The organism is Salegentibacter maritimus, from assembly GCF_016236975.1.
GTDB classification, from domain to species: domain Bacteria; phylum Bacteroidota; class Bacteroidia; order Flavobacteriales; family Flavobacteriaceae; genus Salegentibacter; species Salegentibacter maritimus.
Window position 1 is genome coordinate 115,344 of record NZ_JAEHNY010000003.1, and the last position, 115,343, is coordinate 230,686.

110 protein-coding genes (2 of these 110 cut by a window edge) are annotated in these 115,343 nt (G+C 37.1%); 34 read left to right on the forward strand and 76 right to left on the reverse strand.

Translation table 11 applies throughout. From position 1 onward, the window contains the following. The 6 genes from I6U50_RS04140 to I6U50_RS04165 all read right to left on the reverse strand — a co-directional run. On the reverse strand, positions 1-250 hold the beginning of the coding sequence (locus I6U50_RS04140) for an arginine decarboxylase (RefSeq protein ID WP_193711330.1). It extends 1,154 nt beyond the left edge of the window; only the first 250 of its 1,404 coding nucleotides appear in the window; it begins with the start codon at positions 248-250; the stop codon falls past the left edge of the window. Positions 251-575: 325 nt separating this feature from the next. Then, entirely contained in the window at positions 576-1,418 is an 843-nt protein-coding gene (locus I6U50_RS04145) for a pseudouridine synthase (protein ID WP_198637961.1), read from the reverse strand. A gap of 91 nt (positions 1,419-1,509) precedes the next feature. Then, a complete protein-coding gene (locus I6U50_RS04150; RefSeq protein ID WP_198637962.1) occupies positions 1,510-1,986 on the reverse strand; it encodes a nucleoside deaminase in 477 nt (158 codons plus the stop codon). Positions 1,987-2,011: 25 nt separating this feature from the next. After that, the gene (locus tag I6U50_RS04155; protein ID WP_198637963.1) at positions 2,012-2,917 is read right to left on the reverse strand and encodes a geranylgeranylglycerol-phosphate geranylgeranyltransferase; all 906 of its coding nucleotides are present in this window, start codon (positions 2,915-2,917) and stop codon (positions 2,012-2,014) included. An 11-nt stretch (positions 2,918-2,928) separates the two neighbouring features. Then, positions 2,929-3,867, reverse strand: coding sequence for a mevalonate kinase family protein (locus tag I6U50_RS04160; RefSeq protein WP_198637964.1), 939 nt, complete (start codon positions 3,865-3,867; stop codon positions 2,929-2,931). A gap of 130 nt (positions 3,868-3,997) precedes the next feature. Then, on the reverse strand, positions 3,998-5,101 hold the full coding sequence (locus I6U50_RS04165; protein ID WP_198637965.1) for a diphosphomevalonate/mevalonate 3,5-bisphosphate decarboxylase family protein: 1,104 nt from the start codon (positions 5,099-5,101) through the stop codon (positions 3,998-4,000). Positions 5,102-5,269: 168 nt separating this feature from the next. On the opposite strand from I6U50_RS04165, the gene I6U50_RS04170 reads away from it, so the two are divergent. Beyond that, positions 5,270-5,746: a TspO/MBR family protein gene (locus tag I6U50_RS04170; RefSeq protein ID WP_198637966.1), complete on the forward strand. Its 477-nt coding sequence runs from the start codon at positions 5,270-5,272 to the stop codon at positions 5,744-5,746. Here the strand turns inward: I6U50_RS04170 and I6U50_RS04175 are convergent. Together I6U50_RS04175 and I6U50_RS04180 are read right to left on the reverse strand one after the other, a co-directional pair. Then, positions 5,743-6,963 (reverse strand): BaiN/RdsA family NAD(P)/FAD-dependent oxidoreductase, encoded by a 1,221-nt coding sequence (locus I6U50_RS04175; protein WP_198637967.1) that lies wholly within the window; start codon positions 6,961-6,963, stop codon positions 5,743-5,745. The two genes, I6U50_RS04170 and I6U50_RS04175, sit on opposite strands and share 4 nt — an antisense overlap. 43 nt (positions 6,964-7,006) lie before the next feature. Beyond that, positions 7,007-7,696, reverse strand: coding sequence for a glycerophosphodiester phosphodiesterase (locus tag I6U50_RS04180; protein ID WP_198637968.1), 690 nt, complete (start codon positions 7,694-7,696; stop codon positions 7,007-7,009). Positions 7,697-7,873: 177 nt separating this feature from the next. On the opposite strand from I6U50_RS04180, the gene I6U50_RS04185 reads away from it, so the two are divergent. From I6U50_RS04185 to I6U50_RS04200, 4 genes are all read left to right on the forward strand, one after another. Then, positions 7,874-8,395, forward strand: coding sequence for a DUF421 domain-containing protein (locus tag I6U50_RS04185; RefSeq protein WP_198627367.1), 522 nt, complete (start codon positions 7,874-7,876; stop codon positions 8,393-8,395). Between the two features lie 232 nt (positions 8,396-8,627). After that, entirely contained in the window at positions 8,628-9,323 is a 696-nt protein-coding gene (gntA, locus tag I6U50_RS04190) for a guanitoxin biosynthesis heme-dependent pre-guanitoxin N-hydroxylase GntA (RefSeq protein WP_193711340.1), read from the forward strand. A 4-nt stretch (positions 9,324-9,327) separates the two neighbouring features. Then, positions 9,328-9,945, forward strand: a complete 618-nt coding sequence (locus tag I6U50_RS04195; protein WP_198637969.1) for an FMN-binding negative transcriptional regulator — start codon at positions 9,328-9,330, stop codon at positions 9,943-9,945. After that, positions 9,936-10,514, forward strand: a complete 579-nt coding sequence (locus tag I6U50_RS04200; protein WP_198627365.1) for a DUF1989 domain-containing protein — start codon at positions 9,936-9,938, stop codon at positions 10,512-10,514. The genes I6U50_RS04195 and I6U50_RS04200 overlap by 10 nt, the downstream gene beginning before the upstream one ends. Before the next feature lie 89 nt (positions 10,515-10,603). On the opposite strand, the gene clpX is transcribed toward I6U50_RS04200, so the two are convergent. The 8 genes from clpX to I6U50_RS04240 all read right to left on the reverse strand — a co-directional run bounded on the left by clpX (position 10,604) and on the right by I6U50_RS04240 (position 18,992). Further along, entirely contained in the window at positions 10,604-11,836 is a 1,233-nt protein-coding gene (clpX, locus tag I6U50_RS04205; protein ID WP_198627364.1) for an ATP-dependent Clp protease ATP-binding subunit ClpX, read from the reverse strand. A gap of 52 nt (positions 11,837-11,888) precedes the next feature. Then, a complete protein-coding gene (gene clpP / locus I6U50_RS04210; protein ID WP_193711344.1) occupies positions 11,889-12,566 on the reverse strand; it encodes an ATP-dependent Clp endopeptidase proteolytic subunit ClpP in 678 nt (225 codons plus the stop codon). Positions 12,567-12,670: 104 nt separating this feature from the next. Further along, entirely contained in the window at positions 12,671-13,993 is a 1,323-nt protein-coding gene (gene tig / locus I6U50_RS04215; RefSeq protein ID WP_198637970.1) for a trigger factor, read from the reverse strand. Between the two features lie 87 nt (positions 13,994-14,080). Next, positions 14,081-14,422, reverse strand: coding sequence for a phage holin family protein (locus tag I6U50_RS04220; RefSeq protein ID WP_198637971.1), 342 nt, complete (start codon positions 14,420-14,422; stop codon positions 14,081-14,083). Between the two features lie 87 nt (positions 14,423-14,509). Further along, on the reverse strand, positions 14,510-16,102 hold the full coding sequence (locus tag I6U50_RS04225) for an SGNH/GDSL hydrolase family protein (protein WP_198637972.1): 1,593 nt from the start codon (positions 16,100-16,102) through the stop codon (positions 14,510-14,512). A gap of 9 nt (positions 16,103-16,111) precedes the next feature. Beyond that, positions 16,112-17,371, reverse strand: coding sequence for an OmpP1/FadL family transporter (locus I6U50_RS04230; protein WP_198627360.1), 1,260 nt, complete (start codon positions 17,369-17,371; stop codon positions 16,112-16,114). Between the two features lie 118 nt (positions 17,372-17,489). Beyond that, the gene (locus I6U50_RS04235) at positions 17,490-18,254 is read right to left on the reverse strand and encodes an alpha/beta fold hydrolase (RefSeq protein WP_198637973.1); all 765 of its coding nucleotides are present in this window, start codon (positions 18,252-18,254) and stop codon (positions 17,490-17,492) included. Positions 18,255-18,278: 24 nt separating this feature from the next. Continuing rightward, positions 18,279-18,992 (reverse strand): pyridoxine 5'-phosphate synthase, encoded by a 714-nt coding sequence (locus I6U50_RS04240; RefSeq protein ID WP_198637974.1) that lies wholly within the window; start codon positions 18,990-18,992, stop codon positions 18,279-18,281. Positions 18,993-19,083: 91 nt separating this feature from the next. Here I6U50_RS04240 and I6U50_RS04245 point away from each other — a divergent pair, with 91 nt between their 5' ends. From I6U50_RS04245 to murI, 8 genes are all read left to right on the forward strand, one after another. Beyond that, positions 19,084-19,740 carry a CBS domain-containing protein gene (locus I6U50_RS04245; RefSeq protein ID WP_193711506.1) on the forward strand — a complete coding sequence of 219 codons (657 nt, stop codon included), beginning with the start codon at positions 19,084-19,086 and terminating at the stop codon, positions 19,738-19,740. Continuing rightward, positions 19,737-20,621, forward strand: a complete 885-nt coding sequence (locus tag I6U50_RS04250; RefSeq protein WP_198637975.1) for an NAD kinase — start codon at positions 19,737-19,739, stop codon at positions 20,619-20,621. Before I6U50_RS04245 ends, I6U50_RS04250 begins: the two co-directional genes overlap by 4 nt. 100 nt (positions 20,622-20,721) lie before the next feature. Then, positions 20,722-21,426, forward strand: coding sequence for a type IX secretion system protein PorG (gene porG, locus I6U50_RS04255; RefSeq protein ID WP_193711352.1), 705 nt, complete (start codon positions 20,722-20,724; stop codon positions 21,424-21,426). 1 nt (position 21,427) lies between these two features. Further along, complete coding sequence (locus I6U50_RS04260; RefSeq protein WP_198637976.1) at positions 21,428-22,168, forward strand: isoprenyl transferase; 741 nt, start codon at positions 21,428-21,430, stop codon at positions 22,166-22,168. Positions 22,169-22,175: 7 nt separating this feature from the next. Then, a complete protein-coding gene (bamA, locus tag I6U50_RS04265; RefSeq protein WP_193711354.1) occupies positions 22,176-24,794 on the forward strand; it encodes an outer membrane protein assembly factor BamA in 2,619 nt (872 codons plus the stop codon). 33 nt (positions 24,795-24,827) lie between these two features. After that, positions 24,828-25,631 (forward strand): OmpH family outer membrane protein, encoded by an 804-nt coding sequence (locus I6U50_RS04270; protein ID WP_193711355.1) that lies wholly within the window; start codon positions 24,828-24,830, stop codon positions 25,629-25,631. A 43-nt stretch (positions 25,632-25,674) separates the two neighbouring features. After that, positions 25,675-26,184, forward strand: coding sequence for an OmpH family outer membrane protein (locus tag I6U50_RS04275; protein ID WP_193711356.1), 510 nt, complete (start codon positions 25,675-25,677; stop codon positions 26,182-26,184). A gap of 70 nt (positions 26,185-26,254) precedes the next feature. Further along, complete coding sequence (gene murI, locus I6U50_RS04280) at positions 26,255-27,052, forward strand: glutamate racemase (protein ID WP_193711357.1); 798 nt, start codon at positions 26,255-26,257, stop codon at positions 27,050-27,052. Here murI and I6U50_RS04285 read toward each other — a convergent pair. After that, the gene (locus I6U50_RS04285) at positions 27,049-27,930 is read right to left on the reverse strand and encodes a PorP/SprF family type IX secretion system membrane protein (protein ID WP_317192015.1); all 882 of its coding nucleotides are present in this window, start codon (positions 27,928-27,930) and stop codon (positions 27,049-27,051) included. The two genes, murI and I6U50_RS04285, sit on opposite strands and share 4 nt — an antisense overlap. 225 nt (positions 27,931-28,155) lie before the next feature. Here I6U50_RS04285 and I6U50_RS04290 point away from each other — a divergent pair, with 225 nt between their 5' ends. Continuing rightward, complete coding sequence (locus I6U50_RS04290; protein WP_198637977.1) at positions 28,156-29,079, forward strand: NifU family protein; 924 nt, start codon at positions 28,156-28,158, stop codon at positions 29,077-29,079. A gap of 3 nt (positions 29,080-29,082) precedes the next feature. Here the strand turns inward: I6U50_RS04290 and I6U50_RS04295 are convergent, their stop codons facing one another. Beyond that, positions 29,083-31,335 (reverse strand): inorganic phosphate transporter, encoded by a 2,253-nt coding sequence (locus I6U50_RS04295; protein WP_198638069.1) that lies wholly within the window; start codon positions 31,333-31,335, stop codon positions 29,083-29,085. 337 nt (positions 31,336-31,672) lie between these two features. Between I6U50_RS04295 and I6U50_RS04300 the strand changes: the two genes are divergently transcribed. The 3 genes from I6U50_RS04300 (at position 31,673) to I6U50_RS04310 (ending at position 34,930) form a co-directional block, all read left to right on the forward strand. Next, positions 31,673-31,873 carry a dodecin family protein gene (locus I6U50_RS04300; protein ID WP_193711360.1) on the forward strand — a complete coding sequence of 67 codons (201 nt, stop codon included), beginning with the start codon at positions 31,673-31,675 and terminating at the stop codon, positions 31,871-31,873. A gap of 69 nt (positions 31,874-31,942) precedes the next feature. Next, complete coding sequence (locus I6U50_RS04305) at positions 31,943-33,979, forward strand: thioredoxin domain-containing protein (protein ID WP_198637978.1); 2,037 nt, start codon at positions 31,943-31,945, stop codon at positions 33,977-33,979. 78 nt (positions 33,980-34,057) lie between these two features. After that, positions 34,058-34,930, forward strand: a complete 873-nt coding sequence (locus I6U50_RS04310) for a mechanosensitive ion channel family protein (protein ID WP_193711362.1) — start codon at positions 34,058-34,060, stop codon at positions 34,928-34,930. On the opposite strand, the gene tsaB is transcribed toward I6U50_RS04310, so the two are convergent. The 33 genes from tsaB to I6U50_RS04475 form a co-directional block, all read right to left on the reverse strand. Then, entirely contained in the window at positions 34,927-35,586 is a 660-nt protein-coding gene (tsaB, locus tag I6U50_RS04315) for a tRNA (adenosine(37)-N6)-threonylcarbamoyltransferase complex dimerization subunit type 1 TsaB (RefSeq protein WP_198637979.1), read from the reverse strand. The genes I6U50_RS04310 and tsaB overlap by 4 nt on opposite strands. Before the next feature lie 13 nt (positions 35,587-35,599). Then, positions 35,600-36,832 carry an efflux RND transporter periplasmic adaptor subunit gene (locus tag I6U50_RS04320; RefSeq protein ID WP_198637980.1) on the reverse strand — a complete coding sequence of 411 codons (1,233 nt, stop codon included), beginning with the start codon at positions 36,830-36,832 and terminating at the stop codon, positions 35,600-35,602. Between the two features lie 3 nt (positions 36,833-36,835). Further along, positions 36,836-38,275 (reverse strand): TolC family protein, encoded by a 1,440-nt coding sequence (locus tag I6U50_RS04325; protein WP_198637981.1) that lies wholly within the window; start codon positions 38,273-38,275, stop codon positions 36,836-36,838. A gap of 62 nt (positions 38,276-38,337) precedes the next feature. Continuing rightward, entirely contained in the window at positions 38,338-39,456 is a 1,119-nt protein-coding gene (locus I6U50_RS04330) for an efflux RND transporter periplasmic adaptor subunit (RefSeq protein WP_198637982.1), read from the reverse strand. Between the two features lie 27 nt (positions 39,457-39,483). Continuing rightward, positions 39,484-40,749: an ABC transporter permease gene (locus I6U50_RS04335; RefSeq protein WP_198637983.1), complete on the reverse strand. Its 1,266-nt coding sequence runs from the start codon at positions 40,747-40,749 to the stop codon at positions 39,484-39,486. 1 nt (position 40,750) lies between these two features. Beyond that, complete coding sequence (locus I6U50_RS04340; protein WP_198637984.1) at positions 40,751-41,998, reverse strand: ABC transporter permease; 1,248 nt, start codon at positions 41,996-41,998, stop codon at positions 40,751-40,753. Next, complete coding sequence (locus I6U50_RS04345; protein ID WP_193711369.1) at positions 41,991-42,692, reverse strand: ABC transporter ATP-binding protein; 702 nt, start codon at positions 42,690-42,692, stop codon at positions 41,991-41,993. Before I6U50_RS04345 ends, I6U50_RS04340 begins: the two co-directional genes overlap by 8 nt. 104 nt (positions 42,693-42,796) lie before the next feature. Further along, the gene (locus tag I6U50_RS04350) at positions 42,797-43,030 is read right to left on the reverse strand and encodes a hypothetical protein (protein WP_198637985.1); all 234 of its coding nucleotides are present in this window, start codon (positions 43,028-43,030) and stop codon (positions 42,797-42,799) included. A gap of 94 nt (positions 43,031-43,124) precedes the next feature. Next, a complete protein-coding gene (locus I6U50_RS04355; protein ID WP_198637986.1) occupies positions 43,125-43,664 on the reverse strand; it encodes a DUF420 domain-containing protein in 540 nt (179 codons plus the stop codon). Next, positions 43,661-44,398, reverse strand: coding sequence for an SCO family protein (locus I6U50_RS04360; RefSeq protein WP_198637987.1), 738 nt, complete (start codon positions 44,396-44,398; stop codon positions 43,661-43,663). Before I6U50_RS04360 ends, I6U50_RS04355 begins: the two co-directional genes overlap by 4 nt. Before the next feature lie 2 nt (positions 44,399-44,400). Next, a complete protein-coding gene (locus I6U50_RS04365; RefSeq protein WP_193711373.1) occupies positions 44,401-45,045 on the reverse strand; it encodes a hypothetical protein in 645 nt (214 codons plus the stop codon). Between the two features lie 87 nt (positions 45,046-45,132). After that, complete coding sequence (locus tag I6U50_RS04370; RefSeq protein ID WP_193711374.1) at positions 45,133-45,495, reverse strand: cytochrome C oxidase subunit IV family protein; 363 nt, start codon at positions 45,493-45,495, stop codon at positions 45,133-45,135. A gap of 18 nt (positions 45,496-45,513) precedes the next feature. Then, the gene (locus I6U50_RS04375; RefSeq protein ID WP_193711375.1) at positions 45,514-46,494 is read right to left on the reverse strand and encodes a cytochrome c oxidase subunit 3; all 981 of its coding nucleotides are present in this window, start codon (positions 46,492-46,494) and stop codon (positions 45,514-45,516) included. A 47-nt stretch (positions 46,495-46,541) separates the two neighbouring features. Further along, positions 46,542-47,123, reverse strand: coding sequence for a cytochrome c oxidase subunit 3 (locus tag I6U50_RS04380; protein WP_193711376.1), 582 nt, complete (start codon positions 47,121-47,123; stop codon positions 46,542-46,544). Next, positions 47,114-48,016, reverse strand: a complete 903-nt coding sequence (gene cyoE / locus I6U50_RS04385) for a heme o synthase (RefSeq protein ID WP_198627342.1) — start codon at positions 48,014-48,016, stop codon at positions 47,114-47,116. The genes I6U50_RS04380 and cyoE overlap by 10 nt, the downstream gene beginning before the upstream one ends. Positions 48,017-48,177: 161 nt before the next feature. Continuing rightward, positions 48,178-50,280 carry a gliding motility protein RemB gene (locus I6U50_RS04390; protein ID WP_198637988.1) on the reverse strand — a complete coding sequence of 701 codons (2,103 nt, stop codon included), beginning with the start codon at positions 50,278-50,280 and terminating at the stop codon, positions 48,178-48,180. Between the two features lie 122 nt (positions 50,281-50,402). Beyond that, positions 50,403-51,125 carry an energy transducer TonB gene (locus tag I6U50_RS04395; protein WP_193711379.1) on the reverse strand — a complete coding sequence of 241 codons (723 nt, stop codon included), beginning with the start codon at positions 51,123-51,125 and terminating at the stop codon, positions 50,403-50,405. 44 nt (positions 51,126-51,169) lie between these two features. Next, the gene (locus I6U50_RS04400; protein WP_193711380.1) at positions 51,170-51,592 is read right to left on the reverse strand and encodes a VanZ family protein; all 423 of its coding nucleotides are present in this window, start codon (positions 51,590-51,592) and stop codon (positions 51,170-51,172) included. Beyond that, positions 51,564-51,944 (reverse strand): glycine cleavage system protein GcvH, encoded by a 381-nt coding sequence (gcvH, locus tag I6U50_RS04405; RefSeq protein WP_193711381.1) that lies wholly within the window; start codon positions 51,942-51,944, stop codon positions 51,564-51,566. Before gcvH ends, I6U50_RS04400 begins: the two co-directional genes overlap by 29 nt. A gap of 62 nt (positions 51,945-52,006) precedes the next feature. Continuing rightward, positions 52,007-59,152 (reverse strand): T9SS outer membrane translocon Sov/SprA, encoded by a 7,146-nt coding sequence (gene sov / locus I6U50_RS04410; protein WP_449619073.1) that lies wholly within the window; start codon positions 59,150-59,152, stop codon positions 52,007-52,009. Between the two features lie 25 nt (positions 59,153-59,177). Then, entirely contained in the window at positions 59,178-59,759 is a 582-nt protein-coding gene (ruvA, locus tag I6U50_RS04415) for a Holliday junction branch migration protein RuvA (RefSeq protein WP_193711383.1), read from the reverse strand. A 203-nt stretch (positions 59,760-59,962) separates the two neighbouring features. Next, positions 59,963-62,248, reverse strand: a complete 2,286-nt coding sequence (locus tag I6U50_RS04420; protein ID WP_198637990.1) for an NADP-dependent malic enzyme — start codon at positions 62,246-62,248, stop codon at positions 59,963-59,965. A 202-nt stretch (positions 62,249-62,450) separates the two neighbouring features. Continuing rightward, complete coding sequence (gene queG, locus I6U50_RS04425) at positions 62,451-63,377, reverse strand: tRNA epoxyqueuosine(34) reductase QueG (RefSeq protein ID WP_232805877.1); 927 nt, start codon at positions 63,375-63,377, stop codon at positions 62,451-62,453. 2 nt (positions 63,378-63,379) lie between these two features. Next, positions 63,380-64,711, reverse strand: a complete 1,332-nt coding sequence (locus tag I6U50_RS04430) for a cytochrome P450 (RefSeq protein ID WP_198637991.1) — start codon at positions 64,709-64,711, stop codon at positions 63,380-63,382. A gap of 9 nt (positions 64,712-64,720) precedes the next feature. Beyond that, a complete protein-coding gene (ruvB, locus tag I6U50_RS04435; RefSeq protein WP_198637992.1) occupies positions 64,721-65,743 on the reverse strand; it encodes a Holliday junction branch migration DNA helicase RuvB in 1,023 nt (340 codons plus the stop codon). Positions 65,744-65,902: 159 nt separating this feature from the next. Continuing rightward, positions 65,903-67,729, reverse strand: a complete 1,827-nt coding sequence (locus tag I6U50_RS04440; protein ID WP_193711387.1) for a cytochrome c oxidase subunit I — start codon at positions 67,727-67,729, stop codon at positions 65,903-65,905. A gap of 27 nt (positions 67,730-67,756) precedes the next feature. After that, positions 67,757-68,824, reverse strand: coding sequence for a cytochrome c oxidase subunit II (locus tag I6U50_RS04445; RefSeq protein ID WP_193711388.1), 1,068 nt, complete (start codon positions 68,822-68,824; stop codon positions 67,757-67,759). A gap of 30 nt (positions 68,825-68,854) precedes the next feature. Then, on the reverse strand, positions 68,855-70,195 hold the full coding sequence (locus I6U50_RS04450) for a quinol:cytochrome C oxidoreductase (protein ID WP_198637993.1): 1,341 nt from the start codon (positions 70,193-70,195) through the stop codon (positions 68,855-68,857). Between the two features lie 25 nt (positions 70,196-70,220). Continuing rightward, complete coding sequence (locus I6U50_RS04455) at positions 70,221-70,922, reverse strand: c-type cytochrome (protein WP_193711390.1); 702 nt, start codon at positions 70,920-70,922, stop codon at positions 70,221-70,223. A 5-nt stretch (positions 70,923-70,927) separates the two neighbouring features. Beyond that, complete coding sequence (locus I6U50_RS04460; RefSeq protein ID WP_193711391.1) at positions 70,928-71,455, reverse strand: DUF3341 domain-containing protein; 528 nt, start codon at positions 71,453-71,455, stop codon at positions 70,928-70,930. A 5-nt stretch (positions 71,456-71,460) separates the two neighbouring features. Then, entirely contained in the window at positions 71,461-73,269 is a 1,809-nt protein-coding gene (gene nrfD, locus I6U50_RS04465) for an NrfD/PsrC family molybdoenzyme membrane anchor subunit (RefSeq protein ID WP_198628610.1), read from the reverse strand. A gap of 31 nt (positions 73,270-73,300) precedes the next feature. Continuing rightward, positions 73,301-76,366 carry a TAT-variant-translocated molybdopterin oxidoreductase gene (locus I6U50_RS04470; protein ID WP_198637994.1) on the reverse strand — a complete coding sequence of 1,022 codons (3,066 nt, stop codon included), beginning with the start codon at positions 76,364-76,366 and terminating at the stop codon, positions 73,301-73,303. A gap of 53 nt (positions 76,367-76,419) precedes the next feature. Continuing rightward, positions 76,420-77,778 carry a cytochrome c3 family protein gene (locus I6U50_RS04475; protein ID WP_198637995.1) on the reverse strand — a complete coding sequence of 453 codons (1,359 nt, stop codon included), beginning with the start codon at positions 77,776-77,778 and terminating at the stop codon, positions 76,420-76,422. Between the two features lie 222 nt (positions 77,779-78,000). Here I6U50_RS04475 and I6U50_RS04480 point away from each other — a divergent pair, with 222 nt between their 5' ends. Then, a complete protein-coding gene (locus I6U50_RS04480) occupies positions 78,001-78,390 on the forward strand; it encodes an SPOR domain-containing protein (RefSeq protein WP_198628613.1) in 390 nt (129 codons plus the stop codon). An 82-nt stretch (positions 78,391-78,472) separates the two neighbouring features. Here the strand turns inward: I6U50_RS04480 and infB are convergent, their stop codons facing one another. The 3 genes from infB to rimP are packed head-to-tail and all read right to left on the reverse strand — an operon-like array spanning position 78,473 to position 83,013. Next, entirely contained in the window at positions 78,473-81,250 is a 2,778-nt protein-coding gene (gene infB / locus I6U50_RS04485; protein ID WP_193711396.1) for a translation initiation factor IF-2, read from the reverse strand. A gap of 55 nt (positions 81,251-81,305) precedes the next feature. Continuing rightward, the gene (gene nusA, locus I6U50_RS04490) at positions 81,306-82,538 is read right to left on the reverse strand and encodes a transcription termination factor NusA (RefSeq protein WP_198628615.1); all 1,233 of its coding nucleotides are present in this window, start codon (positions 82,536-82,538) and stop codon (positions 81,306-81,308) included. 13 nt (positions 82,539-82,551) lie between these two features. Next, positions 82,552-83,013: a ribosome assembly cofactor RimP gene (rimP, locus tag I6U50_RS04495; protein WP_193711398.1), complete on the reverse strand. Its 462-nt coding sequence runs from the start codon at positions 83,011-83,013 to the stop codon at positions 82,552-82,554. 159 nt (positions 83,014-83,172) lie between these two features. Here rimP and I6U50_RS04500 point away from each other — a divergent pair, with 159 nt between their 5' ends. Beyond that, positions 83,173-84,003, forward strand: a complete 831-nt coding sequence (locus I6U50_RS04500; protein ID WP_193711399.1) for a universal stress protein — start codon at positions 83,173-83,175, stop codon at positions 84,001-84,003. Here I6U50_RS04500 and I6U50_RS04505 read toward each other — a convergent pair. Next, positions 84,000-85,523, reverse strand: a complete 1,524-nt coding sequence (locus I6U50_RS04505; protein WP_198637996.1) for an AsmA family protein — start codon at positions 85,521-85,523, stop codon at positions 84,000-84,002. The genes I6U50_RS04500 and I6U50_RS04505 overlap by 4 nt on opposite strands. A gap of 182 nt (positions 85,524-85,705) precedes the next feature. Here I6U50_RS04505 and I6U50_RS04510 point away from each other — a divergent pair, with 182 nt between their 5' ends. The 8 genes from I6U50_RS04510 to I6U50_RS04545 all read left to right on the forward strand — a co-directional run bounded on the left by I6U50_RS04510 (position 85,706) and on the right by I6U50_RS04545 (position 90,679). Further along, the gene (locus tag I6U50_RS04510; RefSeq protein WP_193711401.1) at positions 85,706-85,915 is read left to right on the forward strand and encodes a hypothetical protein; all 210 of its coding nucleotides are present in this window, start codon (positions 85,706-85,708) and stop codon (positions 85,913-85,915) included. Positions 85,916-86,085: 170 nt separating this feature from the next. Beyond that, positions 86,086-86,712, forward strand: coding sequence for a metallophosphatase domain-containing protein (locus I6U50_RS04515; protein ID WP_198637997.1), 627 nt, complete (start codon positions 86,086-86,088; stop codon positions 86,710-86,712). A 302-nt stretch (positions 86,713-87,014) separates the two neighbouring features. After that, a complete protein-coding gene (locus I6U50_RS04520) occupies positions 87,015-87,350 on the forward strand; it encodes a hypothetical protein (protein ID WP_193711403.1) in 336 nt (111 codons plus the stop codon). Positions 87,351-87,567: 217 nt separating this feature from the next. Then, entirely contained in the window at positions 87,568-87,819 is a 252-nt protein-coding gene (locus I6U50_RS04525) for a DUF3098 domain-containing protein (RefSeq protein WP_198637998.1), read from the forward strand. A 4-nt stretch (positions 87,820-87,823) separates the two neighbouring features. Next, positions 87,824-88,618, forward strand: a complete 795-nt coding sequence (locus I6U50_RS04530) for an undecaprenyl-diphosphate phosphatase (protein ID WP_193711405.1) — start codon at positions 87,824-87,826, stop codon at positions 88,616-88,618. 18 nt (positions 88,619-88,636) lie between these two features. Further along, positions 88,637-89,350: a tRNA pseudouridine(55) synthase TruB gene (truB, locus tag I6U50_RS04535; RefSeq protein WP_198637999.1), complete on the forward strand. Its 714-nt coding sequence runs from the start codon at positions 88,637-88,639 to the stop codon at positions 89,348-89,350. Between the two features lie 31 nt (positions 89,351-89,381). Beyond that, on the forward strand, positions 89,382-90,095 hold the full coding sequence (locus I6U50_RS04540; RefSeq protein ID WP_198638071.1) for an energy transducer TonB family protein: 714 nt from the start codon (positions 89,382-89,384) through the stop codon (positions 90,093-90,095). Between the two features lie 2 nt (positions 90,096-90,097). Further along, on the forward strand, positions 90,098-90,679 hold the full coding sequence (locus I6U50_RS04545) for a DNA-3-methyladenine glycosylase I (protein WP_193711408.1): 582 nt from the start codon (positions 90,098-90,100) through the stop codon (positions 90,677-90,679). Positions 90,680-90,698: 19 nt separating this feature from the next. Here the strand turns inward: I6U50_RS04545 and I6U50_RS04550 are convergent, their stop codons facing one another. The 4 genes from I6U50_RS04550 to I6U50_RS04565 form a co-directional block, all read right to left on the reverse strand. After that, positions 90,699-91,133 (reverse strand): hypothetical protein, encoded by a 435-nt coding sequence (locus I6U50_RS04550; RefSeq protein WP_198628621.1) that lies wholly within the window; start codon positions 91,131-91,133, stop codon positions 90,699-90,701. A 24-nt stretch (positions 91,134-91,157) separates the two neighbouring features. Next, complete coding sequence (aat, locus tag I6U50_RS04555; RefSeq protein ID WP_198638000.1) at positions 91,158-91,805, reverse strand: leucyl/phenylalanyl-tRNA--protein transferase; 648 nt, start codon at positions 91,803-91,805, stop codon at positions 91,158-91,160. Positions 91,806-91,970: 165 nt separating this feature from the next. Then, positions 91,971-92,345 carry a DUF3127 domain-containing protein gene (locus I6U50_RS04560; RefSeq protein ID WP_198638001.1) on the reverse strand — a complete coding sequence of 125 codons (375 nt, stop codon included), beginning with the start codon at positions 92,343-92,345 and terminating at the stop codon, positions 91,971-91,973. Between the two features lies 1 nt (position 92,346). After that, positions 92,347-93,225, reverse strand: coding sequence for a flavin reductase family protein (locus I6U50_RS04565; protein WP_198638002.1), 879 nt, complete (start codon positions 93,223-93,225; stop codon positions 92,347-92,349). A 112-nt stretch (positions 93,226-93,337) separates the two neighbouring features. Here I6U50_RS04565 and I6U50_RS04570 point away from each other — a divergent pair, with 112 nt between their 5' ends. Then, positions 93,338-94,492 (forward strand): sensor histidine kinase, encoded by a 1,155-nt coding sequence (locus I6U50_RS04570; protein ID WP_198638003.1) that lies wholly within the window; start codon positions 93,338-93,340, stop codon positions 94,490-94,492. Here the strand turns inward: I6U50_RS04570 and I6U50_RS04575 are convergent. From I6U50_RS04575 to greA, 3 genes are all read right to left on the reverse strand, one after another. Beyond that, complete coding sequence (locus I6U50_RS04575) at positions 94,489-94,899, reverse strand: acyl-CoA thioesterase (RefSeq protein WP_198638004.1); 411 nt, start codon at positions 94,897-94,899, stop codon at positions 94,489-94,491. The genes I6U50_RS04570 and I6U50_RS04575 overlap by 4 nt on opposite strands. After that, complete coding sequence (locus I6U50_RS04580) at positions 94,899-95,288, reverse strand: HIT family protein (RefSeq protein ID WP_193711415.1); 390 nt, start codon at positions 95,286-95,288, stop codon at positions 94,899-94,901. The genes I6U50_RS04575 and I6U50_RS04580 overlap by 1 nt, the downstream gene beginning before the upstream one ends. A gap of 107 nt (positions 95,289-95,395) precedes the next feature. Further along, positions 95,396-95,872, reverse strand: coding sequence for a transcription elongation factor GreA (greA, locus tag I6U50_RS04585; protein WP_193711416.1), 477 nt, complete (start codon positions 95,870-95,872; stop codon positions 95,396-95,398). 119 nt (positions 95,873-95,991) lie between these two features. Here greA and I6U50_RS04590 point away from each other — a divergent pair, with 119 nt between their 5' ends. Continuing rightward, positions 95,992-96,423: a Rieske (2Fe-2S) protein gene (locus tag I6U50_RS04590; protein WP_198638005.1), complete on the forward strand. Its 432-nt coding sequence runs from the start codon at positions 95,992-95,994 to the stop codon at positions 96,421-96,423. A gap of 47 nt (positions 96,424-96,470) precedes the next feature. Here the strand turns inward: I6U50_RS04590 and I6U50_RS04595 are convergent, their stop codons facing one another. After that, positions 96,471-98,852, reverse strand: coding sequence for a TonB-dependent receptor (locus I6U50_RS04595; protein WP_198638006.1), 2,382 nt, complete (start codon positions 98,850-98,852; stop codon positions 96,471-96,473). Positions 98,853-99,233: 381 nt separating this feature from the next. Here I6U50_RS04595 and I6U50_RS04600 point away from each other — a divergent pair, with 381 nt between their 5' ends. Next, positions 99,234-101,651, forward strand: a complete 2,418-nt coding sequence (locus I6U50_RS04600) for a hybrid sensor histidine kinase/response regulator (RefSeq protein WP_198638007.1) — start codon at positions 99,234-99,236, stop codon at positions 101,649-101,651. Here I6U50_RS04600 and I6U50_RS04605 read toward each other — a convergent pair. From I6U50_RS04605 to I6U50_RS04645, 9 genes are all read right to left on the reverse strand, one after another. Then, positions 101,641-102,999, reverse strand: coding sequence for a sigma-54-dependent transcriptional regulator (locus I6U50_RS04605; protein WP_198638008.1), 1,359 nt, complete (start codon positions 102,997-102,999; stop codon positions 101,641-101,643). The genes I6U50_RS04600 and I6U50_RS04605 overlap by 11 nt on opposite strands. A 399-nt stretch (positions 103,000-103,398) precedes the next feature. Then, positions 103,399-103,740: a hypothetical protein gene (locus I6U50_RS04610; protein ID WP_198638009.1), complete on the reverse strand. Its 342-nt coding sequence runs from the start codon at positions 103,738-103,740 to the stop codon at positions 103,399-103,401. Between the two features lie 439 nt (positions 103,741-104,179). Beyond that, a complete protein-coding gene (gene arfB, locus I6U50_RS04615; protein WP_193711422.1) occupies positions 104,180-104,581 on the reverse strand; it encodes an alternative ribosome rescue aminoacyl-tRNA hydrolase ArfB in 402 nt (133 codons plus the stop codon). Positions 104,582-104,587: 6 nt separating this feature from the next. After that, complete coding sequence (locus I6U50_RS04620; protein ID WP_198638010.1) at positions 104,588-106,141, reverse strand: DUF4301 family protein; 1,554 nt, start codon at positions 106,139-106,141, stop codon at positions 104,588-104,590. Positions 106,142-106,143: 2 nt separating this feature from the next. Then, a complete protein-coding gene (locus I6U50_RS04625) occupies positions 106,144-106,710 on the reverse strand; it encodes an AAA family ATPase (protein WP_198638011.1) in 567 nt (188 codons plus the stop codon). Continuing rightward, the gene (gene pnuC / locus I6U50_RS04630) at positions 106,671-107,303 is read right to left on the reverse strand and encodes a nicotinamide riboside transporter PnuC (RefSeq protein ID WP_198638012.1); all 633 of its coding nucleotides are present in this window, start codon (positions 107,301-107,303) and stop codon (positions 106,671-106,673) included. Before pnuC ends, I6U50_RS04625 begins: the two co-directional genes overlap by 40 nt. Continuing rightward, on the reverse strand, positions 107,287-107,547 hold the full coding sequence (locus I6U50_RS04635) for a YkoF family thiamine/hydroxymethylpyrimidine-binding protein (RefSeq protein WP_198638013.1): 261 nt from the start codon (positions 107,545-107,547) through the stop codon (positions 107,287-107,289). The genes pnuC and I6U50_RS04635 overlap by 17 nt, the downstream gene beginning before the upstream one ends. Before the next feature lie 393 nt (positions 107,548-107,940). Next, positions 107,941-108,633 carry a geranylgeranylglyceryl/heptaprenylglyceryl phosphate synthase gene (locus tag I6U50_RS04640; RefSeq protein ID WP_198638014.1) on the reverse strand — a complete coding sequence of 231 codons (693 nt, stop codon included), beginning with the start codon at positions 108,631-108,633 and terminating at the stop codon, positions 107,941-107,943. Then, on the reverse strand, positions 108,633-109,280 hold the full coding sequence (locus I6U50_RS04645) for a 4'-phosphopantetheinyl transferase family protein (RefSeq protein ID WP_198638015.1): 648 nt from the start codon (positions 109,278-109,280) through the stop codon (positions 108,633-108,635). The genes I6U50_RS04640 and I6U50_RS04645 overlap by 1 nt, the downstream gene beginning before the upstream one ends. Positions 109,281-109,344: 64 nt before the next feature. Between I6U50_RS04645 and ahcY the strand changes: the two genes are divergently transcribed. From ahcY to I6U50_RS04660, 3 genes are all read left to right on the forward strand, one after another. After that, positions 109,345-110,661 (forward strand): adenosylhomocysteinase, encoded by a 1,317-nt coding sequence (gene ahcY, locus I6U50_RS04650; RefSeq protein ID WP_193711429.1) that lies wholly within the window; start codon positions 109,345-109,347, stop codon positions 110,659-110,661. 796 nt (positions 110,662-111,457) lie between these two features. Further along, a complete protein-coding gene (locus tag I6U50_RS04655; RefSeq protein WP_198638016.1) occupies positions 111,458-112,033 on the forward strand; it encodes a DUF3267 domain-containing protein in 576 nt (191 codons plus the stop codon). A 16-nt stretch (positions 112,034-112,049) separates the two neighbouring features. Then, positions 112,050-112,466, forward strand: coding sequence for a hypothetical protein (locus I6U50_RS04660; RefSeq protein WP_198638017.1), 417 nt, complete (start codon positions 112,050-112,052; stop codon positions 112,464-112,466). A 206-nt stretch (positions 112,467-112,672) separates the two neighbouring features. Here the strand turns inward: I6U50_RS04660 and I6U50_RS04665 are convergent, their stop codons facing one another. The 4 genes from I6U50_RS04665 to I6U50_RS04680 all read right to left on the reverse strand — a co-directional run bounded on the left by I6U50_RS04665 (position 112,673) and on the right by I6U50_RS04680 (position 114,495). Next, positions 112,673-113,038 (reverse strand): putative signal transducing protein, encoded by a 366-nt coding sequence (locus I6U50_RS04665; RefSeq protein WP_198638018.1) that lies wholly within the window; start codon positions 113,036-113,038, stop codon positions 112,673-112,675. Between the two features lie 112 nt (positions 113,039-113,150). Then, the gene (rpmA, locus tag I6U50_RS04670) at positions 113,151-113,411 is read right to left on the reverse strand and encodes a 50S ribosomal protein L27 (RefSeq protein WP_193711431.1); all 261 of its coding nucleotides are present in this window, start codon (positions 113,409-113,411) and stop codon (positions 113,151-113,153) included. A 28-nt stretch (positions 113,412-113,439) separates the two neighbouring features. Next, positions 113,440-113,931, reverse strand: coding sequence for a 50S ribosomal protein L21 (gene rplU / locus I6U50_RS04675; RefSeq protein ID WP_193711432.1), 492 nt, complete (start codon positions 113,929-113,931; stop codon positions 113,440-113,442). A gap of 99 nt (positions 113,932-114,030) precedes the next feature. Further along, positions 114,031-114,495, reverse strand: coding sequence for a DUF4199 domain-containing protein (locus I6U50_RS04680; protein ID WP_198638019.1), 465 nt, complete (start codon positions 114,493-114,495; stop codon positions 114,031-114,033). Between the two features lie 183 nt (positions 114,496-114,678). Here I6U50_RS04680 and I6U50_RS04685 point away from each other — a divergent pair, with 183 nt between their 5' ends. Then, positions 114,679-115,343, forward strand: partial view of a M16 family metallopeptidase gene (locus I6U50_RS04685; protein ID WP_232805878.1) — the 5' portion only. Its footprint extends 661 nt past the window's final position; the window shows 665 of its 1,326 coding nt (coding positions 1-665); the start codon lies at positions 114,679-114,681; its stop codon lies beyond the right edge, outside the window.

Sequence of the window (115,343 nt, forward strand, 5' to 3'; positions counted from 1 at the left end):
TTGTACAATAGCAATAATTATACTTTCCTTTATAATCATGTTTTTCCATTGCATCTGCAAACCACTTCTTAGCCCTACGTATATTTTGGGAAATTTTAGGTAAGTAAGTGAATTTTAATGGTGTTCCATAGGTTTTAATGAGTTCCATTAAATCTATGTCGTGAAACTTTAACTCGGTTCCTTCCAAGCTAAATTCTTCCTGCGGAAAATAATAGGTTTGCTCTATTAAATCTCTGTATTTTGTATTCAATTGATAAGTTTATATATTTTAAAGTTAAAAATTAGGCATTAATTTTTCTCATCAAAAAAAATAGCTGGTAAATTAATGTTAAGAAAAATGATATACGCCTGAATTATAGCGCGAACAAAGAGGCTAAACATAAGATTTTGGACTACCAAAAGCCTCGTTTGATGTTAAGATACTAAATGCCCCATAATTGCAAATATGCATGATAAGTTGTAAGTAAACTACCTCGGGGTATTATACCCTTTGGCGGTGCCAATAAAAAAACCGGAAAAGGAATGTCCTAATCCGGTTCAAAAATATTAAAAAACTTAATACGGAATCACTTTTTTTAATGCATCCCTAAATTTATAACTTCCTGATCTGTAAGCCTTCTAAAGCGACCTCTTGGTAAATCCTTTTTTGTAAGTCCGCCAAAGACAACCCTATCCAGCTTTTCAACTTCAAAACCCATGCTTTTAAACATACGTTGAATTACGTGGTTTTTAGTGCTTTTGGTTTCAATTCCAATTTCATTCTTCGGCCTGTCGGCAATAAAACTTATATCCTGTATGTTCACTTTCCCATCTTCAAGAAAAATACCCTTTCTCACCTTATCTAAATGCTCGAATGAAAGCGGTTTAGTTAAGCTTACATGGTATATTTGTCTTATTCCGTTTTTGGGTTTTCCCAGTTTTTTAGCTAAAGTCCCATCGTTGGTAAATACTAAAAGTCCCATCGCCTGGGTATCTAATTTTCCTATAGGATCCAGTTTTGCCCTGGTAGCTTTTGCCATAATATCCATAACCGTTTTACCACCTTTTTCGGTACTTCCGGTCACATAGATTCCCTTTGGTTTGTTTAAAACAAAATATTCAGCTTTCTCCGGGTTTACGCTTCTTCCGTCAAACTTCACATCATCGGTAGGTGCTACTTTATAGCCCATTTCGGTTACTACATTTCCATTAACGGTCACATTTCCGGCAGAAATAAAGATATCGGCATCACGGCGAGAGCATATTCCTGCATTCGCTATATATTTATTTAAACGAATCCCATCAGACTTAGAAGCGGGGCTGGGAGCAGATTGGCTCTTTTTTATAGGTGCATTGCCGCGGGCCATAGACTTTTTGCTCTTGCCACCACCCTGTCTTCCGCTAAACTTCCCGGCTCTAGATTTGTTATCTCTACTCATATCGCTAATTTTTTGCAAAGGTACTCTATTGATATAGAGTGGCATTCTATTTAATTAAAAGTTTTATAATGATTTAGGCTTAAAAAAAGCCTTAATAATCAATTTTATCGCCTTTTGCTTCCCATTTTTGAAAAACCGGCAGGCCTTCTTCCCGCATCATATTTATAAAAGGAATCTTGCGCTGATCCATTTTAAGTGCAATTTCATCGTATACAAACTGATCGTCAAATCCAATCTTAGCGGCATCTTCGCGGCTTAAGGCGTAGTAAACTTTATTAGGTCGAGCCCAATAAATAGCACCCAAGCACATGGGACAGGGCTCACAAGAAGTATAAAGTATGCAATCTTCTAATTGAAAATTTTCCAGTTTTTCACAAGCTTGTCTAATGGCAGCCACCTCGGCATGTGCTGTAGGATCGTTGGTAGAGGTTACTCTATTGCTTGATTCGGCAATTATTTCTCCGTGTTTAACGATTACCGCACCAAACGGGCCTCCCGAACCTTTATCCATTCCTTCTTCAGCTAATTGAATAGCTCTTTTTAAAAAATAGCTATGATCTTTTTCCATAAATAATTTCTGAATTTAATTTCCTTTAAAAAACACGATTAAGCACCTCATCAATATCAATAAGTAAAATACTAAAAACCCCCGCTACAATAATAAATTTTAAAATATTATGAAGCAGTAAAAATTGCCACTTCACCTTACTGAAATATAAAAAAAGTACGAAGAAAATCAGTAAAATAAGGGAGGTATAAAAGTAATACTCCATATAACCGGTATCAAAACGGGTAATTAACAGCATTGTTGGAATCACCGCTAAAATACTTAAGATGGTAAGAAAAAATTTACTTAGCTTTTCCCCATAAACTATGGGTATAGTATGATAATTTTGAACCAGGTCTCCCTGCATATTCTCCAAATCTTTCACCAGCTCCCGCATTACAATCATTAAATAAAGAAAGGTTGCATGAATAAAAATTACCGTTTGAAAATTTTTATAGTAAATAAAAATCACAAAAAATGGGGTAATGGTTAAAATTGAAGCTACCAAATTCCCCAAGAATAAAATACGTTTTAAACGATGCGAGTACAGCCAGATAGCGAAAATATAGACCGAAAAGAAGACCACCGCCTTAAAGGAAACATAGCTGGCAAAAAAGATTGCCAGTAAATTAAGGATAAAATAAACCGAAAGTTTAGTGCGCTGGCTCACAAACCTATCAAGCATTGTTTTTTTTGGCCTATTGATCAAATCTTTTTCACTATCGTAAAAATTATTGATAATATATCCAGAAGCTATTACGGTAGCAGAAGAAAGAATAAGAAAGAATAAATTATCGTCAAAAAAAACTTCTCTTAAGGCAAGTTCGGGTGCTAAAATAAAAGCCGACGTAAGGTATTGGGCTAAGATAAGCACCAAGATATTATAACCGCGAACCACCGAAAACAAACTAAGCATTTTCAGCAATAAGCGCTTGTTAGAGGTAGACGCCATGAAGGTTTTATTTAGAAGTTGTACACCACTTCTAATTTGTAATCTTTAAGGGATTTCCTGGCCTTTTCAATATCTTCTGTAAAACCTAAAATATAACCACCCCCGCCAGAACCGCAGAGTTTAAGATAGTAATCGTTCGTGTCTATACCGTGTTTCCAAAGCTTATGGAATTGAGCCGGAATCATGGGTTTAAAATTATCTAATACCACATGAGAAAGATGCTTTACATTATGAAAAAGCGATTTTACATCGCCTTTTAGGAAATCGTCTACGCAGGCATCTGTATGCTTTACAAATTGTTCCTTAAGCATTTGCCTAAAGCCCTCCTGTTTCATGTTTTCCATAAAGATATTAACCATTGGGCCCGTTTCCCCGGTGCTACCACTATCTAATAAAAATACTGCGCCCAATCCGTTTTCGGTTTGGGAAGGTATACCTGCAGGCTCAATATTATCTTTAGAATTGATTAAAATTGGAATGCTTAAATAACTATTTAAAGGGTCTAAGCCAGAAGACTTTCCGTGAAAGAAAGATTCCATTTCCCCGAAAATCTTTTTGAGTTTTAATAGTTTATCTCGGGTAAGATTTTCTAAAACCGTGATTTTTCCGGTGGCATATTTATCATAAATAGCTGCTACCAGGGCACCACTACTCCCAACTCCATATCCCTGCGGAATGGTAGAATCGAAATACATACCCTTTTCAATATCACTTTTAAGCTTCTCAAAATCAAATTGCACCAATTCAGGATTATTTGCCTGAAGTTCTCCTAAGTAATCGGCAAACCGCTTTAAACTTTGGTTGGAGGCTATTGCAGCTTCAGAAGGATCTTCATCTACTTTTAAAGCGCCATTATAAAAATTATAAGGAATGGATAAACCTTTGGAATCTTTAATAATTCCATATTCTCCAAATAGTAAGATTTTTGAATAAAATAGAGGTCCTTTCATAAGCAATAAGATATTCTTTTTTTAGGTCAAAAAAGAGTAAAAACCAGCAATAATCAAACGAGGCATTTGCCTTTTTAATTAAATCTTGGGGTAAATCCCTCAACATTTAAATCACGTTAATCGAGTAAATTTACAACTTTTCTGCTCCCTTTCCAACCTGGTCACAAATATACTGCCCTTTTTCACAATAGACAACAAGCTCATTCTTAATGAATTCTAAAACTTTTTCCTTACTGTTTTCAGGATAAAGTAGATGTACATTGGCACCGGCATCCAGAGTAAAACATACCGGGATTTTAGTAGCTTTCCTAAATTCCCACACCTTATTAATAATCTCCAGAGTGTTGGGTTTCATCAATATAAAGTATGGATGACTACTCATCATCATAGCATGTAATGTGAGGGCTTCGCTTTCTACAATGGCAATAAATTCTTCTAAGTTTCCAGATGCAAAAACGGTTTTTAGCTTATCTAAGTTTTCATGTGCCTGGGCAAAACGGCTGTCGGCAAATGGATGGCCGTGCATTAAATTATGGCCCACACTGCTACTAACCTGTTTCTGGCCTTTATCTACCAATAAAATTGTATCCTGAAAACTTTTAAAAACCTCAGCAATTTCAAATGGGTATTTAATTCCGAAGAGGTCACTGCTTGCGGGAATATTCTTATGCTCGCCCCATTCAATTAATTCTCCTTCCAGACTTCGGCAGGCACTTCCCGAACCTAAGCGCGCCAAGAATGAAGCTTTTTTATAGAAAAATGCTTCATTGGTAATCCCGGTCACGGTTGAAATCTCAGGGTTCAATTCTTTTTCCAGGCTCATCACACATAAAGCCAGGGCACTCATTCCGCTTGCCGATGAGGCTATTCCACTGCTGTGCGGAAATGAGTTTTCAGTATAAATAGTAAACCTGTAATCTTTTAAAAACGGTGCATACTGCGCTATACGCTCAAAAAACTGTTGAATTTTGGGTTTAAAATCTTCCTTCTTTTCCCCTTCAAAATAAAGTTCAAAATCAAAAGTTGCAGACGGTGCTGCTTTCTTCTGAAACTTCATTCGGGTAGTAGTTTTACAATTCTGTAAGGTAAAACTCACCGAAGGATTAGCCGGAATCTGGTTCTCCTTTTTCCCCCAATATTTAACCAGGGCAATATTACTGGGGGAACTCCAGGTTACCTCCCCATTTTCCAATGTATTTGAAAATTGCTTTGGAATAAAATCCTGTTCGCGCATAGCAACATTTTAATAAAAATACTTCTTGCCTAAGCTTCAAAGCATCGATTAAAAATTTAAGTCTTCATTAAACCGCAAAGATATGTTTTATGTTTTGGGAAATTTCTTTCCCTGTCCAAATAAATTTTTATTTTAGTAGAGGCGGCACCCGATATTAGATTTTTAAAAATGACCCAAAAACTCTTTTTACGAAGTTCTATGGCTATTGGCATTTGTTTGCTTTTTGGCTTTATGGGAGCAATTGCCACACAAGTGGGTCATGAAATCTGGTACCCAAGTTTAAACAAACCCTGGTTTAAACCTCCAGATGTGTTTTTTGGCGTAATTTGGTTAATTATGTATGTATTAATGGGGATTGCCGCCGGTATTGTATGGAGCAAAGGATTTTATCACAAATGGGTAAAAACCGCTTTATATCATTTTGGGTTTCAATTATTAATAAATGGCTCCTGGTCTCTTCTTTTCTTTGGACTACAAAAACCTTTTTTAGCACTAGTAAGTATTATTTTGCTTTTTATACTTATAATTCTCACTATAAAATGGTTTAAAGTGGTAAGCAACACCGCAGCATATCTAATGATTCCTTATGCCATTTGGGTACTATTTGCCATGGCCTTAAATTTTGAGATTTGGCGACTTAACTAGTCTTTGCTCATTGCTTTTGCCGCAAGAAAACCTCCTGTCCAGGCATTCTGAAAGTTAAAGCCACCGGTTATGGCATCTATGTTTAAAACTTCTCCGGCTAAAAACAGGTTTTTATGAAGTTTACTCTCAAAAGTTTTAAAATCGACTTCTTTTAGATTAACACCGCCGGCAGTAACAAATTCTTCCTTAAAGGTGCTTTTTCCATTTACTTTAAAAACTGCATGGGCAAGCTGATTGCTTAAATTTTGAAGTTGATGTTTATTCAAATCGGCCCAGGTGGTTCCTTCTTCTATTTTAGAAGCTAGTACCAAATTTTTCCAAAGGCGCTTAGGTAAATCGAATTTTGCATTTTTCACCACCTGTTGTTTGGCCAGGCTTGATTTAAAATCTTTTAACGCTGTCAAAACTTCTTCTAAATTGAACCCCGGCAACCAATTTACCAGAATCTCAAATTGATAGTTTAGTTTCTCCAAATCCCTGGCGCCCCAGGCTGAAAGTTTTAAAATACCCGGGCCGCTCATTCCCCAATGAGTAATTAAAAGTGGCCCTTTGCTCTCTAAATTTATTTTTTTAGATTTTATTTTAACCTCCGCTTCAGTTGCTATTCCGGGTAAATCCTTAATGCGTTCATCTTGAATATTAAAAGTAAAAAGAGAAGGAACAGGTTCTATAATTTCATGACCCAGTTTCTTTAAAAGATTCCACATTTTAGGATTGCTTCCGGTAGCAAGCATAATTTTTTCTGCCGAAAAATCGCCTTTACTCGTTTTGATATCCCAGAGGCTTTCTTTCTTTTGAAAATTTTGAACCACATGACTTTTAAACACCTGAATTTTCAGGCTTTCGGTTTCCCGTAAAAAACAATTGATAATACTTTGCGAATCGTCGGAAACCGGAAAAATACGACCATCTTCTTCAATCTTTAGTTCAATTCCCCTTTTCTGAAACCACTCCATAGTATCCCCGGTCATAAATCCGTGAAATGGCCCCAATAATTCTTTTTCACCTCGCGGATAGTTAAGGCTAAGTTCTTTAGGAACAAACTCGGCGTGGGTTACATTACACCTGCCCCCTCCCGAAATTTTCACTTTGGTAAGCACTTCTTTACCACGTTCAAGAATGGCAATTTTAAGTCCGGGATTATTTTCGGCTGCGTTTATAGCTGTAAAAAAGCCTGCTGCCCCACCACCTATAATTATAATGTCAAAATGCTGCATTTTTTCTGATTCAAGGCTTTAAATTAAATATTTCACTTGCTTTTTACTCAAAAAGCCTATCGGGAAAGTCAGAAATAATTCCGTCTACGCCAAATTCTCGCATTCGCTGAATATCTTCTGGTTCGTTAACCGTCCATACATTCACACTGAAGCCGGCTTTATGTGAGGCTTTTACATTATCTCTTGTTATAATGCCCAAAGAAGGATGGATTGCAAAGGCATTAAGCAGTTTTCCAAGTTCTATTGCCTCGGTAACACTTGCCTTACTCAAAACTCCCAGTGCAACATTTTCATCTAGTTTTCGCATTTGAAACAATTCGTTTTTCTGAAAACTGGAAACGATAAAATCTTTATAACTCCAATCTCCTGAAGCTATCTTGTTTTTAATAATTTCTGCAGTCGCTGTAGCAGTATTGAGACCTTTTAACTCAATATTTATACTACACTTCCCTTTAATAAAGTCCAGGACTTCGGTGAGCAAGGGTATCTCGAATTGCTCTTCTACCTTTAAAGTTTTGAGTTCGGTTAAAGCCTTTTTAGCGACTTCTCCACTTCCGTTTGTGGTACGATCCAGGGTAAAATCATGAATTACCACCAATTCACCGGTTTTACACCTGTGCACATCTACTTCTATGGCATCAACTCCAAAAGACAATGCTTTTTGTATGCTTGCCAGGGTATTTTCTGCCAAATGCCCCTTGGCACCACGATGACCAATTTTTAATAAGTTCATTTTGCAAAGGTATTCAATTAAGACCAATGAAAGCTCCTAAATAGTAACTGACCATTTACCGAGGCTTTATAAATTCTTATGAGTTCTTAACATTTTATTTAGCCAGAAGTCCTTTACTTTTAAGATAATCTCCAAAAAAACTGAAACATCTAATTATAGGCCTGTAAAAATACAATTATGGAAAAGTGGTTTGAAGCATCCCGGACATCTTTAATAGCAATTACTCTAACGGCAATAGGTATTTACCTCGCAATTATTTTATTTACAAGAATAGCCGGCAAGCGTAGTTTTTCTAAAATGTCAAGTTTTGATTTTGCAATGACAGTTGCGGTAGGTTCTATTATAGCTTCAACCATTTTATCTAAATCTGTCAGTTTATTGCAAGGTATTATTGGTCTTGCGGCAGTATATATTCTACAAATTTCTGCGGCATTTTTAAGACGTTGGCACTTCGTTCAAAAAATCATAGACAATTCACCCTTACTACTTATGGACAAGCAAACTATTTTATATGAGAACCTAAAAAAGGCCAGAGTAACCGAAGGGGATTTACGTTCTAAATTAAGAGAAGCAAATGTTTTAGACCTTTCACAGGTTCGTGCGGTAATTTTTGAGACCACGGGAGATATTTCGGTACTACATACTTCTAAAGAAGACCAGGAGTTGGAAGATTGGTTAACAAAAGATGTAAGGAGATAAAGGGTTTTAAAACAGTAAAATGCTTCAAAGGAAGCTCACAAGTCATTCGTTGGAAACGACTTTTTAATTTCGAGGCAAGCTTAAGAAGCCAAATAGCTATAGGGTTAAATTTCTATTATCAAGTAAAATCTGCAAAGCCTGTTAATCTTATCAAATATTGAATTAATATATTCTTAAACCTTATGGAGCAACAGCTTAGAGGTGGTAGTTTTATATAAAACCATTCGATATTATGATTTCACCCGGAGTAAAACCTATAGTAAAAAAGTGGAAAGCCACTACCAATGAGGCAGTAGAATTAGCTTTTGAGGATTTTGTAGTAACTAAAGACCATCCCTGCGTGATGGCTCAAAGCGTTGTAAAACAAGAACATTTAGTTCTTCACACCTACGAGGAATTTCCCAGCAGGAAAACCGCAAAAAAAATATACAAAGATTTACAGCAGTATATAGAAAGTTATGATTTTGAATCGAATGAATTCTATACATTTATGGCAGTTTTTAAAGAAAAGGATTCATTATCTGAAACCCAATTTGAAACTGCACTCTGGAAACAACTGGAATTTATACATGAAGTAGACAACCAGGAATGGGATCCCGGGGTAAGCGATAATCCCAAAGACAAAGACTTTAGTTTTAGTATTGCAGGCAAAGCCTTCTATATAGTAGGCATGCATCCTAATAGCAGTCGTAAGGCAAGACAAAGCCCTTTTCCGGCCATAGCTTTTAATCTACACTGGCAATTCGAAAAATTAAGGGAAATGGGGGCATTTAATACTGTTCGTGATAAAATTAGGGAACGAGATTCCGCTCTACAAGGTAATATAAACCCTATGTTGAAGGATTTTGGTGAAAGTAGCGAGGCCAGACAGTATAGCGGTCGTAAAGTTGGAGAAGCATGGAAATGCCCTTTTCATAGTAAAAGATAATTTTATGTATCAGCCAAAAAAATACAAAAAAGACAACCCCGATTTCCTCTTTAAATTTATACAACAGCATCCGTTTGCAACTTTTATTCTTAATGGCGAAAAACTTTTAGCTACCCATATCCCGGTGCTAACAAAAGGAAATGCCACTAACTTTGTACTCTACTCACATATAGCAAAGCATAACGAACAAAGTAAGTATTTAAAAGATGATAAGGAAGCCTTATTAATATTCCAGGGGCCGCACGCTTATGTATCGTCTTCCTGGTATAAAGAAAAAGATATTAGCACCTGGGATTATTCGGCTGTACACGTAAATGTTAAGCTAAAGATTCAATCGCGGGAGGAGCTGGAAGAATCTTTAGAAGCCCTGGTTACAAGGTTTGAAGAGCCACAGGAAAATCCGTTGTATTATCAAGATATTCCAAGAAAAATGATTGATGATCATTTAGGTTTAATTACCGGTTTTTGGTGTGAGGTAAAAGATATAAAGGGAATTGCAAAACTACACCAGGGCTATGATAAAGAAGATATTGATTCGATAACTACACATTTGGAAAAACAACATACTATTTTAAATTCCGCACTAAGCGAAAACATTAAAAAAGAGCATACATGCAAATAATTAAAAAACAATCTGGAGCCGCATTTAAATTAAAAAAAGGACAGAAATTAAAGGTAATAGATGCCCATGGCGAACAGGTTAGCGATATGGTTTTATTTAATGCCAAAGACCAAAGAGAAAAACTATCATCGGGAAAGACACTGGATTTCGAAGAATCTATTTTAATAAGCTCCGGAAACTTTCTTTGGAGCAATCGTAGTAATAAAATGGCAGAAATCCTGGAAGACACCAACGGAAGAAACGATTTTTTACTGGCCCCCTGCAGTCCTGAAACTTTTAAAGTTATGTATAATTATGATGCTTACCATCCAAGCTGTTTTGAAAATCTCTATACCAGCCTGGAAAAATTTGAAATTGAGCCAGATGATATTCCCACAGCCTTTAATATTTTTATGAACGTACAATTTGATAAAAATGGCAAAATTAGCGTTGAACCCCCATTAAGTAAAGCCGGCGACTATGTACTATTTGAAGCTAAAATAGATCTCATTGTAGGCTTAACCGCTTGCTCGGCAGAAGATAGCAATAATGGTAGTTTTAAACCTATTCACTACGAAATTTTAGATTAATTATTTCCCCCAAAAAAAAGCTGTCTGAAAAAAGAGTTCTTATAATCTTTTTTCAGACAGCTTTTAATCAAGTTACACTTAAAGGTTTTTTATGAAACGGCTTTAAGCTTATTTATAGTAGATTTATTTAATTTTTCTTCAGCATAATCCCGAGACACCTTAAGCTTACTCTTTCCACTTTCGGGCATTTCAAACATGGCATCGGTAAGAATTGCCTCACACAAAGACCTTAGTCCTCTTGCCCCCAGCTTATATTCAACCGCTTTTTCAACGATATAATCTAAAGCATCGTCAGTTATTTCAAACTCGATATCGTCCATTTCAAACAACTTCTTATACTGCTTGATAATAGCGTTTTTAGGCTCGGTTAAAATAGAACGAAGCGTAGTTTCATCTAACGGGTTCATATAAGTAAGTGCCGGCAACCTTCCAATTATTTCAGGGATAAGTCCGAAATCTTTTAGGTCTTTTGGAATGATATACTTAAGCAGATTGGTTCTTTCTATACTGTCTTCACTTTTTGAAGCACTAAAACCAACCGCCTGCATATTTAAACGCTTACTAATATTACGCTCAATACCATCGAAAGCCCCTCCTGCGATAAACAGGATATTTTCGGTATTTACCTCAACAAACTTCTGATCTGGGTGCTTACGTCCTCCTTTCGGCGGTACGTTAACAGTGGTTCCTTCCAGTAATTTCAGCAAGGCTTGCTGCACCCCTTCACCCGAGACATCCCTTGTAATAGACGGGTTGTCACTTTTACGCGCAATTTTATCTATTTCATCTATAAAAACGATTCCACGTTGCGCTTTTTCAACATTATAATCGGCTGCCTGAAGCAATCTTGTTAAAATTCCTTCTACATCTTCCCCAACATAACCTGCTTCGGTTAGCACCGTAGCATCTACAATAGCCAGGGGAACATTAAGCATTTTCGCTATGGTTTTAGCAATTAGGGTTTTTCCTGTTCCGGTTTCCCCAACCATTACGATATTGGATTTTTGAATTTCAACATCATCACCTGTGGCGGGTTGCAAAAGCCTTTTGTAATGGTTATAAACCGCTACAGACATTACTTTCTTGGTTGTTTCCTGCCCAATTACGTATTGGTCTAAAAACTCTTTGATCACCTTTGGTTTGCTCAACATTAAATCTGAGGACAACTCTTTAGCTTCCCCTTGCTTGAGTTCTTCCAAAACAATACCATGTGCCTGCTCTATACATTTATCACATATATGGGCATCAAGGCCTGCTATAAGCAAATTGGTTTCAGGTTTTTTTCTACCGCAAAACGAGCATTCTAATTCTTCTTTCGCCATTTCTTCAAATTTCAATTTTCAATCTATAAAATAATTAGATGAAAATTAATTCTTATCCTTCTCTCGTTAAAATTTCATCTATCATACCGTACTCTTTGGCTTTATCGGCCTTCATCCAGTAATCACGATCACTATCTTCCTCTATCTTTTCATAAGTTTGCCCGGAATGTTTAGCAATAATTTCGTACAGTTCTTTTTTAAGTGTTAAGATTTCCCTTGCGGTGATTTCTATATCACTGGCCTGTCCCTGGGCACCACCCAAAGGCTGGTGAATCATTACCCTTGAATGTGGCAAACCACTTCTTTTGCCCTTCTCCCCGGCACAAAGAAGCACTGCACCCATAGAGGCTGCCATTCCTGTACAAATTGTTGCTACATCTGGCTTTATAAACTGCATAGTATCATAAATTCCAAGACCGGCATAAACGCTACCCCCGGGGGAGTTGATGTATATTTGGATATCTTTAGAAGCATCTGTACTTTCCAAAAACAACATTTGCGCCTGAATAATATTCGCAACCTGGTCGTTAATTGCGGTACCCATAAAGATAATCCTATCCATCATTAACCTGGAGAAAACATCCATTGCCACCGCATTCATTTGGCGCTCTTCAATAATATTAGGAGTCATCCCTGTAGGAGTCATACTGCTCACTATTTTTTGGTAATAATTGCTATTTATACCGTGATGTTGAGTGGCGTATTTTTCAAATTCTTTTCCGTAATCCATCAATCTTCTTTTTTAAGCTTTTTTCTTAGCTGTCTTTTAAGTGAAAAGGCGTTAACCCAACTGGTTTAACGCCTTAAATATAAGTATAAATTTATAGAAAAAGCTTACTCGTAAATCTCTTTCACAAATTCATCATAAGTAACTTCTTTTTCTTCAAAAGACATTTTCTCTTTATAAAAACCAAGCAACTTCTCATTCATTAACTGCTCTGACATTCTCTTAACCTCATCCTGGTTAGAAAGAATTCTTGCTGCAATATCGTCAAGTTCTTTATCTTCAGGATTCATTTGGCCAAATTGCGCCATTTGTTCTTTAATCTTTTCTTTTGCAAAAGTTTTAAGGTCTTCAAACTCTACTGTAAGCTTGTTTTCGTTTACAATTTTACCTTCAATTAATTGGTAGCGTAAACCTTCTTCGCTCTTTTCGTATTCTTCTTTGGCCTCCTCTTCTGTCATTGGTTTTTCACCAACTGTTTGAATCCACTTTTGAAGAAACTCTTTAGGAAGTTCAAATTTAGTTTGCTCAATAAGCTGCTTGGTCACATCGTTCATTAACTGTTGGTCACTTTGCTGCTTAAATTGCTTTGCTGCATCTTCCTTTATCTTTTCTTTAAGCTCGTCTTCGCTAGTAACCTTACCTTCTCCAAAAAGTTTATCGAATAACTCCTGGTTAAGTTCAGCCAATTCCCTGTGATTGATTTCACTTACCGTAAATTCTACTTCTATATCCAGCTCCTGGGCTTTATCGTGATCAACTCCTAAATGCTGAATTAACTCGTGATCGTCTTCAAAAAGGTTTTTGGTTTTTACACTAAAGGTATCGCCAACTTTAGCACCAACAAACTTATTAAGGTTTCTTTTTCCTTTAAGTTTCTCTAACTCTACTGAAGTTTCCTTCTCTATTCCTTCTTCCTCATTTTTAAAAGTACCGGCAACAATATCACCTTCTTCAGCTTCGTCTTTAGAAATCAGTTTCCCATATTGTTTTCTAATAGACTCGATTTGGTTATTCACCATTTTCTCATCTGCCACAATATTATAATGGGTTACCGGCTTTTCAAGTTCAAGGTTTACGTCAAATTCTGGAGCTAAACCAAGTTCGAACTCAAAAGTATATGCATCTTCATTCCAATCGAAGTTTTCCTGTTCTTTAGGAAGTGGATTTCCAAGAACATCCAGTTTTTCTTCGGTAAGATATTTATTTAGTGAATCTTGTAAAAGTTTATTTACCTCATCTACCAAAACAGCCTGACCGTATTGTTTCTTTACCATTCCCATAGGCACGTGCCCTTTTCTAAAGCCGGGAATATTGGCATTTTTACGGTAATCTTTTAGGATTTTTTCAACTTTACCGGCATAGTCTTCTTTGGCGATATCTACTTTTACCACCGCATTCAATTCATCAATATTCTCTCTGGTAATATTCATCTTGACTTTTTATAAAAATTGGAGTGCAAAATTACACTTTTTTCCTAAGCCAACAAAGTTTCAAATTATTGAATTCCAGTATAGTTCCTAATCTTTTCCCAATATCGAAAATAAAAGAGATTGAAACAGGGATAAAAGCAAACTAAAAATGAGTGCAATAAAAAAACCGCTCACTCCAAAACCTGTCACAAAAGCATCGGCCAGCAGTATAATTACAGCATTAATAACCAGCAAGAACAAGCCCAATGTTAAAATAGTTACCGGTAAGGTAAAAATCACCAAAATAGGCTTCACCAAAAGGTTTAGTATAGCAAGAACCAATGCTACAATAACAGCCGTTAAATAATCTTCTACAACAACACCCGGTAGAAGTTTAGCCAGGATCACTACTGCTAATGCAGTAAGTAAAATTCGTAATATAAAATTCATACTATTATAATTAGATAGTTTCTGAAAAATACAAAAACGCCGGAAATTTTCCGGCGTTTTTATTTTTGTATTTGCAAAAAGCTAATTTTATTGCACTTCGTTACTTGCTGTAACGGTAGCATAAGAACCTGGATTTACTTTAGGTATATCTGCATTATAAGTTTCATTGATCGTGCTTATAATCTCATTAGCGATTACTGCATTCCCACGAGGGGTTAAATGAATGCCATCAAGAGAAAAAGCACCACCTGTAGCAAAAGTGGAAGTAATAGTACCACCATCATAAGGAATTCCGCCATTGGCTAATTGATTTAACATAGCGTTGGCATCTATAAAGGCCAAACCATTTGCCTGAGCCACTTGAGAGATTATCACATTATAAGCATCTACAGTATTTTCAATTATAGCTAGCTCTTCCGGTATTAATGCAAGCTCATCCTGTAAGGGATAGGTGATGCCATTTACCGACAACCTTCCTGCCGTGGCTTGATCCAAACCAGCCTCCATCAACTCCTGCATTCTTTCGGCATTTACTCCTCCAATTTGACTTGACGCAGTAAGTAGAATTCTATCTTCAGAATTCGCTGGTCTCATTTGACCGAATTGCATACCATAAAGAGTGGCAGTTGCCTGATCTAAACCTCCTCCAATTAGAACCTGAGTTAATTCTGCTGATAAATCTGGAATACTCTCATCGTGTACCAGGACAGCACTTCGATCGCTTTTGGAAAACTCAACAATTCTATCTTCCGCAGAAAGAAAAGTAAAAGCCTGATTTAGTGGAGCAAAAGTAGAATTAAGCAAATCTATTTGTGCAGCATAATCTGCTTGATCAGGATCTTCAGGGTCTAATGGGTTAAATGGAACCGTATTAAAAAATGGCACTGAAGTTACATCTGGGATATTAATTAAAACACCTCCACTGGAAGAAGCCGACAAAGCCTGAACCATTTGCTGATAAATAGTATTAAATACTATTGGATTTGTAATATCGTCCGGCCCATACTCAGCAGGATTCATCCCGGTTTGAGTCTCCCCGGTTCCCCCAGAAGTAGCGTATCCTAAAACATCATTGTTCCCTATCCATAAAGAGAAAAAAGTTGGGTTTTGAGCAAGTGCATCTTCTAACACTGTAGCTTCGGGAGAAGAAGCAAAACGCACAAAATATGGGTTAGCAGATTGTGTGGCCAGGTTTTGCACATTACCATAACCAGAAAATCCAAGGTGATAAGATTTAGCTCCCGGCACACCTAAATTACTAAATGGCCCCTGTAAAACATTTCCAACTTCGGTAGTTGGTTGCATTCCGGTATAAACCCTCGGAGAAGGGTCACCATTTGCATCTACAGCTAAAACCAATCGGTTTTGGGTAATTTGGTTTCCAGCCAACAACAAGCCACCGGCATTATCACTCATAAAAGGAATTGTAAACTCCTCAATATCCTGAGTTTTTTCAAACTGCTGCGCAAGGATATTAGGGTAAGCATTTTCCTGCCCTGTAATATATAAGGCATTGTCTGCGTAACCGGCCGTAAGTGAATTCCCTAATGCTACATATCTTGAAAAATCGGCTTCTCCATTAGTATACGCATCTTTTTCATCTACCGGATTGTCAAATTCTGGCTCACAGGAAACAATTCCCAGCGCCATTACTACTATATATTTAAAATAATTTTTCATCTTCTAGTTTTATAATTTGTAGGTTACACCAAGCCCTGGAATAAAGGCAGAAGTTTTATACGTTCCTTTAAAAGGAGCCCCTTCGTAATTTGGAAAATCACCAGGGTTAGGAGCATAAGATTCGTCTACTTCTTCATATCTATTATAAAGGAAAGCAGCATCAATAGAGAACCTATCGTTAATATTTACCGAAAGACCACCGGTAAATCCATGAGCATCATTTCTTGGCGTTTCTGGAGCAAAATATCCAGACTGTACCGGAGACTCATCAAAGTAGTAACCCACTCTTAAAGTAATAGTTTCATTTGCCAAATATTGCATACCAAATCTATAGGTAGATGAGTTTTTGTAATTACGTGGGTTTTTAGAATCAGGAATTTGTGGGTTTGCAAAATCAAGATCTAATGATTTATAGGCGTCCCAGTAAGTCATATTATAGTCGAAAGCAAGAAGCCATTTATCTAAAAGCTTATATGAGACCCCTACAGACAGCTCAGCCGGCATTGGCAGGGAGGCATCAAAATTAGTATCCTGAAACGGTGTTAATGGTGAATTTGGGATATTTTCAAAAGTAGCATCTCCATCTTCGGCTTCAACAATAATTTCACTTCGGTAATTAACACCAAAACGCAAATCTTCAGTCGCATTATACATAGCACTAGCAGACCATCCAAAAGCACTTACACCACTGGCGTCTACAGTTACATTAGATCGATTTCCATCAATATCGGTTAAAGTTCGGTTTAGGTTTCGATTAAAGTTTACAGATCCGTTTACATAAATTGGTCCACCACCCACACTTATTTTATCTGAAATTTTCACCGAAGCTAAAGCCTGTATATATATAGCCTGAAGATCTATATTATTAACCAAATGGGATCCTGCCCAATCTGTTGGCCATTCTACACTACTTCCGTAAGGAGTATAAGCCGCCAAACCTAAGCTTAGCCAATCGTTTACTCGATAAGAACCATATACATAAAAAGGGGTACCCACAGGGCTATCGGTTTCAGAACTGAGCCCAAATTCTGAGTTTTGGTATTTTACATTAGAAAATACTGCACTGGCACCTGCAGCTACATTTATCTTATTTTCAAGATACACAAGCCCTGCAGGGTTAAAAAAAGCAAGTTCAGCGTTGTTAACCACTGCAACTCCTGTGTGCCCCATAGCAAGCGATCTTTGCCCCTGAAGGCTCACCCTATACCCACCGGCATAAGTTACCGCCGCCATTAGGCCAAAAAGACCCAGGAAAAGTAATTTTTTCATAATTGATTTGGATTTTATAAAATTCTAATAATTTCTAGCCTCAAATTTAGCATAAATTACATATTACTAAAGAAAATTGCGATATTTATTATGCACACATAATAAATTCAGAAAGATTTTAAAGAAAGTCTACCAAAACCTTATAGAAGTCGTTCATTTTCTCAGCGTGAACCCAATGACCTGCCCCTTTAATCTCTTTAATTTCTGCTGCCGGAAATTGACTCTTTATTTTTTCTTCGTCTTCTTCTTTAATATAATTCGATTCCCCACCTTTTATAAAAAGGCTGGGATTCTTAAAAGCTTTATCCTGCGGAAACGCCCTGCCAATCTCTTCAATATTCTTTTTTAGGGTCTCTAAATTAACTTTAAGGCAATAGGCACCTTCAGATTTACGCTTTAAATTTTTTAGCAGGAAAAGTCGTACCGGTTTTTCTGAAATAAATTCTGAAAGTTTTTTATCGGCTTCCTGCCTGGATTGCAAATTAGCCTCTTCCAAAGCTGTTAAACCAGCCAATATTTGCTGATGATGCGGCTCGTAGTATTTTGGGGCAATATCTACCACTACGAGCTTTTTCACTAGCTCAGGATAATTTGCTGCAGCAAGCATTGCTGTTTTACCTCCCATAGAATGTCCTAAAAGTATAACATTAGACAGGGCATGTTGTTCGCAATACATCGATACATCTTCGGCCATTAACTCATAACTATGAGCATCTGTATGCGGGCTTTTACCATGGTTACGTTGATCTATAAGATGAACCTGGATTTTCTTTTCCTCAGCAAGTTTATTGCCAATGGTTTTCCAGTTATCACTCATGCCCAAGAATCCGTGGAGAATTAAGAGCGGTTGCCCCTCTCCTATTATTATAGAGTTTAATTTCATGTTTATGTCTATTTCTAAAACAAATTATTTAAGCAGCTCCAGATACTTCTTCACTGTAGTTTCGAGCCCCATATAAAGTGCTTCAGCAATTAATGCGTGCCCAATAGAAACTTCATCCAGGTGCGGCACATTATCATTAAAGAATTTAATATTTTCTAAAGACAGGTCGTGGCCAGCGTTTATTCCCAAACCTAATTTATGCGCTAATTCAGCACAGTTTTTATAAGGTGCTACGGCAGTTTTATCCCCTTTCGCAAATTTAACCGCAAAATCTTCGGTATACAATTCAATGCGGTCTGTACCTGTTTCCACAGCTCCTTCAATCATTTTCTCGTCGGGATCTACAAAAATAGAAGTTCTAATCCCATTATTCTTGAATTCCTGAATCACTTCCTGAAGAAACCCTTTGTTTTTTAGGGTATCCCAACCCGCATTTGAAGTAATTGCATCTTCAGCATCTGGAACTAAAGTTACCTGCGCCGGTTTTGCCTGCATTACCAGGTTAATAAATTTAGCCACCGGGTTTCCTTCAATATTAAATTCAGTTTTTACAAGCGGCGAAAGATCTCTAACGTCTTTATAAGCAATATGCCTTTCATCTGGCCTTGGATGCACCGTAATACCTTGTGCTCCATAAGATTCTATATTTTTAGCAGCTTCAACCACATTGGGAATATTTCCTCCACGGGCATTCCTTAAAGTCGCTATTTTGTTGATGTTTACACTTAATTTCGTCATTTTATAAGCTTTTGTTTAACAAAAATACAAACTTGGGAATGCTCTAATGAATTTTATTTTAATTAATTTGCATCATAAAGGAAACGACATCATGAAGATGGATAATTTTATAATAAACGATGTCTCCATAAGGCATTTTTCTGATAAGATTGGGGAAGTTCAAGACTTGTTCAATCAGCTAACCTATTCGCATTTGCCGGTAGAAAACCACGGTATCTATATGGGTTGTATCTCAGAAAATGATATTCGCTGTTTTGAAGCAGAAAAATCTTTAGAAGATTACCAGTATGCCTTAGAAGGCTTTTTTGTTAGAAACACCGATTTTTGGTTGGATATTTTAGAGCGTTTTGCACAAAATAACACGAATATTTTACCCGTTTTGGACGAAGAAAATCACTATTTAGGTTATGTAGAGCTTAACGAGATTATCGCATTATTTAACGAAACACCATTTTTAAGCGAAGCCGGAAATATTATTGTAATTCAAAAAGGGAGCAAGGATTATTCTTTTAGTGAAATTGCTCAAATAATAGAATCGAACAGCGCCAATATTTTGGGGTCTTTTATTTCAAAAATTGAAAATGATGTGGTTCAAATCACCATCAAATTAAGTCCGTCGGGAATAAATGAAATCATCCAGTCTTTCCGTAGGTATGGTTATAAAATAATTTCAGAGCACAGGGAAGATAATTTCAACAAAAATCTTAGAGACCGCTCTAAATATCTGGATAAATACCTGAATATATGAAAGTAGGTATATACGGTCAGTTTTACCATACTAATGCCGGAACTTATATTGGAGAGCTTCTGGAATTACTAAAGCGCAAAAACATCAATGTAATTATTGAAAAGAATTTCCTGGAACTTATTCATTTAAACAAAACAATTACTGAAGACTATTCGCATTTTAGTACATTCGAAGAACTAAATAACAGCTTCGACCTATTCTTTTGCATTGGTGGAGACGGCACTATTTTAAAATCTATCAACTACATTAGAAACTTAGATATTCCTATTGTAGGCATCAATACGGGAAGATTAGGCTTTTTGGCTACCATGCAAAAAGAGGAAATTAAAAGTAGCTTAGAGACCATACTGCAAAAGAATTTTAGTATTTCCTCACGTACGGTATTAAATATAAGCACAAACCCTCCCAACCATGATCCTGTTTTTAAGAATATCTCTTTAAATGAAATAGCCGTAAGCCGAAAGAACACCACATCTATGATTACAGTAGATACCTGGTTAAACGACCAGTATTTAAACTCTTACTGGGCAGATGGGTTAATTGTATCTACCCCAACTGGCTCTACTGGCTACTCACTTAGTTGCGGAGGGCCTGTAATTACGCCAGATGCAGGTTCTATAATTATCACCCCAATTGCACCACACAATTTAAATGCGCGACCCCTGGTTGTAAAAGACGATACCAAAATAACCCTTAGGGTAACTGGCCGCGAAGAATCTCATTTAGTCTCTATGGATTCCAGAATTGCCACTCTGGAAAATGATACTGAAATTATTATAGAAAAAGCACCCTACACCATAAACCTTGTTGAACTTAAAGGCGATAGTTTTCTCCAAACCCTGCGAAAAAAGCTTATGTGGGGAGAAGATAAGCGTAATTAAGCAATAAATGATTTTAAAAACTGTTTAAGAACATATACAAATTTGCTCAAATTATTGTAGAGCAAACATTATTGTTATATTTGCAAACTTTTGAAAACCTATGAGGTACCTATTAGTTGTAGTAATCTTGCTTATTTTTACTCCAAAAACGCAATCGCAAACATTTGAAGCGGGACCATATATTGGTGGCGCTAATTATATTGGCGATGTAGGCCGAACCAATTTTGTACTTCCCAACAATCTGGTTGGCGGTGCACTTATTAAATGGAATCGTAGCGCACGCCATGCGTTTAGATTTTCCCTTCTATATGCTGAAATAAGTGCCGATGATGCTAATTCTAATGATCCCAGAAGAGCAAAAAGAGGATATTCCTTTACCAATACAATCGCTGAAGCCTCTCTAGGCTTAGAATATAATTTCTGGAGTTTCGACCTTCACGAAGGCCACCCACAAAGCTCACCATATCTTTATACCGGTATCACTTATTTTAGAGCCGACCATTTATTATTAAATGCGAATTTCCCTAATGGCGAACTCGAAAATCAAGGTGCCAACTGGGATTTCTCAATTCCTGTAATTTTTGGTTACAAAGAAAGTATTACACAAGGCATAGTAGGCGCTTTGGAAATAGGAGTGCGTTACACCTTTACCGACAACCTGGATGGAAGCTGGCCCGAAGAAATTTTTGGGAATAGAATGCCTGAAAAAGAATTTGGAAATAGAAACACCAACGACTGGTATGTATTTACCGGTGTAAACTTCACCTTTTCGTGGGGAAGGAAACCTTGCTATAGCCGATTTTAATATGAATTACAAAGAGAATATAGACCTTAAAAAATTACCGAAACACATTGCCATTATTATGGATGGCAATGGTAGGTGGGCAAGGCAAAAAGGCTTTCTAAGAGCAGCAGGGCACGAAGAAGGCACCACAGCTGTACGTGACGTAGTAGAAGCTTCTGCCGAAATTGGGGTTGAGTATTTAAGTCTGTATGCTTTTTCAACAGAAAACTGGAATCGGCCAAAATTAGAAGTAGATACCCTAATGCGCCTTTTGGTTTCCTCATTAAAAAAGGAAATTAAAACACTTCAAAAGAATAATATCAGGTTAAATGCCATAGGTAACTTAAAAACATTGCCTAAAAAGGTATACAAAGAACTTCATGAGGTGATAGAGAAAACCAAAGCCAATAATCGCATGGTCCTTAACCTTGCGCTTAGTTATGGTTCTCGTGAAGAATTAAGCTCTGCTATAAGAGAAATTAGCCTGAAAGTTAAAAATAATGAAATAACTGCCGATGCTATTGATGAATCGGTTATAAATCAGCATCTTTACACCCGAAATTTTCCAGAGGTAGATTTATTGATCAGAACCAGCGGAGAACAACGTATAAGCAATTTCCTTTTATGGCAAATTGCTTATGCCGAATTATATTTTACAAAAATATTATGGCCAGATTTTAGGAAAGAAAATCTTTTTGAGGCCATTTACAATTATCAAAATAGAGAACGACGATTTGGAAAAACCAGTGAGCAACTTAGTTAGCGCATCCATGACGAAAAAAATAGTAAGCCTTCTGGCCGTAGCCTTTAGTTTAATTTTTAGTATTTCTTCCCAAGCCCAGGGCTTACCACTAGCAGATGGAAAGAAGTATGTAATTGGAGATATAAAAGTTACCGGTACCGTTAGTTTTAACGAGCAAACTGTAATTGCTTATACCGGCTTAAAAAAAGGTGAAGAAATCTATATTCCCGGTGATAAAATAAGTAGCGTTATCAATAAATTATGGGATATTGATCAATTTAGCGATATCAATTTCTATATCACCAACGTAAGCGATGGCAATGTAGCCGATTTGGAAATTGAAATCCAGGAAGTTCCTAAGCTTAATAAAGTAAAGGTTACCGGACTTAAGAAAAGGGAACAGGAAGAAATAATTAAGGAGAATAAGCTAAGAGCGGGCACTAAAGTTTCAGAAAACCTTATTACTACCACTAAAAACTATATTGAAAGCAAGTATCGAAAAGAAGGATATTTTAATGCTAAAGCCAAAATTAGCACTAGTGAGGTAAACGATACTACGGCCAACGTGAACCTGGTTAATATGCTAATAGATATAGACCAGGGAGATCGTATAAAGATTTCTGAAATTAGCTTTAGCGGAAATGAAAAATTTTCTGACGCAAAGCTTAGAAGGTCTATGAAAAACACAAAACAGAAGAATATTATTCGCTTCTGGAAAAGATCTAAATTTGTAAGGGCAGACTATCAGGAAGATAAAGAAAGCCTTATAGATAAATACAAAGAAAGTGGTTACCGTGATGCCCGAATCGTAAAAGACTCTTTGGTTGAAATAGATGACGAAACCATTGCTTTAAATCTTAAAATTGAAGAGGGGGATCAATATTATATTGGAAACATCGATTTTCTAGGAAATTCGGTTTATTCAGATGTCCAGTTAGCTAGTGTTCTGGGTATAAAAAAAGGAGATGTTTACAACGGGGTACTTCTAGACAAAAGAATTGCCGATGAAACCAAACCAGATGGGGAAGATCTTTCTAACCTATATAAAAATAATGGTTATTTATTCTCTAATATAAACCTTGTTGAAACCAATGTTTATAACGACACCATAGACTTTGAAATTAGAATTGTTGAAGGAAAAGAGGCTTATTTCAACAATATTAAAGTAACTGGTAACGACAAAACCAAAGATCACGTAATTTACCGTGAATTAAGAACCAAGCCCGGGCAAAAATATAGTCAGGAAGATGTAGTAAATACTGTAAGGGAACTTGGGCAACTAGGTTTCTTTGACGCAGAACAATTAGAACCAAAATTTGTAGACCCCGATCCACAATCTGGTACTTTAGATCTTGAATATTCTGTGGTAGAAGCCGGTGCCAGCCAAATAGAACTACAAGGTGGTTATGGTGGCGGTGGCTTTATTGGTACTTTAGGGCTTTCTTTCAACAACTTCTCTTTATCTGGAATTTTTGATAAAGAAGCCTATAAACCTGTACCTATGGGAGATGGACAAACACTTTCACTTAGGGCGCAGGCAAGTACTTTTTATCAAACCTACAGCTTATCCTTTATGGAGCCATGGCTTGGTGGTAAAAAACCGGTAAGCCTTCAAACGTCTTTCTCTTATACAAGACAGTTCTTATTTGATTATATAAACAGAGAGGCAGACAGGAGTAGAAGTTTTGATATACTTGGTGTAAATATTGGCCTTGCGAAACGTTTAACAGTGCCAGATCCTTATATTACTGTATCACACTCACTAGGTTTTCAGCGTTATAATTTAAACAATTATAACACCGGCCTATTTACATTTGGTGACGGGCACTCTAATAACTTCACCTACACATTTGGCCTAACTAGAGATAATACTTATGTAAACCCAATTTTCCCAATGGGAGGTTCTAAATTTAAGCTTACAGCTAAATTCACTCCTCCATACTCGCTTTGGAATGGTGTAGACTATGCCAATTTAGCCGAAAAAAGGGAATACCAATTAGAAGATGAAAACGGAAATCTAATAAACCAACAAGGTGACAGGGTTACTCCTGAAAACGCAGTTGGTGACCAACGAAAAATAGATCAGAAGAAATTTAACTGGTTGGAATTTTACAAGGTTAAGTTTAGTGGAGAGTGGTATACTCAAATCTACGATAAACTTGTATTGAGAACCAACGCTGAATACGGTTTCCTTGGAGCATATAACAACGATCGCGGTGTACCTCCTTTCGAGAGATTCTTTCTTGGGGGTGATGGCCTTGGCGCTTTTAGTTTAGATGGTAGAGAAACCATTCAATTAAGAGGTTACCCTAATCAATCTGTAGTACCTTTAGACCGCCCGGCTGGGGTTAACGATGATGGTGCCACTATCTATAACAAATACTCTTTAGAATTAAGATACCCAATCACCCTAAAACCTTCGGCATCTATTTACGCCCTTACATTCTTGGAAGCAGGTGCTTCCTACGATAATTTTAGGGACTTTAATCCTTTTCAATTAAATAGATCTGCCGGCGCAGGGTTGAGAATTTTTATGCCTGCCTTTGGCTTACTAGGTATAGATTTTGGATATGGTTTTGATTCTATTGGGGGACAACCCGGAGCCAATGGATGGGAAACACATTTCATAATTGGACAGCAATTTTAATTTGGCACGATATTTTCTATATTCGTTTTAAGTATGCTTAGAAGAACATTTTTATTGATAGTTTTTATTTCACTTGGGTTTGGGACTTATGCCCAAAAACCAATGAATATAGGCTATGTAGATATGGAGTATATCCTTGAAAATGTTCCCGAATATCAGCAAGCTTCAACTCAACTAGATCAAAGAGTTGAAGATTGGCAAATTGAAATTGAGCAAAAACGCAACGAAATTGCCGAAATGAAAAGTAGTCTTGAAAACGAAAGAGCGCTACTCACTCCCGAATTAATTGAAGAGCGGGAAGAAGAAATCGCTTATCAGCAAGAACAAGCTACAGAATATGAACAAAAACGTTTTGGCCCAAAAGGTGATTATATGATCCAAAAAAGGCAATTGATAAAGCCTATTCAAGATCAGGTTTTCGCTGCAGTTCAGGAAATAGCCGAGACCAGGAATTTTGACTTTATATTTGACAGAAATGCTGAATCGGGTATGCTTTTTGCAAAAAACCGTTTTGATTTAAGTGACCAGGTGCTAAGGAGCATAAATAGAGCTGCTAACAGAAGGCAAATTGAAACAAAACAAGAAGAACTGGAACTAGAAAGAGCTGAAGCTCGCACAGCAGAAGAAGATGAAGAATTAAGTGCACGAGAACAAGCTATCCAAAACAGAAAGAACGAACGCGAAGCTTTAATAGAAGAAAGAAGAAGAAAACAGGACTCTATTAAAGAAGCTAGACAGAAAAAATTTGAGGAACGCAGAGAAAGAATTTTAAGAGAAAGACAAGAAAAAAGAGATTCAATTCAAGCGGCACGAACCAAAAAAGATACAATAAACTAAATAATTTTTAACCTTAATACTTAAACAATTAATAGCAATTAAAATGAAACAATTCAAAACACTTTTTATAGCCCTTGCATTAACCATAGGAGCTACTGCATTTACAAGTGCACAAACCAAAGTTGCCCATATCGCAACCCAGGAGTTAGTAGAAACTATGCCTGCTTATAAAGATGCAATGTCACAGCTTCAAAAGTTAGAGAAAACTTATGATGCAGAGATTAAAGATATGCTTACCGAAGCTCAAAATACTATGCAGCGTTACCAATCTGAAGCCGAAACAGTAACAGAAGAAGAAAACGCTAAGAGAGCCAGTGAATTGCAGGCTACCGAAAGAAGAATACAGGAACATAGCCAAAGAGCCAGACAGGAACTTCAAAAGAAAGAAAACGATCTAATTAGACCGGTAATTGAAAAAGCTCGTGAAGCTATCCAAAAAGTAGCCAGAGAACAAGGTTTTGATTATGTATTGGATTCTACCACAGGAACCGGAGTAATCCTTGCCGATGGTAAAGACCTTATGGCCGATGTAAAAGCTGAATTGGGAATGTAATTTTCATTCAACATATAAATAAAGATTAAAAACTGCGCCCCTTTTAGGCGCAGTTTTTATTTTTGTAGTAATGAGTACTACACAACCTATAGGAATATTTGATTCAGGCGTTGGAGGAACTTCCATTTGGCGGGAAGTTCACGAATTACTCCCTTTTGAAAAAACCATCTACCTGGCTGATAGTAAAAACGCACCCTACGGAGAAAAACCCATTGAAGAAATTAAAGATCTTAGCCGGAAAAACACGGAGAAATTACTGGATATGGGCGCCAAAATTATTATTGTTGCCTGTAATACTGCCACTACAAACGCCATAAAGGAATTAAGAAATGAGTACTCCATTCCCTTTATTGGTATTGAACCGGCAATTAAGCCGGCGGCATTAAAATCAAAATCAAAAACCATAGGCATACTAGCCACCAGGGGGACTTTAACAAGTACACTATTCTCACAGACTTCAGATTTTTACGCAAAGAATATTAACATAGTAGAAGTAGAAGGTCGCGGCCTTGTAGAACTCATTGAAGCAGGGGAACTAGATTCTCCCCAAATGAGGAGCCTTTTACTTAAACTACTGGAACCTTTTTTTGTAAATAAAATAGATTACCTGGTATTGGGCTGCAGCCATTACCCCTACCTTATCCCCTTACTAAAGGAATTACTCCCAGAAGATGTAATTGTTATAGATTCTGGCGAGGCCGTTGCAAGACAAACCAAATCTATTCTAAGTTCAAATAACTTATTAGCGAATGAGCAAACAGTAGAAAAGCCAGTTCCGGAGTTTTTTAGCAACACCAATCCCAAAGTATTGGAACAATTAACTGAGGCCTTAAAATATGCTTATAAAGTTTCCTATCTGGATTTTTAATTAACCGCCGGGCATTTACAATTCCACCGTCCCCTACTCTTCCCAAAATCATATCCAATGCTAATTTGATGAAAGCCGTTATTGCTTAAAACCACAGAGTTAAATTGGTATGTAAAAGTATAACCAAACATAAAATTCTTATAATCCAAACCTACAAAAGGAGTAATATACCGCAACTGCTGATTTTTCATTTTATTACCCGTAGCCGTATATTCTGCACCTTCAAAACTATTTCTATAAGAAAGACCGCCCCAAACCTGCCCAATATTTACATTGCGATAAACTTTCATATTTAAATCAATATTCATTTCATTAGTTGCTTCGCGCAATTGGTATAAAATAGAGGGTTCGTAGCTCCAATCGGTAGTGTTTTCAAATACATAACCTGTAGAAAATAGATATTTTCGCTGATTGCTGGGTACTGCATCAGAATAAAAAAGCTCCCTTCTAACTGAAATCATATTCTTAGCGGCCACATGAGCATAGAAATTTCTGTAATAATAAGACATTCCAAGATCCATATTCCCAAAAACATCAGAAAGCTTATTACTGCTTACAATAGGATCGAATATATTAAAACTACTTTGATCTAACCTATGCTGAATAATCCCAGCACTTAAGCCAAAAGACAACTGGTTTAGATCTAATTCACTTCTGGAGAAGAGTAAATGATAAGCTACTGCGGCATAAGCTCCAATTTTAGAAAAATTTCCATTTTTATCATTAAACACAATCCCCCCAACTCCCAGTTTGTCCCCAACCCGACCATTTATAGCTAGTGTTTGTAAGCTGGGGGCATTAGCTACGTCAAACCATTGCTGCCTGGCAGTAAGCCTTATTTGATTTCTATTGGCAGCACCCGCCATAGATGGATGAATAAGAAAAAGATTGTCGGTTTAGTAATCTGAATAAACAGGAATCACTTCCTGGGCTTTGGCCGAGAAACACAGGAAATAGCAAAATAGGATGAAAAAACTTTTTTGGGAAACTATTGTAAGTTGATTAGCTTTAAAACACCTGATAAATAAATATTTAATCTCCATAAGAAAGGTAAAGATATAGATTAACTAAGTTTTCTTTAGTACTTTCGCAAAAAATTTGATATGAGCAATTTTACCGTAAATATACAAGGCACCAACAAACCCGGAATTATAAAATTTGAAACCAATAAGTTTTTAACACGCCACGAAAATTATGAATTTCATAATATAGATGAAGCCGCAATATCCCCATTAGCACAACAATTATTTTATCTGCCATTTGTAAAGACCGTTTACATTGCGCAAAATTTTATCGCGATAGAAAAATATGACATTGTGGAATGGCAGGATGTTCAGGAAGAAGTTGCCGTACAAATAGAAGATTTTCTAAACAAGGACGGTGTAGTAATTAAAAAAGAAACCGACCAAACCAAAAATGTTCCGGTTACTGTATATGCAGAAAGTACTCCAAACCCAGGAGTAATGAAGTTTGTTGCGAATAAAAAATTGGTTTTAAAAACCGTAGAATTTAAGAATATTGATGAAGCTAAAGATGCTCCACTCGCACAACAACTTTTTCATTTTCCTTTCGTAAAAGCGGTTTTTATAGATTCTAATTACGTTTCTATACACAAATACGATGTAGCCGAATGGGAAGAAATAACCCTTGAACTGCGCGAATTTATCACCAATTATCTGCAGGATGGAAAAGAGGTTTTAAAGGCCGAAGCTTCGGCTCCGCAACAAACTGAAGCAGCTACCCACCCGGCCAATCCGGAGGTTAGCCAGGAAATCAAGGATCTTGATGATACTTCAAAGCAAGTGATCGCCATTTTAGATGAATACATTAAACCTGCTGTAGCAAGTGATGGCGGAAATATTCTTTTTGACTCCTACAACCCCGATAACAAAACTGTAAAAGTTATACTGCAGGGAGCTTGTAGCGGTTGCCCTTCTTCCACAATGACTCTTAAAAGCGGTATTGAAACCATGCTAAGAGATATGCTTCGCGGAAAAGTAGATTATGTTGAAGCGGTAAACGGGTAACTGCTAAAGCGTAGATTTTGCTTCAACATAAAATTCACGAAACAGTTGAATTAAATTGAGCGTAGATGAAATAAGGTCTTTAGATTCCAGCAAAAGCCCAAAATACAGTTTGGTATTTTTAGGGCTGCTTTCTGAAGTCCTTATTCGTTTAATTTGTTTCTCTATCAATTCAGAAATCGTATCGAGCAATGCTTGCTTTTCAGCAAGGATAGAGTCTAAACGCTCAAAATCGTGTTCATTAAACGTATATTTTATTTCTGAAAATAACTGTTCCAGCTTTTTATCTATCTTTTTTAAATCCCGAATCTGATTAAACTTGAGGTTTTTATGATTGTTATTTACGTGCTCAAAAGAATTCCGGGTAATATAACGGGTAGAGTTAACCATTTCCTGTAAATAATTCAATAGATGAATATAAAAACGGCTGGCTTCTACCGAGTCTTCATCTAATGATTTAATAAAATAATAAACATTCCCTTTAAGCTCGTCTACCTCCCGCTCTAATTCACTTACTTTTTTATTATTTTTCTTAAGCTTGCCCAGATCGTGATACCCCAAGTTATCTACAGTTTTGGTATATCTTTTCTGAATCCCGGAAATCACTTGAGAAATATTTACCGAGCTTTCAGAGGTAATTTCATTAATGGTAATAATATCTGTACGTTTATACTTTTTTTGCTGCTTCTTGGCCTTTGTTTTCCTGGCATGTGCAAGGGTATTTTTGATAACAAAAAAAGCAGTTATGCACATCAAGATAGTAATAGCTACAAGCCCACCAAAATAGATAAGCAAAGCAAATAGCGCGGCACCCAGAAAAGCCACCAGGGCAGTTACAAACCAACCACCAATAACGTTAAGAACACCTGCAACCCTGTAGACAGCACTCTCCTGATTCCAGGCCCTATCTGCCAACGAAGTACCCATAGCAACCATAAAAGTTACATAAGTTGTAGAGAGCGGAAGCTGTAAGTTGGTTCCCATAGAAATTAAGACACTAGCTACCACTAAATTTACAGAAGCCCTAACCAAATCGAATGCGGGTGGGGCAATCTCCCTTCCTGGGGTTTTCGTTTTAGGGGTTTCAAACTGTACATCTATTTTTTTTCTAATTTTATCAGGAATCACGTCTGATACCGCACTTCCAAACATCATGGAGTACCTTACTATAGTTCGAGATAAATAATTGGCTCCAAAACGTTCTGAACCTTCATTTTGCCTGGATAATTTTACACCGGTATCTACCACTGCTTTAGCTTTTCCGGAGAACCAAATGGTAAGTACCATAACGCCTCCTGCAAAAATCAAAATAATTTCAGGAGTGGGAACACTCCCAGCCAGGTCGCTCATTAATAATTCGGAAGCCGCTACACCAGAAGCACTCCATATTTCATAAGACTGCCAGGCGGCGATGGGCACACCTATAAAATTAACAAGATCGTTTCCTGCAAAGGCAAGAGCCAGGGCAAAAGTTCCAACAACCACAATAACTTTAAGAATATTAACCTTAAAAAAACTGATTAAGACTTTTGAAAGGATTGTAAAACCTATTAAACTAAAAATGATAATCTCTATACGGTTATTATGAACATCCTCTACAAAATGATCAGACACAAAAGCCAAACTGTTTAGGCCTTTAATTAGGATAAAATAGAAAATGGCGGCCAGGGAAACTCCACCAAAAATAGCTCCGGTATATTTCAGTCTCTTTTCATATTTAAAAGAAAGTACCAGGCGTGAAAAATATTGCACCAATGCACCGGTTACAAAGGCTATAATAATGGCCAGCAAAATCCCAACAATAACTTCAGAGGCCTTTTCTACATTTATAAAATCTACTAAACTGGAGAGGTCTTTATTGGTAGTAAAGATTTTCAGAAGAGCAATACTAACAGCCGCTCCCAGTAATTCAAACATAATTGAGACCGTAGTAGATGTTGGCAAGCCAAGGGAGTTAAAGAAATCCAGCAGCAAGACATCGGTAAGCATTACAGCCATAAAAATGATCATGATTTCCTCAAAAAAGAATTCCTGCGGAAGAAAAATTCCCTTTCTGGCTACTTCCATCAATCCGCTAGAAAATATCGCACCTACCGCTACACCAAGACTTGCAATAATTAAAATAGAGCGAAGGGAAACCGCTTTGGAACCCACAGCAGAATTCAGGAAATTAATAGCATCGTTACTCACCCCAACCACTAAATCTGTAATAGCTAGAATAAATAAGAGTCCAAGAATTATTAAGTAAACATCCTGCATGTGAACAAAAATCATTTCAACTTGCAAAATTCAGCGATTTTTTCATATTATCAGCCTTTTGAAGGTTATTAAAACTTTAATTAAATCGTAGATGAATAATCCAGCTTTTGTGATCCTAAAAATTCAACCTAAAAGCTAGTATGGTTTAACAAGTTTCATTTTTAATTGCTTTCAAAGTTTTAAAACTTCTAAAGAGTTTCCAGGCTTAAATTTCAGCAACTGATATTAGCACAGACAACTAGTAAAATCCCCCGCTTTTTAAAAAACCAGCATCCCATACAAAAATCTGTTTATTTTTAATAGTAAACTGATTTATAACACTCTAAAACTAAAAGTCATGTCTATTATAAAAGTAATTGAGATCCTGGCCAATTCAACCGAAAGTTGGGAAGACGCTACCAAGAAAGCTGTAAAACACGCATCTAAGACAGTTAAAAATATAAAATCTGTTTATGTTAAAGAGCAAAGTGCACTTGTAAATGGAGAAAACATTACCGAATTTCGGGTTAATGTGAAAATCTCTTTTGTAGTCAATTAATTTTTACTCAAAAATATTATAGACGCTCCCTGGGATTCCGGGGAGCGTTTTTAATTTTAAAAATAGTATATGGCCAAACCTAAATTTACCAATAAACTAATTAACGAAACAAGTCCTTACCTACTACAACACGCCCACAATCCAGTAAACTGGGAAGGCTGGAATACACAAAGCCTGGAAAAAGCGCGCAGGGAAAATAAGCTCCTACTCATAAGCGTGGGCTATTCTGCCTGTCACTGGTGCCACGTAATGGAACACGAAAGCTTTGAAGATGAATCTGTTGCCGAAATTATGAATCGGCATTTTGTAAATATAAAAGTTGATAGAGAAGAACGCCCCGATATAGACCAGGTTTATATGAATGCTATTCAAATAATGACAGGCACAGGCGGTTGGCCAATGAATATTGTAGCATTACCAGACGGCAGACCTGTTTGGGGTGGCACCTATTTTAGAAAAGACCAATGGAAAGATGCTTTAAAACAACTCTCTACACTTTACCATACTAAACCCAACGAAATGAAAGACTATGCCGTTAAACTGGAAGAAGGTTTAAAACGGCTACAACTCATTGAAACTCCCAAAGAAGAAACCCCCTTTGCTCCTCAATTTTTGGATAATATGCTGCAAAAATGGAAAAAAACATTTGACCTTAAAAATGGCGGTTCGCAGGGAGCCCCTAAGTTTATGCTTCCGGTAAGCTTGTCTTTTCTATTCAGATATGCCGTGCAACACGATAGCAAGGATGTCTTTGAACATTGTATACATAGCTTAAACAAGATTTCATATGGCGGGATCTTTGACCATATTGGCGGTGGTTTCTCAAGATACTCGGTAGATGAGCGCTGGCATGTACCCCATTTTGAAAAAATGCTTTACGACAATGCTCAACTGGTAAGTCTCTACAGCAAAGCTTTTGCTTTCAAGAAAAACCAATGGTACAAAGAAGTGGTTTACAAAACCCTTAATTTTATAAAAGAGGAATTAACAGCTAATAACGGAGCCTTTTATTCTGCTTTAGATGCAGACAGTAAAGATAAAAGCGACAACAAAAAAGAAGGTGCCTATTATGTTTGGGAGAAAGATGATTTACAAAAGTTACTTCAGCAAGACTTCTACATATTTGAAGCCTACTATAATATAAATTCGTTCGGGAAATGGGAAGAGAACAATTATGTGCTTATTCGATCTAAAAGCGATAAAGAGATTGCCGAGACATTTAAACTCAAACCATCAAAACTAGAAGAAAAGAAAAAACACTGGACTAAAATTTTAAAAAAAGAACGTGACAATAGACTAAAACCCGAACTGGACGATAAAAGCTTAACTTCCTGGAACGCCCTTATGCTAAACGGATATGTAGATGCCTATAAAGCTTTTGGAGAACCAAAATTCCTTGAAAATGCATTAAAAAATGCAGCATTTCTTCAAGAACACCAGTTAAAAACAGATTATAGGCTTTGGCATAGTTTTAAAAATGGTAAAAGCTCTATAAATGCTTACCTGGAAGACTATGCCCTTTGTACCGAAGCCTTTCTTAATTTATATGAAGCCACTTTCGAAGAAAAATGGCTTGAAATAGCAAAACAATTAATCCTGGTTTGCCTTGAAGACTTTCAGGATAAAAAATCGGGAATGTTCTATTTCACCTCTTGTAGAGATGAAGCTTTAATTACCAGAAACTATGAATTGAATGATAATGTGATACCCGCTTCAAATTCAGTCATGGCCAAAAATCTATTTAAACTTTCCTGTATAACAGGAAATAGGGAGTATTACGATTTATCGGAGAAAATGCTGAGAATAGTTCAACCTCAAATAGAAACCCATCCGCAGTCTTATGCAAACTGGCTGGATTTGATGCTAAATTTTACCGAGTCTTTTAATGAAATAGCGATTATGGGCAAAAATGCACTTTCTATAAAAAAGCAACTCCAACAAGAGTTCCTTCCAAACTGTGTTTTTGCAGGCTCTACAAGGACATCAGAAATTTCAATTCTAAAAAACCGATTTAGTGATAATAAAGACTTAATTTATATCTGTAGCGGCGGAAAGTGCGATCTTCCTTTAAACTCTGCTGAAAAAGTCATTGAAAAACTAAAATGATTTTAACAAAAATTAAACAAGAAAAGTTCTTTTAAATGAAAAAATATTGGTCAATTTGCCTTAAAAATATTTTACCTTATGGAACAACTTGACGATTGGGGCGATATCGCAAAAGAATACGCAGACAAATTTATTGACTATCTACCTACTTTAATAGGCGCTTTAGCGCTCCTAATAATTGGCCTTTGGGTAATAGGTTTAATTGTAAAGTATGTAGAAAAGTTATTCAAAAAGAAAGATTACGATAAAACCTTAGAAATTTTCACTTTAAATGCGCTAAGGTGGGGACTTAAAATATTATTATTTGTTCTCTTTATCACACAACTTGGTGTACAGAGCGCCTCTTTGGTAGCCGCGCTTGGTGCTGCTGGTTTAGCCATTGGTCTAGCTATGCAGGGATCACTCTCTAATTTGGCCGGTGGTGTTATCTTAATAATTTTAAAACCTTTTAAAGTTGGAGATTGGATAGAAGTACAGGGGGTTTCTGGAACCGTAGTTGAGATATCGTTGTTTTACACCAAACTAGATACTTTCGGAAATCAGCGGGCGGTAATTCCAAATGGTGAATTAAGTAATGATAATATTATTAATTACAGCTATAATGGTACAAGAAAAGAAAATCTAAGTTTTGGAATTTCTTATGATGATGATTTAAAGAAAGCCAAGGAAGTTTTAAGAAACCTTGTAGAGGAGCAGGAAGATGTACTTAAAGATCCGGCACCGCAAGTTATTGTTTCTGAACTGGGCGCCGATTCAGTTAATTTTTCAGTAAGGTATTTTGCTGAAAACAGTAAATTCTGGGATCTACACTGGTATATGATTGAAGAAGGAAAAATAAGACTGGAAGAAGCCGGTATGACAATTCCTTATCCCCAAAGAGATGTTTATCTTTACGATCAAACTAAAATGAACGGTACGGTAGAAAAGAGGTCCAAAAACAAGGCCGATTAACCGGCAATAAAATCTTTTAAATAATAAGGTTCAAAATAAGCGACATCTTCGGTGTCGCTTATTTTGTATTTAGCTTCTGCTAATGAACACATTTCTTTTGCCGATGGTAATTTATCTAAAATAAACCTGGCATTGGGATGGGTACAAATTGCTTTAAATTTCTCTACCCCATTTCCTACAAATACCGTGGTATTCTTTTCAAGAAAATGACTAAAAGAATTTTCATCCAGGACTTCAGCTTTAGTTTCTCTTAGTTCATCCAGATTTTCATCAAAAACACTGGCATAAACTTCCATTCGGCGTGCATCTAACATGGGAACAATAAAGCCTTTCTCAAGTTCAGCTTGCGCAGCCAGCGAATTTAAGGTAGGAATGGCTATTAAAGGAATACCCAAAGAAAAACATAGTCCTTTGGCTGCAGAAACCCCTATTCTCAAGCCTGTGTAAGAACCAGGACCTTTACTAACGGCCACTGCATCCAGATTCTGAACGCCTAAATTGTTTTCATTTAAAATTTCATCTATAAAAACGTGCAACTTCTCGGCGTGCGAATAATTATTGCTTTTATCTTCTTTTAAAGCTAATAACTGCCCATTCTTTGAAAGTGCGACAGAGCAATTGGTGGTAGCGGTTTCCAGGCAAAGTATTAAAGCCATGTTTTTTGTTTTCTTATTTCTTAATTACCTCAACATCATCGCCTTCTTTAAGGCTTTTGGTTACGGTATTATAGGGTCCTGTAATTACGGTTTCTCCTTCGGTTAAACCTTCGGTAATTTCAATATTACTATCATCCTGAATTCCGGTAGAAACCTTTCTTAGTTGAGCTTTTTCTCCATCTTTTAGAAAAACGGCCTCGTATTTTTGTTCTTCGCTTTTGGTCTTTGTAGTATCATTTTTTATTACAATTGCACTAATAGGAACCCCTATAATAGCATCTTTTCTATTGGTAATAATATCTACTGTAGCGGTCATACCGGGTCTAAAAGGAGAATAATTATCAGGTTTTTCTTTTAAAAGCTCTTTATAAGATTCCTCTAAAATACGAACTTTCACTTTAAAATTAGTCACCTGGTCGGTGGTAAGTGCAGCATCGGCCGAATTTGAAATTTCGGTAACAATCCCTTTAAACTCTTCTCCTAAATAAGCATCTACCTCTACAATAGTAGAATCGCCTACCTCAACCTTTACAATATCATTTTCATTTACGTCTACTTCTACCTCCATGTTGGTAAGGTTGGCTACCCTAAGAATTTCGGTACCCGCCATTTGTTGGGTTCCAACAACCCTTTCACCCAATTCTGCATCTAATTTTGAAATGGTACCGCTCATAGGTGCGTAAATATTTGTACGCCCCAGGTTATCCTGAGCTTCCTTTACAGTAGCCGATGTACTTTGCATATTGTAATAGGCCGATTCTTTATTGGCTTTCGCTACTTCATATTCTGAAACAACCCTATCCCACTCAGCTTTCGAAATCACTCCCTTTTCAAAAAGACTTTTGTTCCGGTTATAATTTGCTTCCGCTTGTTTTAAACTTGCCTGAGCCTGAGCATAATTTGCACGAGAAGTTTCAAGGCCTGCCTGTGCCCTATTCACGTTAGATTGATAAATGTCTGGGTTTACCCTAACCAATAAATCCCCTTTTTCTACAGCCTGACCTTCTACCACAGGAAGTTCTATTATTTCACCCGAAACTTCCGAAGATAATTTAACTTCAATCTCAGGTTGAATTTTTCCCGTAGCCGATACAGTTTCTACAATATCTATAGGCTCTATTTTGGTGATCTCTACTTCTTTAAAATTACCGGTTTTTCCAAACCAGCCTGCTTTTTTTCCCACTATTAGCAATAGAATAAGTGCTACAGCAATTCCAATAATTATAAAAAGCGTCTTTTTCTTCATGATTTAAAATTTAAGATCGGTCACCGGTACTCCAAAATATAGTTCAAGTACTTTTAGTTTAAAAATATAATCGTATTTGGTTCTAAGCACTTCACTTTGTGCATTTTCATACCTTAATTTTGCCTGGCTAAACTCAAAGGCATTAGAAATCCCTACATCAAAACGCTGTGTAGAGTATTCAAAAGCCTGTTCTTGTGCATATGCTGCAACCAAAGAAGCTTCATAAGCCTCAAAAGCTCCTTCGGCATCTACATACGCCTGATACACATTCGCTTCAAGATCTAATTCGGCCTGCTCTAATTGATACTCGGCCCGTTTTGCATTTACCTGGCTTCTTCTAACTTGGTTTCTTGTAGCTAAGCCATTAAAAATTGGCACACTAACCTGAACACCATAACTTATACCATCGTTGCGCTGTAATTGCTCAAAAAACGGCAAAGGACTTCCAATAGTTGTTAAAACATTGGGAGCAACTACAATATCCCCGGTGCTTTCAACTACCCCTATTTCACGAGTAGGATCGTTGGGATCTACTTCTGCCCCTACAACTCTTCCCTGACCAGATTCACGGGTATTATAATTAAAGAAGGCGCCCACACTTGGGTAGTAAGCTCCTTTAGCAATTTCTACATCTTTTTGGGCTATTTCCTTATTAGCTTCTGCAATCTTAATTTCAGACCTTTCTTCTTTGGCCCGCTCTACTATATCTTCTACCGAATTGTCTAAAATTTCGGTTCCAAAAATATCGTAACCCGATTCTACGATATCAAAATTCTCGTAATCTTTTATTAGCAGCGTTTGTGCTAAACTAATAAGTGAAATTCTAATATTGTTTTGAGCCACAATTATACGCTGTTTCTCATCGGCAAAAGTAGCTTCAATTTCAAGAAGATCGCCTTTAGGCAAAGAACCGGCTTCTACCAGTTCTTCTGTGCGCTGCATTTGCTCACGGGTAACCTCGTTTTGCATTTTAAGAATCTCCAGGTTCTGTTTATTAAAAAGCACTTGTAAATAGGCATCTGCAACAAAAAGGGTAATATCGTCCTTCATTTTATCAAGCGCATACTGGCTGGCCAATTTAGAAATTTTTGCCCGTTGTAATTGCTTGAAGTTTCTTAGCCCGTCAAAAAGGTTTAGACTGGCGGTAATCCCCGCAGAAAAGTTTCGGGTAGTCTGGGTTTGTAACACCCCGGTGGTTACATTTTGTGTAAGCCCTGTATTCCAGGAATTGGTAGCCGAAGCATTTACATTGGGCAGGAAGTTACCAAACGCATCTTTTTTTCCTAATTCGGCAAGTTCTACATCCAGCTCGCTTTGTTTTACTGAAATATTATTCTCTAATGCGTAGTTTACGCATTCCTGAAGTGTCCATTTGTTATTTTCCTGAGCTTTTACAAATAAACCAGAAAATAACAGTATGACTAATAAGTTATATTTTTTCATAATCGGGATTGTGGTTGATGAGTCTGCGAAATTCTTAACTTGTTACATTTTGAAGTAAAAATCTATTTTCCGGCGAATTCAGGTCCGGGTTGCACCTTGTTCCAAACCTTAATCTTATCGTCTTCAGAAATTCCTTCTTTCACCTCTACCTGAATCCCATCACTAATTCCCAACGTCAAATCCCTTCTTTCAAATTGCTGATCTCCGGTCTCTACTTCCACGAAAGGATCCTGAGTTTTAGGATCGAATTGAACAAGTGCTTCTTTAATGGCCAAAACCTCATCTGCCCTATCTAAAATAATGGAAGCATTGGCACTTAAACCGGCTCTAATAAAAGTCGTATCGGCTTTATTTAGGGTTCCTTTTATCTCAAACTGAATGGCTCCATTTTCATCTACACCTTTTGGGGCTATATAATCCAAAACAGCATTAAAAGTTTTATTCTCTATAGCACCTACTGTTACTTCTAAAGGCAAACCTTCTTTAATTTTACCTACTTCGCTTTCATCAACTTTCCCCTCAAAAATCATTTCGTTCACATCGGCCAGAGTAGCCAGAGTAGTACCGTCATTAAAATTATTACTTTCAATTACCTGGTTCCCTACTTTTACAGGAACGTCAAGTACCATTCCGTCTACCGTGGAGCGTATAAGTGTATTAGCCGCACTCCCTATACCACTGGTAGTTCCTGTTTGTACAATTTCAAAGTTTTGTTGAGCAGAACGGTAATTTTGCTGCATTCTTTTATAGTTGGCTTCGGCATTATCGAAATCGTTTTGAGAAATCACACCTTTTTCAAATAAGGATTTCTGCCTCTCAAATGATTTTTTCTCATTATCTAAATTGATTTTAGCTGTAGCTACCGCATCTTTTGCACTTTGCAATGAATTTACATTTGGAATAACCCTTATTTTTGCGATAAGGTCTCCAGCTTTCACCTTTTCTCCGGCCTCAATGTATATTTCATCTATAATCCCGGAAATATTAGGTTTTATAAGCACTTCTTCCTTGGGTACGATATTACCGGTAGCTACGGTTTTTTTAACAATGGTCTCTACATAAGCCTGTTCGGTTTCATAAACCCTGGGATCTTCCTGGTTTTTCTGAAACAAATAGTATAATGCCCCGACAAAAACCACGGCGATCAATACTAAAATTGAAATGGTAACTGTTTTTTTCATTTTTTGATTGTATTTATCTTCTTTTCTTTACTCAGTTCTTAACGCATCTACAGGCTTTATTTTAATTGCATTTTGAGCCGGAATAAGCCCTGCCAACAAACCTGAACATACCAAAATAGCAAGGGCAGTAAGTACAACTCCTAAATCTACACTTGGGTTTGCAAACATCATTTCGGAAGTATCCATTCCACTTAAAGCATAATTTACTGCCGCAATTATTCCGGTAGCGAAAATAATACCGGCCATTCCCGAAATAATAGTCAGAAAAATAGACTCCATTAAGATTTGCCCCCTTATTGACCATGGAGTGGCACCAAGAGCACGTCTCACTCCAATTTCATTCGTTCTCTCTTTCACTACAATTAGCATAATATTGCTAATTCCTATTATACCGGAGAGCAACACCAAAACACCTACAAAGTAGGCCACTGCCTTAAGTGCTACAAACAAACCGTTTACCCTATTAAACTCTTCATATAAATCGAAGTTCCCTACCGCTCTGTCATCTTCAGGGTGAATTGAATGCCTGGTTTTTATAAGATCTAAAATGCTGGATTTTAAACTGGTAATAGAGTTTTCATCATTTGCGGTAATCGCCATCCAACCTACGGTATCTCCCATATTAAAAGCCTGGGAAAAAGCTGTAAATGGAACATAGATCTGTTTTTGAGCTTCTTCTACGTTTCCGCCTCCACCACCTTTTTTCTTGTAGGTTCCAATTACCATAAAATTTACTCCATTAATTTTAAGATAAGTACCTAAAACTTCTTCATCTTTCTCATAAAGTTCCCGTTTTACGCCTTCTCCAATAATGGCTACTTTACGCTTCTCCTGAATATCTAAATAGTTTATAAACCTTCCGGAAGTAATATCCATGGGCTCCTGTTGAATAATCTCAGGATAATCGCCATAGACATTAAAAGCACCGGTTTGAAGACCTCTAACTACATTGTTATTTCCCCCAAAACCACCTAATTGATTCCTTGGAGAAATAAATCTAAGACCAGGAACATTCTCTCTAAGCGCTTCTATATCTGCTGTTTTAAAATTGTACCTTCTTCCTTTAGGCAAACCTTTATAAGGTTTAGAGGCTGTTTGCGTCCACATAAACATGGTATTTGTAGCTATGCCCCCAAAACCTTTTTTTACACCATTTTCAAGTCCCTTTCCTGCCGCCAATAAAATTACAAGGATAAAAATACCCCACATTACGCCAAATGCGGTAAGGATTGTTCTAAACCAGTTAGAGCTTAATGCTTCAATTATTTCACTCCATTTATCCCTGCTAAACATACTATTCGTCTCTTAGTGCTACAATGGGTTTAATTCTCGCAGCCCTCCAGGCAGGAAAAAACCCTGCTATGGCACCGGCAAGTATCAAGATAAAAACGGTGGTAAGTGCTACATTAAAATTAACGGCAGGATTAGCAATGTAGGGAGTTTCTATAAGCGGGCCAACAAACTCCAGCAATAGCAAACTGGCTATCAAACCCACAAAACCGGCTATTGCAGTTACAAAAATAGACTCGTGCAAAACCATTCCCACAATAGAGAGCGGCTCTGCCCCCAGGGCTTTTCTGATCCCTATTTCCCGGGTTCTTTCTTTTACTATAATTAGCATAATGTTACTTACGCCCACCACCCCGGCAATTATGGTACAGATCCCCACCCCCCAAAAGAAAAATTTTATCATATCCATTAAATCGTAAAAACGCTTGGCATTTTCCAGGGAGTTATTAATACTAACAGCACTTTCGTCATCTGGGGCTATGGTATGAGTTTCTTTTAATTGATTTTCTATATCTGCCGAAAAACTACTGGAAGCAGCAAGTGCCTTTTCAAAACTCTCTTCCGGCTGCAACGTAAAAGCCATATTGGCAATATTATTCGCACCTCCAAATACACGTTGTGCGGTAGAAAGGGGCATAAACACGCGACTCTCTTCCCTTTCTCCACCAGGATCGGTATACACTCCAATAACCTTAAAATTTACACCTGAAATCTGAATATACTCCCCTATTGGTTGCTTATTGTCTTTAAAAAGATCGTTCCTAACCTTATTGCCTACCACTAAAACTTTCTCATAATTATGATAATCTTTATAATTGAGAAAACGGCCTTCTACCATCCCACTATTTTCAAGAAATTGATAATCTGGATAAACCCCTTCTACCCGATAAGAGCCCGACTCCTTCCCGTAGTTAACTATACCGTTCCAAATTCTAAAAATAGAAGATTTATACTCTAAATCATCCTGATGTTTTAATGAGGCATAGTTGAAGTCTTCATTCTTCATTTGAATTCTCCTACCGGGATTTAGCCCCTTGTATTCTTTCGAGGTAACACCTGTGTAGACATAAATAATGTTAGCAGCATCTCTTTTGAATTCCTGGGAAATACCGTTTCGCATCCCCTCCCCAATTCCCAAAAGAATTACTAGAATAAAAATCCCTGAAGCTACCGAAAGGCCAGTTAAAAAGGTTCGTAATTTATTTTTACGAATGGTATCAAAAATCTCTTCCCAACGTTCTAAATCAAACATTTTCCAGTGCTCTTATTTGTTTAACCCTGGTGTCCTGGATTATCTTACCATCTTTTAAATTAACGATCCTCTTGGTCATGGCAGCAATATCGGGCTCGTGGGTAACCACAAGTATGGTTCGACCCTCATCGTTAATTTCCTGGATTAGGTTCATTACTTCATAAGATGTTTTTGAATCTAATGCCCCGGTAGGTTCATCGGCTAAAAGCACCTTTGGATCGCTGGCCAGCGCTCTTGCAATAGCAACCCGCTGTTTTTGACCTCCAGACAATTCATTCGGTAAATGACCACTCCAATCAGCAAGACCCACCTTTTCCAGATAAGCCATCGCCTTTTCCATGCGCTCGCCCCGATTAATCCCCTGATAATACAAAGGCAGAGCCACATTATCTAAAGCACTTTTATAAGAAATAAGATTAAATGACTGGAAAATAAAACCCAGAAATTTATTACGGTAACGAGCAGCTATCTTTTCATTAAGATTTTTAATAGGTACGCCATCCAGGGTATAAGAGCCTTCATCTAATTCATCTAACATCCCTAAAATATTTAGAAAAGTAGATTTGCCAGATCCAGACGACCCCATAATAGAAACGAGTTCTCCTTCGGCAACGCTAAAATTAATCCCTTTTAAAACGTGTAGCGAACTGCTACCCATCTTATAAGACTTATGAAGATCTCTAATCTCTATCATTGAAATAAAATTACGGGTTACTAACTTTTAGAAAAAGCGTTACCAATAAGACTCTATCACAATGAAAAAGTTACAATATTTTTAAGAAAAAAAATTAGGCTTTCTTAAACTTTCTGAATTTTCTTAGCCTTTTTTCTAGATCGGTAGATAAAAAAACCTAAAGCACCAACCAATAAATATGGAAATGCCATAAGGTAAAGGATACCATTATTAATACCTTTAGCTGCGCTTTGGTCGGTATCACTTTCAAGAACCGCACGACACATAGAACATTGTGCATTGGCCATCTCGGGCACTAGAATTAGCAGGAAGATAAAAATTAAAAACTTAAGTTTCATAATGGTAATTTCAGACTACAAATTTAAGAATTTTCACAAACAACTGTTTAGTACAGCTGTTAAGACTTAATTTCTTCAAGAAGAAGATAGACTACTAATAATAGGGAAACATAAAAATATATACCAATACCCCTGTAATTGCTACATAAAGCCAAATAGGGAACGTCCATCGGGCAATTTTTGCGTGCTTTTCATATTCTCCTGTTAAACCTCTGTACATTGTAAAAAGTACTAATGGTACAATAATAGCCGAAAGTACAATATGCGTAATAAGAATAAAGAAATACACAGGTCGCAAAATACCCTCGCCGCCATACGGGACAGGATCATTACTTATTTTTGAGATCACATAGCTCACCAAAAATATAGCTGAAAGCACAAAAGCAGTAATCATAACATTACGATGTAGCTTATACTCTTTAATATTCATAAAGAAATACCCCAGCATTAACAGAATGGCGGTAGACCCATTTAATACCGCATGGAAAAATGGGAAAGTGCCTGCCTGGATGCCAAATATATTATAGCGTTCAGGCAAATACATTAAGACAAGTACCAGGGCTGGAACCAATATAGATAAACCAATTATTACCGGTACTGCGATTTTATCTACTTTTGTTAGTGTTCTTTTCACAATAGCTTTTTAATATCTTCGATTAAAATATCAATTTGAGGCTCTTCCTCACCCTCTACTACAGATTTATTCCTTTCTACAGATCCACGATAATAAATTATAGGATTTCCAAACCTATCCAGTCGCGATCTAATATAACCCTCCTTATCTACCAAGGCAAACAAGCCCTGATGGGCAAAACCACCGGGAACTTCACTATTTTCTCCTGCATAAATATTAAAACCACCATTGGCAAGCCCATAAATAGCTTCTCTTTCGCCGGTCAATAAATTCCAATTAGGATGATTTATCCCATAGTTTTCTGCATAAGATTTTAAAACCTCAGGGGTATCATGTTTGGGATCTATAGAAAAGGAAGCAATTCCGAAATCATTTTTATTTTTAAATTCTTCCTGAATTTCAACCAAATTTTGGTTCATTATTGGACAAATTGTAGGGCAGGTAGTAAAAAAGAACTCCGCCACATATACCTTCCCCAGGTAATCTTTATTGGTTATGGTATCTCCGTCCTGATTTATCAATTGAAAATCTGGTGCTTTTTTCTTTTTACCGTTAACCTCTATATAAGTTAAGGGTTTACTGTTATTAGATGTCTTGTCTGCGCCCTTCACATTTAACCTATCGGCCTTCACCACTTCATCCCCGGCAATAGTACTTACAATTTTAGGAATAAAAATAATCCCAAAGATCAAAATAGTTAGGGAAAGGCCTATGTAAGAATATTTTCTCTTCATTTTTAATTATTTTCTCTATCGGCGTTATTCTTTTTTAAAGCTAACCTATATTCAGCAAGAATCACTTTAACATCATCATTCATTTTATCGCTTAATTCTGCAACAGACCTTGAATCGTATCCATAAACTTTTCCAAAATCTTCATCGTCATCCCTGCCTCTTAAATTAAATTCTTTATCCACAATAAAAACATAGGGAGTATAAGTGCCTTGTAGGGTATGCGGAGTCTTAAAGCTATTAAAGGTTTCTTTTATAGCCTTAGGTGTACCAAAAACAAACCTCCATTTTTGAGTTTCTGAAATACCGCTGAATTCTTCTTTAAATTTCCTGGCCTCTTCACGCGCTACCTCGGGAAGCACTACAATAAATTGAAAATCGTCGAATTCGTAGTATTTCTCGAGTATTTTTTGATCAAGATTAAAGGTATTCCCTTTTAAGTCATCGAGCTTTTCACCAAAAAAAGCAACGATACTAATTTTATCTTTGAAAGTAACTGTGTTTCCTTCCAGATCCTGAAATTCAGAAACGTCATTAACCTCTTCGGTTAAAACAGGCAATTTCGCAAAGTTATTTTGCCCTGAAGCAAAAAACATATAAGCAATAATAGGTAATGCAAAGAGTACCAAAAGCACAAAAAACTTTTTCATATCCTATATTTAAAAGTGGCACAAAAATAAAAAGACGGTTTAACAAAACCGCCTTTCTGTACTTTTTTAACTTTTAAGTTCTTTGTCCTAGAAATCCCAGGATACATAACCATTATTAAAGACCTCATAAATATAATCCCCTTCGGTTAAAAGGATAAATATAAGGTAGCTAATAAGAAAAACTGCCGTCCATACTATAGCTCTTCGCAAACCTTTAGTTTCTCCTTCTAAATGCATAAAAGACCAGGCAATATAATAGGCTTTATATATAGTTAGGATAATAAAAATCCAGTTTAGGAGCGACATGCTCAAAAAAGAAGTATCTGTTAGAAATTCGGGTTTAAAAATCCCCAGAACAACTTCAACAATTGTAACTATGGAAAGTATTACAAATACCGTCCAAATCCTTTTTGTGTTAGATTCGTGTTGATGTGCTGTATCGTGTGCCATTTTTATTTATTTCTAAAATTAAACCAGGTAAAAGAATGTAAAAACAAATACCCAAACTAAATCCACAAAGTGCCAGTAAAGACCAACCTTTTCTACCATCTCGTAATTCTTTCTACGCTCGTAAGTACCCAAAATAACATTAAAGAAAATTATAATGTTAATAAGCACTCCTGTAAATACGTGAAAACCATGGAAACCGGTAATAAAGAAAAAGAAGTCTGCAAACAATGGCGGGCCATATTCATTACGGGTAAGGTTAGCTCCCTCTATTACACCTACAGCTTCACTGTTTAACTTGGCAATAGATTCCTCACGAGAGAGAATGGTTTTCTCACCCTCTTCGTTCATTATTTGTGTTCTTATAAGAAGATCTGAATTTTCTCCAAAGCCTGCTTTCACTTCTTCTATAGAGTAAGATGGCAAAGATTTTTCGCTCTCAAACCAAACCCCGTTTCTCGCCTCATGCTCTACTCTGGGTGAAGCCTGAGAAGCAGCTACATCAGAAAGTGCTACACGATGGCCCTCACTATCTACAAACTGCAGTATATTACCACCTTCTGTATAAACAGCACCATAAGTACCATTGATAAAGTTTTTCCATTCCCAGGCTTGAGAACCAAGGAAAATAACACCACCAATAATAGTAAGAAACATATAAAATGTAACTTTTCCTTTCTTGAGTTGATGACCAGCATCTACTGCCAAAACCATAGTTACTGACGAGAAGATAAGAATAAAGGTCATTAACGCCACATAATACATTGGAGCGTCTACACCATGTAAAAAAGGAAAGTGATTAAAAACTTCATCGGCAATTGGCCAAGAGTCCATAAATTTAAATCGGGAAAATCCATAAGCTGCAAGAAAACCAGAGAAGGTAAGTGCATCAGAAACGATGAAAAACCACATCATCATTTTGCCATAGCTAGCTTTTAAAGGCTCATTTCCACCACCCCAGGTTTTACCTTCGGTGCCTGTTCTAACAACAGTAGCTTCCATAGAAGAGTTTTTAATTTTTAAGTATTGCGCAAAAATACGCAATTTTATTATTTAAAGAAATATAAAAATACAAACAGGTATATCCACATAAGATCAAGAAAATGCCAAAAAGTGCCACCTAGCTCAATACCAAGCATTTGACCTTTTTTATATCTTTGTTTAAAATGGTTATAAATTACCACTAAAAGCGTGATTACACCTACAGCCAAATGCACTAAATGCACTAAAACAAGCACATAAATAAAAGAAGTGGTAATACTACTTTCGCTTCCGGTAAAGTAATAGCCTTTAGCTATAATCTCAGAAAACCCATTAAATTGCAGCACCATAAACAGCACAGCCAACACCAGGGTGCCAATCAACATCGCCGAGGCATTTCTTCGGTTTCCAGACAAAATGCTTTGTTTTGCCAGAATAAACGTAATACTACTCAAAACTATTACAAGGGTACTCCAAAAAAAAGCAGATGGCAATTCGAATTCTGTTAGCCAATCTGGCCTTGTTTTACTCACAACATAAGCACTTGTTAATCCACCAAAGGTCATGATCATGCTTATTATCCCAAACCAGAGCATCATTTTCTTAGCCCTGTCATATTTATGTTTTTCTTCACCTTGAGTTAAATCCATTGTCTTATAAATTTATCTAAAACATATACAATTTGTAGCAGCGTAATATAAGATACACTCGCAAACATTAACTTTTTTGCGGCCTGGGCAGTTTTTTCTTTATACAACCTTATCGCATAATACAGCATTCCCAAACCAAGTAAAAGAATAACGACACCTGCGACGGGAGTTAGAAAAAGTTTATCTGTAACCCCAAATACCGGAACTAATGACACTAAAACAGTCCATACTGAATAAAGAATAATCTGTATAGCCGTTCCCTTATCCCGCTTTCCGGTAGGCAACATAAAAAAGCCACCTTTTTTATAGTCGTCGTACAACCACCAACCAATTGCCCAAAAATGCGGAAACTGCCAAAAAAATTGAATCATAAACAAAGTACCCGGCTCTATACTAAAATCTCCGGTAGCAGCAACCCAACCCAACATAAAAGGAATTGCCCCGGGAATAGCTCCTACAAATACAGATAATGGGGTTTTAGTCTTAAGAGGCGTATAAACACTTACATATATAAAAATACTTATTGCTCCAAACATCGCAGTCTTTGGGTTAATAATATATAAGACTACAAGTCCGCAAATAGTAAAAACACTGGCAATTAAAAAAGCAGTACTTACCGACATTCTTCCACCCGGAATAGGACGATTTTTAGTACGATCCATAAGGGCGTCTAAATTACGCTCTATAATCTGGTTATAGGCATTTGACGCTCCAACCATAAAGTAACCACCAACAGCCAAAAGGAAAACGGTCACAAAATCTATATTATCGGCTCCTAAAAAATATCCTGCTACCGATGAAAAAACAACGCTTACAGCAAGCCTTACTTTGGTAATCTCTTTAAAGTCTGTTACGATAGAAGCCGAGGAAGTATGTACGCCGGTGCTGCTCAAAAATAGTTTTTTAAATTGGCGCAAAGATACTCCTTAATTAGGTTTTGGCAAGGGGGCAAAAATGTTAATTTTAAGCACTTAGGGATTTGCTAAAATATTGAAAGATAATTATCACTGAGAACTTCCGATAGTAAGTTTAGATTTACAAGAGAAATCAGGTTTTAATAATCGTAGTACCAGTTAAAAATATCGGTTCTTATACCAAAGTTTAACCAACTTGTGGTATTGTCAAAATAAGAAGCTGTATCTAAACGAGGATTAAAAGAACGATATATAAAGCTCCCGTATAATTTTAAATTCGTTGCCGGATTCACAATATAACCGGCTTCAATACTACCAAACAAAGATTTAGTGGTATTTCCCTGGCCAACTTTCACTCCAACATCAAACGGACGTTGCCGTTCACTACTATAAATATCACCACCATAAGCCTGCGCATCGGTATAGTCGAAACCGCGTTTACCATAAATCACTTTAGCATTTCCATACCACCTGTTTTTCTTATAACGAGCAATAGCAAGTATTTCCCTAAAATTAGCACCCCATAAATGAGCCATAGATTGGTTATTATGGCCGTAATTTAAAACTCCGGTATTATGCGAATATGTATAAGGACGCACCTGGTTATATTCAAGCTGAAGATAAAGCCCCGGCACCTTAAACGCATCAAAATATTTGACCCCCAGTTGGTAACCAAGTTTATTCTTCCAGCTTTGCTGCCCTCCGAATACATCGGAAGTAGAAAATTCGTCTATTACAAATTGGCCATACGCGTTTATAGTGTTTGAAAACTTATATTTTGAAGAAAGCCCAATAATAGCATTTCCACCCCTGGCACCGGTAGAAAACTCAATAGCCCTATAAAAAATTACCGGGTTCAAATAATTTAAATCGAAGCCCCGGTTGTTATCATTTTCCCAAACCACAGATTCAAACAAACCAATATTAAGCCTTTTGGTAACATTATAGCTTAAATAATGACTTGCCATATATTTTGTCCTAAAAGAACCACTGGCCGTAACTTCTGGCCGCACATCTCGCAAAGACATCCAGGTATTGGTATATTTCAGCTTCCAAAATGTAGTATTCAGTTTAAAATATGGATAAGGCGAAGCATTATCGCTCATTAAAAGCGACCTATAGCCATCCCCTATAAAATTCTTGCCGTGCCCAAACTGCAAATTAAAAAATTTATTGGGCGTGTAAGACAAGTATCCTTCGGCTACAGGATAATCATAACCTTCATCCATAAAAGGTTTAGCAATACCTCTACCGGGAATTATAGCAGGATCTCCCCCATCTGGCCTTAAAGATTCTGCAAAACGATTATAATAGTCGGCAAACCTACCTTGATTCTCGTAAGCAACGGTGTAAAAATTAAGCTTCTTACCTAACCCACCCTGAAAAACTAGCGCCCGGGTATTATTATAGGTAAAATCGAAGTCTTTTTGCTGAAAATCTTTACCTAACTGAAGATCTAAAGCAAAATCTAAAGTAAACCAATAATCTTCGGTTTGAAATTGCGCCAGATGCTCATTAAGCAATTTGCGACCTAACCATGAATTTACCTTCTTAAGCTGAGTATCTTCTTCCTTTTTGAAATTATAACACTTAGAAACCTCAGAAAAAAGTAACGGTTTTGAAGCAGCATGTGTATTGACGCCAATCCTATTAAATTCAGCATCAAAACGACTATAATACTCATGAGAAAGCGGGATATTTATCTGGCTCTCATATGTAGGCCGTGTAAATTTGCCGGGTTGAATTTCATCATATTCATTATCAATGTCATTATCAGTCTGAAATAATACCGATTCGCTTTTATGATTCCCTTTATAAGCCTGTTGAAATTGTTCCAGGTTTAAAGATAGTGGAATTTTAACCGGCATTCTAAACTGAGCAAAAACAGGCCTGGCGTTGTAAGTAGCCGGCTGTATTGTAGGAAGCATATTAAAAACACGCTGCATCTCTTCTTTCAACTCAACGTAGGCCGCATCTAAATAAAGTACCTGAAAAGCACCAAATTTATCAACTTCAAAAACCACCTTCACCTCTCCCCTATAATCCTCATCAATCACTTTAGAAGGAACGGTATAATTAGCAAGGATAAACTCGCGCAAAGTATTCTTAAAGCAAGCTTCTTTATTTTCAAAATCTACGGTGGAGCATTGCGGAAATTCAGGAAAGCGCTGAACATTGCTTTGAGCCTGGAATTTAAAATTATTTATAATTAATAAAACCAGAAGAAACAAATAGCTCTTCATACTCAAATTGAAGAAAGGTTGGTTAAACTCTGGAAATATACATTTTTTTGGATAGAGTAAACCGGTATAAACAAAAAAATCCCGGGAACAAGCCCGGGATTCAATATCAAAAAAAACTTTATTTAGTCCTGTACCTGGAATACAATAGGTAGCGAGTACATAACTCCAACCGCTTTTCCTCTTTGTTTCCCTGGTTGCATTTTCGGTAATTTATTAATTACTCTTGCAGCCTCACGTTCTAATCTTGGGTGCGGTGCACGAGACATTACGTTAGTAATATTTCCCTTTTCATCAATTTTAAACTGAACAATCACTCTATTTACACCCGAAAGACCTAGCTCTGCACCAAGATCTGTATCAAAGTTACGGTTTACAAACTGACTGATTTTTTTACTCATACATTGTTTGCGCTCTTCATTATTTTTCAGGTTTTCACAACCTGGGAAAATTGGCACATCTTCAATAACAGCAAAAGGTACATCTGCCACTTCTTCTTCTACAGGAGCCTCAACAACTTCCTCTACTTCAACAATCTCTTCAAGATTTGTTTCAGTAGATTCAATCTCATCTTCCTCAACCTCTTCTTCATCCTCTACAACCTCAATAATCTCTGGCGCTGGAGGCGGCGGAGGTGGTGGCGGAGGTGTATTCTGCATCTCGGTAATTGGGATTTCTTCATCGTCTAAATCGTCCATACTTAACTGGCCGGTATCAATGGCTTCCTTGTCATAAGTCTTCCATTCAATAGCACGCCAGGTAATTAATAGGACCAGGACAAGCCCCAATTGGAGAAACAGCACGCTCTTTCTCTTTAAATCGGCTTTTGGATTTTTCTTTGGTTCCATAATTGGTTATTGATTAATAAGGATTGCTAAAATAAATATTTTTTCTAAAAAACTAAATTAATCTTGCTATTTAACCTTTTTAGACTTCTTTCAAAGAAAAGAAAGATAATAACAGCAAGCAAAACACCAGTGGTATTAGCCAAAATATCAAACCAATCTGGTTGACGATAACTGGTGAGCACTCCTTGTAAAAGCTCAATTAACATACCAAACAGCACTGCAAGGCCTGCAATTTTAAAAAGGTTACTCTTATAAGTATTCTTAGGTTTATTTTTCAACATAAAATATACCTTCCACAATACCAATAACCCAAAATAAGCTACAAGGTGTAAAAGTTTATCTGTAGGATTAAAACTTCCAACGCTAATTTTACCAAGTTTCACCAAAGACGAAACCGTTAGTAAAACTGTGTAGGAACAAGCTACAAATAAAGCAATTCTAGTTACCAAGAATTTCTTTATAAGCATCTGCGCTTAAAAGTTCTTCCAACTGAGATTCATCAGAAAATTTCACTTTAATCATCCAACCTTCTCCGTAAGGGTCTGAATTCACTTTTTCAGGCTCGTCTTCAAGACTTTCATTAAATTCAATAATCTCTCCAGAAATTGGCAAATACAGGTCTGAAACGGTCTTTACCGCTTCTACAGTACCAAACACCTCTTCTTTATCAAGGGTCTCATCCAGGGTTTCTACTTCTACATAAACGATGTCTCCCAATTCGCTTTGAGCGAAATCTGTAATACCTATTGTAACAGTATCACCTTCTACCCTGATCCATTCGTGATCTTTGGTATACTTTAAATCTTGTGGAATATTCATTGGTTCTATTTTATATTGGAGCAAAGTTAATTTTTTAAAGCAATACTTCAAACAAGGCTCAATTAATTTCCAAAATTATATCTAAGTGTAATCCCCGATCTTATAGTTGTTTGCGGGAAAGCGGTAGAAACAGCGTATTCAGAGAAATTATGCTCATAATAAAATATGGCTGTTAAGTTGCTGGAAATGGCATAATCTGTAGTAAAATTAAGGCGCCAAATATCCTGCCCGGCAATCACCTGGCTGGTTTCCAAATCAAGGTACCTAATAATACTTTTATTCCTTCTAAAAGAAACATCAGCTTTAAAGTTAAGGTCGCTGCTTAAAATTCTATTTCGCCCACCAAGGCCAGTTGCGATTTTTAGATCCTTTATTCTGTAGCCTGCGCCAAAAATATATTCATTTCCGGTAGTTTCAGTAAGCAGGTTATTATCAAAGCTTAAAGAAAGCATTCGGTCTTTCCTAACTTCGGCCAACAATTGAATGGCATTTTTAGTTTCCAGGTCTAACCGAAATAATGGTGTAAACAATTCAGTTAAAACAATATTTGAATACAACATAGGGCTTTTAAAATCCCCTGCCTGGTTAGTATCAAATTCGTTATCCGGGTCATAATCTAAATTGGTTTGAAACTGGTTAATAGTATGATTGGATTGGTAACCGTGATTTATTGAAAACCTTCTAAATTTATCCCTAAACCAACCAATACGCATTAACCCGGTATACTTTAGATTCCAATTTGGCAAAGGCATATCCCTAAATGCACCTAATTTAACATCTTCAGGATCTTTACCCGCGTAAGCTGAAACAAAAGCAGGAAGCAAAACAGCCTGGCTTTTTTTTCCTATTCCCTTTGGAAAACCATCTTCATCTACATCGTTAGGATCTAAACCACGTTCCCTGGCTATTCTTCTTGCAATGGTCAAACGATTTTCCCTAAAGTTTTCAAATGTTGCTGAAGATTGCTCGTTAGATTGATTGAATGCAGTTTTTATAAGAATTGTAGAAATATTAAAGTTCCCATAATTATATGGTGTTAAGGGAATATATTCAAGCGTAGTTGGATTTACCCTATAATTTTCTGAATAATTTTCTGAATAATTCCTACTCGCACTAACATCTACAGTAAGGTCTGGGATAATATCAAGGGAAGCCTGCACATCTAATTGCTCGCTCTTTAAAGTAGAATACTGCTGATTAAAATTTTGGAATAAGGTTAACCAACCTCTTCTAGCAGCATTGTATCTAATTTCGTCCTGCCAACCAAAAGCAAAACCGGCACTGGGTCGTAAAGTTCCCATAAAGCCAACACTAGGGGTATAGCCGGGAAGAAAAGTACCTTCATTTTGCCTATAGTTTATTTGCAACCTACTTAACACCGTTACAAAATCTACAAAAGTATTAAAGCCTTTACTTGTTTTTTTAACCACTTCAGCATTCTGCCCGGCCTGTCTATCTTGAGGCGCCCCATCTAAAGTAGGCACACCTGCACTACGCTGCTTTATGGTCTTGTTACCCCTGCCTTCTTTCTTTTCAAGCCCTAAATAAGAATACAAAGACTCCATATCAAGATTGGCATTTATTTGATGGGAACTCGAGTTTTGCACACTATTCCCTATATCAGGAATATTTTCCAGGTTTTCGTAAATACGGGAACCACGTTGCCATTGAAAATCACCCGTATAGGAGTATGTTGCATTTATAAAATCCAGTACCGGAATTTTATCAAAAGGAAGGTCATAATTTACCTGTAAATTTTGGTAATGTAAATCTGGAGTACCTATGCTGAAAAAATTATCCCAAACCCCAATAGTGTTATCGGCAAAACCTTCTTCGTCTATGTAGTTTCTAACAATTCTATTATTTGAGGCATTAAAAGCAAAATTTAATGAATTTGTAAGGTTGTAGTTTATACCATACTCCCAGTTAAACAAATAATTTCGCTGGTAAAGGGTAGGAATTCCTAAATCTTCATCTGAAAGCTCCAGCGATCTAAATTTCTGCTCGTTGTACTGTCTTAAAATGGTAGAACTTGCATTTATGTTAGACGGCAATAAATTCACATTAAAATCTTTTACCAAAGAATAATAATCGCTACTATCTAATGCCGAAATATTTTTAAAAGGCTCTAATTGTTTAGGCTCGAAGTTAAACTCGTAAGTAGCCCCTGCACGTACATTCTGACTTAAAGATTCTTCTATTTCAAAATCCCTGTGATCTACCTGATTGTAAGAAGTTGTAAAAGCAAAGTTTTCAATATCATAGGGCATAGGCTTTGCTTCGCCCGTACGTTCTTTTCGCAAGCCAATAACATTTATACTTTGGCGTTTTGTATAGGTTTGAGATTGTTTTTTTACGCGCTCTCTTTCTGCTGGATCTACAATATCGGCCAGGCGGGTTTCCAATTCTAAATCCAAAAATTCCTGATCAAATTTTGGTGTAACCAGCTCCTCGCCCCTACTGTAATTAAAAGGAATTTTAACTCCCCATTTTTCCGGAAGCAATTGGCCAACATTAATATTGGTAACAACATCGTACTGCTGCGAATTTTCCCTGCTTCGCTGATTTGGCCCCTGCTCTATGGTTCCAAAGCCTACGGTGCTTTTTCTACCCGTAGCGGCCAGCGTTGCAAAATCGGCCAGGTTTGTATCCATATTAATTATGGTTGCCCAGCCTCCTTCATTATCAAGATCTGAAAGCCTTAACTCATTAAACCAAACTTCTCCACACAAATCCTGTACCCCACTGGTCGGCGTCCCATTTTTTAGTCCTAACATTAGCACCCTAACATTTCCAAAACTAGGATTTCCTTTTATACCTAGACGAAGCTTATCCATTTCATACGGATCTTCTTCATCTACCAGCTCCAGGCTTTCTGAAAAGAAGTTTAATTTGCCGGCATTTAAAGCAGGGTCGCCAAGCACACTGGTTTTTACACGTTGCAATAAATCTAAAGGCAATTCCATTCTATTACCTTCAGGCCAAATTTCTTCGGCTGTCGTGGCTCCAAAAACAGTAGGGCTTAAAGGCACTTCAATCTGATAGTAATTATCGGTAAAATCGGTTCCCATTCTAATAAAAGCAACCAATTGGCCGTCCTTTAAAGGCGTCTTGTTCGGTAAAGATTCGGCGTGCAAAAACATTTCCAGTTTTTTATATTGCCGCATATCCAGCTGAAAGTTCTTATAGACCGCCCTGGAATCTTGTGGCTCTAGATCACAAACCCTAAGGGAAAGAGATTGTTCATTTTGCCTAATATTAGTATTATTCTCAAAAAGTTCTTCTCTAATCACCCCCGGAGGCAACACATAAGGTATGGGCTCCCGGTTTTCATTTTCTTCAATATTTACCGCTGAAACTTCAAAAAGGGTATTCTGATTTTCAGGAAGTACACTTCTATCCCTCAAACCACGATTATACCGTCTATAGTCTCCACGCACCAGCTCCATAGTTCCAAAACGCAATAAGGTCTTCTCTTCAAACCCACTAAGGAACATTCTCATAAACCGTATAGACCTATAATCTGCAATTCCCCCTTTAGCATCTGTTGGCTCGTATATTGGTATTTTAAACTGAAGCCAGCGCACGGGTAGTTCGTTTCCATTTCTAAGGGTAGTAGTAAGTTCTTTTTCGTCGGTTATATATTGATTATTTTCAACACCCATACCTGGAAAAAATGGTATTTCATACTCAAAATAACTATCTATGGTATTCATCGTGTTATCACGATTTACATCTTCTGTAGTAGGCAAAGTGGTGTTTCCCCTATTGGTATTCCCAACTTCCGGCGGTGAATTTCCGTCGGGACCATTATACCTTTTGTAACGGCTAACAATATCTCCAGTGGTATTTAAAAAATACTCGTAGTTATCGACTGCAGGATCAGGGAAATTACTAAACTCAGGAAATTTCGCGGCTTCCTGTTCATCTGAAAGCCCATCGTAACCTACATCCTGATTTCGACGCTCTTCGCCTTCAGTATTAAACGCATAGATTAAAGATTGGTCTGCAGGAACTTTGGCCACCTGTGTTTCTATGGTATTCTCCGATCCACCACTGGCCGGCAAGCCATTTTCAAATTGCTTTCTACCATCTTTTAAAACATCTTCAGAAATATTCCCTAAATTAAAATTGATAGTTCCGCCAGAATTGCCATTATTTTCAGCATAAATATAAGGGTCCATCACCCAAAACTCTATAAACTCAACATTGCTCTGCTCAAAATTCGTGATGTTTATTCCACGCATTATTCCTCCAAAATTTTGAGAAGGATTTGGCAAGTCTCCCTGTGTTGCCAGGGGATTAAAATTGTAAGGACCACGCTCGGTTGGGAAATAAGCCAGGTCCATAGTATATACCACCTGGGGTTGCCCCTGCACTACATCGGTATTTGGGAATATCTCACTGAGTGCTACCCTTCTTGTGGCGTAATTTGAAATATCGTTATCTGTAATTCCGTCTGGCCGTCTACTGCTATAAAATATAGGATCTATGGTATACCAGGCCAAACTTGCACGTCTATAGCCTACCTTAGCATCGCCATTAGCTAGTTCGCCACCAAAACCAAGGGGCACACTACTTAACTCCCAGCTAAGGGGAGAGCTAATATCTATGGTAGTTTGTGAAGCTTCAAAATCGTCTATATAAGTTGTCGCCTCTCCCTGAAAGTCGTTAACTGCGGGTGCTCCTGGTTGCAGGTATGCAAACTCCCCGGTAACAGAAAAATTAGAGGGGACATCGGTATCTACATTTGGCAATTTATTCACCAGCCTGGTAAACAAAGGAACTTCAGTAGAATAATTTATATTGAAACCAAAAATAGAATTGTTTATAGGCTCATAACTATAATTCGCTTTTTGGGTAAGTGGCCGTTCTTTTAGATTTAAAAACGTTGCTCCTACCAAAAAATTTTCATTAAACTGATGTTCTACATTTATACCTGTAAAACGTTTGGTTTGTTGCCCAAACAAAGCATTATTTTCGGTATTTACCTGAATAGGAATATCTGAAGCCAATAAAGCCTCATCCAGAATTTGCACTCTTCCCAACTCGTAATTTACCACATAATCTACCCCTTCCTGCAAGACCCTTCCACCTGCAGTTACGGTAACCGATCCGGGCGGAAGATTAAAACCAATTGGTATTCCTTCAACTTCCCCCGATTTATACCTCCCTTTTAACTGAAATTTATTTTTATCGGCATCTTCCTGCTCAGCCTGAGTCTTTGTGGTTCGGTATAAAGACCTAAAAACATATTTTTGCTGGTTAGCATTCCAGGTTTCGGGAATATTATAATCTTCGGTTCCGGAGTTTGGCGAATTATCTAATTTATCAAACAAATGTTTCCCAAAAGGTTCTACCGTAGTAAAAATAATATTCCCACTTTGTGGATCTATTGTTAAACCGGGCACATAATCAAAGAAACCATCGCCACCGTTTATGGGGTCGTTGTTATTATTAAGTTTATCTAAATTAAACACACGAAGCAAAGACGTTTCGGTGACATCTTCCGGGAGGGCCACTGCTCCATCTCCTGCAGGCTTTATATAATTTAAAGGCTGCGGATCTGTATACAGAATATTCAACCTAAAATCGTCCCGCTCTAACTGATACGCACCAAGACTATAAATATTCTTCATCATTAAATCCCACACTGGCTCATCTACATTGGTAATGGTGCTTTTAAGCATTTTTACCACAAGGTTTTGGTTTACCCGTTGGTTTGCACCGGGCTCGCCACCCGGGTTTTGTGCAGGATTATTATCTCCCGTGGCATTTACCCCGTCGTTAGCAAACTCCCCTACCTGATAAACTTCACCATTTACAGTATATTGGAATGCAACCGCTAGAATTTCGTCGTTGCTTAATCTCTGATTTAAAGATATGTATCCTAATTGAGGATTTAAGTTATATTCATTAGGTTGTAATTGCCGTGCATTTTCCAGTTTTACGTAATCCAAACCTTCTGAAACCTGCACCCCTCCAAAGCCATTATCTACCGTAGCCACATCGCGAATAGCCGGAGTTAAAACCGATTGGGCCGAACCATCTATCCCAAAAGGATTGAAATCGTTATTGGCATTATCTGGAAAGCTTCCAGCCGGTTGGTTAAAAAATCCGGCAGGCACGTTGTTAAGTCCGATGTTTCCGGAGATATTGGTTTCTCCAAGATCTTGAATCCCTACAATATTTCGGGTATCGGTAAGGTTTTGAACATTATTGGTTCGATTAGTTACCCAAACCTGAACTCTTTTAATTTGAATATTTGCGTTGATAAACGGATAATCTTTGAGGGCTTCATCATAATGATCCCTAAAATAATGAGCGAGGAAGAAGTGTCTATCCTGATCGTAATCCAGGGCAAATTTTTCAAATTCTTCCACGGCAGCACCCCCTTCAACATTTACAGTACGACGCTCTGATTTTTGTTCAGAAAACACCCCCGTAATCCTGGTTTTCCCAAACTGCAATTCGGTTTTAAACCCAAATAAACTTTGTGCACCCTGCATTAAAGCATTGTTGAGCGGCATATTCACATTACCTACTTCTATCTTTCGCACTATATCATCTTCAGTAGGAGTATATTCAAGTTTTAATTGATTTTGAAAATCGAAGGTAGACTGAGTATCATAATTAGCAGTAATTTGCAAACGCTCCCCAACCTGCCCTAAAAGACTAAGGCTTATTCTCTGATCAAAATCAAAAGTGAGATTACTTCTATTTCTTGGGGAAAAAGCCGGGTTATCCTGTTTGGTATAAAGCAACCCGAGATCCATTTCTACGGTTCCCTGCGGAACAATATTAATTTCTGAACCCCCAAAAATACTTTCAAAGAAGTTATTGTTAACATAAAAATCGGGCAATAAATCTCGTTGTATTTCTTCGGAACCTTCTTTTCGACCTGCTTGCGCATCTATCTTCTGCTTAAAATAATTGCGCATTTCTTCATCCAGCACAAGATTTTCATACTCCTGAGGAGTTAAAATAAGCGGAATTGAAAGATCTATATCCCCTAATTTTTCCCGGTAAATATAACGGTCCAGAATAGGATCGTATTCATAAAAAGATGAAATAAGCTGTGAATCTGGCAGGGAAATTTCACTAAGAGTGTACCCCGTGTCAGTTGTATCCTGAGGGGTTTCTTGTGCATTGGAACTCAATGAAATTATCAATGACAACAACAAGCTGAGTCTAACCGAAGTTGACAATTTCAAGTAATTGTACCTCAATTCTTTACAGATTTTTTAAAGCCATTTTTATAATAGATTCTACGGTAGGGGCTTGAGAATCTTTCATGATTTTATCTACTACCCTGGTAGCCTGCTTTCTCGCAAAGCCCAGAGTCTCTAATGCAGATAACGCTTCTTCTTTTATTGTATTGTCCTGAGGAACAAAAACTTCGTCTTCCCCATAGACTTTTAATATTTTGTCTTTTAAATCTAAAATCACCCTTTGAGCAGTTTTAGCACCAATCCCCTTAACACTTTGTATAGTAGGCACATTGGCGTTAGCAATCGCTTCTTTTACCTGATTAGGCTCTAAAGAAGACAACATTGTTCTTGCCGTACTGGTACCTACTCCCGAAACCGATATTAATAACCTAAAAATATCCCGCTCTGATTTTTGATAAAAACCATATAACGTGTGGGAATCTTCCTTTACATGCAAATGGGTGTAAATACTTATATTTTCGGAATCTGGAATTAGCGAAAAGGTATGTAAGGATATATGCACCATATACCCGACACCATTGCATTCAATAACTAAGTAGGTAGGATTCTTCTCTATTAATTGCCCCTTAAGATGATGAATCATATAATTTTAACTTAAGGATTCAAATGTAGTAAATAAAAGTTAAGCCCGAAACCTTTGTCCCGGGCTTAAATGCTATATTTCCACCTTATTTTACTCGATAATCGAGATTTATCCCTATAATTAAATTATCGGGACTCCGTGACTTGTCACGAAACACAAAAATTCTTCCTATTTATTACTTCGTTGACTCCCCACGAGGTTATTTACTTTTTTTGTTTCTTTTCCTTTTCCTGAGCATCTACAACCGTAATGGCCGTCATATTTACAATCTCTTCTACACTCGCCCCAAGTTGAAGAATATGTACCGGCCTGCGCATTCCCATCATAATTGGGCCAATAGAATCTACGTCATTCAACTCTTTTATAAGCTTATAAGTACTATTGGCAGAATCCAGGTTTGGATATATTAAAGTGTTTACCTTTTTTCCGGCCAATTTTGAAAATGGAAATTTATTCTGAAGCATTTCACGATTAAGTGCAAAATCTGCCTGTAATTCTCCATCTACATTTAAGTCTGGTTGGTAACGATGTAGGTAAGCAACAGCATCTTTTACTTTAACAGCATGAGGATCTTTGGATGAACCAAAGTTTGCATAAGACATCATGGCTACCACCGGCTCTATCCCAAACAATTTTACTGTTCTGGCCGTCATTTGTGCAATTTTAGCAAGGTCTTTTGCAGGAGGATCTATGTTAATAGAAGTATCACTAATAAAAAGTGGACCTCGAGAGGTGTTCATAATATTGGTAGCCGCCACTCGAGTTACACCGGGAGCCATTCCAATAAGCTCAAGCATAGGTTTTACAACTGTTGGGTAGGCTCTTGAATAACCAGAAAGCAAGCCATCGGCATCTCCTTCGTTAACCATCATGGCTGCAAAGTAGTTGCGCTCACGCATTAATTTTTCAGCATCATACAAGGTAACCCCACTTCTACTCCTTGATTTCCAATATACCTTTGCGTATGCTTTTCGCTGATTTTCCTGATCATCAGCCTTAGGATCTATAATAAGAACATCTTCATTGAAGTCTATTTCTTGCATCAATTCTTTAATCACCTCACGTCGGCCCAGTAAAATAGGAATAGCGATTCCTTCATCCTGAACTATTTGCGCTGCCTTTAGTACATCTAAATGATCGGCTTCCGCAAAAACAATTCGTTTAGGGTTCATTTTAGCCCGATTAAGCAATAACCTGGTAATTTTATTATCACTGCCCATTCTTTCAAGTAGCTCTTCTTCATAGCGCTCCCAGTCATGAATGGGTTCTTTTGCCACCCCACTTTCCATTGCTGCTTTCGCAACGGCCGGCGGTACTTTAGCAATTAATCTTGGATCAAAAGGTTTGGGAATAATATAATCTGAACCAAAATTAAGCCTGGTTTCACCATAAGCAATATTTACCTGTTCCGGCACAGCTTCTTTGGCCAGCTCGGCCAGAGCTTTTACCGCAGCCATCTTCATCTCCTCATTTATTTTAGTAGCCCTAACATCTAAAGCTCCACGGAATATAAAAGGAAAGCCAAGTACGTTGTTCACCTGGTTTGGATGGTCACTTCTTCCCGTGGCCATAATAATGTCCTTACGCGTATCCATAGCCAATTGATAATCTATCTCCGGGTTCGGATTTGCCATGGCAAAAACAATAGGACGTTTTGCCATGCTTTTTAGCATTTCGGGAGAAACAATATTGGCAATAGAAAGGCCTACAAAAACATCGGCACCCTTCATGGCCTCTTCAAGTGTGTCTATTTTTCTGGAAGTTGCAAATTCCATTTTTTCTTCAGAAAGTCCCGGACGGTCTTTTCTAATTACGCCTTTGCTGTCTGTCATTACAATATTCTCTGCTTTCGCTCCAAAGGCTTTATAGAGTTTTGTACAGGAAACCGCTGCTGCACCGGCACCACTTATCACGATTTTTGCTTTTTCTATCTTTTTCTTAGACAGCTCTAGTGCATTAAGCAAGGCTGCAGCCGAAATAATGGCTGTTCCATGCTGATCGTCGTGCATTACGGGAATATCAAGTTCTGCCTTTAATCTTTGTTCAATTTCAAAAGCTTCAGGAGCTTTGATATCTTCAAGGTTAATACCACCAAATGTAGGTGCAATGTTTTTTACGGTTTCTATAAACTTATCTACATCTTTGGTATCTACTTCAATATCAAAAACATCTATATCTGCAAAGATTTTAAAGAGCAAACCTTTTCCTTCCATAACCGGCTTAGATGCCTCAGGGCCAATATCACCAAGACCCAAAACCGCAGTCCCGTTAGAAATTACTGCAACAAGGTTGCCTTTTGTGGTATATTTATAAGCATTTTCTTTATCCTTTTCTATCTCGAGACAGGGCTCTGCAACTCCGGGTGAATAAGCCAGGGACAAATCTCTTTGGGTGGCGTACTTCTTGGTTGGTTTAACTTCTATTTTTCCTGGTTTTGGCTTGGCGTGATACACCAAAGCCTCTCTTCTTTTTCTAGGATTATTACTCATAATTTATTTTTTCTGCTAATTACAAAGGTAGTAAGCTTAGCTTCAATATTGTGTTTCTTAAGACAAAAGAAAAATAAATTTAGAAGAAAAGCCCCCAACTTAATTTTTTATGAAAAATCAATAATTGAAAACTGGTTTCTGTAAAATTATATGCGAAAAATAAAAGTTTTTAAATACCAGGTTAAATTCCAAAAACTAAGAATTAGCCTTTTAAGTACTGAATATTTCTCTTTAGACCTTCAAATTTTGTTCGTTTAACAGCTGATTTCCTGAAAATCTCATTAAAGGTTTCTTTGGTTAATTCTTCCCAGCCCTTTTTATCTTTTTCCAGCAATTGGGGGTGTGGGTTAAACAAAGGTTCGTTATGAGGTTTTGAGAATCTATTCCAGGGGCAAACATCCTGGCAAATATCGCAGCCAAACATCCAATCTTCAAACTGGTTTTTATAAGAATTGGGCAATTCGTCTTTAAGCTCTATGGTAAAATAAGAAATACATTTGCTGCCATCTACCTTATAAGGGGCTACAATAGCATCAGTAGGGCAGGCATCTATACAGGCGGTGCAACTTCCGCAATGATCGGTAACCGGGGTATCGTATTCCAACTCAAGATCTACAATAAGTTCTGCGATAAAATAAAAAGAACCTGTTTGTTTAGAGAGTAAGTTAGAGTGCTTTCCTATCCAGCCCAATCCGCTTTTGGCCGCCCATACCTTATCCATAACCGGGGCAGAATCTACAAAAGCCCTTCCGTCTACCTCTCCTATTTTATCCCGGATAAACTGTAAAAGTTGCTTAAGCTTATCTTTAATCACAAAATGATAATCTCTACCGTAAGCATATTTACTAATTTTATAAGAACCTTCTTTTTGTTTTTCCTCAGGATAATAATTAAGCAGTAACGAAATAACACTCTTAGACCCCTCCACAAGTTTGGTGGGATCCAGGCGCTTATCAAAGTTATTCTCCATCCAGCGCATTTCACCATGCCGATTTTCATTCAGGAATTCTTCTAAGCGCGGTGCTTCTTTTTCTAAAAATTCTGCTTTAGAAATCCCGCAAGATAAAAATCCGAGGCGTTTGGCCTCCTCTTTAATTAAACTCGTGTATTTAGAGCTATTTTGAATCAAATTTATCGGGATAAAAACTTTAAGAATGCATTTTTAGGCTTAAGTGTAATTAATGGTTGTATTTCAATTTCAGAAGTTTTGGGCTCAATCTTATAGCGAGAGATCAGTTCTGCAATTGCAATAATCATCTCGAACATAGCAAAATTATTTCCGATACATTTCCTGGGTCCGGCACCGAAAGGAAAGTATTGGGAGGAATATTTTCTCCCTCCTTCAGCAAAGCGTTCCGGTTTAAATTCATCTGGATGTTCCCATAGGTCTGGATGGCGATGAACCTCGTAAAGGGAGAACAACAAATTTGAACCGGGTTCGAAATATTTTCTTTCGAATTTATCTTCTTCCAGGTTAACACGATCTATAAAATATGCCGGCGGATATAGTCTCATAGACTCTTCAATCACCTGCTGAATAATCTCGCATTTGCCTACATAGCTCATTAAATCCAGATCCTGTTTCTTTAAGGCAGATATTTCTTCGTAGATTTTCTCCTGCCATATAGGATTAAATGCAAGCAATTGGGTGGTAAAGCTTAGGGCATTGGAGGTAGTCTCGTGACCGGCCGTAAAAAGAATCAGTATCTCATCGATAAGCTGTTCTTCGTCCATGTAATTACCATCATCATATTTTGCGTCCAACAGCATGTCTAAAAGATCGTCATATCCTTCTTTTGAATTCCTTCTTTCCTGAACAATTTTACTTAGAATGCTCCGGGCTTCAGCGGTAAGCTTAAGATAACCATTTATCTTCCCGCTTGCTTTAAACCACCATCCCAAATAGGGTTGTCGTAGTTCTTTTACAAGCATTTTTTGAGTTTCCTCGGTAATGTATTGAAGTCTATTGATTTCATTCTGATTGGCAGCACTACTAAACAAAGATTTGACCACAGTTTGAAAAGCAAGGTCATTAAAAACAGGAAAAATATCCAGTTCTTTATTTACTGTTATCTTTTCATATTCCAGTAATATTGCCTGTTTTATAGAATCAAGCAGATTGGCAAGTTGCTTTTTATGAAAAGCAGGTTGAATTAATTTTCGCTGTTTTTTCCAATGCTCCCCTTCTGAGGTAAGCAATCCTTTCCCAACATATTTAACCAGATCCTTAGTTTGGATCTCAGATTTTACGAAATTCTTCTGATTCTTTTGAAGTACATATTCCACCAGTCCGGCATCTCTGGAAAATATTACCGATTTTCTGAATCCTATGTTCAATCGAAAAGTATCTCCTTTCTCTTTAAAATTATTATGATGAAACGGCAAAGGATTCTTTAAAATATTCGTAGAATGTTTCAGGAATTTCAGAAGAGAAACTTCAGGTATTTTGGCAGAATCTTTCATAAGTTTTGTTTAAAAAAGTCCGCCCTGAATATCTCCTTTTGTCCTTCCCAAATGTTTATATGCTGCCTGGGTAACTTCCCGTCCTCTTGGAGTTCTATATATAAATCCCTGTTGAATTAGAAAAGGTTCATAAACTTCTTCAATGGTTTCTGCACTTTCACTTACAGCGGTAGCCAAAGTGGTTAAACCTACAGGACCTCCTTTAAATTTATCGATAATAGTTTCCAGGATTTTGTTGTCCATTTCGTCCAAGCCGTGTGCATCTACATTTAAAGCCTTAAGCCCATATTTTGCAATCTCCATATCTATTTTGCCATTACCTTTAATTTGCGCAAAATCCCTAACCCTTCTAAGTAAAGCATTAGCAATTCTAGGAGTACCCCTACTTCTTCCGGCAATTTCTATTGCAGCCTCAAGGTTAATAGGCACCCGAAGAATTTCTGCACTACGTTGTACAATATCTGAAAGTAACTCGGTTGAATAATATTGTAAGCGACTGGAAATACCAAAACGCGCTCGCATAGGTGCGGTAAGCAAACCCGAACGGGTAGTAGCACCAATAAGGGTAAATGGGTTTAAATTAATTTGTACGGTTCTGGCATTAGGCCCGGATTCTATCATAATATCTATTCGGTAATCTTCCATTGCCGAATAGAGGTATTCTTCTACCACCGGACTTAACCTATGAATCTCATCTATAAATAAAATATCCCTATCCTCCAGATTGGTAAGCAAACCGGCCAGATCTCCGGGTTTATCCAAAACAGGACCCGAAGTTACTTTTATCCCCACACCAAGTTCACTGGAAAGGATATGAGCTAAAGTGGTTTTACCAAGACCGGGTGGCCCATGAAAAAGGGTATGATCTAAAGCTTCTTCTCTTTGATTTGCCGCCTGTACAAATACTTTGAGATTCTCCAAAACCTGATCCTGGCCTGCAAAATCATCAAAGCTAAGGGGGCGCAAGGCTCTCTCTATATCAAACTCTTCGGGCGTGAAATTCTCTCCGGAAGGATCAAGGTTTTCATTCATAAATCATTAAAGTTATATCGCTATTTATTCAGCAAAGATAATTAAAATACCTTGGAGGAGTTTCAATAGAGGTCGTTCTATAAGCAAGGCTTCAAACAGGCCTAAAAACGAAAAACCTCTCGTGAAACGGAGAGGTTTTTTATTGATATTCTATTAAGTTCAGTGGTTCAACTCTTCCTCATGATCCTGAAGTGGAACCGTTTGAGGAACAAAATCCTGACCAGGAATTACATAATCTGTTCCATCAAGATTCATCTTACTATAGTCATAAGACCAACGATAAACCGAAGGAATTGCACCAGGCCAGTTTCCGTGAATATGCTCTACCGGAGTAGTCCATTCCAAAGTAGTGGCATTCCAAGGGTTTTGTGTAGCCTTCTTACCAAAGAAAATAGAGCTAAAGAAGTTATATAAAAATACAACCTGTATCCCTGCAGTTATAATTGCGAAAATGGTAATAATAACATTTACATCTGCAAGGTCATCGAAGTATGGAAATGCCGTGTTTGTATAATAACGTCTTGGTAAACCTGCAAGGCCTATAAAATGCATCGGGAAAAACACACCATAAGCACCTACAGCCGTAATCCAAAAGTGAACATAGCCCAGATTTTTATTCATCATTCTACCAAACATTTTTGGGAACCAATGATAAACACCCGCTAAAAGTCCATAGATCGCAGATATACCCATTACCAGGTGGAAGTGAGCAATTACGAAGTAAGTATCGTGAACGTTAATATCTAATGTTGAATCTCCTAAAATGATACCTGTTAAACCACCGGTAATAAATGTTGATACAAAACCAATTGAGAACAACATAGCGGGGTTCATTTGCAAGTTACCTTTCCAGAGAGTGGTAATCCAGTTAAATGCTTTTACTGCAGAAGGAATAGCAATTAATAGGGTTGTAAATGTAAATACAGAACCTAAGAACGGGTTCATTCCCGAAACGAACATATGGTGCCCCCATACAATTGTTGAAAGGAATGCAATTGCCAAAATAGAAGCAACCATGGCACGGTAACCAAAAATTGGTTTACGTGCATTTGTAGCCATAACTTCAGAGACAATACCCATTGCAGGTAAAATTACAATATACACTTCGGGGTGACCAAGGAACCAGAATAAATGCTCAAACAAAACTGGCGAACCTCCCTGGTGACTCAATACTTCACCCTGAATATAAATATCACTAAGAAAGAAAGAAGTACCAAAACTTCTATCCATAATAAGTAAAAGTGCTGCAGAAAGTAAAACCGGGAATGAAACTACTCCAATAATAGCAGTAATAAAAAACGCCCAAATAGTAAGCGGCAGCCTCATCATAGACATCCCTTTAGTTCTAAGGTTCAATACAGTAACAATGTAGTTAAGCGAACCTAAAAGCGATGAAGCAATAAAAATAGCCATTGAAATCAACCAAAGGGTCATACCCATTCCGGAACCTCCAATAGCCTGTGGCAAGGCACTTAGTGGCGGATATATTGTCCAACCGGCAGAAGCAGGACCAGACTCTATAAACAATGAGCTAATCATAATTACACAAGAAATAAAGAACAACCAATAAGAAAGCATGTTCATAAATCCTGAAGCCATATCCCTTGCACCAATTTGAAGCGGAATAAGCAAGTTACTAAAGGTACCACTCAAACCAGCAGTTAACACGAAGAAAACCATAATGGTTCCGTGTATAGTAACCAATGCAAGGTAAATTGAAGGAGTCATAACCCCTTCAGGAGCCCATTTATCGCCTAAAAGCCACTCAAAAATCATAAACGACTGCTCTGGCCAGGCTATTTGCAAACGGAAAAGTACGGACATCATAATCCCTACAATACCCATTAAAATACCTGTTATAAGATATTGCTTGGCAATCATCTTATGGTCTGTACTAAATATGTATTTAGTAATAAAAGTTTCTTTATGATGATGTCCGTGATCTTCGTGGTGATCGTGAGCCGGTGCTGTTGCTATTGCTGACATATCTAAATTATATTCTTTTTAGTTCTGTTATTCTTGTGATTCCATAACGGTAGCAAACTCATCCTGTTCGCTTAACCATTGGTTATATTCTTCTTCGCTTTCTACTACAATCTTCATTTGCATATTATAGTGTGCGTCCCCGCAAATCTTATTACAAAGCAAGAAGTAATCGAATTCATATGAGTCCAATGGTGCTTCGCCTTCAGCCATTAAAGCTTCGCTATTCTCTTTTCTTATCTCATTAATGGTTTTAACCTTATCTACCATATACTCTGAGTTTCTCATTTCTTCGGTAGTAATATCCGGGGTAAAGGCAAATTGTGTCACCATTCCGGGAACAACGTTCATTTGCGCCCTAAAATGTGGGAAGTAAGCAGAGTGCAATACATCTTGCGACCTAAATTTAAAAAGAACCTTCTTTCCTACAGGAAGGTGAAGCTCTGTAGTTATCTTATCATCATCTGCATAGCTATCGTTCACATTAAGACCAACCGTATTTATACCCTCGATAAAGCGAACATTGGCCTCTCCAAGCGTATTGTCTTCACCTGCATATCTAGCCTGCCAGCTAAATTGCTTTGCATATATTTCAATTACAATAGGGTCTTCATCTTCCCCAATATTCATAATATCACTCCAGGTAAAAAGACCATAAATAATTAAACCTGCAAGGGTAATTACCGGAATAATGGTCCAAATAAATTCCAGTTTGTCGTTATCGGCAAAGAACAGCGCTCGATTGCCCTTTTTTCCTTGATATTTATAAGCGAACCAATGCAGTAATGCCTGTGTAATTACCTGCACTACCATAATGAGCCCAATAGATATAAACATTAAAGTATCTACCTCATTACCATGTTCAGAGGCCGATTCAGGAAGATATAATTTACTCCAGTGCCAAAAACTATATGCCATCCCAATATAAAGGAATATCATAAACCAAAGCATAAGCTTTGCTTGCTGCCTATTATCATTATCATTAGCTATCGCCGAACTTTCGGCACCAGGGCCTTTGGAAAGCTCAAAAATCTTAGACATTTGCCAACCGGTAACGGCCAATAGGGCTAGTACAATTATTACTAAAAATACGGTCATTTTATAATTTCTTCTTTAAACAATCTTTTATTAATAATGGAAATGTTCACTTTCCTTAATATATGGGTTACGTTTAGCCAGCAATGGAGCTTTGGTAAGCGCATTAAAGATTACAAAAGTAAACAATCCTCCAAAGAAAAACACTGCACTAATTTCAGGCAAACCTATAAACCAGGATTCTCCCACCGTTGCCGGCATTACCATTGTAAAAACATCTAAATAATGTCCAACAAGTATAATAATACCCGTCATTACAACAAACCAGTTCATTCTCTTGAAATCGCTGTTCATTAATACTAATAGTGGAAAAAGAAAGTTTAAAGCTACCATACCAAAGAAAGGCAAGCTATAGTTCTCAATTCTACTAATAAAGTACACTACTTCTTCAGGAATATTAGAGTACCAGATAAGCATAAATTGTGAAAACCAAAGGTAAGTCCAGAAAATACTTATTCCGAACATAAATTTAGCTAAATCGTGAATATGACTATTATTCACAAAAGGCAGATAGCCTCTAGACTTAAGGTAAATACTAACCAAAGCAATAACAGTAATTCCAGAAACAAACATACTTGAGAATACATACCATCCAAATAAAGTACTAAACCAGTGCGGATCTAAACTCATAATCCAGTCCCAGCTCATCATAGATTCAGAAACAAGGAAGAAAACAAGAAATCCTGCAGAAAGTTTGAAGTTCTTTTTGAAGTAAGCATTATCTGTAGCTTCATCAAGCTTTCGTGAATTTTTAACAAGAAAATGTCTAAACAAAAACCAACCTCCAAGGAATATAGCAGCTCTTATAAGAAAGAAAGGTACATTTAGGTAAGCCGTTTTGTTCTGAATAATTTCGTCGTGTGCCACTACTTCCGGATCCATCCAAACGAATAAATGGTTTAAGTGGAAACCTGAAAGTGCCAAAAGAACAAACATAATAATACCACCAGGAACAATATAAGCTGAGATAGCTTCCATTACCCTAAACAATACCGGAGACCAACCTGCTTGTGAAGCATACTGCAAGGCATAAAATGCCAGGGCCCCCAATGAGATCATAAAGAAAAAGAAAGCAGCTACATAAACAGCGGCCCAGGGTTTATTTTGCAATTGATGCAACTTATGCTCCAAATGTTCTGCATCGTGTGAACCGGCAGCGTGCGCATCATTTACCATACCTTGCTCGGCATCAGCAAAATTTGCTTCAGCTTCTTCATGGTGAGATGTTTCACCGTGATGCCCTTCAGCGGCTATTATTTCCTTAACATCATCCAAATTTGATGGCGCCTGTAGAAACCCAATTACAAGTCCAATAGCACCAACAATCATAAAAATAATTGCTGTTAATTTTAATTTACTGGATAGCGTATACATATTTATAGATCTAAATGCTTTGTTCTTAATTATTGTTTTCTTCCTCTACGGTTAGTGCAGCTCCTTCTCCCTGAGCTTCCTGTGCATTTTGCTGTGCTCTATCTACCTCTACTGGATTTGCTTCAGCAACCGAGGCTTCTTTTACTTCTTCAAACGGGATTTCCTCGCCACCTTCCAGCTCATTTTTTAAGTTCATTACATAATGGGTAATCTTCCAACGTTCCTCTTCACTGGTTTGTACAGCATAAGAACCCATAGAGTTTAATCCGTAGTAAATTACATGATAAACACTTCCTTCTGTAATGGCACGTCCTACATCATCATACGAAGGAACCCCAAGAATTTTTTCACGTTCTGTTAAAATTCCTTTACCGTCACCATTATCCCCGTGGCATACGGCACAATAAATAGTGTATAACGCCTTCCCTTCGTTAAGGTTATCTTCAGTATATGGAAGAGGATTATTTAGGTTGGCTTTAGCATTAGCCAGTCCTTCTGGTGAATCCTCATAATCATAAGGCATCCATCCCCTTGGAATAGTTCCCTCTACCGGAAGTTTGGCTTCCTGGCCATTTTCAAAAATATCATACTCTCCATAAGTCTCGTATCCTACCGGCTTGTACATATCTGGCATGTATTGATAATTAGGTTTGTCGCTATCTGCACAAGACATAACAACTCCTCCCACTAAGAACAATACTATCGCTTTATAGAACAAATTTTTCATTCTGTCTATTTATTATCTATTAATTTAATTTCTGCAGCCCCGGTATCATAAAGAAATTTAGTTAATTCCTCTACATTGTTATTTGCAACATCAACTTCCATTAGGAACATATCATCAGTTGTTCTAACGTCTGGGTTCTCTGCTTTTTTAAATGGCCAAAGTTTACTTCTCATATAAAAAGTAATCACCATAAGGTGTGCTGCAAAAAACACAGTAAGCTCAAACATAATCGGTACGAAGGCAGGTAAATTTTCTAAAAAACTAAAACTAGGTTTTCCTCCAATATCCTGAGGCCAATCCTCTATCATTATAAAATTCATCATAGCAATCGATACCGCAAAACCTACAAGCCCGTAAAGGAAAGAGGTAATTGCCAATCGTGTAGGTGCCAACCCCATGGCTTTATCCAAACCGTGAACGGGCATTGGGGTGTAAATTTCACCAATATGATAACGAGCTTCTCTCACCTGCTTCACACCTTGTAAAAGCAAGTCATCATCATTATAAATAGCGTGTATAACTTTTGATGCCATCTTAATTACTTATTTTTTAGTTCAGTTGCCTGTGCTACCCAGTCTCCTCTCATAGAAGCATTAGGGAAGTTCTCTATTACTTCATCAAGCAATTCAAAATCGTCTTTGGCAAGTTTACTTACCTGAACATAGGTATAAAGCCCCAATTGATGCAAACGCTGTTCAAGGAAAGGACCTACTGCTTTTAGTTTTTGTAAGTTATCTGCAGTTTGATTCTCAGGATTAAAAGAGCCTGTTCTACCTAACATTGCATCTATTCTGTCTTTTTGTACTTCAGTAAGTACTAAAGCATCAGCATTCACGGTATCATTATGCTCAGTATTACCTTCTGCATTAGGCGAATCGCCATTTTCAATTTTCTTATCAAGCTTGGTAGCGATATTTTTCTTAGGCTCCCCAATATTAACCGGCGTATAGTGCTTTACATCGTCTCCGTGCTCAGCTCTTAGTTTCTTATACTTATCTCCGGAAGATTTAAGTATGGTTTTAACCTCTGCTTGCGCAATAACCGGGAAAGATCTTGCATACAAAAGAAACAACACAAAAAAGAATCCTATTGTTCCAATAAAAATACCAATATCAACAAAAGTTGGAGAGAACATTGTCCAGGAAGATGGAAGGTAATCACGATGTAGTGAAGTAACAATAATCACAAAACGCTCAAACCACATTCCAATATTCACAACAATAGAGATAAAAAACGAGAACATGATACTGGTTCGCAATTTCTTAAACCACATAAACTGTGGAGAAAATACATTACAGGTCATCATGGCCCAATATGCCCATGCATAAGGTCCGGTTGCCCTGTTAAGAAAAGCATATTGTTCATATTCTACACCAGAGTACCAGGCTATAACCAGCTCTGTAATATAAGCTACCCCAACAATAGAACCCGTAATCATAATTACAATGTTCATCAATTCAATATGTTGTACGGTAATATAGTCTTCAAGATTAGATACCTTTCTCATTATTATAAGAAGAGTATTCACCATAGCAAACCCGGAGAATACCGCTCCTGCAACGAAATAAGGAGGAAAGATAGTGGTATGCCAACCAGGAATTACCGATGTAGCAAAGTCAAAAGATACAATAGTATGCACCGAAAGTACTAAAGGCGTCGCCAAACCGGCAAGAACCAAAGAAACTTCCTCAAAACGCTGCCAATCTTTTGCACGTCCACTCCATCCAAAACTTAAAATCCCGTAGATCTTCTTATTGAAAGGAGTAATTGCACGGTCACGAATCATTGCGAAATCAGGTAGCAACCCTGTCCACCAGAAAACTAACGAAACAGAAAGATAGGTTGAAATAGCAAATACATCCCAAAGCAGGGGTGAGTTAAAGTTCACCCACAATGAACCAAATTGATTTGGAATTGGAAGTACCCAATAAGCCAACCAGGGTCTCCCCATGTGAATTAAAGGGAACAAACCGGCCTGCATCACAGAGAAGATAGTCATCGCCTCTGCAGAACGGTTAATTGCCATTCTCCATTTTTGCCTAAACAACAATAGTACAGCAGAGATTAGCGTACCGGCGTGACCAATACCTACCCACCAAACAAAGTTAGTAATATCCCAGGCCCAGCCAACAGTTTTGTTAAGTCCCCAGGTTCCAATACCTGTGGAAATAGTATAAATTATACAACCTACACCCCAAAGAAAGGCAATAAGGGCAATTGAAAAGACAATCCACCAGGATTTATTCGCCCTTCCTTCTACCGGTGCCGCCACATCCACAGTAACATCGTGGTAGGTCTTATCCCCGGTAACTAAAGGCTTTCGTATAGGTGCTTCGTAATGAGACATATCCTTATTAATTGATTTCTTTATTAATTTATTAAGCTTCTGTGGTATTTCTAATTTTCGTCTGGTACATCACATTTGGCTTTGTACCTAAATATTCCAATAAATGATACATTCTATCATCTTCCTTCTTATCTCTAATCACAGCACCTTCATTGTTAATATCACCAAATGTCATAGCCCCCTTATCACAAGCTGCAGAACAAGCAGTTTGGAATTCACCATCTTCAACTTCACGTCCTTCACGTTTAGCATCAAGAATGGTCTTTTGAGTTTTCTGGATACACATAGAACACTTCTCCATAACCCCTCTAGAACGCACAGTTACATCAGGATTAATAACCATTCTACCAAGATCGTTGTTCATATGATAGTCAAACTCCTCATTTTCGGCATAGTTAAACCAGTTAAAACGGCGTACCTTATAAGGGCAGTTGTTTGCACAATATCTAGTACCCACACAACGGTTATAAATCATTTGATTTTGCCCCTGTCTTCCGTGAGAAGTTGCCGCAACAGGACATACAGTTTCACACGGAGCGTGATTACAGTGCTGGCACATTACAGGCTGGAATATCACCTGAGGATTATCTGCAGGCTCCTCCAACTCTCCAAATTCAGATAGCGAACTACCTAAACCAGATATATTCTCTTTCTTATCTAGATCGTCTATAAAACTATCTTCAGAAGAATAATACCTGTCAATACGCAACCAATGCATATCCCGGGAACGTCTAACTTCACTCTTCCCTACAACCGGAACATTATTCTCTGCATGACAGGCTATAACACACGCACCACAACCGGTACAAGCATTAAGATCTATCGAGAGATTAAAATGATGACCAACACTACGATCAAAACTATCCCACATGTCAACTTCAGGAGAAGTCACAGGCTTTTCAACGTGATCTAACGAAACCTGCGGAACAACATTCCATTCCTTTGCATCTTTCGTATTAAAAATCTCTAAAGTAGTTTCTTTAATAATATCTCCACGCCCCATTAAAGTACTATGAAGCTGAACACAAGCAAATTCATGAATTCCAGGAGCTTTCTCAATGCTTACAGATTGAACTGCGCTTAAGTTTTTATATAAAGAATAGGCATTTACACCTACCTGCATTTCCTTTTGTATTGCAGCTTTCTTTCCATAGCCAAGAGCAAGTCCTACCGAACCTTTAGCCTGACCAGGCTGAATCATCACAGGCACATTTTTAACTACAACACCGTCTAAAGTTACATTAGCGTAACTTCCATTTAAGCCACCATTAGCTACATTCTCATTCTCAAGCCCCATTGCATCTGCATCGGCTTTTGAAACAGTAAGGTAGTTATCCCAGGAAGCCCTTGTTAACGGATCTGGCATTTCTTGCAACCACGGGTTGTTGGCTTGCTGCCCATCACCCATAGAAGGCTTAGTGTAAAGCGTTAACTCCATTCCACTAGCCTCAGAATCACTAGAAAGCTCACTTACAGCTCTAGAAATATCTACAGATTCAGATTGCGAAACCCCTGCTTCAACAGGAGAATTAGCTTTAAAAACACCATCGTGCAACGCAGTATTCCAGGAAGAAATACTACCGCTCCAGGTTTCTTTTATATACTCGTGATAAGATTTATCATTTCCAGACCATTTTAACAAACAATCCTGAAACTGCCTTGTATCAAATAATGGTCTAATAGTAGGCTGCATCAAAGCAAAATCTGAAGCAGTATACTGAATATCCTGCCAACTCTCTAAATAATGAGGAGTTGCCGCCACAAATTTACAAAGCTCAGCGGTTTCATCAGGTTTCATACTAAAAGCTAAAGAAACATCCACACCAGCTAATGCCTCAGTGAATTCCTTAGCGTTCGGCAAAGAATAAGCCGGGTTTACACCCGCCATCAATACCGCTCCAAAAGCACCAGACTTCATATCTTCAACTGCCTGCATCACCTCTTCAGCATCACCCTGACGAATCATACGAGGATTATCAGTATGCATCACACGACTTCCAAGCGCCTCGTTAATAGCCAGCACTATAGCCTGAGCATTCACATCTGGAATACCAGAAACAACCACAGCCCCACTTCCAGCTTTTCTCAATTGACTGGCTGCTTTCACAACAGCATCATCTATTTCGGCCGGTAAATTACTGGTAGAAGAACTTCCAGAAACATAGCCATATAAAGCCGCCAACACAGCTTTTTGCTGCGAAGGGGTAACAGGGTAACGCTTATCAGCATTCGCACCTGTTAAACTCATATTAGATTCAAATTGGATATGCCTTGACATCTTACCCTTCTCAGGAATACGCCCTTTTGCATATCCAGCATCATAACCACCCCCCTGCCAATCACCAAGGAAATCAGCACCAATAGAAACAATGGTTTCCGCTTTAGAAAAATCATAATTCGGTAATGCACGCATCCCAAATTTGGCCTGATAAGCATTCAAAGCATCACTTTCAGAAACAGTATCATAAACTACATGACGTACATTAGGATACTTTTCCGAAAATTCATTAATCAATTTTGTAGTTGAAGGACTTGCAAAAGTTTGAGTTAACAACAAGATATCTCCAGAAACACTATCAAGAGCAGATCCGACCTGGCGATCAAACTCCTCCCAAGACACATTCTTCCCTTCAATCATTGGGCGTCTAACCCTATTAGAATCATACATTGACAATACCGAAGCCTGTACACGAGCATTCACCCCTCCTTTAGCTTTCGACAAGTCATTATTTTCAATTTTTATAGGCCTACCTTCCCTTGTTTTTACTAACACACTCGCAAAATCAAAACCATCTGCAATTGTAGAGGCATAGTAATTAGCAACCCCGGGAACAATACGCTCCGGCTGCACAACGTAAGGTATAGATTTAATAACAGGCCCTTCACATGCAGCCAGTGAAGCTGCTGCCGTACTAAACCCAACATATTTCAAGAAATCCCTTCGTGAGGTTTTTGAACTCTCAAGCGAATCTTTATCCCCAAGGAATTCATTAACCGGAATTTCTTCAGCAAATTCTTTTTGTTGGAGCGTCTCAACAACAGAGCTGTTTTCATTTAGCTCTTCAACACTTTTCCAGTATTTTTTGTTTGATGACATATATATCTAGATATTAACTTCTTTATTAACCCCGAACAACCGGGAAAAAATTTTTAGTAATGGCATTTAGCACATTCAAGACCTCCCATTTGAGCAACAGTAAGTTCTTCTACACCGTATTTCTTAGATAACTCTTCGTGAATTTTCTCGTAATACTCATTACCCTCCATCCTAACTTTGGTATCACGATGACACTCTATACACCAACCCATAGTTAGCGGCGCATCCTGATAAACCACTTCCATCTCCTCGATAGGACCGTGACATTTTTGACATTGTATTCCACCAACAGTCACGTGTTGTGAGTGATTAAAGTAAGCAAAGTCTGGCAAATTATGAATTCTAACCCATTTCACAGGCTTTTCTTCCCCTGTATAATCTTGCTCGGCAGGATCCCAACCAACAGCATCATACAACTTAGCTATCTCACCATCATAAAACTCCTTTGAATACTCAGCAGTAGCAGTCTCCGGAGAAACCTCTGAGATAGTCACATGGCAATTCATACACACATTTAAAGATGGGATTCCAGCATTTTTAGAGGTTCTAGCCGATGAATGACAATACTTACAATCAATCTGGTTATCCCCAGCATGTATCTTATGGGAATAATGAATAGGCTGAATTGGCTGATACCCCTGATCTATTCCAACCTGCATAAAGAAACCATAAGCAAACCATCCAATTACCAGCAAGCCAAAAACAGCACTCACCAGAACCAGAAATTGGTTCTCAACAAAAGACTTCCAAATTGGCTTCCCTTTTGTTTTTTCTGGAATCACAACCCCACTTGCCTGAGCAAAGTTCCTTAGCGTCTTGTTCACCAAAAACAACACAGTAAGCAACATTATCAAAACAAAAACCAGGATACCTAAAATAACATCTACCGAAACACCACCACCTGAAGACTGCCCTCCAGCACTTTCAGCACCAGCCTGCGCAGCTTTAGGCTCCGGCTTAGGCTGCTCTACATAAGCAAGTATATCATCAATATCTGCATCTGACAGTTGAGGGAACGCCGGCATAGCCGTTTGATTATACTCTTCGTATATCGCAACAGCCTCATCATCTCCAGAAGCGATTAACTCCTGACTGTTCTTAATCCACCGGTACAACCAATCCATATCCCTCTTTTCGGTAATCCCATGAAGGGCCGGACCAATAGAAGCAGAGTAAGGCTTGTGACATGCTGCACAAAGTGAATTAAACAGGGATTTCCCATTCGCGGGATCCCCAAGGTCTGACATAGCAGACGAATCTCCTGAAGATTCATCAGTTTGCTCCTGGCCTTCAGAAGAAGCGTCTTGTGCAGCTTCCTCCTGTGCAATTCCCAAAACACTGAATGAGATAAAAAATGCTACACTTAAGAGCAATAGTCGCGAAGTTGAATGGCGGTATTTCACCTTTTTCATATTATAAGTTGAATTAACGTCTTAACTTTGGTACGATTTTTAAAGGCTCAAGCCTTAATAATATTAACATTTCGCACCTTTAAATTCGGCAACAAAAGTAATACTTAAAGTCGATTTTAGGAATGTTACATAAGTGTTAATCGGTAATTTATACTAGTTCTAAATAATAAAACACATCTTGTTTAAGTTATTAAATTATACTTTTGCCATAAATAAATAACTATGAGAAAATTAAGCTTAAACAAACTTCTATTAAGTTGTTTTGTCTCAGGCATTTCTTTGCTAAATTTAACAGCACAAGAGGGCCAGGTGAATATTACTGAAGACAACAAAATAACTAAACTCTTAGAGTTAAAATCTGAAATGAGCAGTGATAATGAAATTGGAGACCGCTATAAAATCCAACTTTTCTATGGCAATAATGGCGAAGCTAATGAAGTGATTAAAGAGTATCGCAGCAAATTTGAATATCCTTCTATTATAGCCTATGAAGCCCCCAACTACAAAGTATGGGTTGGAAATTTCAGAAACAGGCTGGAGGCAGACAGGGCCCTTTTAAAGATAAAAGAAAATTTTCCCTCTGCATTTATACCAAAACCCAGACGAAAATAAGCCAACAAGAAAGGCTTCAACAAAACCAGCTATAAAAAAAGCGGCTCACAGCCGCTTTTTTTATTAAAGATTAAAACCAAGTTTATCTCAGTTTCTTTTTAACCTCTACTTCTCGGAAGGATTCTACTACATCTCCTTCTTTAATATCATTGTAATTCTTAATCTGAAGACCGCAATCATATCCTTTAGAAACTTCTTTCACATCATCCTTAAAGCGCTTCAAAGAAGCAAGCTCCCCGGTATAAATAACAACACCATCTCTAATTAAGCGTACACCAGAGTTTCTATAGATTTTCCCTGAAGTAACCATACATCCTGCGATGGTTCCAACCTTAGAAATTTTAAAAGTCTCTCTAATCTCTGCCGTACCCGTAATCTCTTCTTTCAGCTCTGGAGAAAGCATTCCTTCCATCGCATCTTTTAGATCATTAATAGCATCGTATATAATAGAATAAGTTCTGATATCAATTTCTTCCTTATCAGCTACCTGCCTTGCGTTTCCGGCAGGACGAACATTAAACCCAATGATTACCGCATCTGATGCCGAAGCAAGTAACACATCACTTTCTGTGATAGCCCCAACTCCCTTATGGATTATATTCACCTGAATTTCTTCAGTAGACAATTTAAGGAAACTATCGGTTAAAGCTTCTACAGAACCATCAACATCACCTTTAAGGATAATATTAAGCTCTTTAAAGTCACCTAAAGCAATTCTACGTCCAATTTCATCAAGTGTAATGTGACGCTGAGTCCTAACAGTTTGCTCACGCTGCAACTGAGTTCGTTTAGCTGCGATATCCTTAGCCTCACGCTCATCTGTCATCACCTTAAACTTATCTCCTGCCTGAGGCGCACCATCCAGACCCAAAATAGAGACTGGTGTTGAAGGTCCTGCCTCCTTCACCTCATGACCACGCTCATCGTGCATAGCTTTCACCTTACCGCTGTGGCGACCTGCCAATACATAATCTCCAATTTTTAGAGTACCTGCCTGCACAAGAATAGTAGCTACATATCCCCTTCCTTTATCAAGGAAGGCTTCCACTACAGTACCAGTGGCTATTTTATTAGGGTTAGCTTTTAATTCAAGGATCTCAGACTCCAATAGAACCTTCTCCAAAAGATCTTCAACCCCCATTCCTGTTTTAGCTGATATATCGTGAGACTGAACTTTACCACCCCAATCTTCCACGAGCAAGTTCATACTTGCCAGCTTTTCTTTAATCTTTTCTGGATTCGCCGTAGGCAAATCGGCCTTATTAATTGCAAAAACAATAGGAACACCTGCAGCCTGGGCATGTGAAATAGCCTCTTTGGTTTGCGGCATCACATCATCATCGGCAGCAATAACAATAATTGCTATATCAGTTACCTGAGCTCCACGCGCACGCATTGCCGTAAAGGCTTCGTGCCCCGGAGTATCCAGGAAAGTCATTTTTTGACCATTCTTAAGCTTTACACCATAAGCTCCAATATGCTGTGTTATACCACCGCTTTCCCCTGCAATAACATTTTCTTTACGAATATGATCTAACAAAGATGTCTTACCGTGGTCTACGTGCCCCATTACAGTAACAATTGGCGCCCTAGTTTCAAGATCTTCGGGGTTCTCAGGAACCTCTTCTACAACCTCATCAATATCTGCTGTTACAAAGTCAACTTCATAACCAAATTCATCTGCCACAATAGAAAGGGTCTCAGCATCTAAACGCTGATTCATCGTTACCATCATTCCAAGAGACATACAAGCCGAAATTACTTTCGTTACCGGCACATCCATCATCGTAGCAACTTCACTAACGGTTACAAATTCTGTAACCTTTAAAGTTTTACTATCTGTCTCCTGCTGAGCAAGATCATCTTCTGAACGTTGACGGTGTTGATCCCTTTTATCTCTTCTATATTTAGCTCCCTTACCCTTACCGGATTTACCCTGAAGTTTTTCAAGGGTCTCACGAACCTGCTTTTGCACTTCTTCTTCGCTAGGCTCTTCTTTAGCAATAGGTTTAGATCTTTTCCTTGGATTTTTCTTACCTCCCTGGTGAGCCCCTCCGGGCTTCACATCTTTACTAATTCTACGCCTACGTTTCTTGCGCTTATCTTTTTCCTTTTTATCCTCGGCAGCCTTCTTGTCATCTTTTTTCTTTTCCGGCTTTTTAAATTGAGAAAGGTCAATTTTCTTCCCGGTAAAATTAGGCCCATCAAGCTTAGTGTAATTGGTCTTATGAGTGGTAGACTCAACCTCTTTTACTTCTTCCTTTTCAGAAGATCCGGCTTCGGTCTTCCCAGGCGCCTGAGGCTTTTGCTCTTCTTTAGGAGAGGTTTCTTCTTTTGGTTTTACAGCATCAGACTTATCTTTCCTGACTTCTGCTTTCTTAACTTCAGGGGTTTTGGCTTCAGGCTTCTTGGCTTCCTTGGGCTGTTCAGGCTGCACTGGCTTTGGCTTTTCTTCTTCTTTTTTAGCTTTTGGCTTTGGCTTAGGCTCCAAGTCAATCTTGCCTACTTTTTTCGGACCAGCCAATTTTGTTCTTGAAGAAACTTCTGTTTCTTCTTTACGCCGCTCATCTTCTTTCTTCTCCTCGGCCTTGCGCTTTTCTTCAAGCTCTTTTTCTCTTGCTAAACGCAATTCTTCCTTCTCCTTTCTCTTTTCTTCACCCACCTCTTTAGACTCAACTTTCTTGGATTTGTCGGTCTCAAATTCATCAGAAAGCACCTGATAAACTTCGGATGAGATTTTAGTAGTAGGACGTGCTTCTATATCGTGACCTTTAGAATTTAAAAATTCTACAGCCCGGTCTAACGAAATATTGAATTCACGTAATACTTTGTTTAGTCGCATTGTTTTTGCTTCAGCCATAAATTGCCCTCTAAATTAACCTCTTTTAATTATTTATATTCTAATGAATATTTTACTACTCCTCAAATTCTTCTCTTAAAACCTTCACCACTTCACGAATGGTTTCTTCTTCTAAGTCGGTAAGCCTAATAAGGTCTTCCAATTCCTGTTCCAAAACACTTTTCGCAGTGTCCAGTCCAACTCTTGAAAACTCCTTAATCACCCAACTTTCAATTTCATCAGAGAATTCTTTTAACTCTACATCTTCTTCAACTCCTTCTCTGAAAACATCTATTTCATAACCGGTTAGCTGCCCGGCCAATCTAATATTATGCCCTCCACGACCAATAGCTTTAGACACCTCTTCAGGCTTAAGCATTACCTCAGCGGTTTTATTTTCTTCATCTAGTTTAATAGATGTTATTTTCGCAGGACTTAAAGCCCTGGTAATATACAATTGGTCATTATTGGTGAAATTAATCACATCTATATTCTCATTCCCCAGTTCACGCACAATACTATGAATTCTAGATCCTTTCATCCCTACACAAGCTCCAACCGGATCTATTCTATCATCATAAGTATCTACCGCTACTTTTGCCTTTTCACCAGGGACACGAACTACATTCTGTATAGTGATTAAGCCATCAAATACCTCAGGGATTTCCTGTTCAAACAATTTCTCAAGAAAAACCGGAGCGGTACGCGAAAGTATAATGGTTGGCTTATTTCCTTTAAGCTCAACGCTTTCTATTATTCCTTTAACATTATCTCCTTTTCTGAAAAAATCTGAAGGAATTTGCCGGTCTTTTGGTAAAACAATCTCATTCCCCTCGTCGTCTAACAAGATAATCGCCCTATGCCTAATATGGTGAACCTCTGCAGTGTATATCTCACCTTCAAGCTCTTTAAAATGCTTAAAAATATTAGTGTTATCATGTTCGTGAATTTTAGAAATAAGGTTTTGCCTTAAAGCTAAAATAGCACGACGCCCTAAATCTACAAGTTTCACTTCTTCTGAAACGTCCTCTCCAACTTCAAAATCAGGCTCAATTTTCCTGGCCTCGGTAAGAGAAATTTCCTGATTAGGATCCTCTACCTCTCCATCGGCAACCACAACCCTATTTCTCCAAATCTCGAGATCTCCTTTATCTGGGTTTACAATAATATCAAAATTATCGTCTTCACCATACTTTTTCTTCAACGCACTTCTAAACACATCTTCAAGGATGGCCATAAGCGTTACACGATCTATCAATTTGTCATCCTTAAACTCCGAAAATGACTCAATCAAGGCGATATTTTCCATATCAATTTTGAGGTTAAAATGTTATCATGACTTTAGCACTGGTAATTTCAGAATAAGGCAAAACCAACTCTTTTTGAACGGTATGTTTTCCTTTTCCTACAGGTTTTGGCTCTCTGGCTTTCCAGTTAAGCTTAATCCCATTCTGATCTACTTCAGTTAAAGTCGCTTCAATTTTTTCGTTATTGGTAGTCACCTCTAGCTTTCTGCCAAGGTTTTTCCGATACTGCCGCTCCAGGTGTAAAGGCTCAGAAACTCCCGCCGAGCTAACTTCCAAAGAAAAATCTTCTTCATCCCTGTCTAGATTATGCTCAACCTTTCGGCTTACTGCTATACAATCGTTAACAGAAACGCCATTATCACCATCTATCACTACAGAAATCTTGTTGTCTTTAGAGACATTAAGGTCTATTAAAAATAATGAATTATTTTCCTGAAAAGCTTCCTTCAACAAATTTTCTACTTTATCCTGCAACATAGCTTATAAAAAGAGGGGACTTTATGTCCCCTCGCTGTACTTTTTTAGTTTCAACGCTGCAAATATAATAATAATTTCAGAGAAAGAAAACCAGACTTTAAATGAAATTTTATTCTTAACTTTAATAAAGCAATCATTTTTAATCTCTTAGAAACATTTATGAAAAAGATCCTCGTTCCAACCGACTTCTCGGATACCGCTGAATATGCCTTAAAAATTGCCGCTCAATTGGCAAAAAAGCACCATAGTGAAATCTATCTTTTACATATGCTAGAGCTACCTATGCAGCTTATAGACCCTGTAGGTAGCGGCAATAACCAAAATTTACCGGAATCGTTGTTTTTTATGAAGTTAGCCCACCAACGGTTTGCCAAGCTAATGGCCAAACCTTTTTTAAAAGATATAAAAGTTCACGAAACGGTAATGTTTCACCAGGCTTTTGATGGTATTATGGAAGTAAGCGAAGAATACAAGTGTGATATTATTATAATGGGTTCCCACGGCGCAAGCGGATTTAAAGAAATGTTTATTGGGAGCAATACAGAAAAGGTGGTTCGCTCTTCTAAAATCCCTGTTCTTGTTATAAAAAACGAACACGAAAAGTTTGAAATACAAAACTTTATTTTTGCTACCGATGCAGACACTTACAGCCGAAGCACCCTGGAAGCCGCTTACGATTTTGCAATATTGGCCGAAGCTAAATTTCACATACTTTTTATAAACACTCCTAATAATTTTATTACAAGTAACGAAGTTAGGAAGCGAATAGAAAACTTCGTTTCAGGCACCAGGGTAAAGGACTACAAAATACATATTTACAACGATATAAGTGTAGAGAAAGGAATCCTAAATTTTGCTTTAAAAAAACCAAAAACCTTAATTGGAATTGGCACTCATGGCCGCAAAGGTTTGGCCCATTTTTTTAATGGCAGCATTAGCGAAGATTTGGTAAATCACGCAAACATGCCAGTGCTAACTCTCAAAATTTAGATAAAAGATTTTAAAGCACCATTTCTAATATTTTTCCACAAATAATTCCAAAAAGACCTGGTTTGATCCCGTTGGGTTTTAATATCTCTCTGCTCTTTCTCTGCTGAAGTAGCCTTGTTATTAACAATTAGGTTTGCTAAAGCAGAAAGGAGCTTATTTTTTTCTTTTCCGTCTTCCCGAAGCACCTCAACTTTAAAATCGTTGTAAATCAATTTCATATCACCTGTGGCACTTTTATTATCTCCCACGAAATTAAATCGCATATTTTTAATTCCCCCCTGCGCCTTTACGTTTAAAGCCGGCTGTAAAAATTTATTAATCCCTTCACTTGAGATATTATCTAACTGCCCAGAAATTGCAAATGCATCTACAGCACTGGAAATATCAAAATTCCAGTTTACAGTAAGATTAGCCTCCCCCATAAATTGAGTTTTCACATCAATAACTGTTTCAGGAAAATCATTTGCATCCATCCCCATATTGGTAATATTATAAATACTGGCATCTAAATTTTTAAAACTAACCTTGCCAGCACCCCTTTTTGCCTTTACCAATTCTTCATAACCTACATTCAAATTCCGCACTTTAACAGTATCAAGTTTTAATTTAAAAGGCAACTCCCTAATCATTTTACTATACATAGGTTTTCGCCGGGTATCATCCTCTATTCGTTTATCGCGATAAATTTTTATATCGCTATCTTCTATTACAAGTTTATCACTAAGAAAGCTTAGAGAATCATTTTTAAGGTTCCAGTTAAAAGAATGAAAAGTAAATTCATTCAAAATTAAATTGAACCTATCCTTCTCATACGGAATTTGCTGTTGAAATTCCTGCTTACTATATAGAGGCTTAATCCTTAATTTACCAAAATTAAGCGAGTCTCCCTGCATTTCTATTTTCTCCACAAAAAGGTCATGTTCTTCATTAAGATTAAAGAATAAACTATCTGAGACCAACTGAAGGGATTCATAATCAAAAGGAAGCCCCGTTTTTAAAGATTTTCTATCTACGCTCACACCACTCATTTCAAGTGATGGGATGCGAGAAAAAAACTGCTCCTTAAGCGAATTTTCCTTAGTCATTTTAAAGCTACCATCAACAATCTTCAGGGATTTAATAAGCAATTGCTGTTTTACCGAACGCCCTTCCTCCAAACTATCTTCTTCCTTCCCGCTAATTGCGTCTGTAAAAATTGTTACTTCGGGCTTAATAATTTCTAAGCTAGTAACTTCTACATTTTTATTGCTTAGGTACTCCAGAATATCTACGCCCTCTATTCGCACCTCCCTGGCAGTAATTATTACTTCTTCATCGCGATAAACCGCCTTGTTTAAGGAAACACTTCTACTCAGCATACTCGCATTCAAGTCCTTATAATTAAAGGTAGCTTTTTTAAGACTTTCTTCTAGTGATGTTTTTATTTTATGCTCTATAAATAAATTACCTCCAATAATAATGGCCAGGAACATTAAAAGAACACTACTAACACCAAGAACTATTTTAAACCTTTTCTTCAAATTATCATTTTTTTATAATTGAAATTTACAATTTCAAAACACGCAGCGTCCCTGTTTAAGAGTTTTTAACTTAAAAATTTAACCCCAAAGTTTTCTTTGCGTTAAATTTTAGTAAAAGGCCATAAACATCAAATTTTCAATGGTTTTTGATTGTATATTTGCTCTTCAATCCAGTAAAACTCATGATTTTAAAACTAAGCATCAAAGTAATATTTATAGCCGTAGAAATATTTCTGGCGGTGTACAGCTTTACGCTTAGCGATAGTCTGCTTATTAAATTTTTATTTTTTGCAGTAACAGCAGTAATTATAGCTTTTTCTCTAACTAAAATAACTAATAAATTACTCCCTTTGGATAAGGATTATATTTCTTCTGAAGAAAAAAATAATTAGAGCATTTCGGTTATTGCCGATTAAAAAGTTTTCAAATAAATTAGTTGTTTTTCAGGCCAATCCCATTGCTACGAACATAAAGCTTTTGCTGAATTAGAATCTAAAGCCTGGAATTAGAATACAAATTTTAAAATCTTTCTAAACAGCTCCTTTTCATTATATTCATTTTTATGAAGCTAATTTGTATTTCAGACACCCATAACAAACACGAACAAATTTCAATTCCCGATGGCGATATATTAATTCACGCAGGAGATATTACCGAAGGTGGTACCGAAAGAGAGGTTCGTAACTTTCTGGAATGGTTTGCTTCCCAACCACATAAACATAAAATATTTATAGCTGGAAATCACGACTTTTATTTTGAAAAAGCCTCAGATAAGGAAATTAAAGAAATCATACCAAAAAATGTATCTTATTTAAATGATAATACCGTAAGTATTAACAACATTAAATTTTGGGGCTCACCCATAACTCCCGGAGACGGCACCTGGGCTTTTAATAATAAACAAACGCAGAGTATAAACAAACATTGGGAACAAATTCCAGAAGACACTCAAATTCTCATCACCCACACTCCCCCCTACAAGATTAAGGATATTTTAAAGAATGGGCAGCATGCGGGTTGCGCCTCTCTTTTAAAAATCCTGCAAAAACGCCAAATAAAGATTCATATTTTTGGACATGTTCACGATTCTTACGGTGTCACTTCTATTACAGGAACCAAATTCATTAATGCATCTTGCCTGGACAATAAGGACAGGCATCTACATAAACCTATAGATATCTTAATTTAAGCAAACTACCTTGAACATTCGTTACAAACAATGTTTAATTTCGAGGTTAGCCTTGGGTTATTACACCCCCTTTTCGCTGCCAAGAAACACAAAAACTTCTTTTAATCGCTATAGAGAAAGATCTTCAATTCATATGTAAGGCAATTCTTTCATTTGAAACTATTTAAGGTTTAATTAAAAGTAAAAAACCTACTTTAGTCGTTAAATATTTGCTAATCACAGGATTATTAAATGTTTTTTAACAGAGATAAAGAAATCTAAGTGTAATTTAGCCAACGCTAACACCTATAATACCAATAACTATGAAATTAAATCCTAATCCTGATACAACTCTAGATGATTTTAAGAGCTTAATTTCCCATAGTATCTTTCACCTTAAATCAGAAAAAAATTCAAATTACACAATATTGCACCGTGCCATTATTAAAAAATATTTTGACGCCAAAAATGTTCAAATTAATTATAAAAAGCACACGGTAGATTTACAGATACCTGTAGGAAAAAGAAAATATACAGGAATTACTTTCGAATGCCAGGATTTAGAACGTTTTCTAAAATCCTGCCTAAAGAAAGATAAGAAAAGTATTCTATTTTATCAGGAGGCATTAAGTCATTACAACATATACCGGGCAGCTTAGCATTATAAGCTCCCACACCCCATAAGCCGTCTAAAACGTGTATACCTGTCAAACTGAACCGAATTCAGGATGACAATTATAAAATCTTTTAGACGGCTTTTTTATTCGGTTATTATTAGCCACATAGCTTAGGCCTGTCTCACATAAATTGGTTAATTTTGAACTTTTTCAGTAAAAAGCCACAATTCAAACACTTTTGCAGCGTTAATCAGATATTATGAGCAAAAATCAACAACCTACAGATCATAAGAAGTACTTCATTTTTGAAAAAAAGAATTATAAATTTATGTTTATTGGGCTAGCAGTTATTAGCCTGGGGTTTATATTAATGGCAGGTGGCGGTAGCGAAGACCCCAATACCTTTAACCCCGATATCTATAACTTTCAACGCATTAGATTGGCACCAGCCTTAGTGCTTCTTGGCTTCGCCATAGAAGTATATGCAATTCTTTTAAATCCAAAAAAATAATACATTGAACGAATTAGACGCTGCCATTCTTGGAGTCATCCAGGGGCTAACCGAATTTTTACCTGTTTCCTCAAGCGGGCACCTGGAGCTCGGTAAAGCATTGTTAGGCGATAATAGCATACCTAGCGAATCTCTACTATTTACTGTAATTCTCCACGCCGCAACTGCTTTGAGTACTATAGTGGTATTTAGAAAAGATGTGATGGAAATTTTAAGGGGATTTCTAAAATTTAAATGGAACGAAGAGTTTCAGTTTTCGCTCAAAATTGTACTTTCTATGATTCCCGCAGCCCTGGTTGGACTTTTCTTTGAGGAGCAATTAGAAGGTTTATTTGGCGGAAATATAATTTTTGTTGGTTTCATGCTTATCGTTACGGCACTCCTACTATGGCTGGCAGACAAAGCCAAAAACACCAACAAACCGGTAAGCTACAATAATGCCTTTGTTATTGGTGTAGCCCAGGCCATTGCAATTTTACCCGGTATATCCAGAAGTGGTGCTACCATCTCCACATCGGTGCTATTAGGTAACGATAAAACCAAAGCCGCAAGATTTTCTTTTTTAATGGTGGTACCATTAATATTAGGTAAAATTGCCAAAGACCTTCTAGACGGTAATTTAATGGAAAGCACTACCTCTTTTCCGGTACTCGCAATAGGTTTTGCAACTTCATTTATAGCAGGACTTGCAGCTTGCACGTGGATGATTAGCATTGTAAGAAAAAGCAAACTTTCCTATTTTGCGATTTATTGTTTTATAGCAGGAATTGTTTCTATAGCCGTTGCATATTATAATTAGAAACCTCAAACAGCCTTTATGACTACCGCAAGTAAAAAATTTACTCCCGATGATTTTAAGAACGGCCAGATTCTCGTTTTTAATAAACCCCTGGAGTGGACTTCCTTTCAACTGGTAAATAAAGTACGTTGGTTAATTAGAAAAAGCTTCGACATAAAAAAAATTAAGGTAGGTCACGCCGGCACTTTAGACCCCCTGGCAGATGGGGTTTTGGTAATATGTACCGGAAAATTTACAAAAAAAATTCCCGAATTACAGGGAACCGAAAAGGAATATACCGGCACTTTTACCCTGGGAGCCACCACGCCATCTTTTGATATGGAAACCGAAGTTGACAAAACTTTTGAAACCAAGCATATTTCTAAAGAAAACATAGAAGCGGCTGCTCTCCAGCTAACCGGCGAAATTGAACAGGTACCTCCTGTTTTTTCAGCTTTAAAAAAAGATGGAAAACGCCTTTACGAATATGCCAGAAAGGGAGAAGAAGTTAAGGTTAATAGCCGACCTGTCACAATAAAAGAATTTGAGGTTGATGCCTCAAGGTTCCCTCAAGTAGATTTCAGGATAGTTTGCAGCAAAGGCACTTATATAAGAAGCATAGCAAACGATTTTGGCAAGGCACTTCATTCCGGTGCTTATCTTTCGGCATTAAAAAGGACCCGGGTTGGAGAGTTCAACATAAAAAGTGCTTTAGACCTTGAGTCTTTTGAAAAATTATTACCTTCAGCATAAAATAAACCAACTCAGGTTTTGTTTTATAGCAATGGGTTTTTTTGAAAAACATAAAGCACTTATTCTTACCCTACTTTTTTGTTCGGTTCTAATCCTTGGACTTTATAATTTCAACCTCTCTCAAAAGAAAGATTTTGAACAACAAATGTTAGTAGACCTGGAAGAATATATTAAAGCCAAAGAACCTAAAGAAGAAAGCCCAAAAGAAGATCCCGAGCCAAAAACCAACCAGAAATCACCAGAAACTCATAGAGCTTTTAACGAAAATCAAAAGGCTAGAGAAGAAAATTTTAACCGGGAACTGGACAAGATTTTAGAGAAAAACAGCCGCAACCAGGAAGAAAGTTCAGAAAAAGAATCTTCATCCAACACAGAAGGAAGCATAGCTACCGGAGAAAAAAAGGAAAACAAAAAACGATCAGACGGGGATGATTCTTCCAGAAACATTTCAAGCCAATCGGGAAGTTTAAGAAATAGTTCTATCTCGTTTTCCCTTCGTGGTCGAAACGCGATTTCTATTCCAAACCCTATATATACCTGCGATACCCCTGGGAAAATTGTAGTAAATATCACTGTAAATACCCAGGGAAGGGTAACCAGCACTGCTATAAACAAAGCAAGTTCTAGCTCAAACAATGAATGCTTAACCGAAAAGGCATTATCCTATGCTAAAAATGCTGTATTTTCGAAGTTAGCGGGCCGAAATGCACAACCCGGCACAATCACCTATAATTTTAAACCCTAATAATGAAAAAACTAAACCGCTGCGGATGGTGTGAAGGCGATGCTCTTTATGAAGCATATCACGATGAGGAATGGGGCGTACCCATATATGACGATGCTACTATTTTTGAATTTCTTATACTCGAAACCTTTCAGGCCGGTTTAAGTTGGATTACCATTTTACGAAAACGCCAAAATTTCAGGAAGGCATTTGATGATTTTGATTATAAAAAAATTGCAAACTATTCCGAAGAAAAAATTCAGGAATTACTTCAAAACCCTGGAATTATACGGAATAAACTAAAGATTAGGGCTACCGTAACCAATGCTAAGGCTTTTATAGAAGTTAAAAAAGAATACGGAAGTTTCAGCAAGTATATTTGGGGGTTTGTTAATGAAAAACCTATTCAGAATACACTAGAAAATTACAAAGAAGCCCCCGCAACTACCCAAATTAGTGATAAATTAAGTAAAGATCTAAAAAAGAAGGGGTTTAAGTTTACAGGACCTACAGTAATATATGCACATATGCAGGCTACGGGAATGGTGAACGATCACGAAACCTCTTGTTTTAGGCATTCAGAGGTAAAAAAACTGGGAAAATGACTCTATATCTTTATCACTCTTATCTCAATTCGTTGGTAACAGTATAGCTATAGTCTACTAAAACAATTTCTCCTGAACCATCTGGGTAAACCGCTTCTTCATATTCTTCATCAATTTCCTGAATATCTTCAAACTCTTCCACACAGGTTCCACCTGCTACAATTACGGGGCAGTGAGCATCTTCCCCATACTCAAGAATACTCCAGGTCATTTCATCTTCCTGCCCTTTATAAGCTAAATTTACCCGAGAATAACCTTCCACATCAAAAGAAGAATTATTAGTATGCGTAACCCTATAACTTAAGGTTATTGTACCTTCGTATTCATCTCTTTTATACTCAAAATAATCTAATTCAGATATAATATTAACCTGTTCAGGTTCTTTAGGCTCATTATTAGAAGGTTCACAGGCCAATATTGTTATTAGAAATAGGCAGCCAAATATTTTTTTCATTTAGATATCTTTTTATCTATAAATTTATGAAGAAAAACCTAAATAGCTAAGAAATTCATCTCGCGGAATTTCTTCGGCACCCAGGCTTTCTAAATGCCTTGTATAAACCTGGCAGTCTATAAGTTTTACTCCCTCTTCTTTTAACTTATTAACCAATGTAATAAAGCCGTATTTAGAGGCATTGCTCACCCTGGTAAACATACTTTCACCACAAAACACATTTTTATCTTTCAGGTAAATCCCATAAAGACCGCCAACTAAATCCCCGTTCTCCCAAACTTCTACAGATTGCGCTATATTAAGTTTGTGCAAACTGTTATAACTTGCTATCATCTCCCGGGTAATCCAGGTACCATGCTGACCATCACGCCTTATTTGAGCGCAGGCTTCTATTACCGCGTTAAAGTGTGTATTAAAGCTTACTGTAAACTTCTTTTTTCTAAGCAACTGTTTCATGCTTTTAGAGACTTTTAATTTTTCAGGAAAAAGCACCATTCTAGGATCCGGGCTCCACCACAGCAATGGCTGTGAGGCATCATACCAGGGAAAAATACCATGATTATATGCATAGATTAATCTTGAAATACTTAAATCTCCCCCAATAGCCAATAAGCCCTGTTCATCTGCTTCAGTAATGGGTGGAAATTTTTCGTTTGGCTCTAAATAATGCAATTAAATGGTTTTATAGGTTTGTGAGGAAATGTACAAAAAGAAAAAGCTTAGCCCTCTTAATAGGATGCTAAGCTTTTTATAATTGGAATTGTTCTGCTTTGATGTTAAACCTTAAAAAATAGAATCTTTTAAGATAACCTCATTAATTTTCTTTGAAGAAAATCTCTAGAATGGAAGATCGTCATAATCTTCTTCATTTAGATTATTTGCCGGTTCAAAATTATCTGGTGGTGGCACATTTTGCCCTCCGGTTGGCTGCTCTGCCTGTAAATTCTCTATTCTCCACCCCTGGATAGAATTAAAATATTTTGTTTCTCCTTGTGGGCTCACCCATTCTCTACCTCTTAAGTTAATTCCAATTTTTACAGGCTGCCCCACCTGAAAATTGTTAAGCAAGTCTGTCTTGTCCTGTACAAACTCCACCATAAGATGTTGCGGATATTGCTCCTCGGTAGTCACTACCACTTCTCTTTTTCTAAAACCGTTATTCCCAAAGGTTTTGGTTTCCCCTATCAATTTAATTTTACCTTGTACTTCCATCTTAATCTGTTTTTGCTAATAATAATTTCCAGGCAGCATCAACATTGTTCTTTTCTAAAAACAACTGTGCCTGTGTATGAATATCTTCTTTGTTGCTGGTTTTTACCAAATCTGCCAAATCTTTATTTTCGGCTATAAAACTGTCAATTTGCTTTTTTTGAGGAAGGGCTTCTACATTACCCAGTTTCCCTAAATCGTTCCCGGTTAGTATTTTACTTTCCCTAATTTCAGCCGGGATCGCATCTACTCCTATCCCGAGGCTTGAAAGTGGTTTTGGCACCTCGAACATTCCCGGGTTGGCACGGGTATACCAGTTACCACCCATTCTTGCTACGAGATCTATTTTATGCTGATCTATAAAACCATCTTCATCTAGAATGTGTTCATTAATATGCATTTTAAGAACCTCACAAATCACCAGGTTTCCGGCACCTCCTTCCTGGCCGGTCTCAATAACCTGCTTTACTTTACATTCAAATTGCACCGGAGACTCCGCTACTCGAAATGGCCGTACCAGCTCAGACTTCAACATTGAAAAGCCAGCTTTTTCAAATTCATTTACACCTTCAGCATACTCGGTACTTGAAAGGGACATTTGCTGAACAATATCATAATTCACAATATTGATCACCACCTCATCTATATCTTTTACATTGTTGTAAGTATGCTTTACCGTATTATCACGACCTCTTCTGGCAGGAGAAAAAATTAGCGTAGGTGGATTAGATCCAAAAACATTAAAAAAACTAAATGGCGATAGGTTAGGACGGCCTTGAGCATCTATAGTACTGGCAAAGGCAATGGGCCTTGGCCCAATAGCTCCCAGCAAATAACGATGAAGTTTTCCTGTACTAACCTCCTTAGGATCTATAGTAAACATACTTATTTTTTGGCAAAGGTAACGAAACCATTAGGGAATGAAAAGCCGGGTTATGCAATAAAATTCGTTTAAAAACGCTTATCTTTAAATCTTTTAAAGCTTAAAGGCCTTTATGAACTTTACAGACGAACGTAGCTTTAATCGCTGGTTTATTATTATTTCTTGTTTTATTGTTGTGGGTCTGGTATTATGGAACACCAGTATTTTTTTTCAACGTTTAAAAGAAGACGAAAGGGCAAAAATGAGCGTGTGGGCTAAAGCACAAGAAGCCCTGGACAGGGAGCCCCCTCCTGAAGATGCCGATTTAGATCTTATTCTTGAAATTTTAAACAACAATACATCCATACCCATTATCCATACTGATGCCGATGGGGAAATTGCCTATACCACTAATATAGACCCCGGTAAGCTGGAAGATACCGCACGTGCAAAGAAATTATTAGCCGACCTGAAAGATGAAAACGAGCCCATAATTATCAATCTTGGAAATGGAGAGAAACAATATATCTACTATGGGAACTCTCCCGTTTTAAACAGCCTTAAATATTATCCCGTAGGCCTTGTACTTATAGGGTTCCTGTTTATTGGTGTAGTCTATTTCTTTTATACCACTACTAAAAGTAGCGAGCAGAATAAGCTTTGGGCCGGGATGGCAAAAGAAACTGCACACCAAATTGGCACCCCCTTATCCTCCCTTATTGGCTGGACAGAAATCCTGAAGCAGGAGAATGTAAACACCACCTACATAGTAGAAATGGAAAAAGATATTTCGCGTCTGGAAACCATTACAGAACGATTTTCTAAAATAGGCTCTGCCCCCATTTTGGAAGAAACAAATATCATTGCAGCCACCCAACATAGTTTTGATTATTTAAAAAGCAGAAGTTCAAAACTTATAGCGTTTAGCATTGATGTTCCCGAAGGAAGCATACCTGTAATGCTAAACCAGCAGCTTTATAGTTGGACTATAGAGAACCTTGTAAAAAACGCCATAGATGCTATGCGCGGAAAAGGAAAATTAAACATCAGCATTCAGGAAGATCAAAAATGGGCACATATTTTCATTAAAGATACAGGCAAAGGGGTAGAAAAAAATAAATTCAATCTCATTTTTGAACCCGGCCATACAACCAAAAAAAGAGGTTGGGGCCTTGGTTTATCTTTGGCGAAAAGAATTATTGAAAGCTACCACCACGGTAGGATTAAAGTAGCAGAAAGCGAAATTAACAAAGGCACTACTTTTAAAATTTCGCTTAGAAAAATTTAGAATCCAGAAAGCTTTTCCCGGAGATCTGTGGGAATTGCGCAACTTTTGTTTTTATTAAAATCGTAACACACCACCACATCTTTAGCCTCGGCACAAACAGCGTCTTCTTCATCTAGAATTAAATGTTTTAAGCCGAAACTGCTATTCTTAATAAAATCCAGTTTAGTTTTTACAATGGCCTTACCGGGATAATACAGCGACTTTTTAAAATCACATTGGGTTGAAACTAACATAGTCCCCATATTGGTTTCTTCATACATTTTGTAAATCCCCGACGCTTCCCAGAAATTTACCCGGCCAGATTGCAGATAACGCATAAACGAAATATTATTTACATGCTTATACATATCTAAATCGCTCCAATCTATTCTTAATTGGAGCGTTAATTTATAGTCTTCAATCTTCATTACAGGTTCACGTGAATAGAAGATGCCAATTTTTTAAACTCTTCGTCTTCCATTTTAATACTTTTAGAGAAATCCATATCGCTCATCGAGTTAAGCGGAATAAGGTGTACGTGTACGTGCGGCACTTCCAGGCCAACCACTGCCATTCCAACGCGTTTACATTCTATTGTTTTCTCTAAAGCAATAGCTACTTTTCGGGAAAAACGCATCAATTCCTGGTACACCTCTTCTTCCAGGTCAAAAATCTTATCTACCTCTTTCTTAGGAATACAAAGAACATGGCCTTTTGCATTAGGGTTTATATCCAGGAAAGCCAAAAACTGACTATCTTCTGCTACTTTATAGGCAGGGACTTCACCTTTTACAATTTTTGTAAATAAACTAGACATAATACATATTGAATTAGTTGGTTATTTTATTAAATATAAAATCCTTTTCACAAAAACCTGGTTAAAGGTATTGGAAAAGGATTTTTAAAACTGTTAAAACTGAAAATCTACTCTCTCCAGATCTCCAGAACCTTAAATTTCATGGTACCACTTGGCACATCAATCTCTGCGATATCACCAACCTCCTTGCCCAATAAACCTTTTCCTATAGGGGAGTCTACTGAAATCTTACCCGCTTTAAGATCGGCCTCACTTTGAGCTACCAATTTATATTTTACTTCCGCACCATTGGTTTGGTTCTTTATTTTTACATGGGAATGTACCAGCACTTTCGAGGTGTCTAATTGAGACTCGTCTATAACCCGTGCATTTGCAACCACTTCTTCCATTTTAGAAATCTTCATTTCTAAAAGGCCCTGTGCTTCTTTTGCTGCATCATATTCGGCATTTTCACTCAAATCTCCTTTATCCCGGGCTTCGGCAATAGCTTCTGAAGCTCTTGGCCTTTCTACATCACGTAAATGGTTTAGTTCGTCTTTCAATTTTTTAAGCCCCTCTTTCGTATAATAAGATACTTTGCTCATAACTACATCGTTTATATAAATAGAAAAAATCCCATAACGCGACGGGATTTAATTAACAAATATAATAAATTTACACCTTGAAAACAATAATATTATTTAGCGAAATATTTATCGATCTCATGAAAAAAAGGCTTATTTTACTTCTATTTTCAATATTTTTTAGCGCGTGCTCCCCAAATGATGATAATTCGCATAACAACCCTAACCTTATCAATTTAAATTTTAGTTTTCAGTTAAACTTAAAATTTCAACCAAACAACCAATTAACCTTTCCCGGAAATAGTTTTGTAACTTATAGAGAAGGCATAAGGGGGGTTGTAATCTATAACATAAACAATACGCAGTATACTGCTTTCGAGCTAAGTGACCCTAATCATCCGCCAAACAATTGTTCGGCCATGACTGTTGAAGGGGTAGTTGCTACCTGTAATTGTGAAGATGCCAATGCTTATAATATAATTACGGGCGAATTACTGGAAGGTGATGGAAAGTATTCTATGAAGCCTTACCGAATTGAACGCCGCGGAAACAACATAGAGGTTTATAATTAAAAACCTCTCCCCTCCCATAAAAAAGAAGGAGAGAGGCGACAAACAAATTAAAATTTCAAGGTAATTCCACCTAAAAGGTTAGTGGTAGCTTGCGGATAATATCCGGCACCATCAAGGGTTTGCACCCCGGTAGCAGTATCTGGGTTTTCTATATTAAATGTATAGTAATAGCCGTTAGACACATATTCTTCTCCAAAAATATTATTAACCAATCCTGTAAAAACCACTTCTTTAAAGAATGGTGCATTTCTCCAGGTATACTGAATATTAAAATCGTTCACAAAATAAGCATCTAGCTTAGATGTTTCAACTTCAATATTACTCATATATTGCTCGCCTACATATTTTGAAAGAAGGCTTAATTCAAGCCCGTTTACCGGTAAATAGCTAATTCTGTTACCCCCTACTACAGAAGGAGAGAAAGAGATATCTGTATTGCCATAGTCTACGAGTTCCCCATCCCAGGTAGCTACAAAATCTTTATTTCTATTTTGACTTAATGCCAGGTTTGGCCTTAGCACTACTTTTTCTGAAAGCCTAATTACCGCATCTATTTCCAGGCCTAAACGATAGCTATTTCCACTATTTTCCCGAATAAAAGCACCTACATCATCAATACCACCGGTAAGCACCAATTGATTTTGATAATCCATATAATATAAATTGGTATTTAATTGAACCTTCGGGCTATTATATCTCCAACCTAATTCATAATCGTTTAATTCCTCATGTTCCGGATCTCCGTTTTCATAATCGCTTCTTCTTGGCTCTCTATTGGCACGGGCATAAGAAAAGTAGAATTGATTTTGACTGTTCAATGCATAGGTTAAACCTGCCTTAGGATTAAAGAAGGTAAAAGAATCGTCTATAAGAAATTCGGTTCCTTCAGATAACATTCCCTCAGTTTCATAGTCTATGGTCCTAATTTGCATATCTAAATATCCGGCCAACTTCTCTGAAATTGCATAGGTTGCCTTTCCGTAAAGGTTGAAATCTGTTTTTGTTCCCACGTTTTCGTAATACGGCTCATAAGGGTCTTTATTTTGGGCAAAACGAGTATAGATTACTTCGCCAAAGTGATCGCCGATATATCTATTCCAGGCACCACCAAAATTAACATCCCAATCTGCATCCTTATAATTCAACCCAAAAGTGGTTCCATAGAAATCATTATCCAGCCATTTAGTCCCTACAAGGTCCGATGTACTAACCTCCTCACCATTAGCCTGAAAATTTGGAAGACCAAATTCATTTAAAGTGGCATCTTCCTCATATTCTTCATAATAACCACGACCATAGGTATAGTGGAAAGCCAGGTTAGAAGACCAGTTACTGCTATATTCCTGGTTCCATAATAGCTGATAATGATCTTGTTTATAATTATCGGTTTGATTCTCGTAAAATTTAGTATTTCCTTCCTCATCGGTATATATTCCGGCAGGATTATAGGTTCGGTCGTTTTCAAGGGTTTCCCCATCTATACCGTACCAGGCCTGGTAAGTTCTTTCACTTCCGCCGAAAGTTATAGCCTTAACCAGTGTATTTTCGTCTACATACGTGGCTTGTAAAAAGTAGGATTTTAAATCGCTGCTGGCCCTATCTATATAGCCATCGCTCTTAATTTGTGAAGCACGGCCGGCAATTTCCCAGTGATCGTTTAATAAACCCGTACTAAATTTAAGTGTATGTTTATGGGTATTAAAAGAACCATAACTATTAGAAATTTCGGCGTTTGCTTCTTCGCTATAAGCATCGGTTAAAATATTAAGACTGGCACCAAAAGCTCCTGCACCATTGGTAGAGGTTCCTACTCCGCGCTGCAATTGTAAATTTTCTACAGAAGAAGCAAAATCTCCCAGGTTCACCCAAAAAGATCCAAGGCTTTCAGCATCATTATAAGGAATACCATTTATAGTTACATTTGTACTCGTCGTTCCACTTCCCCGTACTCTAAGTCCGGTGTATCCAACACCGGCACCGGCATCACTGGTAGTAACCACATTAGGCATGTAGTTCATAAGAATAGGAATATCCTGTCCCAGGTTTCTGTCTTCAATCTCCTCATTGCTAAGGTTGCTATAAGTTATAGGCGATTGAGCGTTTACCCTTAAAGAAGATAGGAAAACCTCATCCAGAACTTCCTGTACGTCTGCAAGGTCTACATTTAGGGTTTGATCTTGATTGAGTTCTACGTTTAAACTTTTTTGGTTTCCGTAAGAAAATACAAGCTGGTAAGCACCTTCTTTAAGCTCCAGGCTATATTTCCCATTCTCGTCGGTAGCGGTTCCTTTGCCCGATTCTACGGCATAAACGGCAACACCCTCTACCGGGGTTTCCCCACGGGTAACCTTACCTTTTAAAATGTGGGTTTGAGCTAAAGCCTGCAATGAAATAAGGCATAGGCCACTAAAAAATAATAAAGATTTCATTCGTAATAAATTATTTTACGAATAAAAGGGGCTATTATTCTTTGGTTTTTGAATTAAATAAAAAATCCTGAAATTGCCCACCGGTGTTTTGGCATTTTCAGGAGTACATACTTTTTACGCTTTCTGCGCATGTCCCTTGGCAGCATTACCCGCCCAGGTTCTTTGGGTATGATCTCAGCCACACTTAAGTGGCACCCCTTTGAGATTGGCCGCAAATGTATAAAGCTTTTATGGATATACCATACGTTTTAGGTCTATAAATTTATCGTTTAAAATTAATTCTACAAGCCCAACTGAGGCCACCTTAGCTCAAAAAATTAAGAACACTCAATTGGCGGTATCGTTTCGTATAAATGGCGTAATTTTGGTGACAAGAAATTTATGCGAAATACAAAACGATCAATAACTTATAAAGTAATTAGCGGCTATCTCTTAATAGCCGCATTAGCTGCTGTTGCTGTTTGGCTGGTATGGAACCAGGTGGTTGCTTTTAGCCAGATTTCAGAAAAAAACAACAATAACAACGAACAGCTTTTTATGCTGAGCGATATCACCACCAGCTTATATGAAACTGAAAATTTAAGCAGGCAGCTTATTCAAACCGGAAATGAAGCAGGCCTTGATAAATACCAAAGTCAAATAGATAGTATAAAACTTAATATTAATAAGTTAAAAACCGGTTATGCCGATAGTTCGATAAAAAATGAACTAGATAGCATTAAAAAGTTACTTTCTGACAAGTCTACCAACCTTCAGGAATTATATGAATTAAGAGAACAACAGCGAAATCAAAACTATTACTCACAGGTTTTAACCGAATTAAAAAAAGTAGATCCTTCTTTTGATGATTATAATTACAACCAACGTTTCTCTAATCTGGAACCACACCAACGAAGGCTATTAATTAGATTGCTGGAATATTCGCGTGAAGACAATGCCGAAAAACTCACCAACCGAACAGCCGATTCTATAATAGGTTCTGTTAGAAATGTATTAAGTGAATTGGAAATTGCTACCAGGCGTTTTCAAAATACTGTAGATAAAAAAGAACAGGAATTTCTGGAAAATGATATGATTATTAACCAGCAATTGCGCCGTTTACTGGGGAAAATTGAATTGGAAGAGCGGGAAGCCTCCATACAAAGGGCAAAAGTTTCCCAGGATATGATAAAAGAGAGCTCTCAAATTTTCATAATTGCCGGAATAGTAAGCTTCTTAATTATATTACTATCACTTATTTTTATCATTAAGGATATCACTAAAAGTCAGCAGTACCGTAGCCAACTGGAAGAAGCCAAAGATTTTGCAGAAACCTTATTAAAAAGGCGGGAACAATTTATGGCCGCCATTACCCACGATTTAAGATCGCCTTTAAATACGCTTATTGGCTATACAGATCTTATTGAAAAATCTTCCTTAAACACCAAACAATCGCATTATATAGACCAGGTAAAAAAATCGTCTAGCTTTATTTTGCACCTGGTAAATGATTTATTGGATCTTTCTAAACTGGAAGCAGGAAAAATGACGGTGGAAAAACTACCGTTTAATCCGGCTAAACTCATAGAAGATACGGTTTACAATGCTCTACCGGCTCAAAGAAATGAAAATGTATCTATCGTTTTTCGGGCTTCTAAAGCTTCAGATACGCAAGTTCTTAGCGATCCATTTAGAATAAAGCAAATTATTGCCAATTTAATTACCAACGCCTATAAGTTCACCAAAGAAGGTGAAATTAACATCCAAATAGACCTTAAAAAGGAAATTGAAGACAGTTACTGCCTTGTTATTTCAGTAAGAGATACCGGTATTGGTATTTCAGAAGAAAAACAAGATGAGATATTTGAAGAATTCTCACAGGAAAACACAAAAATAGAAAAAGCATACGGCGGAACAGGACTTGGACTTGCCATTACAAAAAGCTTAATTGAGTTGCTTAAAGGTGAATTAAAGCTGAAGAGTGAACAGGGTAATGGTAGCGAATTTATAGTTTTTCTCCCGGTTAGAAAATTGGCTACTGAAACTATTAAAGAGCCGGAAAAATTAGCTACACCAGAATTACCTGACCTTACCGGCAAAACAGCACTCATTGTAGACGACGAACCCTCCCAGCTTTCCTTAACACGTGAGTTGCTAAAATCTATGGGAATGCAATGCGATAGTGCATTTAATGGAAATGAAGCTCTGGATAAACTGAAAACCCGAAACTATTCTTTGGTATTAACCGATATACAAATGCCAGAAATGGATGGTTTTGACTTGATTAAAAATATTAGAAAAAAATATAAAACAGGAGAATTACCGGTTATTGCCCTATCGGGCAGAACAGATGTTGATGTAGAAACATATAAACTGGCCGGATTCAACAAAAGCCTTTTAAAACCCTATAAGCCAAAAAAACTTCAGGAAAGTATTGCCGATATTTTTAAACTGGAACTTAAGAGCAAAATAAATAATAACCTACAACATTCTAAGAATAATCATTATAACCTTCAGGATATTTATGATTTTTCGGCTGGAGACCAGGAAGCTGTTCAAAGTATTTTAGAGGCCTTTATTGAAAGTTCCAGGTCACAAATAGAACTTATTGCACTGGCTCGCAATGAGAATAATTTTAAGGAAGTGGCCAGATTAGCGCATAAGATGGTACCTATGTTAAAGCAAATAAAGGCAGTACCCTTAGCGAAAAAATTAGAGAGATTAGAACAGCATGAAGCTTTTACAAATCAGGAGTTCAAGGAGTTGAGAAACGGCATTTTAAGCCTAATGAAAGAACTCGAACAGGAAATTAAAGTTTAATATTATACTGTTTTAGTTTGTTGTAAAGTGTTTTACGATCTATAGAAAGTAACCTGGCAGCTTTACTCTTATTTCCTCCAGATCTTTCCAAAGCATCTAAAATTAACTGCTCTTCGTTTTTATTTTTAAATAGACCATATTCGGTTTCTGTATTCGTATGGTTTGCCGTTGCAATTTCATATGGTAGCACTTTAAGAGGTATCATTTCGTCCTGGGTAAGCAATGCTGCGCGCTTTACCATATTTTTTAACTCCCTTAAATTCCCGGGCCAGTTATAGTTCTTAAAAGCTTCTATAGCACTTTCGGTAAAACCTATCACATTTTTCTCCAATTCGGTATTGGCCTCATCCAGGAAATATTCTGCAAAAAGCATTAAATCTTCTTTACGCTCCTTTAGAGAAGGAACCTTAATTGAAAATTCATTTAACCTATGGTAAAGATCTTCCCTAAACTCACCATCTTTTACAGCTTGCGCAAGATCTTCGTTAGTAGCGGTTATTACCCGAATATCTACATGCAACTCATTATTGCTACCTACGGGTTTAATTTTTCTTTCCTGAAGAGCCCTTAATAATTGAACCTGTAATTCATAGCTTAAATTACCAATTTCATCCAGAAACAAAGTACCACCATTTGCCGCTTCAAAATGCCCGGTTTTGTCGTTTATAGCCCCGGTAAAAGAGCCTTTTAAATGCCCAAAAAATTCACTGGAAGCCAATTCTCTTGGAATCGCACCGCAATCTACAGCGATAAATGGCTCACCGGCGCGCTTACTCTGTTCATGAATACTCTTTGCCACCTGTTCTTTCCCGGTTCCACTTTCGCCCATTATTAAAACAGACATGTTTGTAGGAGCTACCAGCTGTATGTAATCACTTAATTTTAGCGCAGCTTCGCTAACTCCTTTTACAAAACTAGTTTCCTTAGGTGTAGCAGCAGGTTTTGATAATGGTTTAGCTTGTTTTTTCTCCTTCTCCGGTTTTACCTGAGTATGGGTTAGGGCATTTTCTATGGTTTGTAAAATTGATTCAGGCCTAAATGGTTTAGATACGTAATCAAAAGCTCCAATTTTCATTGCCTCTACCGCCATACTAATTTCGGCATAACTGGTCATAATAATAACCTGAGTTTCGGCATTTTCAGCCTTTACCTTTTTTAGAACATCAAGTCCGTTTGTATCAGGTAACCTAACATCTGAAAGAATTAGGTTAAAAGCGGTTTCTTTTAACTTTTTAAAAGCTTCTAGTCCACTAAAAACCAATTCAACCTCATAGTCTCGCTTAATTAGAAACGTTTTAAGCATGGTTCCAAAAGGCACATCATCTTCAACTATAAGAATTCTTGTCATTGATTTTTATTTAAACGTCTTGCAAATTTAACAATCTAAAACTCATTAAGTTTAAAATAAGCATAAAAAAAGAGACCTCGTTAAAGGTCTCTCTTCAATGACAATCTAAATTATTTATTAACCTGTCATTGGGTGGTATCCATTTTCCAATTTACCAAAAGCAGCGTTTACATAAAATCTTTCCATTCTTAAATGACTAAAAAAAGTGTTAGTTAGTAGGCCGTTAAGGCTTTTTAACCATTTAAGATTTTCTCCCTTTCATTACTTTGTTGCTCTAAAATTGGCACCGAAAGAGTTGGTTTCTCTTAATATTCGGTTGTTAAATTAAAATCTCTGTTGAACCTTTTGGTAGGGCAAAATAAGATCAACAAAGATTAGTGGTTAGTTGAACCGATAAAACTATTTATCTTCTTTTTTTATCCAGTTTCCGTCTTTATCGATATAAGCCTTTTGTTTTTCTCCATCTACATTAAGCGACAGCTTATATATTTGCTTCCCGTCTTTTTCTTTTACCCAGGCTTCTTCTGCAACAGCTCCATTTAGGTCAGTCATTATTGCATCTTTAATTGCTTGTGGAAGCACCAGCACATCTACTTTTTTATAATCCTCCTGAACTTCCTGTACCTCTTCTACATCTTCCATTTGCTCCACCTTTTCGGGATCTTCTACCTGAGCCTGAACATTTTGACTAAATAAAAACATTCCTCCTGCGGCCATTAAACTTAATCCTAGCTTTTTCATAATGATAAAATTTTAGATTTGTGGTTATATTATGCAAAGTATATAGGAATAATTATACCAAAACCTTACGTTTTCAATTAAAATATTGATTATCAGCAAATTAAATCATCACTGAGTTTAGAATTAGCAAAATATTATGTAGAAAAACATATCTTTTAAGAGAACATTATGTAGAAGTGTGGATTACCAAAAGTAAGCCACAAAAAAAAGAGACCCTTAGGCCTCTTTTTCTCCGAAAATCTAAATTATACAACAGTATCTTAAGCTGCTATATTTACTTTAATTTAGCATAAGTGAGATATAAAAAATCATACCACTTACCGCCCAAACCCTTAACAAACTGAAAACAAACACATTGGTTAATAAAATTCCCAAATCTCTACACACAACAAACAAAAAATAGGGGATTATTTCTACACAAGTGTAGAAAAGCACCCCATTATTTTAATGGATCACCTCTTCTAGCTTTCTTTTCGGCATTTATTTTCTTGGCTTTCAGGCGCTTTAATTTTGCCGCTTTTCCAGGCTTGGTCTTCTTTCTAGCTTTAGGTTTTTTTATATTTTCCCGCAACAGATCAAAGAATTTTTCAATAACAATTATCTTATTTTTATGTTGACTTCGGCTTTCTTCACTATGCAAAATTAGAAGATGATCTTTAGTAAGTCTTGAAGCCAATTTCTTTTGTAAGCGCAATTTCTCCTCTTCCAAAAGTCCTTTAGAAGTTTCCACATTGAAATAAAGTTCAACCTTCGAAGAAGTTTTATTTACGTGCTGGCCACCGGAACCTGAGCTTCTCACGGCTTTAAAACTGAGTTCCCGTGTTATTTGCGCTTCATCCAAAACAAATTAATTAGGTTGGTGAGAAGGTTTTAAAAGATCGGCTACTGTTTTTACAGGATTAAAAGTTTCTAAAGGAACCTCCACAAAAACCGTATTCCAATATGCCATACCACCATTCCACAAACCAGGTCTCTCTAAAGCTTTTAAGGCTTTTCCATCCTTGGTTTTATGAGCAATAAAACTCATATTCTCATCTACATACTGCTGAAGTTCAAAACTTTCTCCTTTATAATTTTTAAGACTACAGGCAATGTCTACAGGATTAAAATGAGTAGAATTATTAAGGATCTCCAATTGCTCTGCATTATCCTTGTCTATTTGTGCTCCCTCAATAATTTGCAACGAAATTTCACCATCTTCATTTTTAACCAAAAAAGGGCCACCTCCCGGTTCACCTTCATTTTTTACCATTCCACATACCCTTACAGGCCTGTCTAGTTTCTTACATAAATACTGCATTTTCTCCTCCCCTGTAAACTTGTTAAAAGAAGAAGTTACTTTCACAAAAAGTTCTTTTTCCAAAAACTCTGCTATTTCGTCTAGTTTAGTTTCCGAAATATTTCCGGCATCTAAAAGTCGCATATAGTCAAAAATCTGATCTTGCAGGCTAAGAAGTTTTCCGCCCAGCATTTTCTTCATCTCAACAACCTCAGGAATATTCTTATTAATCACTACATTATCTATGTTTTTAATAAAAAGAACATCGGCGTCCTGCTGTTGCAAATTTTCAATTAAGGCACCATGCCCTCCCGGTCTAAAAAACAGTCGGTTCTCTTCATCCCTAAAAGCTACATTATTCTCATCTACCGCTATAGTATCGGTTTTTGGATCCTGATAGGAATAGGAAATCTCAAATTTAGTATTAGTAGCTTCCTCTAGTCTTTCTTTTATTCTTTCAAATTCATTTTCAAACTTTTCTTTATCCCCGTCAGAAACTGTAAAATGTAATTTAGTTACACCATCTACCGAAAGATATTTTGCCGAGCTATGTAAATGTTCCTCAAAGGCGGTAGCAGTAAAATCATTATAAGCATGAAAAGGAACCAAACCTTTTGGCCAGTCACTCAGCCCAAGTCCCGAATTAAACAAAATTGTTTTAACTAAAATGATTTGTTGCTCATCGGTGGTTTTATTAGAAAAATTCTCGGTATTATCATTTGCCTTTTTCAGGGCTTCTTCATAAAATGGAAGCTTCTCTATTTTCTCAAAAAACAATTGCAGGCCTTTGTTTTCTTTTCTATCTAAATAATCACGTAGGCCTTCTTTATCGGGTTCAAACTCATCTACAAAATTATGTAGTGCCTTAAACATTCTTGTTGCTGCACCAGATGCAGGAACGAATTTCAGCAGCTTAAGTTGTTGTTTCCTGTTTTCAAAAGTCTTTATAAATTGCTTTTGCTTTTCAACACTATAAACAAAAATCCCGTTACCAGGGGTTGCTGCCTGTTGTATATCAACTTTTATATTTCCTCTTTCAAATATTTGAATTTGTCTTTCAACCTCCTGGGTTGAAAGGCCTTTTTCTTCAATTTGCAAAATATCTATTTCGCTAAACTCCACGTCTATTTATCTTTTAAAAGTTTGTCTATTTCCTCTATAGCTACATTAAAACGATCTATAAGATCGCCCTTTAAAACTACGTAAGGCTTTTGATGATTTTTGAGCTCTTTCTCAAAGCGTTTGAACATACCAATTCTATCGTCAGGTTTATCCCGAAGATCATCTGGTGCCCAGGGAACGTCAATATACGTTAAAAAGTACAGATGGTATTGGTTGTTTAACGCATGTTTAAGAAGTTGCGAATCGCAAAAACCATCGTAATAAGCCTCTGAATAGACTTTTAGCTCTAAAAGGTTGGTGTCACTAATTAGCAATTTATTAGCTTTTTCGGTAAGCGTATTTTCACGTTTCATTTGGCCTTCTGCAATAGGGATTAAATCTTTAGGTTCACAAACCTTCCTTTCTTTATCCCATTTTTCCTGAAGATATTCCCTCATAAACTCTTCTACCCAAACGGTATTATAATGATTAGCCAGCATTTCTGCCAGGCTTGTTTTTCCGGTAGATTCGGGTCCAAAAAGAACTACTTTTATGACGGACGAAGGTCGTTGCGCAAGTTTTTCTGCCATGCTTTATAGCCGTAAATAGCGATTATAGTGAATACAAAATATTGAAGGGCCGTTAAGGTAAGACCTTTATAAAAATAGAGAGGTGCCGAGATTACATCTCCAATAATCCAAAAAATCCAGTTTTCAACTTTTCTTTTGGCCATTAGCCACATACCTACAAAGAAAATTGCCGTGGTAAAAGTATCTACATAAGCCGTCCAATTGGTCCATTTATCAAAATATTCATAGACAGCAAACACAAAAAGCAGGGTAGCAATAAAAATAAACAAGCTTTGCCAGTTTTCTCTTTGAGTAGTATTGGTAATAGGCGTAAAATGCTCGGCATCTACTTTCCGTGTCCAAATATACCAACCATAAATACTCATAGAAAAATAATAAGCATTTATCATCATATCACCCAGCAATTCCCATTGCCAAAGTAGATAAACAAATATCATGGTGCTTATAATCCCGGTAGGATAAACCAAAATATTGTTTTGTTTTGAATAAATTACCGAAAGAAAGCCGAAGACTACCGCAATGGCTTCCAGTATTATAAATAAGGTTGGATATCCGTAATATTGATCAAAGAAAAAATCAAAAATCGGCTGCATAGTTGCTAAGATCAGATTTTACAATTTTTATATGGATGAGACCGTGGTCTATTGCTTCAAAGGCATCTTTAATTTCTGAATTCAAAACCTTCATCACCTCATCATAATCTCCGTAAACCTGGGTGCTTAGAGGATTCTCTTTTATTTGTAAGCCCGAAGCCCGCAATTTCTTAATGAAATTGATAACCCTGGGTTCAAAATCTTCCTGTAAAGGACTTAATGTGAGTTCTACTGAAATTCTCATTTTCATTTATTTTAGGCCACGAATGCACAAATAATATGTAATATATTCGCCTAGGCAAGCCAAATTTAAAGATTTGAAATTAGTATTGTTGCTACTTAAACTAACAATTTAGAAGAATTTAATTTTACTTCATCACCTTTCAAAGAAAGGGAACGAATTTCGCCTTATAGAACGAAATAAGTGGTAACAAAACCTTAAAAACCAAAACAATAGCTATCAGGAATACCCCTCCGACTTTTATGCTAAAAAAGCGTAAACCCCAGCTCCCCTTAGAAAAAATGGGAGGAGCTTTTAATTTTGGCTACATTAAGGTTCTATTCAAATCAAAAAGTATTAGTTGATTCGTGACTAAAACTTTTTTTGAAGCTATGGCTTTACATTACAGGATAAAACTCACTTTTCAAATTGCGTTCCCATTACAATCATATCGGCACCAGCCTTATAGGCGCTATTTTGTTGCACCCTACTTCTAATCCCGCCACCAACAATTAAAGGAATTGAGATTGCCTTTTTTACTTCGTAAATTATTTCTTCGGAAACCGGAAAATCTGCACCACTACCGGCTTCCAGGTAAATCAGTTTTTTTCCGGAAAACTCTCCGGCCAAAGCGGTATCAACAATCGTTTCTACCTGAAATTGGGGAATTGGCTTTGTTTTACTTATTCGCTGCACTGCACACTCTTTACCTCCATCTATTAAAATATAGGCTGTTGGGATAATTTGCAATGAGCTGTTTCTTAAGTTTTCTACCGACTTTATTTGTTGTTCTATTAAATATTCGGGATTTCTTCCAGAAAGCAAACTTAAAAACAAGAGTGCATCTGCGGTTTCGGTAATTTGGGAATAATCGCCCGGAAATAAAATTACAGGAAGATTCGTGTGTTTTTTTATCGAGTTTACCGTTTTTTCGGTTTTACATTTTGCTACACTGCTACCCCCTACAAAAATATGTGATGTTTCTTTCGGAATTCTTTTTAAGTAAGCTCCTGCTTCGGGTTCTTTAAATTTATCGGGGTCTATTAAAATAGCGAGCAATTTCTCCCCTTTAGTTGAAGCCCGGGAAATTTCGGCATAAAAATTTGGCATTAATTTTCTCCTTTTTTAAAATCTCCCCAGCCATACACACAGGTAAAACCTTCAAATTCCAGAAATTTCATTTCGTAAAAAGATTCTTCTCCTTTAAAATTCACTTTTGCCGTGGTCTCGGCATCATCAAAGTCAAAATCGGTAACATTTATATGCTGCAAAAATCCAAGTCCGGGTTCGGCATGCATTTTATAAATAGACTCTTTAGCTCCCCAAACAATGGTGAGTTTTCTTATTAAAGCTTCTTCATTAGCCACCGTGTGATATTCACTTAAAGGAGTAAATTTATTAGCTATTTTTAAAATTTTATCCCGTCTTTTTTCAATATCTATCCCCACCTTTTTATCGCTTAAAATAATAGCGGTAAAATTAAAAGAATGCGTAATAGATATATGCTTGCCATTTTTTAAATGGGGTTTTCCCAAATTATCATAAAAAAGATCATGATCTACGTAACCCGCTTGTGCCATTAAATGACGAATACTCATAAAGCCCCTCCTATGGATTTCAGATTTCATTCCATCTACGCGATTTTGACAATGATCGGTAAGTTCTACTCCTTTACTCAAATCTTCAAAAGACTCTTCTACCTTCCAAATGAAGACTTTAGTGTGCGGATCTACTGTTATTGTTTTGTAAAGTGGCATGTAGGTTTGTTAAAGATTCCTTATTTTTGTGCTTGAAAAAAATTGCTAATTCAAATATAATAATATGTCGACTAAAACAGTGCCGTATACTGCCTATAAAGTTAAGGATATTTCCCTGGCTGATTGGGGAAGAAAAGAAATTGAACTTGCCGAATCTGAAATGCCGGGCTTAATGGCACTTCGTGAAGAATATAAAAACGAACAACCCCTAAAAGGAGCACGTATTGCAGGATGTCTTCATATGACTGTGCAAACTGCCGTACTTATTGAAACCCTGGTTTCGCTTGGTGCCGATGTTACCTGGAGCTCTTGTAATATTTTCTCTACACAAGACCACGCTGCTGCGGCAATTGCTGCTGCCGGAATTCCGGTATATGCATGGAAAGGGATGACCGAGGAAGAGTTTAACTGGTGTATTGAACAAACCTTGTTTTTTGGTGAAGAACGCGAACCACTAAATATGATTCTTGATGATGGTGGTGACCTTACCAATATGGTTTTCGATAAATACCCAGAGCTTGCAGAGGGTATTCGTGGGCTTTCAGAAGAAACCACTACCGGGGTTCACAGACTTTATGAAAGAATGAAGAACGGGACCTTGGTAATGCCGGCCATTAATGTAAACGATTCGGTTACCAAATCTAAATTCGACAATAAGTACGGATGTCGTGAAAGTGCTGTTGACGCTATTCGCCGTGCTACCGACGTAATGCTTGCCGGAAAACGCGTAGTTGTTTGCGGTTATGGCGATGTTGGTAAAGGTACTGCTGCTTCTTTTAAAGGAACAGGAGCCATAGTAACCGTTACAGAAATAGATCCTATTTGTGCTTTGCAAGCCGCTATGGATGGTTTTGAAGTTAAAAAGCTGGAGACCGTACTTCCAAAAGCCGATATCGTGATTACCACTACCGGGAACAAAGATATTGTTAGAGGTGAGCATTTTGAAGCGATGAAAGACAAAACCATTGTTTGTAATATTGGGCATTTTGATAACGAAATTGATGTTGCCTGGTTAAATAATAACCACGGAGATACTAAAGACGAGATCAAGCCACAGGTAGACAAATACACCATTAACGGAAAAGACATTATTCTTTTAGCCGAAGGCCGACTGGTAAACCTTGGTTGCGCCACCGGCCACCCAAGTTTTGTAATGAGTAACTCGTTTACCAACCAAACTTTAGCACAAATTGAGCTTTGGAAAAACTCTGATAAGTATAAAAATGAAGTATACATGCTACCAAAACATTTAGATGAAAAGGTTGCTAAACTTCATTTAGAGAGAATTGGAGTAGAATTAACCGAATTAAAACAAGACCAGGCCGAATATATTGGTGTTGAAGTAGAAGGTCCTTATAAGCCTGAATATTATAGATATTAATTGGGTCATTTCCGCACTTCAATTATACTCAACATAAACTAAGGCGGAAATTTCTTTAAAAATATCTCTCTAAGAATTAGACCTCACAGATTTTGTAAATCTGTGAGGTCTTTTTATTTATTAAACGTCATCCTGAACTTATTTTAGAATCTGAGCAATTTTTTAGCAAAAACCATTCTTAATTCCCGTAGTAAAAAATACTTCTCATAGCCAAAACCACCTGTGCCAATTTTAAATCTTTAATTTTTTAACTATTTTATTTTTGTTTTTATGATAGATTTTCAAACATTTGAATTTACTAATCTCGCCAAACTCATCCTATTGAAAAAAATAAAATCTTTAAACACTTTAGAAATCATAGGCCTCGTTTTCTCAATATATATTATAGGTAAGGCTATGTATCATACAATATGTACAGCTTATTATGGTTGGACTCATCCAATGTAAATATCTACTTTATTAGGTTAATCAGGACAAAATTAAATCTGGAACGTTCTCCGAAATAATCTTGTGGAAATATGAACAAACAACTATTTACCAAGTTAGCATTCTATTTATTTATTGTAGGCGCGATTTTAGGTGCTGTAATATTTATAGTCGTAAAACATTCTAATACCACGCAATAAAATAAATGGATTAGAGGTGCTTTATTACTTTTATAGATATATTTTATTTATAGCTTTGGGAAAAATTTTGGTGAGTTTATATATTATTTTACTCATTAAGTTTAAGTCATTAAAAATAGCTAACTAAAAAAGTTAATGCTTATTTTTTTTAGATGCCCCCAACGAAAACTATGAACAGAAAGAAAATAACAATATCTATCTCGAAGGCAAACCTATTCGGTTTTTTGCTAATCTTTCCGGTAATATTAATCTATTTTCTTCCATACTATTTTTTACATTTTGAGGATACCACTATCCCCCACTTCAAAGAATCAGTGCGCACAGTAGGTTTTGAGTACGGCGCTTTCGGTATATTTTTAATCGTTATTGCTATTTCCTTAGTTGGCGTGGTTCTTCACGAAATTATCCACGGATTATGTTGGGGACTTTTTGCAAAAAATAGCTTTAAATCAATTAGCTTCGGGGTCGTTTGGAAAATGCTTACACCATACTGCCATGGTAAAGAGCCTTTACAGGTTAATCAATACATCTTTGGGGCAATTATGCCTGGGATAATATTGGGTCTTTTACCAGCAATCTATGCCTTAATATGTGATAACTTTAGCATTTTACTATTTGGTATTTTTTTCACCTTTGCCGCTGCAGGTGATATCCTAATAGTCTATCTACTTCGAAAAGAAAAAATGGATAGTTTAGTACAGGATCATCCTTCTGAAATGGGTTGTTATATTTACCAAAAACAATAAATTTCCTATCCTAAATATGCAACATAGCAAAGATTTCTTAGAACGGGAAATTCAGAAATTGAGTTTATTATTAAATAGCCTATTAAACGAACTCAGCGGCATTAAACCGGAAGAACAAGACAAAACCTTGGAAGAAATTAATACTGCCCTAAAAGCAGAATTCAGAATTTCAATTAAAGATATTTCTAACTTAGACCAGGCAGAATTAATCACCAAGCTAAAGAAAATCCACCATACCAATCTTGATAAAATGGTAGAATTATACTATCTGATGATACAAAATTCAGAGGAAAGTAGATTTCAAAAGCTGCTATCTAAACCAAAAACTATAGATAATATTATTTTTCTCCTAGATTATGCGGAAAAACAGTCATCTATCTTTTCTTACGAAAGAATGAATTTAAAAACTGCGTTAAGAGAGCTTAAGGCATAATTCATCATAAATTAAAGCGAAGTCAAGTATTGAAACCTATAAATCACATTTCGGCTGCGCTAAGCAAGACAAACCGCGAAAAAAACAAAATTTGAATGTAATTGTTTACTAATCTCTAAATATAAAAATAGGCGTCCTGAACTTGCTTCAGAGCCTGTCCCGAATTCTTATCGGGGATCTAAGCAAGTTTTAAACAAAAAATACTTCTAATTCCCGCTCATAAACCAGATAAAGAAAATAATAGCAACAAGCACTACAAGTGCCGCAAGCAGCACAAAAACCCATTTTCCCACCTGTGGCTTTCTTCTTTCAGAATGTGACATCTGCTGAAATGTTTTACCTGTATAAGGATTATCTAAAAGGCCACTTCTTTTAATAATTTCGGTAGCTTTTGTTCTTTCGTCTTCCTCAACTTCTATTCGCATTCCATCATTCCCTAAACCGCCAATATTGGCCGCACTATCAATAGCTTCTCCATAAGTTCTATAAGTTACTCCTTCCTCATCAAAAAGATTTTTGAGGATAGAAAGCTCGTGCCGACTGGAAGTACGAAAAACAACTATATAACTCATAATTGGAAACTTAAAGCTTTACCTAAAGATACAAAAAAACCCCTTCCAAAGCTCGGAAGGGGTTTCAATATACTCTAAAAGTCTTTTTTGCCTTTGTGAAGGCTTCAAAACTCTATGCTTCAAACGGTTCTACAGAAACGTAAGATTTATTGTCTTTTTTCTTAGTGAATTTCACAAGTCCGTCAACTTTAGCGTGTAAAGTATGATCTTTTCCTGCGTATACGTTTTCACCTGGGTTATGTGCAGTTCCTCTTTGTCTAACAATGATGTTTCCTGCCACGGCAGCCTGACCACCAAAAATCTTTACACCTAAGCGTTTTGATTCTGACTCTCTACCGTTCTTAGAACTACCGACTCCTTTTTTGTGTGCCATTTTACTTTAGTTTTAAGTAGATTAATAGTTAACTTAAAGCTTCAATTAATTCAGCTTTCTTCATAGAAGAATAGCCTTCAAGACCTTTCTCCTTAGCCATCTCTTTCAATTCAGCTACGGTGTACTGACTTAAATCTTCCGATTTCTTATCAGATTTGGTTTCTTTAGGTGCTTCCTCTTTTTTAGCTGAAGCAGCTTTTTTTCCACCTTTTACATCGATGCTTTCAATTACGATCTCGGTTAAAGCCTGGCGATGACCGTTTTTCTTCTTGTAACCTTTACGTCTTTTCTTTTTGAAAACAATAACTTTGTCTCCTTTAAGGTGACGTGTGATTTTTGCTCCTACAAGAGCACCATCTATAGCCGGGGCGCCTAGATTTATGTTGTCTCCGTCTCCGGTAAGAAGAACTTTGTCAAAAGAAACGCTATCTCCTTCTTCTCCGCTTAGACGGTTAACAAACACCTTTTGGTCTTTCGCAACTTTAAATTGCTGCCCTGCTATCTCTACAATTGCATACATAGTGTTATGATTAATTAATTTATGCTATATTTCGCTTGGCTTTTAACAAGCGGGTGCAAATATACTTCTAAATAATTAATTCACAAAGCCTAAAAAGATTTAATAGGTATGCTGTTGGCCTTCTTTGGTATTCCAGGAATCTTTAAACAACTGCATATAAGCTAAGGTAAGCACCAGGCTGGTTGCAAAGCCCATTACTGCTACCACAAATAAGACGATTCCTATATCTGTTCCATAATCTGTACGCCACATATTTATAAGGTTACCAAGAAAATCTGGATTTAACTCTGTAGCATAAAAAGCAAAGAAAACAGTAAAAACAATAGTAGCGTTAAATCCGGTAAGGAGGCTTGCCATAAAGCCTTTCTGATACTTAAACTTTGTACCTTTATCGTCTCTGTAGGCCTTTAATGCCAACCACATCCCCAACGCCATTATCACGCCGTTAAATAAACTCAATAAAGGATAGATGTGTGCATTGAAAACCGATAATATCAAAAAATAAGCAATTAACCCTACTGAAATTAAAAGCCCGTATTTAATTGGAATACTAAAATTTTTCATAGCTATTGTAGATGTTTTTATTTATAAATTTCGAAAAAATATATCGGTTATTAACTTAATAGCTTGTTAATTTTGACACTTTTCGCACAAAATTTATATTTTTCTCATTATTCTCTATTTTTATTGTAACAATTCACCATCTTTAAACACTAACCAAACGCATTAATAAAAACCTATTCAAAAATGATTAAAAATTTAAAAATGGCTGCCATTGCACTAGCTTGTAGTGCAGCAGGAATTGCCCAGGAGGTAGAATTTACCGAATACAACCTCGATAACGGATTAGAGGTTATTTTACACCAGGATAACACTGCCCCGGTAGTTACAGTGGGAGTAATGTATCACGTTGGCGCAAAAGATGAAGAAGAAGGCCGCTCTGGTTTCGCCCATTTTTTCGAACACCTTTTATTTGAAGGCACCAAAAACATTGAACGTGGTAAATGGTTTGATATTGTGGCCGCAAATGGGGGCAGCAACAATGCAAACACCACACAAGACCGCACGTACTATTATGAAACTTTCCCCTCTAATAACCTTGAACTGGGTTTATGGATGGAATCTGAAAGAATGCTGCATCCCGTTATCAACGAAATTGGTGTAGAAACCCAAAATGAAGTGGTAAAAGAAGAAAAGCGTTCACGTATTGATAATGCCCCTTACGGAAAAATAATATACTCTACCGGTATTAACAAATATGTGTTTAACAAGCATCCTTACAAAAACTCCATTATTGGCACTATGGAAGATCTGGATGCCGCTGAACTTGAAGAATTCAAAGCTTTTTTCGATAAATATTACGGCCCAAATAATGCCACTTTAGTTGTAGCAGGCGATATAAAAATTAATGA

Coding starts and splice junctions, on each gene's coding strand:
- I6U50_RS04500 (WP_193711399.1), top strand. CDS start 83,173: ATGAAAAAGATCCTCGTTCCAACCGACTTCTCGGATACCGCTGAATAT.
- I6U50_RS04560 (WP_198638001.1), bottom strand. CDS start 92,345: ATGGAAGTACAAGGTAAAATTAAATTGATAGGGGAAACCAAAACCTTT.
- I6U50_RS04330 (WP_198637982.1), bottom strand. CDS start 39,456: ATGAAAAAAACAGTTACCATTTCAATTTTAGTATTGATCGCCGTGGTT.
- I6U50_RS04600 (WP_198638007.1), top strand. CDS start 99,234: ATGCGAAATACAAAACGATCAATAACTTATAAAGTAATTAGCGGCTAT.
- I6U50_RS04545 (WP_193711408.1), top strand. CDS start 90,098: ATGAAAAAACTAAACCGCTGCGGATGGTGTGAAGGCGATGCTCTTTAT.
- I6U50_RS04240 (WP_198637974.1), bottom strand. CDS start 18,992: ATGACGAAATTAAGTGTAAACATCAACAAAATAGCGACTTTAAGGAAT.
- I6U50_RS04235 (WP_198637973.1), bottom strand. CDS start 18,254: ATGAAATTAAACTCTATAATAATAGGAGAGGGGCAACCGCTCTTAATT.
- I6U50_RS04655 (WP_198638016.1), top strand. CDS start 111,458: ATGAACAGAAAGAAAATAACAATATCTATCTCGAAGGCAAACCTATTC.
- I6U50_RS04430 (WP_198637991.1), bottom strand. CDS start 64,711: ATGAAAGATTCTGCCAAAATACCTGAAGTTTCTCTTCTGAAATTCCTG.
- I6U50_RS04680 (WP_198638019.1), bottom strand. CDS start 114,495: ATGAAAAATTTTAGTATTCCAATTAAATACGGGCTTTTAATTTCAGTA.
- I6U50_RS04260 (WP_198637976.1), top strand. CDS start 21,428: ATGAATTACAAAGAGAATATAGACCTTAAAAAATTACCGAAACACATT.
- I6U50_RS04575 (WP_198638004.1), bottom strand. CDS start 94,899: ATGAAGATTGAAGACTATAAATTAACGCTCCAATTAAGAATAGATTGG.
- gntA (WP_193711340.1), top strand. CDS start 8,628: ATGATTTCACCCGGAGTAAAACCTATAGTAAAAAAGTGGAAAGCCACT.
- I6U50_RS04250 (WP_198637975.1), top strand. CDS start 19,737: ATGAAAGTAGGTATATACGGTCAGTTTTACCATACTAATGCCGGAACT.
- I6U50_RS04145 (WP_198637961.1), bottom strand. CDS start 1,418: ATGAGTAGAGATAACAAATCTAGAGCCGGGAAGTTTAGCGGAAGACAG.
- I6U50_RS04220 (WP_198637971.1), bottom strand. CDS start 14,422: ATGAATTTTATATTACGAATTTTACTTACTGCATTAGCAGTAGTGATC.
- I6U50_RS04185 (WP_198627367.1), top strand. CDS start 7,874: ATGGAAAAGTGGTTTGAAGCATCCCGGACATCTTTAATAGCAATTACT.
- infB (WP_193711396.1), bottom strand. CDS start 81,250: ATGGCTGAAGCAAAAACAATGCGACTAAACAAAGTATTACGTGAATTC.
- I6U50_RS04540 (WP_198638071.1), top strand. CDS start 89,382: ATGGGTTTTTTTGAAAAACATAAAGCACTTATTCTTACCCTACTTTTT.
- I6U50_RS04345 (WP_193711369.1), bottom strand. CDS start 42,692: ATGATAGAGATTAGAGATCTTCATAAGTCTTATAAGATGGGTAGCAGT.
- I6U50_RS04325 (WP_198637981.1), bottom strand. CDS start 38,275: ATGAAAAAATATAACTTATTAGTCATACTGTTATTTTCTGGTTTATTT.
- I6U50_RS04470 (WP_198637994.1), bottom strand. CDS start 76,366: ATGTCATCAAACAAAAAATACTGGAAAAGTGTTGAAGAGCTAAATGAA.
- I6U50_RS04275 (WP_193711356.1), top strand. CDS start 25,675: ATGAAACAATTCAAAACACTTTTTATAGCCCTTGCATTAACCATAGGA.
- I6U50_RS04375 (WP_193711375.1), bottom strand. CDS start 46,494: ATGGAAGCTACTGTTGTTAGAACAGGCACCGAAGGTAAAACCTGGGGT.
- I6U50_RS04460 (WP_193711391.1), bottom strand. CDS start 71,455: ATGGCATCAAAAGTTATACACGCTATTTATAATGATGATGACTTGCTT.
- I6U50_RS04365 (WP_193711373.1), bottom strand. CDS start 45,045: ATGAAAAAGTTTTTTGTGCTTTTGGTACTCTTTGCATTACCTATTATT.
- I6U50_RS04480 (WP_198628613.1), top strand. CDS start 78,001: ATGAGAAAATTAAGCTTAAACAAACTTCTATTAAGTTGTTTTGTCTCA.
- I6U50_RS04420 (WP_198637990.1), bottom strand. CDS start 62,248: ATGAGTAATAATCCTAGAAAAAGAAGAGAGGCTTTGGTGTATCACGCC.
- I6U50_RS04290 (WP_198637977.1), top strand. CDS start 28,156: ATGAGCAATTTTACCGTAAATATACAAGGCACCAACAAACCCGGAATT.
- I6U50_RS04150 (WP_198637962.1), bottom strand. CDS start 1,986: ATGGAAAAAGATCATAGCTATTTTTTAAAAAGAGCTATTCAATTAGCT.
- nusA (WP_198628615.1), bottom strand. CDS start 82,538: ATGGAAAATATCGCCTTGATTGAGTCATTTTCGGAGTTTAAGGATGAC.
- I6U50_RS04320 (WP_198637980.1), bottom strand. CDS start 36,832: ATGAAGAAAAAGACGCTTTTTATAATTATTGGAATTGCTGTAGCACTT.
- ruvB (WP_198637992.1), bottom strand. CDS start 65,743: ATGAATGAAAACCTTGATCCTTCCGGAGAGAATTTCACGCCCGAAGAG.
- I6U50_RS04390 (WP_198637988.1), bottom strand. CDS start 50,280: ATGAAGAGCTATTTGTTTCTTCTGGTTTTATTAATTATAAATAATTTT.
- I6U50_RS04180 (WP_198637968.1), bottom strand. CDS start 7,696: ATGAACTTATTAAAAATTGGTCATCGTGGTGCCAAGGGGCATTTGGCA.
- I6U50_RS04395 (WP_193711379.1), bottom strand. CDS start 51,125: ATGGAACCAAAGAAAAATCCAAAAGCCGATTTAAAGAGAAAGAGCGTG.
- I6U50_RS04570 (WP_198638003.1), top strand. CDS start 93,338: ATGAACTTTACAGACGAACGTAGCTTTAATCGCTGGTTTATTATTATT.
- I6U50_RS04245 (WP_193711506.1), top strand. CDS start 19,084: ATGAAGATGGATAATTTTATAATAAACGATGTCTCCATAAGGCATTTT.
- I6U50_RS04660 (WP_198638017.1), top strand. CDS start 112,050: ATGCAACATAGCAAAGATTTCTTAGAACGGGAAATTCAGAAATTGAGT.
- I6U50_RS04350 (WP_198637985.1), bottom strand. CDS start 43,030: ATGAAACTTAAGTTTTTAATTTTTATCTTCCTGCTAATTCTAGTGCCC.
- I6U50_RS04225 (WP_198637972.1), bottom strand. CDS start 16,102: ATGAAAAATTATTTTAAATATATAGTAGTAATGGCGCTGGGAATTGTT.
- I6U50_RS04590 (WP_198638005.1), top strand. CDS start 95,992: ATGAAAAAAAGGCTTATTTTACTTCTATTTTCAATATTTTTTAGCGCG.
- I6U50_RS04175 (WP_198637967.1), bottom strand. CDS start 6,963: ATGCAGCATTTTGACATTATAATTATAGGTGGTGGGGCAGCAGGCTTT.
- porG (WP_193711352.1), top strand. CDS start 20,722: ATGAGGTACCTATTAGTTGTAGTAATCTTGCTTATTTTTACTCCAAAA.
- I6U50_RS04300 (WP_193711360.1), top strand. CDS start 31,673: ATGTCTATTATAAAAGTAATTGAGATCCTGGCCAATTCAACCGAAAGT.
- ruvA (WP_193711383.1), bottom strand. CDS start 59,759: ATGATTCATCATCTTAAGGGGCAATTAATAGAGAAGAATCCTACCTAC.
- I6U50_RS04195 (WP_198637969.1), top strand. CDS start 9,328: ATGTATCAGCCAAAAAAATACAAAAAAGACAACCCCGATTTCCTCTTT.
- I6U50_RS04380 (WP_193711376.1), bottom strand. CDS start 47,123: ATGGATTTAACTCAAGGTGAAGAAAAACATAAATATGACAGGGCTAAG.
- I6U50_RS04610 (WP_198638009.1), bottom strand. CDS start 103,740: ATGAAAAAGCTAGGATTAAGTTTAATGGCCGCAGGAGGAATGTTTTTA.
- I6U50_RS04400 (WP_193711380.1), bottom strand. CDS start 51,592: ATGCTTATAAAGAAATTCTTGGTAACTAGAATTGCTTTATTTGTAGCT.
- I6U50_RS04335 (WP_198637983.1), bottom strand. CDS start 40,749: ATGTTTAGCAGGGATAAATGGAGTGAAATAATTGAAGCATTAAGCTCT.
- I6U50_RS04550 (WP_198628621.1), bottom strand. CDS start 91,133: ATGAAAAAAATATTTGGCTGCCTATTTCTAATAACAATATTGGCCTGT.
- I6U50_RS04475 (WP_198637995.1), bottom strand. CDS start 77,778: ATGAAAAAGGTGAAATACCGCCATTCAACTTCGCGACTATTGCTCTTA.
- I6U50_RS04625 (WP_198638011.1), bottom strand. CDS start 106,710: ATGGCAGAAAAACTTGCGCAACGACCTTCGTCCGTCATAAAAGTAGTT.
- I6U50_RS04160 (WP_198637964.1), bottom strand. CDS start 3,867: ATGAAAGGACCTCTATTTTATTCAAAAATCTTACTATTTGGAGAATAT.
- I6U50_RS04340 (WP_198637984.1), bottom strand. CDS start 41,998: ATGTTTGATTTAGAACGTTGGGAAGAGATTTTTGATACCATTCGTAAA.
- bamA (WP_193711354.1), top strand. CDS start 22,176: ATGACGAAAAAAATAGTAAGCCTTCTGGCCGTAGCCTTTAGTTTAATT.
- clpP (WP_193711344.1), bottom strand. CDS start 12,566: ATGGATTACGGAAAAGAATTTGAAAAATACGCCACTCAACATCACGGT.
- rpmA (WP_193711431.1), bottom strand. CDS start 113,411: ATGGCACACAAAAAAGGAGTCGGTAGTTCTAAGAACGGTAGAGAGTCA.
- ahcY (WP_193711429.1), top strand. CDS start 109,345: ATGTCGACTAAAACAGTGCCGTATACTGCCTATAAAGTTAAGGATATT.
- I6U50_RS04230 (WP_198627360.1), bottom strand. CDS start 17,371: ATGAAAAAATTACTTTTCCTGGGTCTTTTTGGCCTAATGGCGGCGGTA.
- I6U50_RS04270 (WP_193711355.1), top strand. CDS start 24,828: ATGCTTAGAAGAACATTTTTATTGATAGTTTTTATTTCACTTGGGTTT.
- tig (WP_198637970.1), bottom strand. CDS start 13,993: ATGAATATTACCAGAGAGAATATTGATGAATTGAATGCGGTGGTAAAA.
- I6U50_RS04580 (WP_193711415.1), bottom strand. CDS start 95,288: ATGTCTAGTTTATTTACAAAAATTGTAAAAGGTGAAGTCCCTGCCTAT.
- I6U50_RS04595 (WP_198638006.1), bottom strand. CDS start 98,852: ATGAAATCTTTATTATTTTTTAGTGGCCTATGCCTTATTTCATTGCAG.
- nrfD (WP_198628610.1), bottom strand. CDS start 73,269: ATGTCTCATTACGAAGCACCTATACGAAAGCCTTTAGTTACCGGGGAT.
- I6U50_RS04640 (WP_198638014.1), bottom strand. CDS start 108,633: ATGCCAAATTTTTATGCCGAAATTTCCCGGGCTTCAACTAAAGGGGAG.
- truB (WP_198637999.1), top strand. CDS start 88,637: ATGACTACCGCAAGTAAAAAATTTACTCCCGATGATTTTAAGAACGGC.
- I6U50_RS04165 (WP_198637965.1), bottom strand. CDS start 5,101: ATGCGCGAACAGGATTTTATTCCAAAGCAATTTTCAAATACATTGGAA.
- I6U50_RS04305 (WP_198637978.1), top strand. CDS start 31,943: ATGGCCAAACCTAAATTTACCAATAAACTAATTAACGAAACAAGTCCT.
- I6U50_RS04605 (WP_198638008.1), bottom strand. CDS start 102,999: ATGACAAGAATTCTTATAGTTGAAGATGATGTGCCTTTTGGAACCATG.
- I6U50_RS04455 (WP_193711390.1), bottom strand. CDS start 70,922: ATGAAAAATTTGTTCTATAAAGCGATAGTATTGTTCTTAGTGGGAGGA.
- greA (WP_193711416.1), bottom strand. CDS start 95,872: ATGAGCAAAGTATCTTATTATACGAAAGAGGGGCTTAAAAAATTGAAA.
- rimP (WP_193711398.1), bottom strand. CDS start 83,013: ATGTTGCAGGATAAAGTAGAAAATTTGTTGAAGGAAGCTTTTCAGGAA.
- clpX (WP_198627364.1), bottom strand. CDS start 11,836: ATGGCGAAAGAAGAATTAGAATGCTCGTTTTGCGGTAGAAAAAAACCT.
- pnuC (WP_198638012.1), bottom strand. CDS start 107,303: ATGCAGCCGATTTTTGATTTTTTCTTTGATCAATATTACGGATATCCA.
- murI (WP_193711357.1), top strand. CDS start 26,255: ATGAGTACTACACAACCTATAGGAATATTTGATTCAGGCGTTGGAGGA.
- I6U50_RS04665 (WP_198638018.1), bottom strand. CDS start 113,038: ATGAGTTATATAGTTGTTTTTCGTACTTCCAGTCGGCACGAGCTTTCT.
- I6U50_RS04200 (WP_198627365.1), top strand. CDS start 9,936: ATGCAAATAATTAAAAAACAATCTGGAGCCGCATTTAAATTAAAAAAA.
- I6U50_RS04565 (WP_198638002.1), bottom strand. CDS start 93,225: ATGTTTACTATAGATCCTAAGGAGGTTAGTACAGGAAAACTTCATCGT.
- I6U50_RS04370 (WP_193711374.1), bottom strand. CDS start 45,495: ATGGCACACGATACAGCACATCAACACGAATCTAACACAAAAAGGATT.
- I6U50_RS04520 (WP_193711403.1), top strand. CDS start 87,015: ATGAAATTAAATCCTAATCCTGATACAACTCTAGATGATTTTAAGAGC.
- I6U50_RS04360 (WP_198637987.1), bottom strand. CDS start 44,398: ATGAAGAGAAAATATTCTTACATAGGCCTTTCCCTAACTATTTTGATC.
- I6U50_RS04445 (WP_193711388.1), bottom strand. CDS start 68,824: ATGACCGTATTTTTAGTAATAATTGTACTAGCCCTATTGGCCGTTACC.
- tsaB (WP_198637979.1), bottom strand. CDS start 35,586: ATGGCTTTAATACTTTGCCTGGAAACCGCTACCACCAATTGCTCTGTC.
- I6U50_RS04515 (WP_198637997.1), top strand. CDS start 86,086: ATGAAGCTAATTTGTATTTCAGACACCCATAACAAACACGAACAAATT.
- I6U50_RS04295 (WP_198638069.1), bottom strand. CDS start 31,335: ATGCAGGATGTTTACTTAATAATTCTTGGACTCTTATTTATTCTAGCT.
- I6U50_RS04440 (WP_193711387.1), bottom strand. CDS start 67,729: ATGTCAGCAATAGCAACAGCACCGGCTCACGATCACCACGAAGATCAC.
- I6U50_RS04635 (WP_198638013.1), bottom strand. CDS start 107,547: ATGAGAATTTCAGTAGAACTCACATTAAGTCCTTTACAGGAAGATTTT.
- I6U50_RS04510 (WP_193711401.1), top strand. CDS start 85,706: ATGATTTTAAAACTAAGCATCAAAGTAATATTTATAGCCGTAGAAATA.
- gcvH (WP_193711381.1), bottom strand. CDS start 51,944: ATGAATATTCCACAAGATTTAAAGTATACCAAAGATCACGAATGGATC.
- I6U50_RS04525 (WP_198637998.1), top strand. CDS start 87,568: ATGAGCAAAAATCAACAACCTACAGATCATAAGAAGTACTTCATTTTT.
- I6U50_RS04450 (WP_198637993.1), bottom strand. CDS start 70,195: ATGTATACGCTATCCAGTAAATTAAAATTAACAGCAATTATTTTTATG.
- I6U50_RS04170 (WP_198637966.1), top strand. CDS start 5,270: ATGACCCAAAAACTCTTTTTACGAAGTTCTATGGCTATTGGCATTTGT.
- I6U50_RS04155 (WP_198637963.1), bottom strand. CDS start 2,917: ATGGCGTCTACCTCTAACAAGCGCTTATTGCTGAAAATGCTTAGTTTG.
- I6U50_RS04310 (WP_193711362.1), top strand. CDS start 34,058: ATGGAACAACTTGACGATTGGGGCGATATCGCAAAAGAATACGCAGAC.
- I6U50_RS04645 (WP_198638015.1), bottom strand. CDS start 109,280: ATGCCACTTTACAAAACAATAACAGTAGATCCGCACACTAAAGTCTTC.
- rplU (WP_193711432.1), bottom strand. CDS start 113,931: ATGTATGCAATTGTAGAGATAGCAGGGCAGCAATTTAAAGTTGCGAAA.